The sequence below is a fragment of the Cyclobacterium xiamenense genome (assembly GCF_009467825.1).
Classification (GTDB): domain Bacteria; phylum Bacteroidota; class Bacteroidia; order Cytophagales; family Cyclobacteriaceae; genus Cyclobacterium; species Cyclobacterium xiamenense.
This window is the reverse complement of record NZ_WIOK01000011.1, coordinates 1-115,343: the sequence shown is the minus strand read 5'-3', so window position 1 is coordinate 115,343 and position 115,343 is coordinate 1. Positions and strand designations below refer to the sequence as shown.

Here is a 115,343-nt window from a genome sequence, read left to right as displayed (position 1 = left end):
ACCGGCGTTTCGCTTGCTTGGTCGCTGGAAAAATCTCCCCAATTACCCCAATAATACGCCCCAAATCCGATAAGTAGAACCAAAAGCAAAATCCATACAAACGCCCAGTTGGAGGATCGGCTTTTCTTTTTCTCCGGTGCACTGGTTTTTTTTCCGCCCGTAGTGGCTGCGATCTTCGGTTTCGTTGGCACGGATTTTTTCTCCGCTACCGGGGCTACCGGAGGCTTTTCAGCAGGTGTGGACTCCAGTGGGTTGATGGAAACCGGAGGCAACCCAAAGTCCTCATCGTTATCTGCTTGGCTGTTTTGATCCTTGGATTTATTTTCAGACATATCAAAAAAGATTGTTTCAATTTGCTAAGCTAAAGTAAAACGATCAAATCGGCAATAATGGCACCATATTTCCCGACCAAGGATCTTGCTAAACCGACCTAAAACTTGAACCCGATACCTCCAAGAACCTGAATGGTTCGGACGGGATAGTAGTTAAACCGTTCGTAGCGCTGATTGAGCAGGTTGTTTCCTTTAACAAAGGCGGAAAACCGGCGGGTAAATGCATAATCCGCGTGCAGGTGCAGGTCCAGCAGGGGATCCAGTCTTCGTTCGGTGTCCGAAGCCAGATTGATGGCCCGAATACCTCCCATCGCATGAAGGTTGGCATGGATGGTCCAGTGCTCATCCGGGGTAAAGGAATTGTTGATATGGGCCTCCCACTCCGGACGGTGCCAGGCGGAAGCAATGTCATCCAGGGTGTATTGGTAGTAATGAAGGGAGGCATCGAGTCGATAGGCATTGTCGTAGGTATAGTTGACCGTACCGTGGTACTCCAATACCTTGGTGTTGTTGTCGTAAATTAGCTGAAACCGGGTGCTATCCATGGCGTTGTTTCCAAAGAAATGCAAATTGGTAAAGTCCCCATATTTGAAGCCCAGCCGGTAATTGACCAGATCGTTGACCTTTCCAGAAATACCTGCATCTACCTGAAAGTTCTGTATGGCATTCCGAAGTTGTTCGGAGGGACCCAGAAACGGATTTTCCTGTACGAAATCGTAATAGGTGGTTCGGTTGACATCACCGGCATACCTACCGTAAATGCCAAACTCCGGCAGCAGGTGGTACGACAGAAAGACCGTCGGAAACACATAAAACTCCTTCAACTTATTCGGAACGATGTCGTTTTCGTGAACCACATTTGCCCCGATTTTCACCTGTAGTCCCTCGCGAATGTACTGTGCATAGGGATGCAATTTGAAATAGTTTCTGGTAATGGACTCGTAATTCACATCCCTTGGGGAAGTAAAGGCCAACAGGGATTCAATTCCCCCATTTAGGTTTTCATTGGCGCGAAAACCCACGTTTGCGTTCACCAGGGCTTCGGTCTCCTGCGCTTCGTACCGATCGTCAAACAACCGCAACGAAAGGCTGGCTCCGTAGTTAAAGGGTTCCGTCTGTTCAATTCTCCGGATACCTACCTGCGTCCGAATGGTATGAAAAACCTGCCGAATCGTATCGGCAAGCACTTGTGTCTCGGGTTGGGGGGTATAGCCGTAGAAATGATAGGTATCTCTTTCGTAGCCAAACTTCCCGTAGATTTCCACGATGTCTTTGTACATACTACCGGTTAGCCGTACCCGGGTATGGGTCTCGGCGGAGTTTTCCCCATCGACCGGACCGGTATAGTAGCCCTGGTGCTTCAAGTGGAGCCCGTAGGAAAGCTCCGGATCAACCTGGGGAAAAAGATCCAGTTGAATCAACGGTGAGGCATAGTTACCAAATCCAAGTTTGGCAATTCCCATGGTTTGGTCCGTTTCCGGCCGGGGAAAATCCTTTTGGAAGGGTTGGGTTTCTAGCGCTACCGGGGCCAGGGGAAGAAAATAGTTGGTTACCTCGTAGGTGTAATTGGGCGTAGTGGAGACCGGGGGCAATGCCGGGCTATTTTCGAAAACCCGGGACTGTTTGGGAAGCGTCAATACCCGGTCTTTTCGGATGATAAACTCCGTATCCCGAATCTCCCCCCGTTGGGATTCGGGCTGATCTTGTGCCTGTAGGGGTCCGGCAAGCACGGCCGCCAGTAAGACTCCCCCGATCAATCGCTGTTTCCCATGCTTCATTCTGTGGTGGTGTTGATGGTTTGCAATAATTCTTCGGCTTCATTTACAACTTCCGGAACGGAGGAATTCTCGACAATGGATTCAAGCGTTGCCTTCGCTTGAAAGGTTTCATCCATGGCGATGTAATTTTTTGCCAGTAGCACAAACTGCATCCCGTACCAACGTTCGTACGAGGCAAAGGGCTGCGAATAGCTGAAAATCAGTTCGTTGGAAGCTTCGTATTCACCCGCTTGATTTCGTATCCATGCGAGTCGATACAACGCCTCGGCACCCTGCTCCGAGGTATAATTTTCGACCAATTGCCGGTATGCCGCTGCCGCCTCGGTCGGATTACCATTGGATTCCAGTGATTTTCCTTTGATTAGCAAGGCTCTTGGTACCGCATCTACCGTAATATTGCCCAATGCAACGATCTTATCGGCCCAGCTAACGGCCTCTGAAAAATTCCCGATTTCAAAGGTGGCTGTCATTAGTCCGGAATAGGCATCGTACTCCTCCGCAACACTTCGGGCGTTTTCGGCGGTAAACTCAAAATACGGAATGGCTTTGGCATAATTTTCCCGTTCAAATTCGATGATCGCTATTTTTTGAAATACCCGGGTTTTCAGGTTGATATCGGAAGTGTTTTCCAATTGGTAGTAGCGCTCCAGGGCTTTGTCGGTACTGCCTTGCCGGTAATGCGCGTCCGCCAGGTAATAGCTGGCCTCGGGTACCTGGCTGGAATTCGGGTAATTTCGCAGAAAGCTTTCCAACGAGCGGATTGCCTGTTCGTACGATTGATTGAATACCAGACTTTTGGCCGCTTCAAATTCCACGTTTTCCAAATTACTGCTGCTGGGATTCGATTTGCGGTATTCCGACAGGTACGTAGAAAACTCCTCCGGTCTCCCTTGCAGGGAGAGACTCTCCTGGAGTCCCACCAGGGCTGTTTCTCCGTTGGAAGCATTGGGGTAGTCGTCCAGAATCCTTTTATAATCCGCAATTGCCTGGTCGTATTCCTTCAGGGAATAATTGGCTACCGCCCTGCCCTCCAGCGCAAAGGGGATAAACGGACTATTGGGTTTCTGGGCTATCAGGGTACTGAAAACCTCCCTTCCCTGCCGGTAATTTAGATCCTCCATGTGAATTTGGGCCTTTTGAAACAGCGCATCTTCCAGGTAAAGGCTGTTGGGGAAGCGGTTTGCCACCTGGTCCAATAGCCGGATCGCTTCGAGGTTTCTATTTTGAAAATTGGCCACAACGCCGCCCCTGAAATAGGCATAATCGCTATACGGACTGCTTTCTTCAATGGCTCGCTGAAAAGTAGTGGCTGCTGCATCAAATTTTTTCTGTATGTAATACACGTCTCCCAGGCGCAACAGGGCATCGTGGTACTGTTCTTTTTCGCGGTTGTTTCGCAATTTGTCCGTATAGGCTTTGAACTGCCTTTCGGCCTTATTGTAACTCCCCTGGTTAAAATAAGCATATCCCAGGCCATAGTGGGTTTTAATGAGCGCAGGATCGGAGCTGGGGGGGTTCATGGCCAATACACGTTCATACGCCTGTATGGCCGCTTCCGGCTTATTCGCTACCGCATTTGCCTCACCTTTCCAAAATTGCGCCAAAACCTGCAGGGACTTGTCCTCGGGGTAACGGAGCGACTTGTCCAAAAGCTGCAAGGTACCCGAGGGATTATTGTCCCGGAAATAGGCCATCGCCTGGTAGAAGGTTACTTTTTGGTAGGCCTCCCGTATACGCGCCGACGGCTGCTGCATGCGTTCCATGTGCTGGATCGCCCGCAGGTAATTGTTGGTATTGATCAGCGCGTCGCTGAGCAAGTCTTCGGCTTGCGCGAAACGAGTTCCCCGGGGATAATCATTCAGGTATTGGTCCAGCGCTGTAACCGCCTCCTGAAATTTGCCCATTTCCAGGTTTACCTTGGCGTAATTAAACAGGGCTTCTTCTTTTATCTCCGGATTGAAGTCCATTTTATAGGCCGCACTAAAACTATTGGCCGCAAAGGGCAAGTTCTCTAATTGAATGTAGGCATGGCTCAGAAAATAGCTGGATACCTGACCCAAAGCGTCGCTTAGGAGCGCTACCTCTTTGAAAAAATTACTGGCGATTTGAAATTGGCTGATTTCATAATGGGCTACTCCCGCCTTGTACTGTTGGTCCCGGGACAAGGCACCTTTTTTCGCGGAAACAAACGATTGGTAATGGTAAGCGGCTTGTTCGTAGGCATTATCCGCGTAATACGCCTCCGCGAGCAATAAATGCACCTGCTCCCGCTTTTCAAGTCCGGCTTTATCGATGATGGGCGCGGCGTAGGCAATTACCTGGGGCAAGTCTCCTTGTTGGTAATACAGTGCCGTCAACATGTAGGGAACCTTCAGGCTAAATTCCCTGGACTTTTCGGCTTCTTTAAAATTTGTGACAGCCGTCTCAAAATCTTTCTGTTGAAAGGCACTAAAACCCGCATAGTAATACGCGCTGGCTAAAAAAGGGCTTTTGTAACGTTTGGCCCGTTCGAAGTAGTTTTGGGCCTGTGAGTAATTTTTCAATTGAAAAAAACTGTAACCCGTTTTGAATAATAGCTCCGGATGCCGCTCCTGGCTTAAGGGAATTCCGCGCAAGCGGCCAAAATTTTCAATGGCTTCCCGGTAATTCCGTCCGGTAAAGTAATGATTACCCAGAACCCATGCCGCTTCATGAGCCAGGGGCTCTTCCGGATAATCCAGTACAAAGGCTTCGAGTGAAGACGTGCCCTCCGGAAAATCCCCCCTTAGTGAAGAAAGTCCCTGGTAATAGTGTACCTCAATGGATTTCTCCTGGCTCAGTTCGTGAAGGCGCAACTGCTCAAAGGCCTCGCGGGAAGCGGCAAACTGGTCTTTGTAGAACAAATCCAATGCATCCTGAAAGGCGGGTTCGACCTCCTGCTGGTGTAGGGTGGCCTGTCCTGAAGCAAGCAGCTGTACTCCCAAAACCAAATACACTGCTAGCAATCCTATCCGTTTTCTTTTCATCGCTCGGATCAATGTAGAATTTTAAAAATGAGTTCTTTAAGAATTTGTGACTCGTCCAGATTGTTGGCTAAGACACCTTTGGAACGCAAATCTGCCTCTCTTAGGTATCCGATGATATCAATAATCTTGCCTAAGGGGTAATTTTTTGCCGCAGTCGTGTATTCTTTTATAAAATAGGGGTTTACTTTCAGCGCAGCGGCCAATTCACGGTCTCCCATTCCCTTACTAGCCTTTACCTGAAGCAGGCGACTAAAATGCAAATAAAGCAGGCTTAATAGGGGAATCAAGGGGTGGGATTTTGGGTTTTGCGCAAAATACTGAATGATGGTATTCGCCTTTTGTACATCCTTATAGCTAAGTGAATTGGTCAACTCAAAATTATTGAAGTCCTTGCTGATTCCGATGAACTGCTGAATGTGCCCGGTATTGATCGCTACCGGCTCATCAAAATTGATAAGCATCTTATCGATTTCATTGGTGAGCACCTCCATGTTGTTACCAATGGACTCGGCAAGCACCTGACAGGCCCGGGTCTCGATGGTAAACCCTTTTCCTTTGACATAGTCGTCAATGTAGGGGGCCAATTTGTATTCGGGTACCTTATCGGATTTCACAAAAACGGCCCGCTTGTCCAGTTCTTTCGCCAGGGCCTTCCTTCCATCCAAGACCTTGTATTTGTGGGCAAAAACGAGGATGGTGCTTGGAAGGGGATTTTTTAGGTAATGGATCAGTTGCTGATCGGCCTGCTCCCTGCCCAAATCCTGGATGGCCTGGGCCTCCTTTACGATGACTACCTGTCGTTCAGACATCATGGGAAACCGTTTGGCGTTGGTCAGAATAGTAGCCATGTTCGTTTCTTTCCCGTAAAGAATGATCTGATTGAATCCACGGTCTTGGTGAGCAAGGGCATTGTTTTCAATATACCCGGTTATTTTATCGATGAAATAGGGCTCTTCTCCCTGAAGAAAATAGACGGGTGCAAAGTTATTTGCTTCCAGATCTTTGAGAATACTTTCCGGTTTACTGGGCATACCTGAATTAAAAATATCGCGATAAGAGTTCAAATATAAAAAGAATAAAGGATTATCAAGGGTGGATGGAAACAATACCTTCCTTACTTTTGTATCTATAGCGTAACCAAAATGTAGCGACATTGAAATCATTGGAAATTGGCATTGCCTATTACAAGGAGGGTAAATTTGAAGAGGCCCTAAAGGTCTTTAATCAGCTCGTTGAATCGGAGGGGCCGCTACCCGAGCACCTGCATTACCGGGCGCGCATTCAGTCCCGGTTGGGCGCATTGGATCAGGCAATCGCTGATTTCGATGCGCTCCTACAACTTGAGCCCTACAATACTACCTTTATTAGTGACCGTGCGGTGGTTTTGCATTTATTGAGGCGAAACGAAGAAGCCATGCAAGCCTTCGACCAGGCCCTAAATCTGGACCCACAGAATCCGTACCGCTATTCCAGCAGGGCCTATTTCAAGGACCGGATCGGCGATCTGAAAGGCGCTATCGAAGATTACGAACGTGCGATTGAGATGGATCCAGAAGATGCAGTATCGTTGAATAATAAAGGGTTGGTAGAGGAAAAGTTGGGCTACCTGGGTGCAGCGCGGCAGAGCTTTTCCAAATCGGACCGACTAACCGGCTATACGCCTCCGGAACAACGGCAGCCGGATAAGGGAAACGAACAGTCCCTACCGGGCAGCGACTCTCAACCGAAACCAGAAAAGGCCAAACCACTCACCATCCGGCACTTTTTCGCGATACTCAATAAATTGGTGACTGACAAGGCCACCCGTAGGGAGTTTAAAAATTTCATCCGATCAAAAATCAAAGGCGCTTGATCACGTAGAGCGGCTTGTTGATGAAGTAGGACATTTTTTTTGACAAATTTTTTGTAAACAACTGTTCAAAAAAGGTTTTCTTTTTACTCAGCGTAAAGAGCACGTTTCCCTTTGCCGTGATGAGGTAGTTTTCTAGTCCCAGGCCAGGGTCATCCCGGTAGGATTTTAGGACAAAATTCACCTTTTCCATGGCAACAAACGGTTCTACTTCCTCCACCATGGTCAAATGGAGCGCCTTGTCGATGGTGTGAATTCGTGTACTTACGTGCACGACATCTAGCTCTGAATCAAAGACTTTCGCAAAACCCACCACGCGCTGAATGGCCAGCTTGTCCTCTTCCTGGTAGTTGGTAGCATACACCACCTTTCTGGGGATCTTGAAAAAGACTTTTCTGGGAACGATAAAAACGTCGCAGTCTGCGCTTTGCACCACCTTGCTTGACTTGGTGCCGATGTAATTTTTCTTAAATTCATTGATACCTTCCGTGCCCATCACGATCAAATCTGCCGCTTCAACTTCGGCACAGTTTAAGATGGTGGAGATGGTTTTTCCTTCTTTTAGGAGTCCGCTACAGGAATTAAGGCCCCGGGAAAGGCTTTCTTCCCGCACTGCCGCCACCAGGGATTCTAGCTTTTTTTTGGCTGTCTGAAGGCCTTCGCCCGGCGCAGCCCCCGGAAAAAGCTTCTCGTAGTCTTCCTTATCCGGAACGTGTAGCAAAAATAGATTTGCATTCCATTTTTCACCCAATTTTGCGGCATATTCGATCGCATTTAACGAACATTCCGAAAAGTCGGTAGGACAAAGGATGGTATAGGTTTTCATAAAGAATCAATAGGTTTAATACCCCTGTGTCTTACTTATTTGATTGATCAGGGGTCTGTTTTGCAGCAAATTTTTATAGTTTTCTATAATTTGGGGGGCTGCAGCCCGGTAGTTGGTAATACTGGCTATATGCGGAGTAATGGTAATTTGCTCTTGTGTCCAAAAGGGATGCTCCGGGGGCAAGGGTTCCTGCTGAAATACGTCCAGTAAGGCTCCTGAAATTCGACCGGATTCAATGGCCGGGATCAGATCCGCTTCCACCAGGTGTTTGCCTCGGGCCACGTTGATCAGGTAGGTACCCGGCGTACATTTCTGAAAGAATGCGCTGTTTAGAAAACCCTCCGTCTTCTCCGTCAGCGGAAGCAGGCAGACCAGCACGTTCACCTTGTCTAGAAAGGCCTGCAATTGTTCTCCGTAAAAATAAGGGTGCCGGAAATCGGCCTTGGGACGGTTGCCGTATCCGACCACCGGAATCCCTAAGCCAGCAAGCTTATCGAGTGCATCTCCCCCGAGTTCACCCACTCCCATCACGCCTACCGTGATCGGGATCTCGGGCTGGCTCATATCCCAGGTTTTGGACCGTTTGTCTCGAATGTAGCGGAGGATTTGCCGGTGGAAATTGAGAACGCCCATCACCACGTAATTGGTCATCGAATAGGTAAGCCGAGGGTCCACGATCCGGGTGATCGGCACCTTATCGGGCACATAATCGGCCAGGATATGGTCTACCCCGGAGCCCATGGAACAAATCAGTTTCAAATGGGGAAATCTCTTGAGGATCCCCTTTGGGTGTTGCCAAAGAACTACCACTTCCACATCCTCCGGCCTGCCGACTTCCGGATACACCTGAAGGTCAATACCCGGGTCCAACTCATTAAAAACTGCGATCCAGTTCGCGATTTCTTTTTCCGATTTATTTGGCGCAACAATTGCTAGTCCCATTGAAAGAATAATCCTGTTAGAAATAAAACAAGTTAAAAATGATCGCCCAAAATTCCTGCAACCCTACACCGTACACACACGAATACCGGGCAGGAATATTGAATTTTTCAACGTAATTCCTGCAATTTAACTATCTTTGCCCACATTTATAGAACCGTTAATGTAAAGTAAACCCAGGCTGCAATCCCGAGTTGAATTTCAAGGCAATCATACAGACAATCTAAATTAAAATAACTATGAAAACAAAAAAAATGCTTTTTCTAATCGCTATTTTGTCATTGGTGCAATTTTCTGTCTCGGCGCAGATCAGCATGCCACAGGCCAGCCCGAGTAGCAAAATCAGTCAGCAAATGGGACTCACAGTACTCCACCTGGACTACAGCCGTCCCGGAAAACGGGAAAGAAAAATTTTTGGGGAACTGGTGCCTTACGGACAAGTATGGCGTACCGGGGCCAATAATCCCAGTACCCTCGAATTCGATACCGAAATAACCGTAAACGGACAAGCCCTCCCCGCAGGAAAATATGCCTTGTATTCGATCCCTGGAAAAAGTCAGTGGACCGTGATCTTCTCCAAAAATACCGAATTATGGGGTGCCATGGGCTACGATTCCAGCGACGACGCCTTACGGATTCAAGTACCCGCCCAAAAGCTAAAAGAGCCAGTGGAAACCATGACCATGGCATTTGCAGACCTAACCGATTCCGGAGCCACATTAAACCTTTCCTGGGACAAGACCCAGATTGGGTTTCGGTTGGAATCGGAAGTGGATCCCATTGTCATGAAACAAATTAAAGAATTACTGATCGACCAGGAAAACGACAATCCCGGTCTCAATTTTCAGGCGGCCAATTACTATTTCACCAACGATAAAGACCTAACTACCGCATTGGAATGGATCAGCAAATCGGTGGAGAAAGACCCGAAGTACTACACCGTACATTTGATGGCAAAAATCCAGGCCAAACTGGGTATGAAAGCGGAAGCTGAAGAAACGGCCAAAAAATCCATGAACATGGCCGAAGAGGCCAACAATCCGGATTATATTGGCTTGAACGAACGATTGATTGAATCGCTAAAATAATCCACAGCAAGAGCTGCCGACCCCCGGCAGCTCTTATTACCTTCTATTCTTTATCTAACGCCGGTTTTCCTTGTGGCCCTGCGCCCGTACCAAGCTGAATCAGCATGGAAATAAGCATGACCAGCAGGCAGCCAATGGCATTGTACCACAAATACCCCACGTCGATATCCCAACCGTATACCGTTGTTCCGTTGAAGTAATGGAGCAACAAAATCAGTACTTCCGTAAGAATCGCCGCTGAAAATACAGCTCTACCCCCTACCCACTTTAAGAAAAATCCAACCAAAAAGATACCCAATATGGTTCCATAAAATAAGGAACCCAATAAATTGACGGCCTGTATCAGGTTTTCAAACAAGGTAGCATAGGTAGCGAACAACACGGCAAACAAGCCCCAAAGAGCGGTAAACCACTTCGAGGACAACATGTAATGCCGGGAACTTCCGGATCGGTACAAGGACCGCTTATAGATATCCATAGTGGTAGTAGCCGACAAGGCATTCAATTCGGAGGCGGTAGAGGACATCGCCGCGCTGAAAATCACGGCAAATAAGAGCCCTACGATACCCTGGGGCAAATAATCCATGACAAAACGCATGAACACATAGTCCGTATCGTTGGTTTCTGCCAGCGGGTCGTGCTGGACGATCAAGGCTTTCACCTGATCGCGTACTTCCTCCTGCTTTTGGGATTGCTCCGCAAGCTGCGCTTGCTGCCGCCGAACTTCCTGATCGTCTTCCGATTCAATTGCCCCCAACAATTCCTGTATATGCTGACTTTTGCGCGCAAATACCTCGCTGTAATCCTCCTCCAAGCCTTGCAGTTGCTCGACGTATTCACTTTGCTTGAGCTTATCCAGTTGGATGGTATTGAAGATGACCGGGGGCTGAAAAAACTGGTAAAACACAAAGACCATCACCCCGATAAATAAAATTACGAACTGCATGGGGACTTTCAAGAACCCGTTCATCATCAAGCCCATGCGGCTTTGGGTAAGGGAGCGCCCACTCAGGTACCGTTGGACCTGGGACTGGTCTGTTCCAAAATAGGAAAGAAACAAAAACAAAGCGCCCGTGACCCCCGACCAAAAATTATACCGGTCCGAAAGGTCAAATTCGAAATTAACGATGTTCAATTTCTCCATCTTGCCGGCAAGGTGCAGCGCTTCGGTAAATTTTACCGGGATCAGTTGAATGACGATGATACCCGCCAAAACCATTCCTCCCATCATCACAGCCATTTGTTGCTTTTGCGTAATGGATACGGCCTTGGTACCGCCAGAAACCGTATAAATGATCACCATCATGCCAATAAATACATTGGTGATGGTCAGGTTCCATCCCAACAGGGTGGACAAAATTATGGAAGGTGCATAAATGGTGATCCCCGCAGCCAGGCCCCGCTGTACCAAAAACAAGCCCGCCGTCAGGGTCCGTGTTTTCAGGTCAAACCGTGATTCGAGAAATTCATAAGCGGTATAGACCTTTAGCCGGTAGTAGATCGGCAGGAAAACCACCGAAATAATGATCATGGCCACGGGCAAGCCAAAATAAAACTGAATGAACCGCATGCCATCTGCATAGGCCTGTCCTGGCGTACTCAAAAAAGTAATGGCCGAAGCTTGCGTGGCCATAATGGAAAGCCCAATGGTCCACCAATTGAGATCATCCCCACCCCGCAGGTACTTGTCCATGTCCTTTGGACCATAGGTTTTGTACACACCATACGCAGCAATCGCCAGCAAGGTGCCAAACATGACGGACCAGTCCAGGTAGCTCATGAAAAAGCGCGGGTCAACCAGTAAAACAACGCGATTAACAGGGTCAAAACCACTACCTGCATCCAGTACAATCGGTTCCAGTGACGGAATTCTCTCTCCTTACTCATGGGCTTGTTCGATGAGGTTTACAAATAACTTTATTGCGCCCGGTACACCGGCAGGCAGCAATCGGAACCAGGAAATGCCGGAATAGGTATAGGTCCCTTCCCCGTAACGGGCTACCAATAGCGCTCCTTTTGTCGGAGGCTCGTTGGGATCTTGCATTTGCAGGGGTGTCTGGTACGCTTCATCCCAACTACCGGGAAAATACAAGCCCCTTTCCTGGACCCAACCGTTAAAATCACTTTCCTCAATTGTGTTCGGCTGCGTCAATACCGGATGGTCTTTCAGGATCAGGGAAACCGGCGAATCCTCTACCGTAATCCGGTCTCGGGACAATTCCAGCGGATAGGGACCCAACTGCCGGGATAGCAAGGGAGAACTGGTATTGTACTGCACGATCAGGTTGCCACCTTGCTTTACGTAATCCATCAGGGCAGCGGTTTGGTTGGCCAACCCCTGGTTAACGTTGAAGGCCCGGATGCCAACAATTAAGGTGGTGTACTTTCCAAATACCGATCCTCCCAGGTTCCCGCTTTCGAGAATTTCTACCGTATAGCCCAGGTTTCGCAAAATATCCGGAATTTCGTCCCCGGCCCCGGGAATATAGCCAATGGTCTGTTTCCGGAGATCCATGTTGAGGCGAATTAAATTAAAGGAAGCTTCAGGAAAATAGGTCAGATTGGGGATGTGCGGATGGACGATCCGCTTTTTTCCTTGCGTGTAGACCGACCCTTCCCTCGTTTTGTAAAACACGGTATGCTGTGATTTGGATTCGCCATTGGGGTTTCTCAATGCGACATTAAAAAATAGGAGATTGCTGCTCGGATCAGCCAGGCTATCCAGTACCGTGTAATCACCCGATTCCAATCCTTCGATTCCCAGCGCACCAGGTTCGATCGCTCCTTCAAAAGACACCGTCACCCCGATACGGGCTTCCTGCTGTCCGAGCAAAAAGACGTTCTCCTGATCCACTGCCAGAGAAATCTTTGGAACCAGTGTAAATGGCTGAATGATTTCCCCGTTGACCTGGTCATTGTACCGGTACTGAAGGGGAAGGCGTACTTCCATTTCCTGATCGTAAAGCCGAAAACGAAGGATTCCGCTAACGGCCGGATCGTTAAAAGGCTTCCCGATAGCATTTTGCTCGGCTACGGTGTAGAGATTATCTTCGGCCGGACTTTTCAGCCAATAGGGCTGAGAGACCGGGTGCGTGGACGGAATTCGCAATTCCTGCTCCCATTCGACAGGTTGGTTGTTGGAAAGACCTGCGTTGATCGGGTACCGGGTACCCAATACTTCGAAATGGTCCAACTCAAGGCGTTCGTCGCCGGGTTGATTCACAATCAGCCGTGCATTAATCCGGTCGGATGGAAACGATAGCTCTTTATTTGCCAAAAACAAGGCCTTCCATCCCAGAACGTCCAAAATGAGTTGCTCCACCTGACGTTGTTTTTCACTGACCCAGGGAAAGTTTTCTTGAGCCTGGTTCAGCATTGTTCGAATTTCCAGCAGCTCGGGTAGGTTATTGGCGGGTGTGGCAAAATCGAAAATCTCTAGTAACTCCTCTATTCGATTCAAAATTTCCCGACCTTCGGACAACTGCTGCCAGCGGTCGGAAATGCCCTCAAAGGGATCGGAATCAAACGGCTCTCCTCCTACAAATTCGATAAAGTCTTTTCCCTCGCCAATACTTGCCGTAGAACCAAAGCCCTGGGACTTATGCATGGTGCGACTGTCCGCTGCAATCTGGGAATAACTGGTCCCTAACAGCGCATTGTATTCGCCAACCGGAAATGTATGGTAGGGTATATCCGGTTTGGGCTCGTATTGGCTTCCCCAGCTGTAAGCGTTCCAAAAAATGCGTTTGGCAGACCAGGGCTCGACCTCGTGTAACTGTTCGGGAAAGGCATCGGCCTGTCCCGAGCGTTCAAAAGCCTCAGCCGCCAGGATGGCAGAGGTCGTGTGGTGCCCGTGCGTGGTGCCGGGGGTGGTATTGAACCGGGTAATAATCAAATCCGGCTGAAAATTGCGAATGACCCAAACCAAATCGGAAAGGAGTTTATTTCTGTCCCAGTTGCTAAGTGTTTCGTCAGGATTTCGGCTGTATCCGAAATCGATTGCCCTGGAAAAGAACTGCTTTCCTCCGTCTGTTTCGCGGGCTTTGAGCAATTCCTGCGTTCGGATCATGCCCAATTCAATGCCTAATTCTTTGCCAATAAGGTTTTGTCCACCGTCTCCCCGGGTGAGGGACAGGTAGCCCACCTCGGCGTGCAGGCCATTTGCCAGGTAGGCGATCAAGCGGGTATTTTCGTCGTCGGGATGAGCCGCTACATACAATACGCGCTTCGTTTCACGGAGCCGTAACAGCTCATGGTATATTTCAGAGCTACTCTGTGCGAACGAAACCGATCCGACTAGCGGCAAAAATGCCATAAAATACAAGAGCCCTGACAAAACGGGAGCCAAATAACGGGTTGGTGTAGGTATCATGGTTCAAGCTAAGCATTGTGACAGCGATCGTAAAACTAAATTACATTAATGGAGAAATAAGCAGATTAAATCTAAAAAGACTTTCCGATTCGGGTTATTTCCTTGCATGTGTTTTTATTTTACGCTATATTCTGCCTGTAAGATAAGTAAATTTTGCCATGGCCATAACGAAAAAACACAAAGATATTCCGGGAAATCCGTCCACTTCGGCCGCGAAACAAGCCACATTGAACGATCGATTCCGTCACAGGCCACTCAAGGTACTTACGGATGAAGATTGGAATTTTTGGTGGGACAACGGGTACGTGATCATTAAAAAAGCCGTTCCCAAAAGTTATACCCGTCGTCTGCAAGACCTCTTGTGGGAATTTGAGGAGATGGACCCCAACCAGCCCGAAAGCTGGTATGCCTCCCCAAAGAGCGAGATGCAGATGAAAGAGCTCACCAACAGCGGCATGGTGGAAATCTACAATCACCAGTACCTGTGGGACATTCGCCAATACCCCAAGGTCTACGAAACGTTCACGGATATTTGGGGAAGGGAGGATTTATGGGTGACCATCGATCGTGCCAACCTTAATCTACCTGCCCGTCCCGATTTTGAATTTAATGGATTTATCCATTGGGATTATGACCCCGAGTTGGGCCAGGACAACGTGCAGGGGCTGGTCGCTTTGAATGATCAAACCGATCCGAACGTGGGTGGTTTCCAATGTGTACCTGAATTGTACCGAAACTACGACAGCTGGAAAGTTAGCCAGCCGGCCGACCGGGACAGGTTTAAACCCGACATTTCGGGGTTTGAGCTTACCAAAGTACGGCTGGAAGAAGGTGATTTGTTAATCTTTAATAGCAGGCTTCCTCACGGCATTCGCCCCAATTACAGCGAAAACAAGGTTCGGATGGCCCAATACCTGACCATGATGCCGGCAGCCAACGAAGACGAAGCCTTGCGAAACTGGCGCATATCCTCCTGGAGAAACCGGATTGCACCCGAGGGCTATGCCTTTCCGGGTGATCCCAGGAATTGGGAACAGACACGATATTCCAGAGCCGAATTGAGTCCGCTGGGCAAAAAACTCCTGGGCTTAGACCCCTGGTAAGACTACCAGGTCCACCAGTAGGTAAATTTCAAAGCCAGCGTCCGGTTTTTGACATAAAAAGGAGCCGGCAGGTAGTTGTCGGTAAACACCAGGTACAAGTCTGAAGCTGGCTTAAAACGCCACTGAAACCGGGTGTTGAGGTTAATGTTATCGATCTGCTCGTTGTACTGGGCAAAGGCCGTGAAAAACAGCGTGTTGGTAAAGGTGACATCCACCCGGGGTCCTACCAGCCAAAATCGCGTGTCACCCCAGGGTTCAGGCAGGTCCAATTGGTTGTAATTTCCAGTAAGGGAAAGGCCTACGTAGGGCTGAAACCGGTAACCAATTTCGCCCGTAAGGTTGAACCGCTCGCCTTGAGCAAAGTACCCCCCGTACTGGGAGGAAATCGAGTAGGTAAAGAGACTTTGGGGCTTGGAGACGTACTGCACCCCCACCGAGTTCCAGGTATGATCGGTAAAGGCTGCCAGGGTATCTCCGCTAAAATTCGTCGGATCAAATGCTTGTTGCAATAAAATACGGTTATAGGTATACCGGGCCGTCAGGGTGCTTTGGCTTCGAAACCGCATCGTATAGCCCAATTCGGTGATGTTATCGGTTTGTTCCCAACCCGTGTTGTAAAACAAGGAGGTGTTTACTGTAGGACCGTGGTTCAGTATTTTTTTACTTTTGGGAAAAAACAAATACGCTGCGTTGGGATTAACCCGGTAATAGCCGTTTCTCGGTACGTAGCCGACCTCCGCCGTGTATTGGGGGGACACGTATTCGTGTTTCCATTCCCAGGTAAGGTTCCCGCTGGCATACTTAAGGTTGGCTGCATGCACCATGCTTTCCCCGGATTGATTGGGGCTAAATGATTTCAGAAAGAGGGCTTTCCCTGTCCAGAGATTATTGGAAGAGGCCAGGTTGTATTCCAGTCCCAGGTTTCGGTTGTAGGCACCGTTTGTAGCGGCATCGACTCCATTGTTGCCTGGAAGTTCGCCCATGGATGTTTTATTAACAAATATAGCGGCGATGTTGGAGCGTTGTCCCACCCGCCTTTGTGCGGACATGACGGTGAAATTTTGCGCAGGAGTTAACGTTTCTTCTACCTGTCCGGTTTGCATGTTCATGGCCCCAATCCGCCAATCCCGGTTGATCTTTCCACTTAGCCGTGCACCAAATTGTATGGGGGCATTCAGGCCAATTCTCCGGGAGAAAAAGGGCCGGATGGTCTCGTACCCAAAATTGGCGAACAAATCACCGTTTTCCAGAAAAAACTGCCTTCGTTCCGGAAAAAATAATTCAAAGCGATCCAAGTTGGTGATCTGCCGATCGACTTCCACCTGAGAAAAATCCGGATTTACCGTCAAATCCAGATTTAGGGAAGAACTGACCGCGATTTTGGCGTCTACCCCCACCCTGTTTTGGTAATCGGTAGGCAGGCCACCCTCGTGGTCCTTTACCCGGCCTCCCATGACATAGGGGATTACCGATACGTTCATACCCGGTTCGGGCGGCGCCTCTTCCCAGACCAGCACGCCGGTATAGGCCAGGGAGGCAGAAGGAAACTGCCTGGGCACCGGAGCCCAGGAAGATTTTTCAGTGGTCTTCAGGTCCAGGCGACTAAAATTGATTCCCCATTCCCGTATGCCTTTTTTGTAGCGAATGGACTTGAACGGTATCGCCGCTTCAAACACCCATTTGTCTTCGTAATTTTTTACTTTTGACACCCATTTGTTGTCCCAACTTAAATCCACCCTACCGCCTTCGTACATGATGCCATCCCATTGCGCCCCTGCTGCGTTGGCGCCAAAGGAGAACCCGTTCGTTTGATCGTCGAAGGTGTCCATAAATAGTAGGAAATTGTCGTTTTTGCCAAAAGAAAAATCCCTGCGAAGGGATTCCACGTAGTAGGGTCCCGGTACGGCATGGTGATTGATTACCAACAAATACAGACGTTCCTCATCAAAGGTCATCATCACCTCCGTCTCTACCTGCGAAAAGCTGGTATCCATGGGCAAGATCATGTAAAAATCCTTGGCTACTTCGGCATCTTTCCAGGCTTGTTCATCCACGATGCCGTCTATGATTACCGGCGAACTCGCACGTTTGATATGTAATTTGTAGTCCTCGTTGATCTTCTGCCCCAAAACCGGAATGCTTAGCAGAATCCCCAGCAATATGCAGCAACCGTTCCCTATTTTTTTTCCCATACGAAATTAGCAGCCAATCCATCCAATTGCCTGCTCCCAAGCTTAAAATAATTTTTAAAGCGCAATAATAGACTAAAATATAGAATTACGAACTTTTTGTCCGGCTGTTTTTGGAAAAAGCGGCGAAAATTACGTTGACTGCTGGTGAAGGGTATAAGTGGTCAGTCGCCCACCGTCTCCTGTCGGATCTCTCCGGTAACCTTATCTTTGAGGATCACTTTTTCCACCCCATTCGGCAAAATTTCTTTTTTGATCAGGTAGTACGTTTCGTTGTAGGAGACCCAGTCCTTATCCACTGCAACCGTACCTGCACCTCTCCAGTCCTCCAACTGCACGGTCTCCCATTTTTTAGTTTTGGCGGAAAGAAAAGCAGCGTCCAGAATCGCATTCACCACATACCCGTCGTAAAAGGTTTCCTGGGGTTCCCGACCCTGTTCCATGGCATCAAACATATCGCTAAACATCTGTGGATAACCGAGTTCGTGCGCCTCGTCTCCAACAGGAAAAAGCCAACCCGCGTCGGATTCCGCCTTTTCAGCGACGTAATTTGCCCCTTTGCCGGTGGTGAACATTTCGAAGCCCGTGCGCAAAAAGCTGTTCAGCCAGATGGTGCCTTCCGTTCCCATCACCTCATCCCGCAGGTCCATTCCCCCCCGGAAGGTCCAGCTCACCTCAAATTGGCCGATTGCACCGTTTTCATACCGAACCAATCCAATGGCATGATCCTCCGCATCAATGGGGTGAACCTGGGTGTCTGCCCAGCACATCACTTCTACCGGCCGGATCGCTTTCCCGATAAAGTTCCTTCCGATCTCCACGCAATGGCAGCCCAGATCAATGATGGCTCCCCCACCCGACTGTTCCTTGTCCCAAAACCAGTCGCTGTGGGGACCCGGATGGGCTTCCCGAGACTTTGTCCACAGAATGTTGCCCAAACTTCCAGCATTCACGCTTGCCAGCGACTTCAGAAACTTTGAGGTATAGCACAAGTCTTCCAGGTAGCCGGCAAATACCCCGGCGGTTTCCACGGCTTCCAGCATGCACTTGGCCTCCGCTGCATTTCTGCCAAGCGGTTTGGTGCACAGCACGGCCTTTCCTGCAGCCGCACAGGCCAGTACCGCATCCTCGTGCAAATGATTGGGTAACGCAACGATCACCGCATTTACCTCGGGGTCCTGGATGATCTCGTCCATCGTGCTGCTGTACCTTTCCAGCCCAAAATCGGCAGCAAAGGTTTTGGCATGGGTCAGGTTTCGGGAATAGACTGAATGGATGCGGTCCTTCCGTCGTTGGGCATGTAGGGTAGTGGCGTAAAAACGGGCAATAAAGCCCGAACCAAGCATGGCAATATTCATTCGGTTCGTATTTTTGGGTTAGCGAATTAAAAATAGTAAAATTGACCGGTAATGAAAATTATTGCTTCGAATCTATCTCTTTTTCCCGGATCAAAAGAAATGTCGGAGAACTGCTAATGCAACCCTTTTCACAAGCCGCATGCATCAATTCATCAAGCCTCATTTCATCAACGCATGGATCCAATGGACCGCAGAACACGATATGGAATTGGAATACCTTCCTTCCCGGCACAAGCTTTCGCTACTCAAGGAAGGATCGCGGATCGGTGGATTGCGCCTGCCCTGGAATTATAGCTGGGATCCGGTATCCAAGCGCGCGACTCCCGAGGAAAAGAATTGGGTGCTGTTTTTAATCCGAGCTGGAATCGCGGCAGTCGGCTATTTTGAAAACGGGAACAATCTCTCCCACCATGTCTTTCGCGCTTACATGGTTCGGAAAAAGCAGGGAAAAAGCCAGATAAAATACCTCAAAACCAAGGGGAAATCCCGGGCAGGTTCCCGAGTACGCCTGGGGGAATCCGAACAGTTTTTTAGGGAGATTAACGAAAAAGTGAGCGCTTACCTGGCCCATTATCCGGTAGACCGCATCGGGTATTCCTGTTCCAAGACCCTCTGGCCCTTTCTATTCACCGCCGGTTCTGGTATACAAAAGGACGATCCCAGACTCTGCAAGATCCCAAAACACGTGCAGCATCCCACCTACCAGGTGCTTTTGGAAACCAACGAACGATTGCTAAGCGCTACATTGGATTTTGAACCGGAACAGGCTGGTTGGTTTCGGAATCCACCCGAATCGGGAACGCAGCTGGGAGAAGCGGAAGACGAAAACTGGTGAGGCCTGGGAGCTTGTAAAAATATTATCCAACTTCGGGGCAGGCATGGATACATTTTGGCTTGCTAGCCTTATCTTTGTTTTCGACGTAAACAAGGAGTATGCGATACGATATTACCATTATTGGCGGAGGCATTGTCGGCCTGGCCACCGGAATGAAATTGAAATCCCACCGACCCGACCTCTCGGTTTTGATTGTTGAAAAAGAACCGGCCGTTGCCCGCCACCAGACCGGCAACAATAGCGGGGTGATACATTCAGGCCTCTACTACAAACCTGGAAGCCTGAAAGCAAAAAACTGCATCGATGGCTACCGGCAATTGGTGGCATTTTGTGAGCGCCATGCCGTGCCGTTTGAAATCACGGGAAAGGTAGTAGTTGCCACGGAAAAAGAGCAGTTGCCTCAACTCAACATGTTATTGGATAGGGGCTTGCAAAATGGGTTGGTAGGGGTCCGGTCGATTACACGTGAAGAATTAAAAGAGTACGAACCCTACTGCGAGGGCGTAGGTGCCCTGCACGTACCACAGACAGGGATCGTCGATTACAAGGCTGTTGCGCTTGCCTATGCCCGGGAATTTGAGCAACTCGGTGGCGTTATTTTAACAGGGAATAAGGTGCTGAAAATAAGTAATCTAAGGGACAGTATTTTACTCACTACTTCGGCTTCAGAGATCCAAACCAGGATGCTGGTAAATTGTGCCGGCTTGTACGCAGACAAGATTGCGGCCTTGCATGAGGAGGTAGCCCCTGACATTCGCATTATCCCCTTTCGGGGAGAATACTTCAAGATCAAAAAAGAACGGCAATACCTGGTAAAAAACCTGATCTATCCGGTTCCAGACCCTAATTTTCCATTTTTGGGTGTGCATTTCACCCGCATGATAAAAGGAGGCGTGGAAGCAGGACCCAATGCCGTATTGGCGTTTAAAAAAGAAGGGTACAAAAAAAGCGATTTTAACCTAAAGGAATTTTACGAAGCGGTGAGTTGGCCAGGCTTGCAAAAAGTGGCCGCCAAATACTGGAAAACCGGCTTGGGCGAGTACAAACGTTCGTTTTCAAAAAAGGCCTTTACCAGGGCTTTGCAGGCATTGCTTCCGGATATTCAGGAATCCGATCTCGAAGCAGGCGGCGCCGGTGTACGGGCTCAGGCCTGCGATAAATTTGGTGGCTTGTTGGATGACTTTGCGATTTACGAAACAGCCCAGGCGGTACACGTGCTCAATGCTCCATCTCCGGCCGCCACCAGTGCTTTGTCAATTGGCGACAAGGTTTCTGCGATGGTTTTGGCTAAACTTTGAGAAATCAGTAGATTATTGCCGATGGAATTTCCAAAAGGCAAGCATGGAGCGAATCATCTGTTGGTAATCGTCTATTTTTAGTGGCTTGGTTAAATAGGCATTGGCACCAAGCTGCAGGGCCTTTTGCGCATCCTGCTCGTTGGAACTGGTGGAAAAAATGATGACAGGGACCAAATTCCAGGCCGGGGAAGACCTGATTTTTTCCAATACTTCAAAGCCGTTAATTTTCGGCATGTTGATGTCCAGTAAAACCAGGCTGGTATTCGACAGTGGAACGGAGGTAATATGGGCCAAAAAATCTTCCGGATCGCTAAACGATTGAAAATCAACGGGCTCACAATCGGTTAAAAGGGCGTTTTCCACGAGTAGGGTATCAACTTCACTATCGTCAACCATCATTAAATTTATGCTCATACGCAACACATCCTGTTTAAATCCAGCCAGAAACCGGGTACGTACCTTTCCAGGCACGTGCAGGCAACGAGCCCTCTGTTCACGACAAATATAGCCGATGCAATTGATTTCATCTACTTTTCAGGGAAACTATACCGGACCGGTATTCCTTTTTATTTTTGCAGGGACCATCGTACAGGAAGGCCAGGGATGCGATGAAATGGCGCATTTCGGTGTAGGATCGTCACCGATAGGTCTTCACTTCTTCCAAAACCGCCTGCACCGCTTCCCGAAATTCCTGTATATGGCCGTCGATGCCTTCCCCAAATCCATGCTCTATCATGAGCCGCTTTCCATTCCCCAGGGAGACTCCCAATCGCTCCAAATCAAACAATCCCAACGTGGGCTTTATTTTGTGCCGTGCTTGCTTGATGATAGCCATGCTTTTTTCCTCAATTCCACGGAGATAACTGGCTTCCAATTCCGTTACGGCTATTTCAATGGCCTCCAAAAGCTGGTTTTTGAAGTCCTCATCGTCTTCCACCATGGCTTCAATTTTGTGGAAATCGATATTCTTAAATGGTTTATTCATAATTCTTCGATCGTTGACGATTTACCTGCCAAAAATCCGGTACTCCAGGCGGCTTGAAAATTGTATCCCCCGGTAATCCCATCCACATCAATGACCTCCCCGGCAAAAAACAAACCCGGGTATTTTCTGCTTTCTAGCGTATTCGGGTCAATTTCATCGAGGGCAATCCCACCGGCAGTAACAAATTCTTCCTTAAAGGTAGTTTTTCCTGAGATTTTTAATGAAAACTTGAAAAGATTTTCTATCAATTTATTTATTTTTTTTTTGCTGACCGCTTCCCACTTCAATTCCTCCTCGATTTCCGCTACCGATGCCAAAAATCCCCACAGCCGGGCGGGCAATCCAAACAGCGGGTTTCTGTGAATGATTTTGCGGGGATGATTGCTTTTATATGCCTGCAAGGCTTGCAGCAGCCCCTCGGGTGTAAAGTCCGCGTCCCAGCGAATCAAGGCCACGGCCTGATACGACTTTTCGTGCAGCCAACTGGCACCAAAGGCAGATAGTTTCAGAACTGCCGGACCACTAAGGCCCCAATGGGTGATTAAAATCGGGCCGGAATAGTTGAGTTTGCTTCCTTCAAAGCGAATGTGCCCACTCGGCACACTCAGCCCTCGAAGTTTTTTCAATTCGGTTTCCGGCGTATTGAATGTGAATAAGGAAGGTATGGGAGGAACCAGGTTGAGCCCAAGTTTTTCCAGAAACCCATAGCCTTCCCGTTTGCTACTTCCTCCCGAACAAACAATCAAGCGGTCTAAGCGCTCCGAAAAATCCTTTCCCCGTACCCGAAAACCCGGCGTCAATGCTTCGACACTTTCCACTCCCCGGTTTAATTCCACACGTATCCCCAGCCGTTCTGCCTCGTTAACAAGCGCAGATACGATGGAGCGCGAATCGTCGCTCTTTGGAAATACGCGGCCATCGGCTTCCGTTTTTAGTGGTACACCCCGATTCTCAAACCAGGACAGCGTATCCGTTGTACCGAAATGCGCAAACACTTTTTTCAAAAAACGGCGCCCTCTGGGATAGCCCTTCAGAAGCTCGTTTGCATTGGCTATTCCCTGGGTAACATTGCACCTACCCCCACCGGAGATCAATACTTTTGAAAGTACTTTCCGGTGTTTCTCAAAGAGTATAACGTTGTGTCCGGAATATGCGGCATGTATGGCGGCAAAAAAACCTGCTGCACCTCCGCCAACTACACCGATTATCATACGATTCCGCAATTTTACTGGTGAATGTCTGAAATGATCTCAAAATTATCCCTTTTTAAAGAATTTCATGCCCAATCGTCGAAAAAAAATACACCGAAAGAAAAACCGAAACGTTTTGGACAGATCGATGCGGTGGTACCCGTTTGTTTTTTCAAGGTGCTTTTCGATATCCACCATCCCTTCGTATAAAATGCTGGCCTTTTTGTTAAAAAATGAAAAATCAAACCGACCTTTATTGGATTATCTCCCATCAGTAGATAGTTTAGAATAATTTTCCGGGATCGACTGCTTTTTTCATCTTCCGGATAGCATGGTATTAGAGTTAGAAAAAAAAGGCAACCTATGACGAGTGGTTTGAATAACTATAAAAATTTTCTGCTAGCACTGTTTCTTATTTTGGGGCCAATCACCGCCTGGGCACAGCACCAACCCAGCCTGGGGTCCACCGCAAGGCTTATGGAAATGGCGCTCGCAGCCATGTCCAATGAAAAATACACGGAGGCGAATGGCCATTTTCGGGAACTTATTGCCAGTAACCTGCCCATACCGCCTGAAATGCCCTTCCATTTTGCGGAAACCCTCTACCAGCTAGGACAGTACCATAATAGCGAAAACTTTGTCAGGAAATACCTGGACCTAAACGGTTTTAAGGGAGAACATTACAGCGAAGCAAGAGATTTGTTGCAGAAGCTTGAGTCCCCCCTTGCGGCCATAAAAGCCTGCAATCTCTGCGATGCGAAAGGATATCGCTATGCTACCTGTACAACCTGCGATGGAGAAGGACACACCGATCAGGCCTGTTCGCTATGCCGAGGCAGGGGGATCATCGGCTGCAGCCGTTGTGCTGGAGACGGAATGGTGACCAAAAAGAACGTATTCAATATTGTGGAATACTTCGAATGTGAACGGTGTAAGGGCCAGGGAAGACTTACCTGTACGCAATGCGAAGGAAGCCTGCTCGAACATGGCGACTGTCCCACCTGTGGCGGGAATGGGACGATCGGCTCGGAAACGGTATGCGACCACGTACATACGGAAGAAGCCGCGACTTTTACCGCCCCTTAATCGGGCAATAAGGGAGCAGTCATTCCGATCATTAGGGGCAGTACGTTGCAATGGATGCCTGTGCTTCCTCGTACCCGTTCTCCAAGGCCGTCTTAAAATCACTGCAAGCTTTAGCCATATCCTCAGTAGCCGCATATAACATTCCCCGGTAGTAAAAGTATTGCCCGTTTTTTGGACTCATTTTTATCGCCGCGTTATACTCGCGCAATGCCTCCTTTACATTTCCTATGCGGTGCATGGACCTGGCCTTTAAAAAATAAGCCATGGAAGGTGCCCCGGATATTTCCACCGCATTGTCTGCATACATGAGTGCTAATTCAGGATTTCCGTTTCGGTGGTACAAATTGGACAGGCTAAGCAGTACCTGTATGTTTTTAGGCTCTTGTTCAAGTGCCGCCTTGAAACTCGTTTCCGCTTCTTTGAACTCGGCCAATTCCTCATGGGCTCGCCCCTTATTGTAAAGGGCCTTCACATTGCCTGGCTTTTTTTCCAAATAACTTGCATAGGCAACGATCGCTTCCTCGTATTGGCCATCGCTGTAATACTCGTCCCCCTTCATGGAAGAACTGTCTCCACAGGAGACAACTAAATACGTTACCCCAATCAGGGTCAATAGGTTTTTACTTAAATTCATAGGTTGATTCAAATTCTTTAGACAGCTACACTGTTTTCCCGCAAGGCTTCGTTCAGTGAAGTTTTTAGATCCGTGGAAGCTTTTCGCTTCCCGATGATTAGCGCGCAGGGTACCTGAAAATCTCCAGCCTTAAACTTTTTGTTTATAGAACCTGGTATAACTACCGATCTTTCAGGTACATAACCCCTGTGTTCTACAGGAGAATCTCCGGTGACGTCGATTATTTTTGAACTGGCGGTAAGGGTCACCCCTGCGCCAACAACCGCCTCACGCCCGATACGAACGCCTTCTACGATGATGGCCCGGGAACCGATAAATGCCCCGTCTTCCACGATCACCGGCGCTGCCTGAATGGGTTCCAACACGCCTCCAATGCCTACACCGCCGCTCAGGTGGACATTTTTTCCAATTTGGGCGCAGGAACCGACCGTAGCCCAGGTGTCTACCATGGTACCGCTGTCCACGTAAGCTCCGATGTTTACATAGGAAGGCATCATCACCACACCTTTAGCAAGAAACGCGCCATACCTCGCAACCGCGTGGGGTACCACCCGTACACCTTGCTTGGCATAGTTGGTTTTTAGTGCCATTTTATCGTGAAATTCAAAGGGTCCCACCTCGATGGTTCGCATTTTCTGAATTGGGAAATAAAGAATTACAGCTTTTTTAACCCAATCGTTTACCTTCCAGGACCCATCCTCAGCAGGGGTAGCCACACGCAGGGAACCGTTGTCCAAATCGGCAATTACAGTTTTTATGGCTATCTGTACGTCTTTTTCATTCAATAAATCCCTATTTTCCCAGGCTTTTTCTATAATGTGCTGTAATTCTTCCATAAGTTATAAACTGTTAGCTTTGTTTGAATGGTTCTTACTACTATGCGCAAAAAAATCCCGGTAGCCATAGCTTCCGTCCTCAAACCTGTAGACGATTCCAGAATGTTGCATAAGCTGGGATTTTCAATGCGTGAAACAAATAAATACCACCTAAACATCATAGGTTTTTCTTCAAAAAAAACGCCAAAAATAAAAAATATCCGTTTTATCGAAATTTTTTCCAAATCCAGGATGCACCCCGCCCGAATTCTGGTATCCTTCCCGTTTCTCTTTCATCTTTTTCGTATCAAACCTCGTCTCCTGATTGTCACCACTTTTGAGCTGTTACCGGCTGGCATGCTTGGAAAATGGCTACTCGGCTACCGACTTATTTACGACGTTCAGGAAAACTACCGGAAGAATATTCGCTACAACCACAGCCTGCCAGCCCTGATCCGCCCCATGGCAGAGGCACTGGTTTGGATAGCGGAAACTACGACCCGTCCATTTGTAGACGCACATCTCCTAGCAGAAGCTTGTTACCTTCGGGAAATGCCCAAGTTAAAACGGGCCCTTGTGCTCGAAAACAAGGCCGTGCAACCACTTGGTCAGGTGCCACCGTTTAAACTAGCTCGGCCAACAGCCCCAAAATTATTGATTACGGGCACCATCACGGAGGCATATGGCACGCTAGATGCCGTCCGCTGGTTTAGTAAACTCGCCGAACTACTGCCCGGTGCACGCCTGGAAATCCTGGGACACTGCCCCCTGCGAGGCTTTGCCGAACAGCTCCGGCACGAAGCGAGCAGCCACCCACAAATCCACCTGCATCTCTCCGCAAACCCCGTCCCAGGCAGCTGGATTGAACAACGCATTCAGGATGCCGATGTACTACTCTTGCCCTACCGCTTACTGCCAAGTATTGCCGCCAAAATCCCCACCAAATTGTACGAGGGAATCGCCCGGCAGAAACCCCTTTTGATCTCATGCAATCCGGTATGGAAGGCCCTGATGGATTCCTATCCGGCCGGTATGGAAGTCGACTTTTTGGATCACCTGGACATCGCCGAGACCTGGCAGCGCTTCACGTCCATGGAGTTTTACCAACAGCCTCCCGGCAACGAAGTAAGCTGGGAAGAAGAAAAAAAACGCTTCCTTGCCTTTTTAGATACCCTCTGAAATAAGTAAATTGTACTTTTCCAATACACCTCCTGACAGCCATGGGATGCCGTCATGTCACTGAATTCCTGTTGTAAATACCTTACTATTAGTGTTTTATATCTTTTTTAGCTGATTGGTAATTTATTTTTAGACTAATCTAAATTTTATTACCCATCGAATTTTTGGTCATCCACACTCGCTTTAGACTCGATTTAAATATTTTTTTAGACAACCCTAAATCGTATATTTACAAAAAACTTGACAACAAGCGGATGATACAGCTCAGCAGTACGGAAGAGAATTACCTGAAAAACATCTATCGCTTATTGGCGGAGGGCGGGGAAAAAGTGGGGACCAACGAAATCGCAGCCCTGACCGGAACCAAAGCAGCGTCGGTGAGTGACATGTTGAAAAAGCTGGCTGAGAAGCAGCTCCTCTCCTACCGGAAATACCATGGCGTAAGCCTGACCGAAGAAGGCACAAAAACGGCCCTACTTATCCTACGCCGGCAGCGACTATGGGAGGTTTTTTTGGTTGAAAAATTAAAGTTTGCCTGGGACGAGGTTGCGGCCATTGCCGAGGAATTGGAGCACGTAAAAGCGCCAGTGCTCGTACGTCGCCTGGACGAGTACCTGGGTTTTCCGAAATTTGATCCGCATGGCGATCCCATTCCCGATGAATTTGGGGAATGGGAAAGCAGCCCCCGGGTACTCTTACAGGAGGTGGCTCCTGGCAAAGCCGGCAAAGTTGTAGCGGTGACCAATAGCAGCGCCGCGTTTTTGAGCTACCTCGATAAGGTGGGGATTTACATCGGCGCAAAGGTCGAGGTGCTGGACAAAATTGAATTTGATGGCTCGGTGGAATTGCGGATTGACGGAGGCAAAACCGTCTACTTGTCCCGGGAGGTAGCGGCCAACCTGCAAGTACGCCTGCATCCCTCCTAAGCAGGAACGGAACCGTACGAATCGTTTTTTGGTTTATTTGTCAACTTCCTACGCGAGTGAACGTATAGAAGAGTTATTGTAATTAAAGAAAACAAACATAACAGCTATGAAGAAAATGGTGGGAATCCTGGTAATCGGGTTGCTGGTGTCAACGCAGCTAAAGGCACAAGCGCAGGAGATTACCTGGTATAGTTTTGAGGAGGTGATCGACAAGGTAGAAGCAACTCCCAAGATGATCCTGATCGACGTGTATACCGATTGGTGTGGGTGGTGCAAGAAAATGGACAAAGAAACATTCACCGATGAGGAAGTGATTGCCTACGTGAATGAGAATTTTTATGCAGTAAAGTTGAACGCCGAAGACAGCAAGAAAAAATTTGAGTTTCGGGGCCGGGAGTATTCCGAGGAAGACATGGCCCGGGCCATGCGGGTTCAGTCCTACCCCAATTTTGTGATCATGGATGCAGCCATGGAAAACATCACCCAATTGCCGGGATACCGGGAAGCCAAACCTTTTGTTTCCTCCCTGGTAGCCCTGCTGGAAAATTTCAAGCAATAAATGGCTACCTATCTGCGTCGCGTCGATGATACCATCGTAGCACTGGCCACCCCGCAGGGCGTGGGGGCGATTGCCGTTATTCGCCTCTCCGGAAAAGAAGCCATACAAATGGCAAACCGGGTATTTTTTGGGAAAAATCTGGAGGTGCAGGCCAGCCACACCATTCACTTTGGAACAATCCGGGACGGAGACCGGATTATCGACGAAGTGCTGGTATCCCTGTTTGTCGCGCCCCATTCCTTTACCAAAGAAAACGTCGTGGAAATCTCCACCCACGGATCTTCCTATATTGTCAATCAGGTATTGCGCTTGTTGGTACGCCAGGGCGCGCGGCCTGCCGAGCCTGGAGAGTTTACCCAGCGGGCTTTTTTAAATGGGCAGTTTGACCTGGCCCAGGCAGAGGCCGTGGCCGACCTGATCCATTCCGATTCGGAGACCTCTCATCAAGCTGCCCTGCACCAGATGCGCGGCGGTTTTAGTTCGGATATCCGGGAATTACGGGAAAAGTTGATTCATTTTGCTTCCATGATCGAATTGGAGCTGGATTTTACGGAAGAAGACGTGGAATTTGCCAGTAGGGACGATTTGCGGCTACTGGTAGAAAAACTGCTACGTGTGGTGGAGCAGCTAATCAGCAGCTTTGACCTGGGCAACGTGATCAAAAATGGAGTTCCCACGGTGATTGCCGGAAAACCCAATGCCGGTAAATCCACCCTGCTCAATGCCCTGCTCAACGAAGAGAAGGCTCTTGTTTCCGATATTGCCGGTACCACCCGGGATAGCATTGAGGACGAAATCACCCTGGGCGGCGTGGTATTTCGCTTTATCGATACCGCCGGACTTCGTGAGACCACCGATACCATCGAAGCCATGGGGGTCAGCCGCACCCGGGAAAAAATGAAATCCGCCTCGCTGATTCTGTATTTGTTTGATTTGGGGGATACCGATCTGGTGGAAATCAACCGAGACCTAAACAAACTGGAAAACATCGGGGTACCCTTTATTAAAGTAGCGAATAAACTGGATAAGGGTAATCCGCAATTTATCAATATTTTAAAAGAGGCCCACCCAGATACCCTTTTCATTTCCGCGGGAAAAAAAGAAAACCTGGAGGAATTGAAAGAGAAGATCCTGGAACAGGTCAATTTGGACAAATTCCGAACCGGCAATACGGTAGTCACCAATATCCGGCACTTTGATTCCCTGACCCGTACCCGGGAATCGCTGCTAGATGTTTTGGGCGGCTTGGATCAGGAAGTGAGCAATGACTTTCTGGCCATGGATATCCGCCGTTCCCTGCATTACCTGGGCGAAATAACGGGAGAGATTACAACAGACGATTTATTGGCGAATATTTTTAGTAAGTTTTGTATCGGAAAGTAACCTTTGAGGTTTTCAAAACCTCGAAGGTTTCACCGTGAAAATTAGTGATAGACCCTCGGTTTTAACAAACCCTAAAATGATCGTTGAAGAATTAGCCCGGTAGATTCAGGGGATGATATTTTCATCCTTAGCTCAGGACTAGGAGCTAAAGCCCTTAACCAAAACGAAAGCAAACTGCTGTTTTTTGAAAATGAACCATTGAATTTGGTAGAAGTAGATTTGAATGACCTCAAGTTGGTTCGTAAAACACCATTTTAGAAAGAAGGGCCGAATGGAGTCGGGGAGCCTTACAGGGTTAGGTTTCAGTTGGGACCAGAAGGGGAATTATTTATTAGCGGCAATAAAACGAAGGGAATATTTAGTACCAACGGAGAAATGGCCGAAAGTCTACAAGTGGTGCCGGAAGGAATTGACTCCAAACTGGCCAATAGTCTACATGGTCCTATGTCAATATCGAAGACGAATTGGGTTTTGCGGTCATTGATTTTACGTTTTATACCTCTGAAAAAACGATGAGTAGGAAGGATGGAAGGAAAATCCCCTCGGAGAAGGTTGAGGTTGAAACTAATCACTTACTTTTTCAAACACCAGGCGGTGGTGATCCCAAATTCCTCGCTCAAAAGCAACTTTGATAGGGGCTACTTTCAAGTTGCTCAGGCGTTTACGCATCGAAGGGTCAGTAAATAGTTGTGGAACAAGCTGTAGGTAGGCCCAGTACTTCTTCCAGCCAAAAGATTTCAGTTTTTGCCGCCAAACTTTGATGGTTTCAATGTAGTCCAGCCTGCCACTGTGTTCGGTAACGAGCGTAAAATACGGAGCGGCGTTTTTTATGATCTGCTCTTTTCCATACGGGATCCAGGAACCGGGAAATTCATTCATAATCAGCGCTAACAAATATTCATTAGAATCCTTAGGTGCATGGATATCGGCAGTGTCAATGTCTATCATGCCCTTATCAAATACCATGGATTGGATAAAACATCGTTTGCCCACCGGTATGAGGCTGCTGACAATTTTAAAAAAGTTTTGATAAACCTCATCTTGTTTACCCGCCCTGTACTCATCCACTGAACAAAAATGCTCGAATGCCCCCACCGATGCAATGGCATCAAATATTCCAAATGTATCGGGGGTCAGGTCGCGGTAATTACAAATATGTACATCAAGGCCATTGCGCCTACAAGCATTGTATTGCCCCTCCGAAAGTGTAATTCCAGTTCCTATTGCACCCAATTCTTTGATATAAGTTAAAAACGGACCCCAACCCGAACCGATATCCAGTACCCGATCACCCGCTTTTATTTCCAGGTTTTCAGCAATAAATGCATGCTTATTTTGCTGGGCCGCTTCCAGGGAGAGTGAAAAATCACCATCATACTTAGCCCCGGTAAAATCAGCCGTTTCGCCAACACTCCATCTCCATATTTTGTCCATTTTGGAATAGGTATAATCGATATCCTGCTTGCTGACCATGGTCAATGATGTTTTTTGTGATCACCCTCCCGCTTTTACTATCAGCCTCCGAGCGTTTTAATTTAGATTCCAGTTTTTTCCCAATCCCAATGATAGGCCGATTCCATAGCGTATTTTCGAAGGGCATCTATTTTACCGACACTGGTTTCATCTTGCCGGCTTACAAACTGATCGGTTCTTTTTTTTACTCGTTATCTCCGTTCCTATTGTACGCTTTCTTAAAGTTAGCGATTAATAACAATAAATGACTTATCCCGGGGGAATAATTCCAGCTACGGATTTTTCAGAAAAAAAACTGCATAATCGGCTACAGGATTTGTGCCACCAAAAGGTTAACTTATTGATAAATAAATTTGTATAGGTTCTGAATCCGAAAGTAACCGACACCGGTGATTCCCGTTGATATTTTTGTCTTCCAGGATCCAACGGCTAGGCGCACTGCCTTCCTGGTGTACATTTTATTTTTGAAGCGGCGAGCGCCGGAAAAAGATAAATGAGAAAGAAATGAGCCCGCATTGTTTTTAAGTAGGTTTGATAAGTACCGCTGTGTTGGTTTTCGGGCCTGAAAAAAAGCGCCCGTTTTGCTACCGATTTTTATTTAGGTCAATCGCGCTAGTTGCCTATCCGAAATACGGTCCGCATCGGTGGAACCTATCAAAAAAAAGAAGGAAAGTAGTGCTCGCTTACTTTCCTTCTTTTGCATCGCCTAGGGCATCTCCAAAACAGGCCGTTGATTTGAGAAATCCATAAACCCAAAATATCCATTGCCTCTTCCTATGCCGCTAGTACCTACTCCTCCAAAGGGAAGATGAGGCGACATATAATGTACCGATGTATGATTGATAACACTTCCTCCCGCGGTGGTGCTATTTATAACTTTATCGGCTGCACCTTTGTCTTTGCTATACACATAAAGCCCCAGCGGCCGTTCTCTTTGATTGACAAAGTCAATGGCATCATCCAGGGTTTTGTAGCTTAACACCGGAAGTAAAGGCCCAAATATTTCCTCTTTCATAATAGCAAGATCCGGATCGACATTATCAAGCAACGTAGGGGAAATATAGTTTTCCCCATCATTTGTCTTCCCTCCAATCACTAATGTAGCCCCATGTTCAAGCGCATCATCAAGCAGCTTTTTTACACGCTGATAATGATTGTTGTTGACCAATCGCCCATAGTTTAAACTTTCAATTCCGGGTCCACCAACGCCATACAGGTGTTCAATTGTGCCTTTTAAATGAGCAATAAACTCATCTTTGCAATTTTCCGATACCAAAATATAATCCGTGGTAATACAGGTTTGACCACAGTTGTAAAATTTAGTCCACACAATTTTACCAGCCGCATCGGCGAAATCCGCTGAATCATCGATGATGGAAGGGCATTTGCCCCCAAGTTCCATCGTTACCGAAGCCATATGATTGGCAGCGGCTTTCATCACGATTTTACCAACCCGTGTGCCGCCTGTATAAAAAATATGGTTGAATGGTAATTCCAATAACTCCGATGCTACATCTGCGCCTCCCTCCATCACGAATACTTCCTCTTTCGGAAACACCGATTCAATAATCTCTTTGATTAATTTGGACGAATGAGGCGTCAGTTCAGAAGGTTTGATGATGACTGTATTTCCCGCTGCCAAACAGGCAACGAGCGGTCTGAGGGTTAGCAGTATCGGGTAATTCCAGGGAGTTAAGAACAAACAAACTCCTTTGGGCTCTACAATAATTTTTGATACGGATGCAGCGCCACCCAAACCTTCGGGTGTGGGAACCACCTGAGGTTTCATCCATTTTTCCAAAAAGCCGACAACAAAGTCAATTTCCACAATAACCGAATCTGTCTCGGACGCCTCTTCCTTTGGTTTCTTGTAATCCTTGTAAAGCGCCTCATAGACATTGTCCATGTTGGCAATAACGGCTTCTTTGAAGGTAAGCAACCTGGCAATCCGCTCCTGAGCGGTGGATTTCTTCAATTGCAGTGCTTTGCGCTGCTGACTTTGAAATACGGCAGCAAGGTCAACTTTCGAAAGTGTTTGTGTCTCCATTGTAGTAAGTTTAAGGTTAATTGGATAAGTAGTATGCGAATGTATGGCTGCATGGAAAGGGTATATATTCCATTTTTTTTCAATTTTAGCTTAGGTCGGAAATCACAAGGAATTTTTCTTTACGTTCTGCAGCGTCTGAACAAACCTAGGGAATAGGCAGCAAATGGGTTGTGCCATATGTTCCAAAAACCAGTAAATTTGTTCCATAGGAAAAAAAAGGCCGTATAACTATCCCTGAAACCAAATAAAACACTGATATCCTGCGCTGAAACACGCGTTGATACTGCATTACGTTCCGTGAAAATTCATTGGGTTGCCTGCTACCTCCATGCCGTTAGCGGCTCATCGAGGTACCCGATTTGCCAGGAAATGATCCGAGAAGCAAGGAAAAGACCTCTCTTTTTCTTACTTTGAACAAACATTTCAGCGAGGTATCTATGAAAAAAATCGGATTAATTGGCGGTACTTCCTGGCACGCGACCATCGTCTACTACCGCCTGATCAACGAAATGGTGAGCGAACAGATCGGCACGCAGGCAAATCCGGAATTGCTTATCTACAGCCTGAATATCGAACTGATGCGGGCGCAGGACAAAGAAAAAATCAATGCCAGGTACCTGGAAATTGCCCTAACCCTGCAAACAGCCGGTGCCGAAGCCCTGGTCATCTGTGCCAACACGCCCCATATGGTCTACGAATTCGTGCAACCACACCTAGCCATACCCCTACTTCACATCGCAGACGCCGTGGGAAAAGAGGCGAAGAAAAAAGGGCTAAAAACCCTCGGCCTTTTGGGCAACCGGCCGACCATGACCGGCGCCTTCGTTTCCAGTCGTTTGGCAACGAAATTTGGTATCCAAACAATTATCCCCGACGAACGTTATCTCGCACAAAATCATTGGTATGTGTCCAACGAACTCACGCAGGGTGTGTTTAGCGAAGCGGCAAAATCGTTCTTTCTGGAACAAATGCACCTGCTTCAAAAAAAAGGGGCCGAAGGCATTATTCTCGGATGTACCGAATTGCCTATCCTGATGGACAAAACGGCGTTCGCATTACCGCTACTTGCGACCACCACGCTACATGCCCGGATGGCTGCTGATTATATCCTGGAATGATTGGTGGTTACAAGCATTGAAAAATTAGCCAGCACTCTAGCCAAAACGATTCCGAAGCCTGGAGGAAAGCTGCTGAAGGCATACCAACTGAAACCAGACCAGAGGACCCAGGAAGCATTCAGAAGCGATGCCTACGCGAGTTCCTTCACGTAAATCTCCAGGAACAAGTTTCTAAGCCTGTTGCCAGGTAAGCCATGTAAATCGGAAGGAGTCGAAGTCCTACTTCCCCACTCGAACTCCGGCGTAGGTTTGCCGAATGATTTTTCCGTTTCGGATGATAAAGGTATCCGTAGCAAAGCTCAGGCTAAACGTCGGAGTATCGGCCTCCCACAAAATATAGCCCACATCCTGCACCGACAGGCTTTGGTTGAGGGCCAGCTTGGCTTCCTGGGTGGGAAAGGCCCGAAAGGCGTTGACAAAGTTTTCCCGGATTTCATCCAACCCACGATAGGTACCATTGGGGGTGATTAGAATGGATTCTTCTGTGTAGTCCTCCATGACCCCATCCAGGTCATTTGCCAGGAAGGTTTGCCAATGATGGTCCAGTACGGCCTGGGTCTGGGATTGGTCAATTTCCTCAGAGGAGGAATGGGAAACACATCCGTTTGCCAGCAGTGCTAGCAGGAAAATAAAAGCAGGTAATTTTTTCATGATCGGTGATTTTATTCGTAAATATAAAAAACCTGCGTGTCAATGCCGCTATTCCCAGAAGCAAAAACATACCGATGATCCGGCGGCAGATAAAAAGCTAGGTGGCGAAGGTCTGACCAGACCTTCGGGGATTGGAAAAACCCAAAGGTCAATTTTCACAACCCTTGAGGTCTTTGAGACGTGGGGGCATTTTTTTCGTGCACGTCCGTTTTTCATAAGTTCTGGCTTTTCTCAGTGCTGCGGTACTTCGCACACTCGGTGTCTTTCCGAAAAACGAATATAATTAGGTGTTTTTGGATTTATGGTTACAACCATTCCCGTAAAAACTGCAAAATATCGGCCCGCATTTCCGGGGTTTCTTCGTGGGCAACCGGATATATCTTCAATTTCCAAGCATCCGGTGCCCCCTCACGCGCATAAACAGCCTTTAAATTTTTGTCAATGATTTCCAATCCTTCCAGGGGTGTCAATGGATCAAACTCTCCTGCCAGACCCAAATGTGGCCTGGGAGCAATAAGGGCATTGATGGAGGATGTCGTGAAGTGGTTCAACAGGTCCGGAACATAGTAGTAAATCCCGTGAAGGCGAAGGTCGCCTTGCTCCACCAAGGTATGAAAATCGGTCAGGCAATTCAGGTCGATGGTCACCTTGATCCGCTCATCCAACGCCGCCAACCACCAGGACATGGTACTGCCCATGGACATCCCCATCGTGGCAATGCGGTTGGAATCAATATCCTCCCGGGAAACCAGGTAATCCAGGGCCCGCAGGTTGTCATACACCATCATCCCGAAAAGTACCTCTCCCTTCCACAACATTTCTTTGAAGATATCCAATTCTGCCCTCCCGGACCTTTCCCCAAAGCCCCAGGAATCGATGCAAAGACCTGCATATCCTTCTTTTGCAAGGGCAATGGCAAAGGGAGGTGACTGCATTTCTTTTCTGCCCAGGACAAATTCATTCTTTCCTACTTCGTATTGCCCAAAATGGGAATGGTTGAACAGGACTACCGGCAGTTTACCGCTGGCATTTTTGGGTTTGGAAAAATAAGCAGGAACTGACTCTTTCCCGTTGATGTCCAGCCGCAATTTTTGGATGATCACCCCGTCCCTTTCCTCGGTCGAAAGCAGTTCCACGCCAATAGGTCTTTCCCGGTCAGGAAGCCTACCGAGCAGCGCATACAGTTTCTCCCGTTGTTCGGCTTTGTTCCAGGTCTCCGTCATAAAATCTTCCATGGCTATCGATTTGGTTTGGGCGAGCGCCCGACAAAACGGACTCATACTACAAATGACTCCGATAATTCCGATAAAAATCCCAGTTACTAATGGACGACTTACAAGCATATTGTATCGGTTTTACTTTTTTTAATTGCCAATTCGTTTCACGGTAGCCCGCAAAGGTCCTGCGCGTCAGTTCGCCAAATGCTCCTTTTCTTAGTAACAACCATTAAATGCAATTAGATAGTATCTAATACTGATTACCAGCTATTTATAATCCCCAATTAGAAAAAAAGGTTGCAGACCTCGTATGCATGTTGGACGGGGGATGCAGCGATCGAACCCGTATCACTACCGCCACTGGGCGATTTGCTCACCGCTTTGGTAAAAAGGCACGCCAGTCTTTGCCATCGGTCAGCCAAGCAAGGTTAAAGACCGCTATCTTACCTACGGTGCTGGGATGGCCGGATCCCTCATACAGCAGAAACACCAGCCCTTCGCTAGGCGTACCGGCCCTACCGGCGGTCAGAGAAGAATAGGCAAAGCCACCCGGTTCTACCAATTTTTTTACCGGCCAGGTCTCTCCTCCGTCAAAGCTGGCCCATACCGTACCGTGTGTCCTCCCCTCCGGAGATTCAATATTGCTAAACAGGAGAATATCATGCCCTGCTATCGGAAGCCGTACCAAACCGGCCATCAGACCATAATCCCTACTTTGATCCCCATCCGGCAAGACCTCACTTACCGAAAGCTCCTCCCAGGTATGCCCTCCATCACGACTTCGGGCAATGTACCGCATCCGCGGGTTCAGGCCATCGGTCGATAAATGCCTGCGGGAGTTGTAGTAAAGCGTCCCATCCGAAAGTTCTGCGATGGCTGCTTCACCGGTACCCTTTGCGGGAAAGGGCGCACTGGTTTGCCAGGTCCTGCCCCCGTCATCGCTATAGATGGCGTTCGTATAGTGGGTTTCCCAATATTCGCGATCGTTGCCGCCTCCGTAATACCGGGTAGGACGGATCAATCTCCCTTTTTTATCTCCAAAGCGAAGCGTTATACCGTGTTCGTTCATGTGCATGGAAGGAATATTTCCCAGGCTATCAGGCAGGATGGTCGTTTTTTCCGCATTCCAGGTTCTACCCTGGTCGCTACTCCGGTACAGCGTAACCGGCGCGATGGGATGACTGTCTTCGACAAAAGCCAGGATATCCCCACTTTCCTCGTCCACCGTGACGCCTCCTCCCTGAAATCCGGGCTTCGCCAGGGTGGTAATTGAAGACCAGGTTTTACCCCCATCTTCGCTTCGTCGTACCTGATAGCTTTGGTTTCCCCAGGTAGCGACAATGGATCCGTCCTTGGCCGTCACCACATTGGGAAACCGTTCCGTTGGAAAGAGTTCTTTCACTTCCATGATCGGGTTCCCTTCGTTCCAAAACGCATTTTCTCCGCGCTGCGCAGAGGAGCAGCCAAGGGAGAAACCGAGAATGAGGCCCAATACCTTTTTCCTGTTAATTGAGTTCATGCCTTGCTTTGTAAAATGGACGCGTTGGGACAATACCCGGTCGAATTTTTCCTACGCTAGCGGTGCGAGCGATAGACCTCGCTGCACTTTCCGATTGTTCCCTGCGGTACTCAGTGACTAGCCACTTTTACATGCAGCGGGTACCCCCGCATGCATTGCCCGCCTGAACGGATACTTGCAGGTGAGCTGCAGGTATTCGGCTCAATCTAACGCAACGTGGTTCAAACCATCCGCGCATCGACTACCCAATAATAGGAATATATTCCGAAAGTTCCATTTTTTACGATGAGCCGGGTTGAAAATCCCAAAAAATCCACGGCGGGTTTCAGCTGTATCGGCTCGTATACCGAAGAAAATACGGAAAAACAACCGCTGTAAATCGGTCCCTGATGCCGGAAAGGTAAATGAGTAGAAATAAAAAAAAACTAACGGAATCGCTTGCGCCACTCATCTGCATATCGTAATATTGCAATAAATAATTATCACACATGGGCGTTACAAAAACCAATCTATTTTCCGAAACCCAAAATGAACTGGCTCTCGCGGCAAAGGCATTTGACCACCCCGCACGGGTAGCGATCATTCACTACTTGCTGAAATCAAACGCCTGCATAAACGGCGACCTGGTACAGGAACTGGGACTAGCGCAGCCGACCATCAGTCAACACCTGCGGGAATTAAAGGCAATTGGCATTATTCAGGGGACCATTGAAGGCTCCCGTATCAGCTATTGCATCAATCCCGTCCGCTGGGCGGAAATTAGAAACCAATTCAATCAACTCTTTGACCAGTACCCGGCTCCCCTTTCCGGGGACTGCTGTTAAAATAGTCACATAATGAACAATTTAAAAATACAAAGGCATGAGCAACGATCAGGAATTAAAAAACATAGTAAAAGCGCGATACGCGCAAATCGCAACACAGGAAAAAACCACCAACGCCGCCTCGTGCTGCGGAGCCACGACCCCTTCGAATAAGGTTTACAACATCATGATGGAAGATTATTCCGAAACGAAAGGTTACGTGGAAGCAGCCGACCTCGGTCTGGGATGCGGCCTGCCTACCCAATTTGCCAAAATCAAAAAAGGCGATACCGTCATCGATTTGGGTTCCGGCGCAGGAAACGATTGTTTTGTGGCCCGACACGAAACCGGACCGGAAGGAAAAGTGATCGGAATCGACTTTACCCCCGCCATGGTCCAAAAAGCACGACGCAATGCAGAAAAAATGGGCTATAACAACGTGGAATTTCGGGAAGGCGATATCGACAACATGCCCGTAAATGAGGAAGTAGCCGATGTAGTAGTCAGCAATTGCGTGCTCAACCTGGTTCCCAATAAGGAAAAGGTAATCCGGGAAATTTTCCGGGTATTGAAACCGGGCGGTCACTTTAGTATCTCCGATATCGTATTGATGGGCGTACTTCCCGAAGCCCTGAACGAAGATGCCGAAATGTATGCCGGATGCGTGGCTGGGGCGATTCAAAAAGACAGCTACCTCCAGCACATAAAGCAAGCTGGATTTCAAAACATCCGCCTCCAAAAGGAAAAGTCCATTTCCATTCCCGAAGACATTTTGGGAAAATACCTCCGGCCAGAGGAGCTAATGGCGTTTAACCAGGGAGGAACCGGCATTTACAGCATTACCGTCTATGCAGAAAAGCCAGGAGCTACCGACGAAAGCAAGGAAACACGTTTTTCAACCCAGCAAGCTGCCTCCTGCCAGGAAGGAACGGGCTGTTGCTAATGTTTTACACCGAACACAAACAGTAATGAGCCAATCCACCATACCTTCATTATTTCTTATCGCCTTCTTTCTTGGCTGTACGCCTTCAACAAAGAAGAACCAGGCCATGAACGTATCCGAAATCAACGCAATTCAAGTCACCATGTCTACTGAAAACACAACCGAAACATCAGCCCTGTACCCCGAATTGGCCCAGTACGTACAATCCCTCCTTCCCGATATGGCGGCTATTCCTGAAGATCGAAAGGAACTGCTGCAGGAGGTTGCCTTGTTTGTGCGGGAAAAAAAGCAAGCCAACGAACCGGCAAACCTTACCTTTATCTGCACCCACAATAGCCGACGAAGTCACCTAAGCCAGATTTGGGCGGCGACAGCCGCCGCGTATTACGGGCTGGAGGAAGGAATTCATACGTATTCCGGCGGTACCGAGACCACGGCATTTAATCCCAGGGCAGTAGCTGCCATTGAACGTGCTGGTTTCCGGGTAAACCACACAACAGGAGACAATCCGCATTACATGGTGAGCTTTTCAGATCAAGGACAGGTAATCGAATGTTTTTCTAAAAAATACGACGATCCATTTAACGCTTCTGAAAATTTTGCTGCCATCATGACCTGTTCGGATGCGGATAAAAATTGTCCCTTCATCCCGGGTGCATCCCTCCGCTTACCCATCCCCTACGTGGATCCAAAGGAGGCAGATGGAACGTCCAAAGAAGCCGAGGTTTACGACGAACGCACGCGTCAAATCGCTACCGAAATGTTTTATATAATGTCCCGGGTCAATTCCTGATACCCGCCGGATTGTAGCGAGCATTGGTTTTCTGCACGATGTTGTACGGTGCAAAGAAGGTCGATCCCGGCATCCCCGCCCCGTTCACGTCGGTAAACGTTGCCGGAGGGGCGGGCTATTCCTAACGGTAATGCCGTGAAACAACGCGCAGGCATCAGAACAAGGCATTGAAAAACAGGTAACAAACACACACCAAACGCAAAAATGGATGAAAGAAATCGGCTTTTTTGAAAAATACCTAACGATTTGGGTGATACTTTGCATTGCAGCAGGTATCGGCATCGGTGCTATTTTTGGAGAAAACATGAGCTACCTTTCCTCCCTGGAAATCGCACATGTAAACATTCCGGTAGCGGCACTTATCTGGTTAATGATTTATCCCATGATGGTGCAAGTGGATTTCAGCTCGTTGAAAAAAGTTGGAAAGAATGCCAGGGGGCTGGGGCTGACAGTAGTCGTCAATTGGCTGGTAAAACCATTTACCATGGCCTTTTTTGCCTGGATATTTTTTGACCAGGTGTACAGCGCCTGGCTAACACCCGAACAAGCAGACCAATACATTGCCGGGGCCATTTTATTGGGAGCCGCCCCCTGCACGGCCATGGTATTTGTCTGGTCCTACCTGAGCAATGGCGATCCCACTTACACCCTGGTACAGGTATCCGTCAATGACCTTATTCTATTGGTAGCTTTTGTTCCCCTCGTACAATTATTGTTGGGCATTACCGATTTCCAAATCCCCTACGACGTGCTGGTCACCTCAGTAATCGTATTCGTCCTTATTCCACTGGTGGCGGGCTACCTAACCAACCGGCTGCTGATCCAGAAAAAGGGAGCGGACTGGCTGAAAACAAAATTTTTACCAAAACTAAAACCGCTTTCTATTTTTGCCTTATTGACTACGCTGGTTTTGCTCTTTGCTTTTCAAGGCGAGCAGATAATTGCCCAACCCCAGCACATTCTTTTGATCGCCATTCCATTAGCCCTGCAAACCTACCTCATCTTTTTTCTGAGTTGGGTGGCGGGCAGGTACCTGAAACTACCCTACCGGGTATGCGCTCCGGCCTCCATGATCGGTGCCAGTAATTTCTTCGAGTTGGCCGTGGCGGTCGCCATCGCCTTGTTTGGGTTGAGTTCGGGTGCGGCACTGGCGACGGTAGTAGGCGTGCTGATTGAAGTACCGATCATGCTTTCGCTGGTCCAACTTGCCAAACGGTGGGCGTATTGAAAAAAAAACTGCGGCTACTTTTTGGCTTTCTTCCGGTTCTTGGTCAGGTATTGGTCCATCCGGAACCGAAACGTATATCATTAAATCAACGTTTTTTATGCAAACAAATACTGAATTAGTACTTGCACTTTGGGAAGAAGCAAGAACGCGTTTTTCGAATCAGCTAGACGATCTGAAACCCGAAGACCTCCGAAAGAAATTGGGCACCTCGCCAAATTCTGTGGGCTTTCTCATACGCCATATTGCAGATGTGGAGTTGCTCTTTGCAAAAAATGTTTTTGGGGATTCTTCCGTATCGGTGACGGCTAAAACCGTTATTGCAAAAAAAGACACGGGAGAATGGACCGACCTTGATACAATAAAAAGCTACGCTTCGTCTGCGTTTGAAACGCTGCGCTCAATTTTGCGGCAACAAACCGATGCCGATTGGGAAACCGGTATTCGTACCCAGGAGTTTGGCGCAAAAACCAAGGCAGAAGCATTGGGTAGAATTACCTCTCATACCGCCTACCACGCCGGACAACTTGCAATTGCTGTAAAATACGGACGTATACCGGAATAAAACGACTCCAACCACTAGTTTTATACGCCATTCTTGGGTATATTTCGACGCAGTTTGACCGGCAACAAGGTACGATTTACCGGCGATTTTTGAAACTTTGTCATCGAATGCGCCGATTTTTACCCCCGGTTTTAGCCCATTGACCGATTGATGCATCTCGTTCACCGAATAATTTCCTCGGGCTGGAATCGATATGTTACTTTTATATCATAAAATTTTTCAACCGGGAAATCCGGAGCAGGAAGCGCCTTCGTAGGTTCTTCCAGTCGAAACAGCAAATTAAAACAGCATACAATGGGACAGTTCAGGTTATTGAGTTTCAGCGCAGGATTTCAAAAAAATCAGGAAAACAGCTTCCTGTTGACCCAGGCCGAGTCAAGGGAATTATTGGAAGAAGTTAGGCAGTGCTGCGACCTGTCCGAAGCATTGGTCGTGTCTACCCCCGAGAGAACCGAAATCCTTTACTACAGTGCCGGGCCACAGGAGGACGAGATATACGCGGCCCTTCGAAAAATAAAAACCGGCCTATACCTTCCGGAAAAAAATGTTTTTCAGCAAAACTGCAACGAGGAAAGCGCGCTTACCCATCTTTCTGAGTTGTGCTTTGGCGTTCAGGCCACCACGTATGGCGCCTTACCGCTATATCCTCAGTTTTTAGAGGCATTTGACCTCTCCGGGCAAGCAGGATTAAAAGGCACGCTTCTAAGCGAATGGGAAGGCTTTTTGCAGCGCACCGACGCCTACTTAAGCAAAGAGGTGAGTTACCAGGCACCGTCGTTTTCGGTTTCTTTCACGGTAGCGGACATGGTCGCCGAATTGGTGAAAAAAATCAAACAGCCCAAAATCGCAATTCTCGGTTTCAACGCCATGGGCAAAAAGGTTTACCAAAACCTACGAAGCCGGGGATTTGAACGAATCGTGATTGTAGAAAAAAGCATTCAGCCATTTGGTAACCTTCGGGGCTCGGAATTGAAGCAATTTATTTACGAGCCCTTTGAGCAACTGTCAAATGTAATCCGGGAAAATGATATTTTAATTTCCACGCTGGAGAATGGTGAAGACCTAATCGTTACCGACTATTTCAATACCAGTTTTTCCTCCGTGAAAATACTTATTGACCTGGCGGTAAAAAGCGAATTGATCCATTCGCTGCAATCGCATTCTCAAGTGGTCTTTTTTGAACTTGCGGACATCTATCAGGTGATCGAAGGCAAAATGGAAATAAACAAAAGCTGGTTGAAAAAAGTAAAGCCGCTGCTTGTACAGCAAAGCAAACACTTTTTCCACTGGCTGGATAAAAAAAAAGCGGAAGAAATTCTCGAGGAGGCAAAGGCTCTCCTGATGCCGGGCGAGGAGTTGGAGCCCCCCTTTCCTAAGGTGATAACCGTCCAAAAACCTCGGGTAAAAAAGGAAATCCTCTCGGATCAGGGGTATAAACAGGTGTTGGAAAAATCGATTGATAAAATCCGAAACCACACCCCTTACAAGGATCTTGTCAGTTACCAGCGTCTTGTTAATGAGTTTTTTCTGTACAATTAACTTTTTATAGATGCGGGAATAATACGAATAATTTTTTGGTTAGGTTGGTTTATTGATAGAGAGGCTCCGGTTGGAGCCTCTTTTTTGCGTTAGTAATCCCGTTTTTATTTTGCTTGTTGGCGATCGCTCATTAAATTTGCATCGTTATGAAAATCTCCGGGAGCAATTGCCATACCTATTCATTTTTCCACGCAGCAACTGCTTGTTGGCATCATGCAGGGCATCATTCCGCTTAAATCCCGGATGCGATCTTTTTAGAAGGATCGTGCCAGTCGATCGATTCGCCTCTCTAAAAAATTTATTCACCAGTGTATCAGTAATCCATGGAAAATAGTATTCGAATAGCTGTTCAGAAAAGCGGGCGGTTAAGTGAGGAATCGCTTAAACTAATCAAAGAGTGTGGAATAAAATTTTACAACGGCACGGGAAAACTGAAATCCACCGCCACCAACTTTCCTATTGAGTTTCTTTTTTTGAGAGACGATGACATTCCTGGCTACGTAGCAGACGGCGTTGCCGATTTGGGTATTGTGGGAGAAAACGAGCTGGTAGAAAAAGACAAGGACGTGACCGTTTTGAAAAAGCTAGGCTTTTCCAAATGCCGGCTATCCCTGGCCATTCCCAAGAGTGAAACCTACCCCGGGATCCAGTATTTTGAGGGAAAAAACATTGCCACCTCCTACCCGAAAATACTGGGGGACTACCTCAAGACCCAGCAGGTACAGGCAGAAATTCACGAGATAAGTGGATCGGTGGAAATCGCCCCGAGCATCGGCCTGGCCGAAGGCATTTGCGACATCGTAAGTTCCGGCTCTACCCTGATGATGAATGGACTAAAGGAAGTAGAGGAAATTTTCCAATCCGAGGCTGTATTGATCAGCAACCGGGGCCTGTCCGGGGAAAAGCAACAAATCGTACAAAAACTACTGTTTCGCATGGACGCGGTACAGAAAGGAAAGAAAAACAAGTACGTGCTGCTGAATGCTCCGAACCACTCCCTGGATACGATTGTTTCACTGATTCCCGGAATGCGCAGTCCGACCATTCTACCCCTGGCGGAAGCGGGATGGTCTTCCGTACACTCGGTTATTAGCGAGGATCAATTTTGGGAAAACATTGAAGAATTACGGGCGGCGGGCGCTCAGGGAATCCTGGTAGTGCCCATTGAAAAAATGGTCATTTGATCTGGAAAAAAATTCGGCCTTATTTGTGAATAGTTTCATCGAATCAGTCAACCTGCTTCACATTAGTTTTAGGGAAATTTAACGCATGCATCATGAAAATCCTGATCAATCCCGATACGAAAACCTGGAATAAAGAGCTGGCCCGGCCCGTTCATAAAATGAAGGAAATCGAAAAGATCGTTAAACCAATCATGAAGAAGGTCAAACGTCAGGGGGACAAAGCCCTTAAGAAGTTTGCCCTGGAATACGATCATGTGGAAATTGACTCCTTGTTGGTAGAAGATGCCGAAAGAAATGCTGCCGGCGCAAAACTGCGTACCGAACTGAAAGATGCCATCCAAACGGCCCGGTATAACATCGAAAAATTTCACAAGCTGCAGGAAATGCCCGCAATAAGTTCGGAAATCATGCAGGGAGTCACCTGCATGAGACGAAGTGTCGCCATACAAAAAGTGGGCTTGTATATCCCCGGCGGCACCGCCCCCCTGTTTTCCACCGTATTGATGTTGGGCATTCCGGCAAAGTTGGCCGGATGTCAGGAAATTGTTTTGTGCACCCCCCCCGACCCCCAGGGAGCGGTTCACCCCGCCATCCTCTATACGGCTTCCCTAATTGGAATAACGAAAATAGTCAAGGCTGGCGGAGCCCAGGCCATTGCTGCCATGTGCTATGGAACTGCCTCGGTACCCCAGGTGGACAAAATTTTCGGTCCGGGCAACCAATACGTCACCGCTGCAAAGCAGCTGGCTACCCGACAGGGAGTAGCCATCGACATGCCGGCGGGACCCTCAGAGGTACTGGTCTATGCCGATGATACTGCTATCCCGGATTTTGTCGCTGCCGACCTGCTCTCGCAGGCCGAACACGGGGTTGATAGTCAGGTGGTCCTGGTATGTCCAAGTGAAAAGTTTGCAAAAAAAGTACTGGCGGCTGTGGAGGAGCAACTCAAAGAACTTCCTCGACAAAAAATTGCCAAAAAGGCATTGGAAAACAGCGTCGCAATCGTCATGGAAAAGATGACAGATGCCCTTGACCTGATCAATGCCTACGCACCCGAACACCTCATTTTAGCGGTGAAAGAAGAGGAACGAGCCGTGCAGGGAATCGTGAATGCCGGATCGGTGTTTATCGGAAATTACACCCCCGAAGCGGCGGGAGATTACGCATCGGGCACCAATCATACCCTGCCTACCAACGGGTACGCGCGAAGTTATTCCGGCGTCTCGCTGGATAGTTTTGTGAAGAAAATCACGTACCAGAAAATCACCGCCGAAGGAATTCGGTCCCTGGGTCCCGCCATCGAAGTAATGGCGCAACACGAAAACCTGGAAGCCCATAAGCGTGCCGTTACCGTCCGTTTAGATTACCTCGCCAACCGCAAGTAACAATGAGTTTTGATCTGCAACAGCTTTTGCGTCCCCACATCGCCGCACTGAAACCCTACTCCTCTGCCCGCGACGAATACAGTGGAAACGAGGGTATTTTCCTGGATGCCAACGAAAACCCTCTGGGATCCATCACCGGCCAGGCATATAACCGGTACCCAGACCCCTATCAATCCCAGCTCAAACAAAAACTCGCCGACATAAAAAACGTATCCAGCGAACGCATTTTTCTTGGAAATGGCAGCGATGAAGCCATTGATCTCTTGTTCCGCGCCTTCTGCAGACCGGGTATTGACAACGTAATCATCATGCCTCCCACCTATGGCATGTATGAAGTAAGTGCCGGTATCAACGATGTGCCTGTCAGGAAAGTACCGCTGACACCGGATTTTCAACTGAACCCGGAGGAGGTTTTAGCAGCCGTAACGGCAGCTACCAAAATCATCTTTATCTGCTCACCCAATAATCCCAGCGGAAATAAACTGTTGCGGGAGTCCATTCTGACCGTACTGCGGGGATTTCAAGGCCTGGTGGTCGTAGACGAGGCCTACATCGATTTTAGTGACGAGCCCAGCTTTATTCACGCTTTGGATGAATTTCCCAACCTGTTGGTCATGCAAACCCTATCCAAAGCCTGGGGATTGGCAGCACTTCGATTGGGGATGGCATTCGCCTCCAGGGAAATTATCGCCATTCTCAACAAAATCAAGCCGCCCTATAACATCAGCGGACTAACTCAAGCCACCGTCATCAAGGCACTCGGCAATACCGACAAATTGGAGCAGATGATCGAAGAGATTCGGGTGCAGAAGGAACAACTTCGGCTGCAGCTGGAGAAAACGGCGGGTGTAGAAAAAGTCTATCCCTCACATGCCAATTTCTTTTTGGTAAAAGTTCCCCATGCAAAATCGGTATACCAGCAGTTGATTACTAAGAAAATCATCGTTCGTGATCGCTCTGGCGTATACCACTGCGGTGATTGCCTGCGAATTACCGTGGGAAACAAGGCAGAAAACGAGCAATTTATCCGTGCTCTGCAGGAAATACTCGCCACACCCATTGCATCCGGTTTAGAAAACTAACGATTAGGCATGAAGAAAAAGGTTCTATTTATTGACCGGGATGGCACCATCATCAAGGAGCCTCCGACGGATTTTCAGGTAGATAGCCTGGAAAAGCTCGAGTTTATTCCCCGGGCGATTACTAATTTGAGTAAGCTTGCCGAAGAGGGAGCCTTCGAGTTGGTACTCGTAAGTAATCAAGACGGCCTGGGTACTTCCTCTTTTCCAGAGGAGACTTTTTGGCCGGCACAGTACAAAATGCTCAAAACCCTGGAACAGGAGGGGGTTGTTTTTTCCGCGATTCACATTGACAAAACATTTCCGCATGAAAACGCTCCCACCCGCAAACCCGGAACGGGCATGCTCCTCTCCTACCTGAATGGCGACTACGATTTAGCGAATTCGTACGTGATTGGAGACCGACAAACGGACGTTCAACTAGCCAAAAACCTGGGCTGCAAATCCATCTACTTTAACGAGGAGCCATACGCTGAAGCCGACCTATGCCTGGCGTCCTGGGACGAGTTGTACGCTTTTCTGAAAGTGCCTGCAAGAAAAGCCAGCGTGACCCGGACTACCGCAGAAACGCAAATAGCCATCGAGCTAAACCTGGATGGTACGGGAAAGAGCTGCATTCATACCGGTCTGCCGTTTTTTGATCACATGTTGGACCAATTGGCCAAACACGGAAGTACCGACCTGGATATACAGGTAGTGGGTGACCTGCACATCGACGAGCACCATACCATCGAGGACACGGCACTTGCACTCGGAGAAGCGTATCTTCGGGCGATGGGCGACAAAAAGGGAATCTACCGCTACGGGTTTTTACTACCTATGGACGATTGCCTGGCTCAGGTAGCGGTGGATTTTGGCGGCAGACCCTGGCTGCTTTGGGAGGCAACCTTCAGGCGCGAAAAAATCGGTGATATGCCGACGGAAATGTTTTACCATTTCTTCAAGTCCTTCAGCGATACCGCCAAATGCAACCTGAATATCAAAGCCGAAGGCGAAAACGAACACCACAAGATCGAAGCCATTTTTAAAGGGTTCGCCAGAGCTATCAAAATGGCCGTGCGCCAAGACCTTCAAGCCCTGGATCAGCTTCCCAGTACCAAGGGATCGTTGTAAAAAAAGGGCTATCCTCACTGTTTCTGGATAGCCCTTTACAAAAAATAGCCGTTTTTTATCGTATTGCTTCTTTTCCGTAAACGTGTGTTGGGAAGCCACATTCGGCCGCGAAGCCAGGCAGCTAAGCGCAGCATTATCCCGAGCGTCTCTCGGTTGGTAGATACGAAGTGGCTGCTTATCTGGATCAAATTCCATTGATTTTTTGTTGGAAAAGGAATAATTGGTATATTTAAAACTAATTAATTAATGACAACATGTCCCGTTCCGCCGCATTTCCGACCATATTAGGTATCTTACTAGTGATTTCGAGTTGCATCGGAAACTACCGGGATGCAGAGAATTTGTACCTGAATGGCCAATACGAACGGGCCATTGACGAGTTTAACAAGGTGCTTTTTATCAGCGGGACTGACCTCAAAGCCCTGCATCTTCGGGCCAGGTCTTACGAAGAATTGGGCAACTACCCGGAGGCATTGGCCGATTACCGGAAAATTTTGGCGCTAAGTCCCACACACGCCCAGGCCTATGCCGGAATTGGGAAAATTGCCTGGGAGCAAAATGATCTGAAAACAGCTGAAAAAAACCTCTTATTGGCTGCCATGCACGATCCCAAAGACTACGATATACTGCTGCTGCTTTCTCGCTCAATGATCAAAAACGGCCGTTACAAAAGTGCCGTGGAGTTTTTGGAAGAAACGATTCGTCTGAAGCCGGAGGAACCCATGCCGCATTTTTATATGGGCATTGCCATGGCCTATTCGGGTGATGGACTAGGTACCATCGTTTCATTTAATAAATACCTGGAAATCGAGCCCGATAACCTTACCGCCCATTATAATCGGGGTTTTGCCCTGATGAAACTAGGGTACAGGGAATGGGCCGTGGAGGATTTTGACCGGGTATTGGAAGAAAACCCCAGGCACTACGAAGCGCTTGCGCGAAGGGCTCTCTGCCTGATTGAAAAAAATCCCAGACAAGCCTGCTTCGATTTGGAAACAGCTGCTCTGAATGGAAATCCCTTGGCCAAAGCAAACCTCCAACGTTGCGCGGCTACGCGATAGTTCGGTGGATATTTTCCGGAAAACTTTTCCATTTGCATTTTTTAACTTCCGATTTGGATCAGTAATTTCTTTAACCCAAAGAAAATACCGTTTTTAATTCTACTTTTGTTGTCTGAATTCTGAATGATGAATAATTCCAAGCTAGTCATTATCCCAACCTACAATGAAATGGAGAATATCCAGGACATTATCCGCGAAGTTTTGTCTTTGCCGGATAATTTTGATGTGTTGGTCATCGATGACGGGTCTCCGGATGGAACAGCGGACCTGGTACGGGACATGCAAAAAATGTATTCCGGAAAGGTCTTTTTGAAAGAAAGAACCGGGAAACTGGGCTTGGGAACGGCTTACCTGGAAGGGTTTGCTTATGCCCTGGAGAAGGGCTATGCATTTATTTTTGAAATGGACGCGGACTTTTCCCACAACCCGCAGGATCTGAGCCGTCTGTATGCAGCAGCCAGCGAAAAAGGCCACGACCTGGTGATTGGCTCTCGGTACGTTTCCGGGGTCAATGTGGTCAATTGGCCAATGGGCCGCGTTTTGATGTCGTTTTTCGCCAGCAAATACGTGCAGTTTATCACCGGTATTCCCGTACGGGATACCACGGCCGGTTTTGTTTGTTACCGCAGGAGGGTTTTGGAAGCCATTGATTTAACCAACGTCCGGTTTATTGGGTACGCGTTTCAGATAGAGATGAAATTTACCGCATGGAAACTGGGGTTTTCCATCCACGAGGTCCCGATCATTTTTACCGACCGGACCAAAGGAGAATCCAAGATGTCGAAGCACATCTTTCGGGAAGCGATTTTTGGAGTAATCTACATGAAGCTCAAAAGCATGGTGAAAAAATACCGCCCAGTCAATCAAACTTGATCGATTTAATCGGATTGATGTTACTGATGATCATCGCGGGTAAAAACAGCACCGTGGTGGTGACCAACAAGACCAACAGATTGAGGCCCAGAATGGTGGACCAATCCCAAAAAACGGGTACGTAACTCATGTAATAATTTTCTGGATTTAGGCTTACCCAATGCGTTTTGTCCTGGATGAATCCGAAACCCAGACCGATTAGGTTTCCCAATAGCAAGCCCCTGCCGATAATCCGAATACCATTCCAAATGAAAATATTCCGGATTTGGGCATTTTTCGCACCCAAGGCCTTCAGCAGCCCGACCATGGGCGTTCGTTCCATAATCAGAATAAATAGAATGGATACCATGTTGAAGGCTGCAACAAAAAGAATCAAGGATAAGAACACGTACACGTTGTTGTTTAGCAACTCGAGCCAGTCAAATAGTTGCATAAACTTGTCGGTAGCTTTCACCAGGCGCAAATCGTAATCGATGTAGTCGTAGAGGGCGGCTTCGTAGGTGTCGATTAGTGCTGGATCCTTCAAAAAAACTTCAAAGCCTCCGACCTGGTCTTCGTCCCAATCGTTAAGCACGCGTATCAGTTGAATGTCGCCGATGACAATTTTATCGTCAAAATCCTCAAGAAAGGTCTCGTAGATCCCCACTACCTTCAACCGCCTAAAACGGGGTGGATCCTGCACAAAATACATCGTAACCTGATCACCCACGGAAAGGAGCATTTTCCGGGCAATTTTTGCACTGAGAATGATTTCATTCGAAGGGTTGCCAGTCGGCGAAAATTGCAGGAACCTACCATCTATCAACGAGGCCTTGAAGGACAAGCTGTCAAATTCGGGGCCCACTCCTTTCATCATGACGCCTTCAACTTCGTCCGTTCCTTTAATAAGGCCCGCCTTATTGGCATAGGACTGAACGTGCCGGATGTAATCCAGGGAGGCGAAATTGGTATAAAAACTACTGGAAGTACTGGTCGGAGAATCGTCAAGCGCCTGACTCATGACAAACCGATTGACCTGGTAATGACCTGTAAACGAAAAAACCTTGTCGGCAATGACCGTCTGAAAGCCTTCCAAAATCAAAAAGGACACGATCATGATGGAAAGCCCCAACGCTATGCTGGCTACGGCAATCCGGTGAATGGTACCGGTGAAACCTCCCGTCTTTTTAAAACTGATTCTTTTTGCAATGAAGTAGGAAAGGTTCAATGAAGTCGTTTATTTTGTTAACTGAAATGCAAATTAACATGAAGCACGTAAAATTAATACTTCTCCCGGTATTTTTGTTTGGTAGCCTGACATTTTGCACAAGCAAAACCGATTCGAATGACGACAGGAAAGAGCCCCTGCCCTCCCAAAACGATACCGAAATCATGCCTGGCGCCGATCGCCCATCGGTCTACCTACCCAAGCTGAGAAACAAGCGCGTGGCCTTGGCGGTCAACCAAACGAGTGTGTTAACCCAGCGCGAATCCAAACACCTGGTTGATTTTCTCCTGGAGGAGGGCATATCCGTACAAAAGGTATTTGTGCCGGAACACGGTTTCCGGGGAAATGCCGACGCCGGAGAGAAGGTAGAAAACCAGGTGGATCCGAAAACAGGGCTTCCGCTGGTATCGCTCTATGGAGATTCAAAAAAACCGTCGCAGGAAGCCCTGGCGGATGTAGATGTGGTGATTTTCGACATACAGGACGTGGGCGTTCGTTTCTATACGTTTATCAGCACCCTTCATTACCTCATGGAAGCCTGCGCGGAACAGGGCAAGCCCTTGATGATCATGGATCGCCCAAATCCCAATGGAGATTACGTCGACGGACCCGTGCTTCAGCCCGGTTTTGAAAGTTTTGTGGGCATGCACCCCATACCGGTAGTCCATGGGCTTACCGTAGGCGAGTTGGCCCAAATGATCAACGGAGAGGGGTGGCTAAAAGGCGGAATCAACGCAGAAATCGATATTATCACCATCAAAAACTGGCAGCATTCGGACGCCTATTCACTTCCTGTAAAACCCTCCCCAAACCTTCCCAACGACCTTTCCATCCGGCTTTACCCTTCCCTTTGCTTTTTTGAAGGCACAGACATCAGCCTGGGTAGAGGCACCTTGTTTCCCTTTCAGGTATATGGGTATCCCGATCCGAAATTTGGGGAATTCACCTTTACTCCGGTAAGCATCGAGGGCATGTCCAAAAACCCTCCGCAGCAAGATAAGGTTTGTTATGGAAAAGACCTCCGATCGGAGCCCTTGAGCCATCGGTTTACGCTGGACTACCTGCTGGAGGCCTATCGAATAGCCGATACGGGTACCGGATTCTTCAATGCTTTTTTTGACAAGCTCGCTGGAAGCGACCAATTGAGAAAAGCCATTTTAGACGGAGCTTCGGCGACAGAAATCAGGGAATCCTGGGAAGAAGATTTGGACAACTACCGACGAATCCGGGCTAACTACCTGATTTATGATTAATTGATTATGAAAAAAAAATTGCGAATCCTTTTTATGGGCACCCCTGATTTTGCCGTTGCCTCCCTGAAACTGCTGGTACAGGAAGGATGGAACGTTGTGGCAGTAGTCACCGCCCAGGACAAACCACAAGGCAGGGGAAGAAAGCCCAAACCCTCACCGGTAAAAGCATTTGCAACGGAGCATCAATTACCGGTATTGCAACCTCCCAACCTGAAAAGCCAGGAATTTTTGGAGACCTTACGTGGATTCAGGGCAGACCTGCAGGTAATAGTGGCATTCCGAATGCTTCCGGAGGTCGTTTGGTCCATGCCGAAAATGGGGACCTTTAACCTACACGCGTCCCTTTTACCGGATTACCGGGGAGCTGCCCCGATAAATTGGGTATTGATAAACGGTGAAACAAAAACAGGGCTGACCACCTTTTTTCTCCAACAGGAAATCGATACGGGAAACATCCTGTTTCAGGAGGAAGAACCGATAGTACCCGAAGACAACGCGGGCACGCTTCACGACCGACTCATGCACAAAGGAGCCGCCCTGGTACGCAAGACGGTAGAAGCCATAGCCGAGGGCTCCGTTCACCCAAAAGCCCAGGATCCATCAAAAGCCGTGCACCAGGCACCAAAAATTCACAAGGAAACCTGCGAAGTCGACTGGAAAACCCCCGCTGTGCAGCTTCACAACCTGATTAGGGGACTATCGCCCTATCCCGCGGCCTGGTGTTGGTTCGGTTCCCGGATCTGTAAACTCTACCGAAGCCAACTCGTGGACCAAAGCAAACAGGGGCTGCAACCCGGTGAATTTACCACCGATTACCAAACTTACCTGCACGTTCAAACCGGCGAAGGCATGTTGGCGATAATGGAACTCCAGTTGGCAGGCAAAAAGCGTATGGAAATCTCGGATTTTTTGCGGGGAAATACAGCCACGCTAAAAGAAATCGGTCTTCCATGAGAAACCATACTTTGCACAAGGTAGCGACAGCCGGGACAAGCCCCACGTGCGCGCCCAGGTTGACCCCGTACCCAGGGAAGCAGCGATTCTTTTTGCACCAGCGATTAAACCTTTGCGGGTTTACCCGGTCTAAGTTCCCGAATGGTACCCCTAATTGACGCAAAACTTTTAGAGCTAATTAAAGACCCCGAAACCCGAGAAAAGGGCTTTCGCGTGTTCGTGGAGACCTACCAGAAACGGGTCTACGGGATGGTGAGAAAAATGGTAATCATACACGAGGATGCAGATGATATCGTGCAAAATACCTTTATCAAGGCTTACAAAAACATTGACTCCTTCCATGGGAAATCCACATTATTCACCTGGATATACCGGATCGCTGTCAACGAAAGCCTTAATTTTTTAGAAAAGAAAAAGCGGAGAAATTTCTTCTCCATGGAGGACCATCACGAGGTGATGTTGGGATACCTGGACCGCTCCTCCCTTATTGATGGGGACGAAGTACAGCGTAAATTGCAAAAGGCAATCATCCGCTTACCGGAAAAACAACGTTTGGTCTTTAATTTGAGGTACTTCGAAGATCTACCGTACGAGGAAATTAGCAAAATGACCCAAACCACTGTGGGCGGATTGAAAGCGGGCTATCACCATGCGGTAAAAAAAATTGAAGAAATTCTGAAGGAAGAGTAAACCTTTGTTAAAATTACCTGTCTAATCAATCGTATGAACAAATTTCCAAAAGAATCGATCTTTAAAACTCCGGAAAACTATTTTGATAGCCTGCCGGATAGAATCCTGAGGAAAAGAAAGCAGCGGATTCGGCAGTTGTACCTCACTGGAGTGGCAGCCGCAGTGGTCTTCGTGGTTGGTTTTGCCCTTGTGTTGGTTCCGCGTGTAGAAAGCGACGCTACCAATTTTCAAACGGCCATTAATGAAGAGGTGGATTATTACATTACTGCCGGTACCTGGGATGAGGTCGATGTATTGCTGCTGGCAGATAATCCAAACGAACTCCTGGATGCGATAACGGCAGCGGAGTGGCGATCTGAATTGGGAGCGGAAGACGAGGAGTTGTTGTTGAACGAAATTTTGTTTTGATATGAAAAATTGGATCGTAATCGGGCTTTTGTTCGCTTGCTCCCTTACTGGCTACGGGCAACGGGAAAAGCGGGTAGACCGGGAAAAATTGGAAGCGGCACGGGTGGCTTTCATTACCAATCGGCTATCGCTTAGCCCGGAACAGGCAGAAAAATTCTGGCCGCTGTATAACGAACACGAGGATAGCCGCAAAGAACTAATGCGAGAGCTGTACCGTATTTCCAAAAAAGCAAAGGAAGATGGGCTTACCCAGTCGGTAGCACAGGAATTGATGGAAGAGCGTTTCGACCTCCAACAAGCACTTTTACAGCAGGAAAAGGAATTCCTCGGCAAGGTCTCCGAAACATTGACGCCCGTACAAGCTTTGCGACTCAACGAGACCAATAGGGATTTTGCCCGCCACATTTACCGCATGCAGGGACGAGAGCGGGAAAAAGAACGCGAACGACAGCCGGAAAACTAACGAAAGTAAGCAAACTAAACCAATCTTATTCTGTTCTTTTCAAAACGAAAATGGAACGGCTACCACAAAACCGGCAAAGAGCCGGTTTTTTTGGTTTAGACACGGTAATTTTTTGTTTATTTGTGGTATGCAACAGGCCATCACTTTAGCAGCACTCAACGAACAGATCAAGCAAACCCTGGATGCCAACCTATTGCCCAGCTACTGGGTAATCGCGGAAATCGGCGAGCTCAGGGATTCCGTAAAAGGACATGCCTACCTGGACCTTGTTGAGAAAGCTTCTTCGGGGATCGTGGCAAAAATGCGGGGCAATATTTGGTCCTACACCTACCAGACGATCCGGAGAAAATTCGAATCGGTGACGGGTACGCCCTTGCAAAGCGGGATGAATATTCTGGCACTTGTTACGGTTCAATTTCATGAACTATACGGCATTAGTCTGGTGATCAAGGACATCGACGCTAATTTCACCCTGGGGGAGCGTGCAAGAAAGCGTCAGGAAATCATCGATCGACTGAAAGCAGAAGGACTTTTCGACCAAAACAAACAGTTTGTACTCCCAAAGGTAAGTCAAAAAATTGCCCTCATTAGTTCGGTGACAGCGGCCGGATACGGTGATTTTGTCAATCAATTGACGGAAAATCCCTATGGCTATCGGGTACATGTGCGGTTTTTCCAGGCCTCCATGCAGGGAAACAATGCGGTATCCGAAATAATTGGGGCCATTGACCGGGTCGAAGAACTTCAATTGACGGAGGGATTTGACATGGTGGTACTTATTCGGGGAGGCGGTGCCCAAACGGACCTGGATTGCTTCGATGCCTATGAGTTGGCAAAAACCATCGCCAATGCCGCTCTCCCGGTTGTCACGGGAATCGGTCACGAGCGGGACGAATCCATCGCCGACCTGGTGGCCCATACCCGGCTAAAAACCCCGACAGCTGTGGCTAGCTTTATTCTTTCCGGATTTCAAGAATACGAAGATTCCCTGCGGCGACAGATGGTCTACGTAGAACGGTACACCCAAAAAAAACTAAAACTGGCCTCGGAAAGACTGCTCGGAAACGTTCACCTGCTTAAAAACCTTTTTTACGGAAAAGTGAGTGGTGAAAAAAACAAGTTGGACAGCTCCGCACAAAAAACCCTGCGACTATCCCAGCATAAACTAGAAAAAAAACGCATCCAGGTAACCAACTTGCAGTTTTACCTAAAAAAGTCCAGCAGCATTCGTTTGCAACAGTCCCTTCTGAAGCTTGAACAATACGAGAAAACCATACGGCGTTCCGATCCGGTCTACCTTCTATCCAAAGGGTATACGCGCACGGAAAAAGACGGGGTTCCGCTGCACAAAACCAGAATTCAATCCGGAGACACGATCGTTACGTACAGTCCGAATAAGAAAATCACTTCCCAAATTAAAAAAATTGATCCCGCATGACAAAACCCACAAAAAGTCTTTCGTATGACGAGGCACTCAAGCGATTGGAAACCATTGTTTCTCAATTGGAAGAGCAGGACCAGGGCATGGACGAGCTTACCCAATTGGTCAGGGAAGCCAGTACACTGGTAAAAACCTGCAAGATGAAATTGAAAATGACCGAAGAGGAAATAAAGAATTCCTTTATCGAGGAAGATGGCTCACTGGACTAAATCCCCAGGAAAAATGAGCGAAACTTCCTCGAATTACAGCTGGGGTACATGGTATATGAACCAAAAATACTACATTTGAAAGAGGATATGTGGACTTTTTTTCAATGAACAAACCAAGCAAAGAAGAGGCGGAAAAACAAATCGCAGAATTGACAAAAACCATCAATTACCACAATCACTTGTATTACCAGGAAGACAGGTCCGAAATAAGTGATTTTGCGTTTGATCAGTTGTTGGACAAACTAATGGTTTTGGAAGATTTCTATCCGGAGTTAAGGGAGCCGGATAGTCCCACGCAACGCGTAGGCGGAACGATTACCAAGAGTTTCGAAACAGCTACCCACGCAGTTCGCATGCTTTCGTTGGGCAACACCTACTCCAGAGAGGAATTGAACGCTTTTGACGAGCGGGTAGAAAGAGGGCTGGGCCACCGGGATTTTGAATACCTCTGTGAGTTGAAGTTTGATGGGGTAGCCATTAGTCTGGTTTACGAAAATGGACATTTAATCCGTGCCGTCACCAGGGGAGATGGATACAAAGGAGATGTGGTTACCGAAAACGTCAAAACCATTCGCACCATTCCACTGGTTATTCGGGGAGACAAATCCCTTCCCAGCTATTTTGAAGTACGCGGCGAAATTTTTCTTTCGCGAAGAGAATTCGAGAAGATCAACGAGGAGCGGATAAATCGGGGTGAAATGCCCTTGGCAAACCCTCGCAATGCCGCTTCGGGAACCCTAAAAATGCAAGATTCGGCAGTTGTCGCCAAAAGAAGACTGAATTGTTACCTGTATCAATTGATCGCCGACGAGCTACCCATGGACAAGCACGACGAGGCGATCGATCGGCTAAAATCCTGGGGCTTCAATATCTCCCCCACCTTCAAAAAATGTAGTGACGTAAATGAAGTACTGGCCTATATTGAGGAATGGCGGGAAAAACGCCACCAATTGCCGGTGGAAACGGATGGTGTGGTCGTAAAAATAAACGATTACCAGCAGCAAGAGGAGCTGGGTTATACCGCTAAAATCCCCAGATGGGCCATTGCATTTAAATACCAGGCAGAAAGCGCCACGGCCACCTTACTCTCGGTAACCTACCAGGTGGGCCGAACCGGCGCTATTACACCTGTCGCTAACCTCACTCCTGTTTCCCTCGCAGGAACGACTGTCAAGCGGGCCTCCTTGCACAATGCCAACGAAATTTTACGGCTAGACTTGCACGAAGGGGACGTGGTACGCGTGGAAAAAGGAGGAGAAATTATCCCAAAGATAACCGAGGTAGTTCGTGAAAAAAGAGACAACGACAGCGAACCGATCCGCTTCATCGCCACCTGTCCGGAATGTGGCAGCCCACTGGAACGAAAAGAGGGTGAAGCCAAACACTTTTGCCCCAACGAGGCCGGTTGTCCGCCCCAAATACTGGGGAGAATGGAGCATTTTGTCTCCAAGAGAGCGATGGATATTGATTCGCTGGGTACCGAACGGCTGCGCAGCTTGATTGAACAAGGCTACCTAAGTAATCCGGCGGATATTTACGACCTTCCGGAAAAAAGGGAATCCTTGCTAGGCCTGGAGGTTTCGGACGATCACTACACAAAAAGCAGCGAGGGCTACTTGCTGGTCGGAATAAAAAAAGCCTTATACGCCCTTACCCAACAGGTAAGGCTGAAAGAGATTGAAACCTTTTTGGAAAGTCAGCAATCGACCGGCTTACTTAAAAAAATCAGCATTTTTGCCGACCAATTGGCTGAAATTTCTGGAAAAAAGGCAGAAAATCCGGCCCGTCTGCGATGCCTTATTGACCTTCTCGAAAATCAGGACTTCGATGCAGTGGAAGATTTTGTTCCCGTGGCCAGTGTTTTGGCATGCATTCTACCGGAAGGAAGGGAAAACCTGGGGCAGTTGACCGCACTATCCAAAAATAAAAGCACCTTGCATGACCTATTGATCCGGGGTGGGCTGCGGATAGAGGGGGGCTACATGGACCAGGTAAATAAACTTAAAGGAGGCACGTTTCAGGAGGGGGTCATCCAAAACATGATGGAAGGGATTCGACAGTCCATCGCTCAACCCTTTCCAAAAGTATTGTTTGCCCTGGGAATCCGCAATATTGGTGAAAATACGGCGATTTTACTGGCCCGGCACTTCAAAACTATCGACCATTTAATAGGCGCCACAGACGAGGAATTGCTGGAGATCAACGGCGTCGGGGAAACCCTGGTCCAAAGTATTCGCTACTTTTTTTCCGACCCAAAAAACCTGGCCCTTATTGACCGGCTAAAGAAACAGGGGCTTCGGTTCGCTATAGAAGAGGACGATACAAAACTCACCAGCCGGGCATTAGAAGGCAAGAAAATTCTTGCCTCCGGGCGATTAAATCATTTTAAACGAGACGAGATTGTGGCCTTTATCGAGTCGCATGGAGGCACCTATGCAAAATCCGTCTCAAAAAATCTGGATTTTATCGTAGAGGGCGAGGAAATGGGGCCTAGCAAGAAGGAAAAGGCCATAAAATTGGGAATTCCCCTCGTGTCTGAGCAGGAATTCCTGGAAATTTGTAAAACCGTATAAAAAGATTAAACAACACACAATGAAGTGGATTAGGGAATATTTTGTAAAAAATGCTTTGGAGAAACCAAGGAAATTGAAGACCCAGAAGTCCATCTTATTGCACATAGAGAATATCAAAACCATCGCAATATTGGGCAACGATAAGGAGGAGATCGACCAGATAGCGGCGGTGGTGCATCGGGATCTCGGTGAAAAAATTGAAATCCTCGGAAATTACTACGACGAAAAATCTGTGGATGAACAGGCGTTTTCCTACAAAGATTTTACACTATTTGGTAAACCAGGAGAAAAACTAAACCAATTGCTTTCCGTTCGACCAGATTTGATTATTTTTACTTCTGAAAAGCTGAATTACTTTACCCTTTATCTGCTTCAATTACAAGCGTCATCGTACAGCATGGGTTTTTTTAGCGAAGAGCTAAAGCCTTATCTGGATTTGATGTTAAACAAGGAGGAAAAAGATATCCAATCGGGTACGGCATTATTGATTAAATATTTAAAGCAGATCAATTAGTAAAATGAAAAAATTCAAAGGTACCGGAGTGGCATTGGTTACCCCATTTCAAGCAAGTGGAGCGATTGATTACCCTGCATTGGAACGGGTAGTCGAGCATGTCATTCTGGGCAACGTCGATTACCTGGTAGTACAGGGTACCACGGGAGAGTCGGCTACGCTTTCGGAAACAGAAAAATTGGAAGTACTGGCATTCATAAAAAAAATCAACCGACAGCGACTTCCAATTGTATACGGATTGGGAGGAAACAATACCCAAGCGGTACTTGCTGCCATGGATGAAATCGATTTCTCGGAAATCGACGCTATCCTTTCCGTCAGTCCCTATTACAATAAACCCAGTCAAACCGGAATTATTGCCCATTACGAGGCCATTGCAGACCGCTGCCCGGTACCGGTAATCTTGTACAACGTGCCAGGCAGGACCATGTCCAACCTCAACCACCAAACCACCCTGCAGCTCGCCCAACATCCCAACATTATTGGTATCAAAGAGGCCAGTGGAAATCTGGACCAATGCATGCGGATTGCCCGGGACAAGCCGGATGATTTTTTATTGATTTCAGGAGACGACATGAGCACTACTCCGATGCGAAGCATCGGTGCGGTAGGCGTGATTTCGGTTATGGCAAATGCCTATCCAGAAATCATCGGATCCATCATTCATGGGAATGACACGTATTCAAAAAAAGGAACATTTAGTTTACTGGACATCAACCCACTGATGTACGAAGAAAGTAACCCGGTGGGGGTAAAATGCCTGATGCAAATTTTGGGACTATGCGACGATTTTGTCAGACTACCCCTTGTGAGCGCATCGGAAGACCTAAAAAACAGAATTAAAGCAACGGCAGCTGCCGTGAACACGCGACTTTTTTATTCGCCGCATCTGGAATAAAACAAAAAAAAAAGGGAACATTAAAATGGTTCCCTTTTTTTACGGATTAAGAATTCTTGATGTCTTGAACTTCTTTTCGGATATCCTGAGCCAAATTTTTCAAATCCTGCATGCCTTTTCTTACCCTTGTGCCAGCTGCCTGATTTTTCTTATCGTAGAATTTTTCAAAATCAGCTTCCAGCGACATGATAAGATCCTTGATTTCACTAAATCTGTTCATAATTAAAAGTTAATTTAGGTTGATGATGAGATTAATTTTTGATTCAATATAGTTAAAATGTTTATAAAACTACAGTTTGACCCGTTTTTTCTACCATTATTCACCAAATGAGGTTGCAAGCTCCGTGGTTTTGTAAAAACCACTGCTCAACTTACCCTTGATGGCTTCGAATGCGGCAATGGTTTCCTTTACGTCTTCCAATGAATGAACTGCGGTTGGAATAAGGCGCAATATAATCATTCCTTTCGGAACCACAGGGTAAATGACTACTGAACAGAAAATATTGTAATTTTCTCGCAAATCCTTGCTCAGTGTCGCCGCCTCACCCACCGTACCATTTAGCACTACCGGCGTGACCGGGGAATTGGTGGTACCGATACTGAAGCCTTTTTCTTTCAATCCGTTCTGCAGCGCATTTACTACTTTCCACAAATTTTCTCGAAATTCGGGCCTGCTACGCAGCATTTCCAGCCGCTTCAAACCTCCTTCTACCATTATTAACGGCAACGCCTTCGCAAATATTTGCGATCGCATGTTGTATTTTAAATAATGAATCACCCGGGTATCCCCTGCAATGAAGGCACCGATGCTGGCCATGGACTTAGCAAAGGTAGAAAAATAAAGATCGACCTGATCTTGCACCCCTTGTTCTTCGCCACTTCCTGCCCCGGTCTTGCCCATGGTACCAAAGCCGTGTGCATCGTCCACCAACAAGCGAAATTGAAAGGACTCCTTGTATTTCACAATTTCCTTCAAATTCCCCATATCTCCCGTCATTCCGAATACTCCTTCCGTGATGACCAGTATGCCTCCTCCGGTTTCTTTCGTAAGCCGCTCGGCACGCTTCAATTGCTTGCCGAGACTTTCCATATCGTTGTGAGGGAACACAAATCGCTTGCCCATGTGCATTCTCAATGCATCGATGATACAAGCATGGCATTCACCGTCGTACACGATTACGTCTTTTCGGTCAATAAGGGAGTCGATAACACTCATGATTCCCTGGTAACCATAGTTCAATAAATACGCTTTTTCTTTTCCTACAAAGGCTGCCAACTCATTTTCCAGCTGTTCGTGGAGATCGGTGTTTCCGGACATCATTCTGGCACCCATGGGATAGGCCGCACCCCATTTTTTTGCAGCCGCTTCATCGGCCTCGCGGACCTCCGGGTGGTTTCCAAGCCCCAGGTAATTGTTGAGACTCCAAGTCAATACCTCTTTCCCCTTAAACCGCATCCGGGGGGCAATCTCCCCTTCAAGTTTTGGAAACATAAAGTATCCTTCTGATAACTCGGAATGCTTTCCCAAGGGACCGAGATTGGTGTTTAGTTTTTCAAATATATCCAATGTGCAATTACTTTGATGTAAAACAACGCTACCTTTACTAAGGAATTTAAACCTCCAAAACTACTATATTTAACTGGTTTCCGCAAAATTAAGCCGACTTTTGGCTTTTATATTCTTTCCCAGCCGGGTCATGGATGCTTTCCTCCACAGAATTCCTACTTTTGTTTCCATTACCTCACTGCTACCACTAGCCGGTCCACCCTGGGCAGCTGATCTGCTCACCCGGATCGGTCGGACTACGTACTACTTATCACCAATATATGGAAATCATTAACAAAACCATCGTACTCGCTTCAAAATCACCGAGAAGGCAACAACTAGTAAAAGAGTTGGGTTTTTCTTTTTCTGTAAAAACCATGGATACAGACGAATCCTTTCCCGAGTCATTGGATAAAAACAAGGTGGCTACCTACCTCGCAGAAAAGAAAGCGGAAGCCTTTCTTCCCTACCTCTATGACGAGGAAGTTTTAATCACGGCAGATACAGTGGTCGTTTCCGGCGACAGGCTATTGAATAAGCCGGCGACCGAAAAGGAAGCAAGAGAGATGCTACAGGTCTTGCAAGGCAAATCCCATCAGGTGATTACCGGCGTATGCATTCGAGACTTGCAGCACAATATATTGATCTCAGACAGCACCGAGGTAACGTTCTCCGCACTGGATGATCAGGAAATCAATTACTACATCAAAACATTTCAGCCTTTTGATAAAGCCGGCGCCTACGGGATACAGGAATGGATCGGTTTGATCGGAATTACCGCCATACAGGGATCCTATTACACGGTAATGGGACTCCCGGTACACAGGGTATACCAGGTCATCAAGTCAACCTATGATCTACGGTATTAATCCCGGGAAAACCTTAGGTAGCAATGGTTTTTGAAAATGCCTTGAGGATTTTATCGACAGAGGTTTCCAGGTTTCTGCTTTTTTGCTGGGGCTTGTTTATTTCACCCACCGCGCTGATTCGCAAGACTACTTTGTCCTGCCGGGTATCGATAAAGTCAACCACCAACTCCCCCATATCGTAATTTTCCACCCGAAATCCCCCCATGTTTGGTCCATAGGGCATCATCCAGGGGCTATACATGCCCCAACCAAAGGGACTCATCATGGGCATGGTATTGATTTCCTTCTGTCTGTCGGTAAGATTGGTGTTGTACCGGACGATTAGATCCGGCTTTTCCATGTTCTGCTCAAAGCCAAACGATTCCATGCCGAGGGTAAGGCTGTTATGAAGATTATCCTCCAATACCGGGGATTCAAAGGCATCCTTGTCGTAATACTGGTTGATCACAAAAAATGTCCGGTAGTCTTCCACACTTGCCAATTCATTCTTCTCCAAAAATACCCGTACCGGACTGCAGGAAACCAATCCGATCAAAAGCGACGCCAACAATATGCTGCAGCTATATTTCATAAATTAATTCGTAATTTTTACCTTCAAGACGAAATTCAACGCCAGAATGTTGTAGGATGTCTAAAGAATTTAACTGCACGGTTGCTTTGACATACACCATCGAATACACCTGGGATAATCGCCAATCGTCATGCGTGAAGAAATAGTAATTAACTGTGATCTTGGAGAAGGCATGCCCTCCGATGCGGCCATGATGCCTTATTTGGGGAGTTGCAACATCGCCTGTGGCGAGCATGCCGGAGACGATGAAACCATCGCAGCGACCGTAAAACTGGCAGTGAAGCACGGAGTAAAGGTAGGCGCCCACCCCTCCTATCCCGATCGGAAAAATTTCGGTCGGCTACCACTTGATATTCCCTTTGAGGAACTGCAAAGCAGCCTTCGGAACCAAATTCACCGGGTAAAAGCGATTGCAACAACCCAAAAAGCTTCCCTGCATCATATCAAGCTGCATGGGGCCTTGTATCTGGAAAGCCTTTCCAACAGTTTCCTGGCGGAGAATCTGATCGATTTTTTGCAGCGTGAATTTCCCGAGCAGCAAATTTATGCGCCCTTTGGTTCGGCCATTGAGCGAGCGGCAAGCGCTAGAAGTGTCCGGATAGTCCATGAAGTTTTTGCGGATAGGCGTTACCTTTCGGCCAGCCAACTGCTCGAAAGAATTCACCCAGAGGCCGTTTTGACCAATCTGGCAGAAATCGGCGAGCAAGTGGCCTTATTTATTAACAAAAAGCAGGTGAAAACCGTAAAAGGTCGTTTTCATCCGATCAATGCCGAAACCATCTGCATCCATGGAGACCATCCGCAGGCAGTAGCGATCGCCAAATTGGTTGCCGGAATAACAAAGCCAATGCAAGGCCCATGAACCACCCCATTCAAATCGTGTCCATCGGACCGGACATCGTAGAAATACATTGGCCGGAAACGATTAGCGAGCCGATTCTTTTCGAACTGCTCACCGTCAAAAACTGGTTGGCCCGGCACTGGGCAGAGAAGATCCATCGGATGTACCAGGGCTACCAGGTGCTGGGCATGCAAGTCAACGCCGGCGTGGATACAGAATCCTGCGTCAGCGAGTTACGCGATCGGCTGCCCCGATCCCTCGAGCAAGAGGTCGATCGTCCTCAGGTTCGCTCCTGGAAGGTACCGGTTTGTTACGACCTACAGCTCGTTCCGGAGCTTACACGCTACCTGGAAGAAAAGTCACTCGCCCTGAGCCAGTTTATTGACGTGCATACCCGTACCACCTATCGGCTTTATTGCTATGGTTTTCTGCCGGGATTTATGTACCTGGGCGGTCTGGATGAATGCCTCCACATTCCCCGAAAAACAAACCCGGACCGAAAGATCGGTGCCGGCTCTGTAGCAATTGGAGGCAGCCAGACGGGTATTTATCCGATGGATAGCCCCGGCGGCTGGTACGTGGTGGGAAAAACGCCAGTAGTGTTTTTTAAACAAGGACGGCTAGAGGTTCCTTTCCGGCCAGGCGACTCCCTGCGTTTTGACCCGGTATCCCTGGCGTATTTTGACGAATTGCAGCAGAAAGAATCCCTTTCCTGGGAAGAATGGGAGGAGCATGGCTAGACTGTATATTGAAAAATCCGGATTGCAGACCTCGATGCAAGATTTGGGACGAATAGCTCATGCTGACCTGGGCGTACCCTTATCCGGGCCAATGGACGAAATGGCGTTTCGATTGGCCAACCACCTGATGCGCCGTTCCTCAAATGAAGCCTGCATCGAACTATACATGGGCAACGTAGTACTCCAGTTTGAAGCAGCCTGTCAACTCGTACTTACGGGCGCCGAGGTTGAGTGTCGTTGCGAAAACAAGTTGTACACAACAAATCAAATCATCGGGATACCCGAAGGAGGCCGGTTGATTATTCCCCGGTTTTCAAGCGGACAATGGGCCTATTTGGCGATGAACGGGGTCTTTTTTACCCAAACTTCCATGGGAAGCAAAAGCTTTTACCCGGGAATATCAGAAAAATCCAGGTTCACGCAGGGAAACGAGCTAGCGTACCAACCGGAACGAAAACCCATTCCCCCGTCCTTTTTAAAAATAAAATCTGGCAACTCCGGCAGCAGCCGGATGATTGATGCATTTCGAGGCCCGTCGTTTTACCTATTGGCGCAATTTCAGCAGGAAATGCTCCAAAACCAGCCCTTTACCCTTTCCAGGAACCAAAATAGAATGGGTATACAACTGGAGGAAAAAGTCCCTCATGCATTAGCGGAAATGATTTCTACCCCTACGTATCCCGGTACAGTACAGCTTACCCCCGCTGGGACACTGATTGTACTTATGAAAGATGCGCAAGTGACTGGTGGGTATCACCGGGTTTTGCAACTGCCGGTTTCGTCCATGTCTCAGCTTGCACAACTACGGCCCGGTGCCACGTTCCGTTTTCAACTTCACTAACAGGCTTGGGAAAACCCCATCATCGTAACAAGAATTCATTCTACAAATTTTGGCTGTGTTTTTTATCTCATTATTAATTTTTTTATAACGAAACGGAATCTATTAATTATTTTTTCACCCTATTTTTTGACTTTAAGTGAAATATTTGATAATATTGATTTGTATTTCAACCACGATTACAACCCAATTTTTCAATAAGCCCAGTCTAACAGCAGACAACCATCACTTTAACCACATTGACATGATTGAACACAGAAGGGACTTTATTCGAAAAGTCGGTATCGCTGCGTTGGGGGCAGCTGGTCTAAGCAATGGACTGTATGCGCAGTCCCTGAAAGCGCATGCAGATTTTGCTATTTTAAGCAAGACCCGATTGCCGCCAGTAAAAATCTCGGCATCTCGTGTGATCAAAGAAAGTGTAGGATTACGCCCGTTTCGTCGCTCAGGCCCCCGTATTGAGTCCCAAGAGCTCGGGAACAAACACATCATTCACAATTACGGCCATGGTGGAAGCGGCTGGTCCCTTTCCTGGGGTTCCGCCATGCTTGCTGCAGAACTACTACCGGAGGATGCCAGTTTGAAGAAAATTGCAGTCATGGGCTGCGGCGTTTTGGGATTATCTACCGCCCGAACCTTGCAGCAAAAGGGATACGAAGTCACCATCTACACGAAAGATGTGTATCCAAACGTCACTTCGGCCATGGCAACCGGCACCTGGTCGCCCTCGCACAAGCTAATCGAGCCGGATAAAGTGACAAATGAATTCCAGGAAAAATTTAAGCGGGCTTACTACCATTCGTACCATACGTACCAACGCATGTTGGGTCTGAATCAGGTGGTCGACTGGATGGATAACTACAGCATCAAAGGAGAAAATACCACTTCTTCGAATCCAAAAGAGGCAGAGCTGAAGACACGATTGATCACGAAGGAAATGGATTTTTATCCCAAAGGAGAGGCATTGTCCCGTCGGGAAAACCCCTTTAAGTTCAAACAGGTTACCAAAAACCCCACCACCATCTTCAACATCCCCTCCTACCTTAAAATGCTCACCAACGATTTTCTACTCGCCGGAGGAAAACTTGAAATAAAGGAATTTGGACGGCCGGAAGATGTGGATGCACTTCCGGAAAAATGCGTCGTTAATTGTACGGGCCTGGGTGCAATGAAGGTATTTGGCGACAACGACCTGGTGCCGGTTTCGGGACAACTTTGCTTTTTGATCCCTCAACCTGAGCTAACCTATCGGGCCAATATGTCGGGCGTTTATTTTATACCCCGCAGGGATGGGATCATGCTTGGAGGCAATCATATCGAGGGAAATTGGGATACCACTCCGGATCCGCTGGTAAAGGAAAAGTTTTTAACCACCGTGGAAACGATGATGGAGAACCTAAAAGGATAGAAAAAGAGGAAACTCCAGATTAGGACCGGAGCTTCCTCAGGTTGAACTTAGCCACTAACAACTAATTCATTGCAAATTTATGAAAAATTTATTGAAAAAACATTTTTTGAGACCGGTAAGGTTAGCAATTAACCGATTAAAAACGGAACTGTTGCGAATCCGGTTATTGATTTTGATACGGTATGAAGGATCCCAGCTGGGATTTCTCGACGCCAATTCTCTGGAGTAATTGCTAGTTGCCTGCTGTTGACCTATTTTTATAGCGTACTAACCCTAAACTCCATGAACGCATTTACGTATCCGATTCGCCTAGGATTTTTAATCTGCAGTAGTTTCTATTTCCAATTGGCTGTTGCACAAAACGTTTTCTCTCAATCTGAAAAAGCAACCTCCATTGCTGCGCTCACATCGGGAATGGAAAAAGTATCCGGCTTCATCGATCTGTATTGGGATGAAAAGACCGGTAATTTATTGATGGCTGTTCCGGCCGATGAAGAGGAAATGCTGTACTATCCCTCCCTAGCGGCCGGGCTGGGATCAAACGATATCGGGCTCGATAGAGGCAAATTGTATCCTTCGCAAATCGTACAATTCAAGGTCATCGGAAACAAATTGTTGATGGAAGCCCAAAATTACACCTACCGGGCCTCTTCGCAGCATACGCTGGAACAGCGTGCCGTGGAAGAATCCTTTGCGGCCTCGGTACTTTGGGGTTTCAAAATCCTCGCCCGGGAAGAAGACCGGATACTGGTGGATGGAACGGAGTTTTTTCTACAGGATGTCGTAAAAGCGAGCAGTACCATCAAAAGAACCGGACAGGGAACCTACAAAGTAGACCCCTCCCGATCGGCGATCTATCTTTCGCGGACGAAAAGCTTTCCGGAAAATACGGAAGTGGAAGCAAGTATTACCTATACAGGGGATCAACCTGGCAACTACATTCGAGATATTCTTCCCGAACCCAACGCCATACGGCTACGGCTTCACCATTCCTTTGTGAAGTTGCCACCGGAAGGTTTTGAAAGCCGGACCTTCGATCCCAGAGCGGGTGTAAATGCGCTAACCTATTTCGATTACTCCAGCAGCGTGGACCAAAGCCTGGAAATAAAAACCATGAGAAGGCACCGACTGGTGAAAAAAAATCCCGGAACCGCACCCAGTGAAGTCGAAAAGCCCATTGTTTACTACATCGATCCCGGTACGCCCGAACCGATTCGCACCGCATTAATGGAAGGGACCTCCTGGTGGGCCGAGGCATTTGAAGCAGCAGGTTTTAAAAACGCATTTCAGGTAAAACTTCTCCCGGAAGGTGCGGACCCTATGGATGTTCGGTACCATTTGGTACAATGGGTACATCGCTCCACCAGGGGCTGGTCCTATGGAGGAGGGGTAACCGATCCGAGAACAGGAGAAATCATTAAAGGCAAGGTAACGCTAGGATCGCTTCGCGTGCGGCAAGACTACCTCATCGCCCAGGCATTGGCTGGGGATTTCGATGCGCGCCTACCCGGACAAAAAGCCCTGATGGACCTGGCATTGGCCCGCATGCGTCAGTTGGCTGCCCACGAGGTGGGACACACGTTGGGTTTGCCTCATAATTACATTGCCAGCGCCAAAGGCAGGACCTCGGTAATGGACTACCCCCATCCCACGTTATCCCTTACAAAAGACGGTTCCATAGACCTGTCGGATGCCTACGCCGAAGGAATCGGCAGCTGGGATAAGGTAGCGATTAAAATGGCCTATGCGAGCATACCAGAGGGGCTTAGTGAACAGGAAGCCTTTGACCGATGGGTTCAGGAATACCGAAAAGAGGGCCTGGATTTCCTTTCGGATCAAGATGCCCGACCAGCGGGTTCTGCCCACCCGGAAACACACCTCTGGGACAATGGTGCAGACCCCGTTCGGGAGTTAGAAAACACCCTGGCAATCCGAAGCAAGGCATTGGCAAACTTCGGTCCCAAACTACTTCCAAAAGGAGTCCCTTTGGCAAAACTGGAAGAATTGTTGGTTCCGGTGTACCTGTTGCATCGGTACCAGGTAGAAGCGGCTGCAAAGGTCATTGGAGGGGTTGACTACGGATATGCATTGAAGGGAGACCGCAGGGAGGCTCACAAAGCGGTATCCCGTAACATTCAACTAAGCGCTCTGGATCAGCTACTCCAAACCCTGGATCCGGAAACGCTTGCCATTCCTGTACACGTTCTGGAGCAGTTACCTCCCAGGCCGTTCGGGTACAACCCAAATCCACGTGAAGTATTCAAGCGACATACCGGGCTGGTATTCGACCCCATAGCTCCGGCAGAAATTGCGGCCCATCACAGCCTAAGCTTCCTCTTTCATCCGGAAAGGGCAGCAAGGCTGGTCAGCCAAACGGCATTGGACCCGGCACAACTCCGGCTGGACGAATGCCTGGAAAGGATACTCCAGGGAACCTGGTACGCCCCGGCCCCATCCGGGTATCTCGCTGAAATAAAGCGATCCGTAGAGAAACTGGTACTGCAGCATTTGATGGAACTGGCCACGAATGCTTCCGCGCCGGCGCAGGTAAAGGCGCTTACCCTGGCAAAAATGGTGGATTTAAAAAGTTGGATGGGCGCGCAAAAACCAACGGAATTTGCCCAAAAAGCACACATAGCGTACTGCCTGGAGCAACTGGAGAAATTTAAACAAAATCCAACTGAAAAATTTGTACTACTGGAACCATTGCCCGCTCCGGCCGGAGCTCCGATCGGGCAGCTAACGGAATATGGGGCCGAACCCTGCCTCCTCTATTGATTGGTTTTTATTTATTAACTAGGGTTAATTTTTTAATCTTTAATAAGTTGGAAAGGAAAAGAGGAGGTAGGTTACCTCCTCCTTTTTTTTGTTTGGTCGATCACCAAGCACCGATTTCAGCCAATGATCTTTCGCCAATCCGGTCCAGAAAAGTAAGATACCCTCCATAAAAGCCATCAAAAATCTCCTTTTCCGGATCCGAAAGGCAGTTCCCCTCCTTACCGTACCTGAAAACAGGTCCAGCAAGTCCCTTGTTTTACAGGCAAATTTTCAGGGCTAGAAGGTTTAGGAATATCTCAAAAGAAACAGCTCGTACAGCAGCCCGCAGAAAATGGCCAGGCCAAAACTCAGCAAGGTACCGATCAGGATGTATTCGGTGAGTTTCCGATCCTTTGACTGGCGCAGGTCGCCAAAACGAAAAACGGATTTGGCTGCCACCAGAAAACCGATGGCCTCCCATCTTCCAGCCAGAATAAAGGCGAAAACAAACCATCGTTCCAAAATACCGATGTATTGACCCGCTTTATCCAGGGAAGCGCCTGTATCGTCAGGCAAGGGCGTCCATTTGGAAATAATGGTCTGAATAATTACCGAAGCGGGCATGGATAAAAAAAACCACAAGGTAAGCAACAGCCAATGGCGCTCGGACAAGAAAAACCCCGGGATCAGGCCGGGCTCGTAATAAATGGCTGCCAAGAGTAAAACCAGTCCGTGCGCGGATTGATCGATGAAAAACCAATACCTACGAGTGGTCGGCCTTTGTGCGAGAATTTTCACCATATCGATGATTCCGTGTGTTGCCACAATCCCGGCTATCATTGGCCAATAGCGCAGGTCCGCCAAAAGCACGAATAGCAAGGCACCGTGCACCAATAGGTGCAGGTAAAAGGGCACCGCGCGAAGTTTTTTGGATTCCTTGGCCCGAACCCAGCGCCCCGGCTGTAAAAGAAAATCGCCCAGCAAGTGGGCCAGCACTAATTTTATCAGCAAAATCATCCAACTTGCGTTTTTAGTCGTTTGGGAAAATATTCCAGAAAGGATTCAAGAATAGAAAAATTGGCCCGCGACAAGCGCGCACTTACCGCATGCTGGCTAATGTCTTCCATGGCCCCAAGCTCCGTTTGATTTTTATCTGGATGCTTGAAAACGAGGTGGATCATTCGGGCAGAACTCGCCGTCCAATGATCCATAAAAGTCAGACTCATTTTCAGCATAAGGTTAATCTCCTCGTCAAATTCCGAATTGGTCGTTTTAATGCGTATTTTCTGGCGGTATTCGGCCAGGCTATCAAAGGCCTCTCCCGAATGAATGTACGCGGTACCGTTGTTTTCCAGCAAACGCGTGGCCGTAAAATCCTCTGTCCCCACCCCTATTCCCATGCGGCAATCCAATCCGTTAATTGCGCGGAGTGCTGCCTTTAGCCGCACAGCCGCGAGTAGTCCCTCCTCCGGGTTTTTAATCTTTAGCTGAAAACTGTCCCCCCTGTAGATTTCCCAATCCTCACCGGCTTTGCCCCAGGTAGCCAATTCCTCCTTTAAGGTCTTCATCCACCGATCCGCCGCCACCTTCCGCGAATCCACGATGTCACCGGTTACAATTGCTACCATATCGGGTCCATTTATTGTACGTTTGTATGATATATCAATATATCAATTAATTAGATGATAATCAAATTTATCATGTATTTAATTGATAGAATCAGACGTTAATCAGAAAACGATCCACCACGCCAATAAGTCCAACAAGTACCAAACCGATCAAACCGGTCATGACCAGGTAGTACAGGGTAGGGAAAATGGTTTTTCTCAACACAATCCCCTCCTTTCCCAACAAGCCTACTGTAGCAGAGGCGGCCACCACGTTGTGGATGGCTATCATGTTACCGGCAGCGGCCCCCACTGCTTGCAAGGCCAGGATCCAGGTAGGTGCCATGCCTAAATTGGTCGCAACGCCGTATTGAAACAGACTAAACATCAGGTTACTAACGGTATTACTTCCGGCGATAAAAGCCCCCAACGCCCCTATCATCGGTGCAAAAAACGGATACACCATTCCCACTTTTCTCGCAGTCCATTCCGCCATCAACAGCGGCATGCTCACCAGCCCGGAAGCAGTTTCTCCCGAATTAATGTAAACCCGAACCATGGCAACGGCGAATAACAGCACCAGACCGGCCTTTACAATCATCCGGCCACTGTCCCCAAAAGCCGCGCGAACCTGCCGGCCGTTCATTCGATGCAAGAAATAAGTAAGCAAACAAACGACCAAAAGCAAGGTACCGGGAAGGTACAAAGGGTTACTGCTCGCAGAAATACCTGTACCCAGTATGTCTTCAACACCCACCGAAATTCCGGTTAGCCAACCTTTCAGTGGTAACTGGGGTAGCCGGCTAATAACCAATAAGCCGGCCAAAATCAGATAGGGCATCCAGGCCCGGTACATGGAAATCGCTGCTTTGGGTTCGGAGGAGTACCCGTTACCCGAACGGAGATCCATGCTGCCTTTCCAACTTTCCGGCCAATTCCCTTCGGCTTCGGTATCCCAGGTATTTTTGGGAAGCAAAAAACCCATTTTCGCCGCAGTCACTACCAGGCCCAGCCCCAGCAGGGAACCCACCAACGAGGGAAATTCCGGTCCCAAATACAGGCCTGTCAACAGGTAGGGAAAGGTAAAGGCGCAACCGGAAAACAAGGCAAAGGGGAAAACCTGCAAACCTTCCTTCCAGGATTTGTTTTTTCCGAAAAACCGACACAGCATCAGCACCATCCAAAACGGCATCAAGGTTCCAACTACTGCATGAATAATGGCTGCATTGGCCGTTACCTTTAGCAATACTTCAGAAAATTCCCAACCCAACAAAGTCAACCTTTCTGTCAACTCCGGATTCTCCAAGCCCCCTCTGATTCCGACCAGTATGGGTGTACCTACGGCTCCAAAAGTCACCGCCGTACTCTGTACCATCAATCCCAAAATCACCGCTGAAAGAGCCGGAAAGCCGAGTGCTACAAGTAAGGGAGCCACAATGGCCGCAGGCGTTCCAAATCCGGCAGCACCTTCAATAAAGGACCCAAATAACCAGACAATGATGATGACCTGTATGCGCTTGTCTCGGCTAATTCCCTGGAAACCATTTCGGATCGTGTCTACCCCACCGGAATAGCTTAGAAAATGAAGCAAGAGAATGGCAGCAAAAACAATGTAAAGGATGTCAAAGGTGATAAAGAAGCTCTGCAGAACAGCCGCAAAAATGGTAAGAAATGTTAACTCCCAGAAAACATGGGCAACTACTACTGTCAGCAGAAAGGTGATCGGCATGGCAGTGCTGGCAGGGATTCTAAAACCCACCAACAGCAATCCCGCCACCAATATGGGACAAATGGCAAGGAAAAACATCAGGTCTGGACTCATAGGCTCATTAGGTCAGAATCAAGCCGAAAAATCCAGATTTGCTGTAATCCGCTGACCTGTTTCTTTCAGGTGCTTCACATACAGCTTGATCCGCTTCTCCGCTTCTTTTTGGCTATAGTTGTTCAGGTTAATATTTAATAAGTCAATGAACCAGGGTATTTTGGTAGACTCTTTTACATATACTTCCACGATTCGTCTTGCAATGGGCAAGGTGGTGGTTTTGGACGAATCGTGTACATCTTTATCACTGGCATTCAGCAATTTATCGTACTCTTCTCGAAGTAATCGTTCAAATAATTCCAGGGTAAATACATCGCCTGCCTTGACGCCAGACTCCGGATCATTTTCCGTGATGACTGCTTTTTTATGTAACCACTCCCAAAGAATGCTCAGCCTAATTTCGCCCGTTGCCATGTCTTCCATCAGGTAGAGAACGTCGTCATTTCCGAAAAAATCCGCCGGCTTTAGCGCTGCCGCCTGCATCCCCTGACCAAATGCATTCCCATATTGCAAGCCCACACTGAGCAGATTCCTTGCTCCCCGTATGGTCCGTGGCGCCTCCTCCAGCAATACCAATCCGGCCGCATCTTCGGGCGAATAGCCCAGCGGTGGGAATTTCCTTCCCATTTGGTTTGGTTCGCCGACACGCTCCCAAACGGGGCGTACGATGTGCACCATTTTCCAATGAGCCACCCATTTTCCGCTGGCTCCTTCCCGCTGTTCTCTTCCTGCTCCGGCCAGTGCCTTTTCCATGCTGGACTGAACCCCCGCTTCAGATCCAACCGGGATATTCGGTTCCATTCCTCCCTGCCATAAGGCGTAGTTTCCTTGCCTATCGGGCGTATTTACAGCCCTCCGTACCCTATCTTCGTAATTTCGCATGTACCCATAGGTCATGCCTATGGATTCTATATTGGGATTGATAAACTCCTGATCCCAGGATAGGGCATCCGATACGCTATTGATATAATCCCAGCGGCCGGTGTTGTATCCCACAAAGTGCTTTCCCAAAACCGCCCGAATTTCCATCAACTGGAACGTAGCCTCCAATTGTTCCACCAAGACGTATACTTTCACCGTACCAATCGGCAATCCCAGGTGTTCCTCCAGTGCGGTGATCAGGCGGTTCCACAATCCCGCCTCTTCAGCGGTTTGGATCTTTGGTAAATACAGGACCACCGATGACCCGGCATCCATTAGTGCCCGGTAGTTGTTGGTGACGTACAAGGTGAGGTCAGCTATAGCCGCCGAAAACGAATTCCCGCCTGCCAATTCAATGTGTCTATCATCCAAATGCAGCCCCCTTGCCCGGAAAATTTTGGTAGTAAAACCCAATTGGGATCGCCAATCCGTAATTTTTTCCTCGCCAAAAAACGCTTTGCTCCATGCATTCATTTGCCCGGCGACCCGTTCCGCCACCGAAAGAAATACCGGAGAACCATGGATGGCCAGTTTGAGGTTCCGCTGATTGTCCAGAGACATGGTCGTTACCTGGCCCAGGGCATCTTCTCCATCAAACATCCACCCATCGGCACCCGAAAGCAACGCATAGGCCACGTTTCGGATGCTACTTTCCAAGGAAGCGTTGGGTTTGGCACCCGGACCTGTTCCTTGTATCCACTGCCGCTGCAAATCACCGGGTATGACTGCACCCTCAAAATTACCCGCTCTGGCATCTTGTACCTTGATGTTGCTTCCGGGAATATTGGTCTCGGGGTTTAAGAAATCGATGCGTTTTCCATTTTGTGCACGCTCTTTGCGCCTTCTCAACCGAATTTCCATCAGTTTTTTTACCTCCTGGTTAAACGGAGCCAGGCCTCCCAGCGCTTCCAGTACCTCGTTCGTGTAGACATCTGCATACGTTTCCTTCAGTTGATCCCGAATGATAATTTCTTCTTTGCTCATAATGTGTTAAAAAGCGTTCGTATGTATGAATTGATTGGTGTTATTCTTGACTGATGGTTAGTTTTCTTCCGAGTCCAAATTGGTCCCCTGCCGCCTGTACCTCGCCATTAAGCAGATGCAACTCGATCATCTTTTCACTTGCCACGTAATTATGGTGCTCGTCCTGAAGCAAATGAAGGACTTTTCGTGTCTCCACATCAATGACTTCCCCGCTGGAAGGATAGGCGAAGCGGCCATCCAAGCTGAAGGTAATCCAACCAGGCATGTCCTGAAGCGGAATGGTCGTCAATTGCTGGTAGGGAGGAAAAGCCTGAAACAAATGCAGCCGCATGTTGTGCCCGTCGCAGATCCAAATCTCTGATTCATCTGGCGTTAGGCCAATTCCATGGGAGGGGTTTCCGTGGCGGCGTACGGGCCCCTTATCCCAGCCCTCCACCTGGATTTTTGCAAGCACTTCACCGGTCTGCAAATCTCCCACTTCGAATCCAAGCCGTTCGTTTACATTTACAAATACCAGCGATTCCTCGCTGTTGATGGTAAAAGGACGAATCCCATGAGAAAAAGGACCGATTTTACGGGTCACTTCATGCAAGCGGGTATCGGCTACATGGAGGTAAGGCGAATTGATATCGGCCAGGTAGGCGTAGAAACCCGATGGGCCGTAAATGGTATTGTGGGCCCGTTCGTGCACGGGAATGGTGGCAATTCGATCGCCCGTTTCGCAGTTAATTACATTCCAGAAATCCTTTTCCAGGGAAGGCAAATACATGGTCATTCCGTCCGGAGATATGGACATGCGGTCAGCCCCTCCTTCGTACGCCCGTTCCCAAACAAGTGTCTCCGTTTTCAGGTCCAAGCGTTGCACTCCTTCCAAGGTACTTATAAAAAGACTATTTAGGGGAATACTAACAGCAATTCCTTTCACATTGGAGGGTTTGCCATTCGCAGCGTACCCCCGCATAGGAATCCTCTTAACAAAGCGATGTCCTGACTCAATGTCAAAGACCAGCACCCCATGGCCGCCATAACCCAGGTAATTCCGAATTCCGGGGACGGCAACATATAGGTATTTCTTGGGTCTATCCAGTTCGGATGGTTTCTCCGCGAAACCAGTGTTGCCGGAGGAAGGGGTCGGGAATACGAAAAAAAAGATAGTAAACGCCAGGGCCAGACGAAGAAGAATGAATTTGTTGCTCATGGTGATTTTGGGTTATTTTTACTCAAGAAATCCAAGATAATTAAATTGGTAGAAGTATCCACAAAAAAAGGGATTCTCCCGAAAGAAAATCCCTGTTTCAAAACAATGAGCCCAATTATCCCGACATCGTATCTCCTGAAACTCCCTCCCATAATGGGACGGAAAACGAACGGTGCAGGTTAAGGCTCCATTTCCGGAGATCCAGCTGTCAGCAGTTACCAGTTTCTGTCCTTCAGGTAGGCGTCCAGTTCCTCCCGACTCATGGGAAGGTCCTGCTTGTTTTTCAGCCAATTCAGAAAATCTTCCTTAATGGTCTCGCTCCATCGGCTATCGATTTCTCCAGCAGTGTATTTTTGTTCCCGCAATCTGAGGTGTCCAAATTGATCCCTTAAGGCCGTGAATTCCGCATTGATAACCAGGTCGGCTACCAAATGTGCTGGAATAAAAATCACTCCCCATTTATTCGCAAGGACGGCATCCCCCGGTAACACCGTTGCCCTGCCGAGACGAATGGGATAATTGATGGTACTTAACATCATTTCCTGGATATAGGAGGGATCGTGTCCCTTTACCCAGGCGTTGAATCCGTCGATTTTGTCCAACCCAGCCATGTCCCGAACGGATCCATTAAAGATCACTCCGCGCTTTGAGTTGGCGTAAATGGCGTTCCCCAGGTTGTCTCCAATCAGTGTCCCGTCGACAATTTTGCCGTATCCATCGGCTACATAAATGTCGCCATCTACCAGTGCATCAATAGGCCAGGAGTTGGTGCCTCCGGATTGTGCACGTCCTTCTTCCTTACCAATTTCCTTTACCAGATTGTTTACATCATCCCGGAAGGGCATGTATTGCGCGGTAACGGCCCTGCCGGTCATTACCTGATCCTCGTGGAGTATAATCCAATCGTTTTCAAATTGATTATGATAGCCTTTGTTTCGCAGGATCCCCCAGGCCTCCTCCATCGAAATGGATTTTAGCCTTTCAAGCAATTGGTCAGAAACTTTTGGCCTTCCGTCAGCAAAACGTTCCCCATCCCATTCAGAGGTAAGTGCTCTGATTTGTTCGGGTGTGGGTGAAATCTGCTGCGCATTACCCTGTATGCTTCCCACCAGGAGCCAAACGAAACAAATAAATGCAATTTTCTTCATCATTTTAGGATTAAATGGTTAATTCATGTCAAATTGTGCAAAAGAACGTAATAATGCAACCTGTCTCCTACCTTATTTACAGGAAAGGTCCATGCTCCCCGCGGAAATCAACTCCACCAACGGTCGTTCGATCGGTCGGTGTCCCATTCGTCGGTGGGCGCAAAATACTCGGTACCTTCCACCAGGTGCTGCCGGATCACTTCTTCGTTGAGTTCGATACCCAAACCCGGTCCTTCCGGCACCTTTGCAAAACCGTCGATTACCAAGGGCTTGGGAATGTCCTTGACCATGTCTTCCCACCAAGGAATGTCGACCGAATGATGTTCCAGGGCCAGGAAATTTTCCGTTGCGGCCGCGCAGTGGATGTTTGCCATAAAGGAAACCGGCGTGCCCGCAAAATGCATGGCCATGGGAATTCCCTGCTCCTCGGCATAATCTCCGATTTTCTTTGTTTCCAAGATACCTCCAGAGGAGGCGAGGTCCGGTTGAATCATGTCGATTGCCCGGGCATCGATTAGTTTGATAAATTCTTCCTTCAAGAAAATATCCTCTCCTGTAAGCGTGGGCGTCTTGATCGCATCGGTGATTTGTTTCCATTTTTCCGTGTAGAACCAGGGGACCATGTCCTCCAGCCATGCCAAACGGTAGGGCTCCAGGGCTTCACCCAACCGGATACATTCCTTGTAATCAAAATGGCCAAAGTGATCCGCTGCCAGCGGAATGTCGTAGCCCACTTTGTTTCGGACTGCCGCCACGTAAGCGACCATTTCCTCGATTCCTTTATCTGTAAGCTGTATGCCGGTAAAAGGATGGGCCGTCCTTCCATAGCTTCCGTATTCGGAAGCCCAGGCATTTCCTTTATCAAAGGCCTTTGTGTTTACCACTGAGCCATCGTTGTTACGGACCATTTGTACGCCAAAGTCCATTTTTAGAAAAGTGTACCCTTTGTCTACCCTTCCTTTAAGTCGGTCGGCAAAAACTTCCGGGTCGTTGGATTGGGTAGTATCCGAATACAGCCGGATGGCATCCCGGTATTTTCCGCCCAACATCTGGTAGACGGGTACATTATACGCTTTCCCGGCAAGGTCCCATAACGCCATTTCTACAGCGCATACCCCACCCGCCTGCCGGGCGTGGTTACCAAACAACTTGATTTTTTTAAATAAGCGCTCAATCTGGCAGGGGTTCTCTCCCAAAATACGGCTTTTCAGGACCAGGGCGTACCGGGCACTGGCCCCATCCCTGACTTCTCCCAAACCGTAAATGCCCTGGTTGGTATCAATGCGGATAATGGGGCAACGCATGGGCGCCCCGGCTACCTCCGCTATTCGCAGATCGGTGATGCGCAACTCCGATGGATTGGAATACCGGTTTACTTTTTCTGTCGTATGGGCCAGCGTTTCTTCGATAGGCCGAAACATAAAGGCACCCAGAGCCAGTCCTCCGAGACCAGCCTTCTGCAAAAAATCCCGTCGTTGGGGGATTTTGTCGGGTACCTCCGCGGATGTTTCCTTTTTAGATACGTTTTCCTGAGCGGCCGGAACCTTAAAGAGGTCCTTAAATTTGGGGTTATCCATTGGTTTCATGATTTTTGGGTATATTGGTTGTGATTGGTTTATTCAAAAAAGGGAATTCCTTTTACCGCGTATTTTTTCATCCCCTCTTCGTTGATTTCCACCCCGATTCCGGGTTTTTCAGAAAGGGTAATGAATCCATTTTCCGTTCGCGGACCATCATAGGTAACGATATCCTTCCAAAGCTGATCCGTATCCATGTAGATTTGCCATTCCATGATTTGAAAGTTGGGAACCGAGGCACAAACGTGGCAGGCAGCCATGGCCCCCAAAAATGACGCCACCATGTGGGGGCTGAATGGCACGTAATAAAGATTTGACAGGTTGGCAATACGTTGGGCCTCTCCTAGTCCACCGGCTTTTTGGATATCCGGCATGATGATGTCTACGCCTCCCTGACTAAGCAGATTGACAAACCCGTAGGCCAGGTACACATTTTCCCCAGTACAGATGGGTGTTGAGGTTTGCTGCGTGAGGTTTTTGTACAAATCGGGATTATCTGCCGGAATGGGTTCTTCCAGCCACATTAAATCCAGATCTTCGTACATGCGGGCCATTTTCACGCCGGTGATGAAATCGTAGCGCCCGTGCATGTCCACACAAACATCAATTCCGGGGCCTACCTCTTGTCGGACTGCAGCGATGGCATCGTACATGCGGTCAATCTCCTTTGGACTGGCTGTCCAGTTAAAGCGATCGTATTTGTTGGGGTCCCTTCCGTCGTCCACGTCGAATTTAACGGCGGTGTAGCCCCGATCCACCGCTCCTCTGGCCGCCCTGGCGTAATCATCCGGGCTGGGATTGGTCGCAGTATACAAGGCCGTATCGCAGTAAACGCGTATTTTGTCTCGGAATTTTCCGCCCAACAGCTGGTACACCGGCACACCAAATACTTTACCGGTGATGTCCCAAAGTGCCGTTTCGATCGCCGTCAAGACGGCTACAAATACGCCGGATTGAGCGCCTCCGAAAAAAGCCCCCTTTCGCAGTTGTTCGGCCAGCCGATTGGGGTTCAAAGGATTTTCCCCCTTGAGTTGGTTTCCCAAGCGTTTGACCAGGTGATAGGTGCCATGGATGGCATCCACCGCTTCTCCACAGCCCCAAACGTCCTGGTTGGTGTATACTTTTACATAAAGTGCCCCTCTTACGTACCCACACTTAACGTCCGTGATTTTCAGGTCGGAGGGATTGGATGCCTGGGGCATATTTTCCACGGCGGCTGTAAGGCCTGAACCAAAATTGGAAAAAAAGGCGCTTCCCGTCAGCCCCGCCAATGCGGTTTTAGATAAAAAGGACCTTCTGTTGACTTTTTTTTTCATAAAAAGGGTTAGTTAAGGTTTTTGTTACCTGAACGAACGCATGCTGCCCAGAACCTTTTGGCGGGTAGCGTCGATTCGTTCTGGTTCTACCAGGTTCTGTTTTTCAGGATTTCCTGAATCTGCTCCCGTGGCACCGGTAAATCATCCATGCGATCGGTCAGCCATTGAGAAAAATCCTTTTCGATCTCGTCTGCCCACCGGGTATCGATCTGTCCGGCTGTGTAGACACCCTCCCGGATTCGCTGGTGCCCAAACATGTCCCGAAGCCGGACAATCTCAGAGGTGACGACCACTTTTTCCGCCAAATGAGGGGGGATAAAGGATACGGCGCCGTCTCTGCCCAAAACCACGTCGCCCGCCATGACCGTAACCTGTCTGATTTTGGTAGGCGTATTGATCCCCGTAAGCATCGTATTCAAGTCACCGGATTGGTTGTGGTGTGAGGGGTGGTAGCTGGTAAAATAGGAAGTAAAACCACCGATCTCCTTGAGCCCGTTGATATCCCGAACCGCTCCATCGTACACGATCCCGTTTCCCGAATTGGTGTATATCGCATTCCCTACATTATCGCCTATCGTGGGACCACCGATATGTAGCCCGAATTGATTGGCCACGTATACGTCTCCCGGCACCAACAAGTCCACGGGCCAGGCATTTTGTCCTTTTTTGCCCGCTTCCTTCCCACGCTTGTCGATGGCTCCGTGAATATCCGGCCTACCCGGCATAAACGTAGCTGTCAACGCCCTGCCCACCAGGACCGAATCCGGATTGATGGTTTCCCATCCTTCTGCGTACTGATACCGGTAGCCCTCGTTTTTCATCACTGCCCAGGCTTCCTCGTGGGTAACTTCTTTCATCCGTTCCAATACGTGATCCGGTACTCTGGGCCGCCCATCGTCAAATCGCTCCCCGGTCCATTCGGGTGTCAAAAAAAGCAGTTCCTCTTTACTGATTTGCTGGGCCTGAATCTGCTCCAGGCCTACACCGCCGAGGAGGGCAAGCGTAATCACCTGAAATAGAAGATACTTCTGCATGGCTAACGGATTATTTTTTGTAAAAATCATTTTCTTCGATTCTATTTACCCCTACTACTGCATTTTTTTTACATTACCAGCGGATTTTCTGAAAGGTCCAATCGGGATGCACTTTTTGCATTTCGACTTGATCATCCCGCTTCTTAAGGCCACATTTCAGATAATTCTGATGGAGCGTTTGCAGGGAATCTCTATCCAATTCCACACCCAGTCCGGGACCCGAAGGGACGTGCACCGCTCCATTATCGAACGCAAATCGACCACCGGTGATGATTTCTTCGGACTGCCAGGGGTAATGCGTATCCAGGGCGTAGCGTAGCCTTGGAAGCGCCGCACCCAAATGCACCATGGCCGCCAGGGAAATGCCCAGATGACTATTTGAGTGCATGGATAGATCCCTGCCAAATACATTACAAACCCGAGAAAGCTCCATGGACGCGCGCAACCCACCCCAAAAATGGTGGTCACTAAGGATAATGTCTTCCGAACCAAGACGGATGGACGAGGGTATTTCGTCAAACGAAGTCGTGCACATATTCGTTGCCAGGGGAGTTTTGATTTGTCCCCGGAGCCAGGCCATATTTTCCTGCCCCCTTACCGGATCCTCCAGGTACTCCAGGATGGGCTCCATTACTTTCCCATATTTCAAGCCGGTTTCTGGCTTCCAAATGGCGTTTGGGTCAAAACGCAATGGCATCGCGGGACCAAATTCCCGATAGAGCGCTTGCATACAGGCTACTTCTAACTCCGGTTCAAAGGCCCCCCCTTTCAGCTTGATGGACTGGAATCCATATTCCTTGCACATGGCAATGGCTTGGTTTACTATGCCCTGCGGATCAACCGCTGCCTCCTGCCGGGCAGCGTCCCATCCCCGGGCGCCGGGATCTTTTGAGAATCCCCAGTCCCCGCCGGCTCCTTCGTATTTGAAAAAAAGGTAGGCGGCAAAGGGGACCGAATCCCTCATTCTGCCTCCCAAAAGGTCTACTACCGGGCGATTGACCAATTTTCCGATACAATCCAGACAAGCCACTTCGAGGGCAGAAAACACGTGGACCAATTTTCGCTGATCCCAGGGCGCATCTCCCCTATCTGTTACCGAATCTTTACCAAAATAGGCTTCTAACTCCATTTGGAGTTTATTCAATTGGTATAAGTCCTTCCCGATTACTAGTCTGGAAGCTTCTTCCAATGCCTGATTCGTGGCTTCGTTTCCGGGAATCTCGCTGATGCCGATTACCCCATCTTCGGTCTCCAGTTCCACTACCGTCCGTAATGCAAAGGGTGCATGCAGTCCGGCCGCATTGAGCAAGGGGGGGTCCTGAATCGCAATGGGCGTAATCCGAACGGCACGAATCCGCGGACCACTGCCTGATTGTTCGTGAATCATTCCTGTATTTCTTCGATGCGAAAACTCATTCAATGCCACTCAGTTTCTCCATAAGCAGCGCAAGGGCACTGTGATCCTTTTCATCGAATCCCAAGGCCAGGGCAGCATCCATTTGGCTGGCAACCAGCCCGGATCCATACAAGGGTACGTTAAATTCCTTACCCGCCATCAAGGCAATATTCATATCCTTGCGGTGAAGTTTGATTTTAAAACCAGGTTCAAAATTCCGATCAATGATGCGCTGTCCGTGCAAGTCCAGGATACGGCTTTGGGCAAAGCCACCCAATAAGGCTTCCCGCATCTTTTCCAGATTCACTCCGGCTTTTTTCGCCAGCGAAAACGATTCAGCGACCGCCTGAATGGTAATTCCGACAATCATCTGATTGCAGGCCTTTGTCAGCTGTCCCGCACCTGCATCCCCTATCAAAACGGCACTTTTACCCATGACTTCAAAAAGCGGCTTTGCGACCTCGAATGCCTGTTCGGTTCCCCCAACCATGATGGAAAGATTGCCCGACTCGGCCCCTACCTGTCCTCCGGAAACGGGAGCGTCCAGCGCTTCCACGCCCTTTTCTTTCATGGCTGTGGCTACCTCACGGGCAGTAGAAGGTGCGATCGTAGACATGTCTACAAACACAGTCCCCGACCGAATTCCTGCAAGTACTCCATCCGGGCCAAATACCACTTCCGATACTTCCGGAGAATCCGGCAGCATGGTGATGACAATATCGGCATTCGCTGATAGCTCTTTAGAGGTGGAATAAGCCTTTGCTCCTTTCGCTGTTAGGGCTCCGGCTGCCTTACTACTTTCGAGTACCAGCAGTTCGTACCCGGCGTTCAATAAATTGATTGCCATGGGTTTTCCCATGATTCCCAACCCTATAAATCCTACTTTCTTCATAACAATTACTCGTTTATTGATCTTAAAATTAACTATTCAAGGGCAAACGAATCGATCTGGAATCCTTTCAGGCTTCGTCTTTCAGCGCCTGAAGAATCCCAATAATGTGTCCATAAGCAAAAGCGAAGGCCTGCAAACCTGCTCCTTCTGCTTCGTGCTGGGGCACGTGATCGGGCATGACCATGCCATCAAATTCTACATCCCGCAGCGCCCGCATCACCTGAAAGAAATTCATCTCTCCGTTATCCGGATAGACTTCCTGGAAATTATTATAATTCCCTTTTATGTTTCTCAGGTGCACGTTAAAGATCTGTTTTCGCTTTCCTACCCAATCGATTATGGGGAAAATTTCGTTTGCAGGATCCCTAAGGCCTTCGGCTATTGAACCGATACAGAAATTAAAGCCGTGGTACGGGCTGTCGTACAATTGGGCAAATCGCTTGATGCCTTCGAACACCTCCGGGCTGTTCCAGCGCATGATGCCGTTATAGGCATCTGGTACCGGCGGATCGGCGATATGATTGCCCAATTTGACTTTATACTCCTCGGCTACCGGTAGAATTCTGTCCAAAAGATAGGTAATTCTTTCGAAAACTTCATCCGCGTCTGCCCTGCCTGCCTTGGTCAACTGTTGTTCCCGTTGCAGGGCTTCCTGGTAATTCCAGGTGCTGTAGGAGGCGAATCCCCGGGTGGGGTCAATGGTTCTACCCGTTCGCAATACGGGCAGTATGGTCGTATTGTAATTCAATAACTTGACCCCCGTTTTCGCAGCCACTTCGATCATCTGTTGCACCATTTCGATTTCCCGGTCTCTTTCGGGACTCTTGCCCATCATGATGTGGGGAATGATCACCCGATCAATGCCAGCAGAAGTCAGGGGTAAGTGATAGGCATCCAGGTTGATACCGTATTTTTCGCAGGCCTCCCGCTTTTTCAGGGAGTCCTCCAGATCCCAACCCTTGCCCTCGATAAATTTGGGCATGCCTCCGTCCAGGTTGTACACCCCGTGTCGGGCCTTAAAGGCCAGATTCTCTTCGCTTGTCCCGCCGGATTGGCAGCCTACTTTCATCAATACTTTTTTCTTCGGAACCGCCGGATTGACGGGCTTTCGATCAGGTTTTGCCTGGGCCCCAAAAGCCATGGATCCGGTAGCAAATGCTCCGGCTGTTCCGGATGCAACTAGCTTGACAAATTTTCTACGCTGCTGATTTTTCAGGAAATTTTTCATCTTTTGAATGGGTTTATGTCATATATTTTATACCAAAGGGAGTATTTTTGCGGCAAGCATGATCGTGAGTAAGCCTACCAAGCCCATGATCGTCAATAAGGGGGAAAAGGTTTTGAGTGCCTCCTTTTCGGTCAGGTTACTCATCTTGCATACGATCCAAAAACCACTATCATTCATCCAGGGAATGAGTTTGGAGCCACAGGCAATGGATAGCCCCAGGTACAGGTGGTGGTAATCCAACCCCGCCGTCGACATGCCAGACAAGATGCCCGAAGCAGTAATCATGGCGACCGTAGCGGAACCCTGGGCCGTTCGTACCAATGCGGTGATAAAAAAAGCCAGGGGTATCAGGGCCATCTGGTATCCTTCCGTTAGACTGGCGATTTTCAAGCTGATTCCGGTTTGCTGCAACATGGCTCCAAAAGCGCCTCCGGCCGCTGTAATCAAAATGATCACCCCCCCGCTAGTCAGAGCGGCCTGTACAGCCCCCTTCATTCCTTTTTCCTGCTTGTTTCGTTGCAAAAATAGCGTGAGCAAGGCTGCCATCGCCCCCAGGATCAGCGCCATGTTCTTTTCGCCAAGAAAATGAATCAAGTCAAAAAAAACCGGAGAAGTTTGGCCGGGATCCATTCCCCAAAATGTGCTGATAAATGCACTTCCCGTGATGAGCAGCAGCGGAATAGCAATAGGGGAAGCCGCCAGGCCTAGCCCAGGCAATTGGGATTGCGGTTTGTCTGCGAGCGATTGGATTTCGCTCAACGGAGCATCCAGCGAATCGCGCAAGGGAATCGGATTTCGTTTGTTTGCCCAAACCGCAAAAACGTAGCCCGCCGCGATGGTAACCAGGCCGATCAAAAAGCCGCCTACCATCATCATGCCGATGGGAATGTCCATTTCTGCGATAAGAAAAAGAGGTCCAGGAGTGGGGGGTACCAGGGAATTGGCCATCGCTGCTCCCGCTGTAATGCAAAGGACCAGCAACAGGTAACTCTCCTTGAGCCGCATGGCCATCGCTTTGGCAAGTGGGATCATCAGGTAAAACACCGTGTCGAAAAACACCGGAATTCCCAGAAAAAAACTGCCACTCAAAAAAGCCAGCGGTGCGTTTTTCTCGCCCGTCTGTCCAAGGATGGAGCGTACGATCCGTTCTGCCGCTCCACTCATCAGCATGGATTTACCGATGATGGCGGCCATGGCAATCAATATTCCGATTTTGCCGACGGTACTTCCGAAGGCATCGGCTATTCGTTCGCCGATGGAACGCTGAGCAAGGGCCTCGGCAGCGGCCTGAGACTGCCCTTTGCTTAGCGCAAAATCCACAATGGCCGAAGCAGGTGTCATCCAGGCCACCACCAATGCCGCCAGAAGCAGGGCGATAAACGGATTTAATTTTCCCCCGATTATCCCCCCAACCACGATCAGCATTCCTACCAGTAAAATGAAAAAGGGATCCTGAATCATGAAGGGCTATTTTTAAACTGGCTTAGCGATTGATGCAATTCCCGGGCACCTGCTGCCACAAAGGTGGCATCCGAGCCGCAGGCGATCAATTGGATCCCCTGTCGCTGGTATTTTTCGAAATCCGCAGGATCGAAGATTAAAATTCCAACGGCTTTCGAAGCATTTTTGGCTGCTTTCACAATCCGGTCAACCGCTTCCAGAAACAGGGGATGATTTAAATCCCCGTCAATTCCCAAGGCAACGGTAAGATCTGCCGGTCCGATAAACAGCACATCAACACCGGGAGTTGTCGCAATTTCATCGAGATCATCCAGCGCCTCTTTGGTTTCTATTTGGATGATGCCCAGCAGGTTTTCGGCAGTGCCGGATTTGTAGCTGGCAAAATCCTTTCCAAAGCCAGTTGCCCGAACCATTTTTGCCACCCCCCGGATTCCAAGGGGCGGGTAATGCATGCCGCTGACGGCCAGGCGGGCTTCTGCTGCGGAATAAATCCGAGGGCACATGACCCCCTCGGCACCCAGGTCCAATACCCGGTGAATGCGTTCTTTTTGGTAACTCTCCACCCGCACAATGGCTGTGGATCGGGTATGTTCGAGTGCCTGAAGCTGGTGCAGCAAGTCTTTCGGCTCCCCTGCACCATGCTCCAAATCAATTAGCACCCAGTCAAATCCGGAGAGCCCTACGATCTCGGCTGTAACCGAACTTCCTAGATTCAACCAGCAACCGATTAAGGTTTCTCCGGATTGTAAGCGATTTTTTAGGTGTTTCATGCAATCAAATGGATTGGTTATTTGGTAAGAAGTACTAAAGTTAGAATTTTATGACTAAAATCCTACATTGACATCCCACCAAACCCGGGTATCCAAAATATCCGGACCCATTCGGCTGGTCGCTTCTTGCACGTTTTCAAAATTAACTGTTAGCTCCGAATCGGGATAGGTCAGTCTTCGGATAAAATCTTCTGATTGCAAATCGCTTCCCGGATACGGATTTGGGTTTACCACCGGGTACCCGCTCCTTCTAAAATTCGCCCAGGTTTCGGGCCCTATCAGAAAGGAAGATACCCAATATTGGGTGTTGATCAGTTCCAGTTCCTTGCCGGATTCCAGGGGATGCGCCTGAATGTATTCTTCGATCGCCTCCGAAGCGATTTCGGTATCGTTAGGCCAATACGCCATCTGTTCCATATGGGCACGAATCCCGTCGTGGTACAACTGTTCGGCATCTCCTTGCACCCAGCCTCTCGCCACCGCTTCTGCCCAAAGTAGCAAGGTTTGGGAATAGGTCACGAGAAAGTTAGGCGCTTCGGGATTTCCCAGACGCCTGCGGTCTAACTGACTGTAATCAAACAAACTGGCGAGCCCGGCTTCCTCCACCACCGGAATGATCGTGGTGTTGTCGTATCCCTGGGGCATCCCTACCTGCGCTTCTGGCGAGCGATCTGCATTTGCCTCCGTTTGTTCGCCCCCACTCATGGCACCGACATACCGAACGGCAATGGACTCCAACCGCGGGTCGTTGTTGCTTTTTAGAAAATTCACAAATTCCTGATCGAGGTAATAGAAAGGTGCCTGGCCTCCGTTTAGGTTGGTACCCACGTTGTTTCGGTAATCGGCATTGTGCCGCACCAGGGCGTTGTCTTCATTGGATTGCATCAGGCCTCCGTTGATTGCTTTGGTGGCAAATTCCTGTGCCCGAGAAGGGTTTACCTTCACCAAGCGCATGGCGGCACGCAGCAACAGCGAGTTGCCCAGTCTTCGCCATTGTCCGATATTGCCGCTGTACATGATCTCCTGGTTGATGGGGTCATTGGCTTCGTTCAATGTTTGCACCGCTGCTTCCAAATCGTTTAACAGGTCGGTGTAGATGGATTCCTGGGAATCGTAATTGGGGAATACGTTTCCTTCAATGTATCCCAAACCAGCCTCGGTATAGGGAATATCCCCGTAGGTATCCGTCAGCATCATGAATGCATGTGCTCTCCAAATACGCATAATGCTGAGTAGATTTGAGCGCTCGGGACTATCCCGAAGGTTTTCTATGCCGTCTACCAGGTTTTTTATGATGTTTCGGTAGCCATTTTGCCAGTTGCCCTGGGTGGCTGAACGGTTGTCCTGATTCAGGTTTCCGCCGGTACCCACTCCCTGGAAGGGGGTGATCATCTGCCTGACAATCGTAGTCTCATAGGTAAGGTTGTTGTACCCCGGAGAACTGGAAATTATGGCTTGATTCAATTGAAAGGTGGGATCAATGGAGGTAAGACGAACCGGATTGGTATTCATTTCGTCAAAGCCCTCGTCGCAGGAGCCGGAGAAAAAGGCTACCGCCAACCCCAAAAACACGTGTAGTATTGTTGACTTTTTCATTTCAGTTTCGTTTAATCGGATATAACAATGTTTCGTTGAAGCAATTCCTTCTTAAAATTTAACATTTAAGTTGAATCCAATGCTTCGGGTTACCGGCAATCCTGTGGCCTCCAGGCCTGCTCTATTGTCGGAGATAATCCCGTTTTGATCGGGGTGGATATGGGGCACCCACTGCTTCAGAACAGCGACATTATTGGAAACCAAATTCAGTCGCAAACCGCGTATAAAGTTGTTATCCGGAAGGTGCGGTGTAAAATCATACCCTACGGTCACTTGGCGTAGTTGCCAGGATCCGGCGTTGAAAACGGACTGCTCCGACATTCTTCCGGATCGGATGGTCTCGTAATACGTTTGAATGGGAGATTGTGCGGTATTGATTTCACCATTCGGATTTACTCCGTCACCCACGACGAATCCCTGATCCCTGCCTTCGAGGGTGGCCTTATCCAGACCGTGCCGGTAGGCGTTGGTATGCGTTCCGGAAATCATTTTGTGGCCCAGTTTATAGTCGATTAGGAAAGTAAAATTCAGGTTCTTGTAATTAAAACTGTTGGTGAAGCCACCGACCCAGATGGGAATGGCTGTTCCGAAGTTCAATTGCTCCGTCGAACGAAGTGGGCGGCCATTATTTGGGTCAAAGATCTGTCTCCCCTGTTCGTCCCTAAGGTAACCCCAGCCGTACAATTGAGCCATGGGCTTGCCTACTTCCTGCCGAACCTCACCGTGAAAATCCGCTTGGCCAACGGTAATAAACGTGCCTTCCACGTCGTCACCCAGACTCAATACTTCGGACTGGTTGTACGCAGCATTGGCACTGAAATTCCAGTTAAAATTAGGCCCGGTGATTGGGGAGATGGCTGCAAACATTTCTAGCCCCGTATTTTTACTCTCACCGACATTGATCAGCTGGTTGAGGTACCCCGACCCATCCGAAACCTGCGCCTGCAGGATCTGGTCGGAAGACAACTTATCGTAGTAGGAAACTTCAAACCGGAGGTTGTCAAATAACGTCATCTCCAACCCAATTTCCCGTTCGGAGACCCTCATGGGGCGAAGGTTATCGTTGGGAACCACCGATCCACTGATGGATCCTACCGGTTGCGCAATGCCATTGGAATTGGGGAATTGTTGCTGGTTTATATTATAGAACAGGTTATTTGCATAGGGTTGAACATCCGTATCGCTACCTACTTCCGCGTACGCTACCCGAAGTTTGCCAAATGAAATCCAATTGGGCAGGTTAGCGAAGGCCTGTGAAAACACAAAGCTACCGGTAATCGAAGGGTAAAGAATGCTTCGATTCGCCGGAGAAAGGGTAGAAAACCAATCGTTTCTGGCAGTTCCATTTACGTACAGGAATCCTTTGTAGGACAATTCGGTACTTGCATAGAGTGAATTAACCTGCCTTTCCGAAATGGTGTAATTGGTTGTGATTTTGCTGGAGTTACCAATGGTGTACAAGTCACGGGTATAGAAGTTTTCCCCGAGAAGCGTGTTTACATCTAGCCGCCGATACATTTGGTTTCCACCAAGGTTTACCAACAACCCGAAATCGCCAAACGTTTTATCCATCCCAATTAGAAAGTCAGCATTTACTTCCCGGAAGGTCCGCATGTCCTGCACAAATTGCCCGTTTACAAAGCCTGGAGGAGGCGCCGACTGCCGTCGCGAACCAGTGGGCAAATTGTATTCCGAATCCCTGGAGAAAAAATCCTGCCCGATTCTTCCCTGCGCGTACAGCCAATCCGTGATGTCGTACCTGGCGGTAATGTTGCCGTACACCCGGTCACGCACGTTGTTCTCAAATCGGGAAAGTGCAAAATAGGGATTGGTACGGTTCGTAAATCGGGAATACGGAAATTCATCCCCATTTTCATCGAAGGCATATTGCTCGAGCAAATCCATGGGCATGGAACTGGCCAAGGTGTAAATTACCACCGGACTAAAATCCTGCTCGGCGATGTTTGGAGGATTGATTCGGTCTTCTTTGGAGTAATTGATGTTTCCTGAAACGGTTAGCTTCTTGAAGTTTTGGGTGAAACCCATGTTGATTGTCTTCCGGTTATAGTTTGATCCCGGAAGGATGGCCTTGCTGTCCATATTGGATGCCGAAAGGCTGAACCCCCCGTTCTCTCCGCCAGATGAAATCGTAATGGTGTTTGTAAACGTGGATCCATTTCGGTAATAGTCACGGATTTTATTGGGTTGGGGCTCGTAGGGAACTTCTATGCCGTCAAACAAAATCTGTGTCATACCCGGCTGAAATCGCTCTCCAAAACTCCAGACACCGGATACCGGTCGGGGCGAATTGGGCCGTATGCCACCCTCTCCCTGACCGTATTCGTACTGGTAATCGGTAAAGTCAAGCGGCGTATCGTTCGTGTAATTGGTATTCAATTCCACCTGAATACCTGATCCACTGGCCCGGTTTCTGGTAGTAATCATGATTACCCCATCCTTTGCACGGGCTCCGTACAAAGCAGATGCCGCTGCTCCTTTCAAAACGGACATGGAGGTAATGTCATCCGGGTTAATACTACTCAGTCCATCTCCACTATCTGAGTTTCGATTACTACCAACTTCCGAAACATCCCCGCTGACACCAAAGTTGGTATTGTCGATGGGTACGCCGTTTACAACGATCAAGGGGGAATTATTTCCGCCAAAAGAGGATACGCCTCGGATTCTGACCTTGCTACTTCCTTGTGGTCCCGAACCCATGGACGTAATGTTTACCCCGGCGACCTTTCCCTGAAGTGAGTTCATGAAATTTGGTGTACGGTTGATGGTCATTTCTTCGGATTCCACCGTAGAGGTTGCGTACCCCAAACTTTTCGCTTCTCGTTTGATACCCAATGCCGTTACGACCACTTCTTCCAGTCCGGCGATGTCTTCCTGAAGGGTGATGTTGATAATTGATCTGGAATTGATCTCAATCCGTTGGGTGCTAAAGCCAATATAGGATACCTGCAAAACACCATCTTCCGGCGCAGTCAGGGTAAACTCGCCGTCGATATTGGTAATGGTACCGATGTTGGTACCGGATACCGATACGGCTACCCCAGGCAACGGCTCTCCGGAAGGATCCACCACCTTTCCTGAAACCTCGATATCCGCCACTTCCACAACGATTTCCAGCGCTTTTCGCGCGGTTTTTTCGGTAAGAAAACGCACACTGATGGTGTTATTTACCTGTTTGAAATGAAGGCGTTTTTCCCGAGCCAACTCTTTAAGTATATCCGCAACACTGCCCTTTACCTGGTTTAGTTTTAATATCTGCTCATCGTCGATACCATTATCGGTATAGAAAAACCGGTAATCAGTTTTGCTCTCAATGTGGTCCAGAATCTCCTGCAGGCTTCCCTGCCTGATATCCAGCTTGATCATTACTTCTTCGATACTCTTGACACTGTCAAAAGCATAGCCGGTATGTGCTACCAGAAAGCATAAAATTCCAAAGGCCAGCAATCTGACTTTCAGATTTTTAATCGGTTTTAATAAAACATGTTTCATGGGATTTTGGGTATTGGTTTAAACGCTTGTAATTTTTTAGAAAACTTAACTTGATATGGGATAAATGACCACATTTTTACCCTCAATATCGAAGGAAAAACGCACGGAGTGCGCCAAAACGGCAAGCACATCCGACAAATACGCCTGCTTTTCGAACGTTCCGGAGCATTTCACGTCCGGCACGGGTCCATTCACGGCGATTTCAACGCCGTACCAATTCTCCAGCTTATTCTTGACCAACACAAAGGGTTCTTTTTCAAAATGTAAAACGCCCTCGGTCCATAAGGGAATTTTCGCCGGATCTACAGTAAATTTTTTCATGGGTTGCTCTCCCCTGGAAACGAGACTGGCTTCACCCGGACGAAGAAGCATATCCTTACCGGTATAGTCATTTCGTATACTGATTTTACCGGTAGCCAAAGCAATTTCAGTGGATTCCAGGTAATCGGTGTTGATATTAAAAGAAGTACCTAAAACGGTGGTTGTTACGTGAGCAGTCTTTACGAGAAATGGCTGCTGCTTGTACTTTTTTACCTCAAAAAATGCTTCACCTCGCAACAGAACCTGACGGTTTTCCGTGAAATTACGCGGGTAGCTGAGTTCACTGCCAGCATTTAAAAAGACCAGAGAGCTATCTGGTAATAGAATTTTCGATTTCCTTCCCTTTGGATTGGATTTAATTACCCAAGCGGCCTGTTCTTTCTTGTCGGAACTGTTTTGTGTGTCTGCCGCTTCATTCATGAATCCAATTTCACGCAGCATCAGCAAAAAGAAAACCAGAGAGGCCGCATACCTAAGCCAGGTAGCAATGCGCCGGGGAGTTCTGCTTTGCTTCCGTTGCGATTCAGCCGATCGATCCAGCCGCTTACCCGGCTCCGGAGGTTCTGGTTTGCCTGGCAACCCCATGCCTTTCTGCCCTGCATTGGCCTCCGTCCCCCACACCATTTTCAACAATTGCTGAAAATCCCGATGCCCATCGGGACTATCCAGGTACGTAATAAATTCCCGCGCCTGGCTTTTTGAAAGTTTGCCTTCGTGAAAATCTTTCCAATTTTGATTAAAGCTTTTCATCTTCGCCTGCTAGGTTATACGGTATATATCCCCCAGACAGGATATTTACTTATGCGCAGCGCAATATTTCCATATTTTTTAAGGAAATACGCTTTTTTACTAAAATAAAAAAATAAAAAGGAGATTGAATTAGAAAAATAGCAAAAAGACGAAGAGATCGGAAGGAATCAAATCACTGGACGAAAACTCCTGTTTTAGCCTTTTGGTCGCTTTGTAGAGTTGATTCTCGACGGTTCGTTTGGAAAGCTGCAACCGTCCGGCAATTTCATCGGCTGTCAAGTGCTCGGTAAATTTCAATTTAAACACTTCCTGTTGTCCCTTAGGCAAGGCCGCGATGGCTTTTTCCGAAAAATGCTTTAACTCTTCGTACTCCAATTCCAGTTCTACACTCCCCGTTTCGCGCTCTCCATAATTCAGCTGGTATTTCTGGTATGCGATTTCAAGTGCTTGTTTGCGTGAACGTTTAAAAATGGAAGAGCGCATCATCGTAAGAAGATAGGCATTAAAGGACAGGGTACAGTCCAAGCCTTGCCTTTTTTCCCAAACCTTCAAAAACACTTCTTGAACGACCTCCTCTGCATCTTCATGGGTCAGGTACATTTTTTTGCAGGTACAAAGGATCTTGGTAGCAAATAGCTCGTAAAGCTGATGAAAGGCATCACGGTCCCCCTCCTTTAAACAGCTTACCAGTTCAGGAACCGAATTGATATTTTCAGTTGACATCGGTTATATAATGACATTACCAGGTACAAGTAATGTATTTTTCCCAAAAATCACAATTTTTTACTTCATTTAAATTTTTTTATAAAATTATCGTTTGAATTTCGAATTATTTATTTTAGTTAGCGCTAGAGTTTATTAAATTTGGCGTTAACCCAAAATATTACATTATTTTTTCGTATTTTTCCCTAATAAAAATCCTTAATTTAAGCTTAATTAAAAGAATTACGATTTATTTTTCTTTATCCGATTTGGGAGATTCGGTAGAAGGGATGAGGAATTGTACCGCACAGGTCACCGCATAGTAGAAATTTAGCGTGCCGGTATTTCCATACAGAATAACCGGCCTATTTTCGCGGTTAATCAAATTCGATTATGTAAATTTAACCATCCTAATAAAACCAAATAAACCAGCTATGGAAATTCTTCTATTCGGAATTTCAAAGGAGATTATCGGGGAGCAAATCTTGCAGGTACCCCAAGAAGCACGCATCACATCGGTAAAAAGTCTGAAGCAATGGATTTTGGCATCTTATCCGGAGATGGGAAATCTCTCAAGTTTTGCCATTGCGGTAGATCAGGAGTACGCAACTGACGAACGGCTTCTAGCGGAAAACCAAGAGATCGCCCTATTACCACCCGTAAGTGGAGGTTGAAATGAAGCAAATAAAACTGGTCAGTCAGATCAATCTACCTGAAGTGTATTCCTGGCTTCAGCACCCGGAGGCGGGGGGTATCGACCTATTCATCGGAAGTGTCCGAAACCATGCCCATGGAAAAACGGTCGTTCAACTCAAGTTTGAAGGATACGAACCCATGGCCATTCGCCAAATGGAGGAAATCGCCGCAGAGGCGATGGAACGGTGGCCAATAAAGAAATTGCTGATGGTGCATGTGCTTGGAAATAAGAAAGTAGGTGATCCCGTGGTGGTTATTGGTACCGCTACCGCCCATAGAAACGATGCCTTTGAAGCCAGCCGATACCTGATTGACGAATTGAAAAATAGGGTTCCTATTTGGAAAAAAGAGTATTTTACGGATAATACGGTTTGGGTAAATGCCCATCCTTAATGAATATTAAGAATACGCCAATTGTATGAGAGGAACGCTGACAGATAGTTACGGAAGAACACTGGATTACCTGCGGTTGTCGGTCACGGATCGTTGCAACTTCAGGTGTTACTACTGCATGCCAGAGGAAGGCATCGACTTTGTTCAACGAAAAGATCTGCTCAGTTACGAGGAACTGGATTACTTGTGCACGCTTTTTCTATCGTTGGGGGTCAAAAAAATTCGTATCACGGGAGGCGAGCCATTTGTCCGAAAGGGCATCATGGACTTTTTGACTCAACTTTCCCGGCACCCGGAACTAAAAGAAATCACCCTCACCAGCAATGGGTCGATCTCCAATTCCCAAATTAAACAGTTGGCAACGTTGGGCATTCGGAAAATCAACATTTCGCTGGATTCACTGGATCGACAGCGGTTTTACCAAATCACACGCAGGGATCGCTTCGAAGAGGTATTTGCCTGTATTCTGAAGTTAGTAGAAGAAGGGTTTCTTGTCAAATTGAATTGTGTGGTCGACGGGAATAAGAATACGGAAGACATCCTACCCTTTGTGAAATTGACCGAAACCCAACCCATATCCGTCCGCTTTTTGGAAGAAATGCCCTTTAACGGTACCGGTTCGTTTGTGCCACCCACCTGGAACCATATTGCCTTGTTTGACTACATAAAGGGACATTTCCCTGACCTTGTGAAGGTCCCCGATGAAAAAAACAGCACTTCGGTCAACTACCGGGTTCCGGGTTACGCAGGTAGCTTCGGGATTATTCCCGCGTTTAGTCGAACCTTTTGCGGCACTTGCAACAGAATTCGACTTTCTGCCACCGGCGAATTGCGAACCTGCCTGTATGGACCACCGGTCGCCAATCTTCGCGACGTCCTTCGAAGCGGGGTGACTGAGGCCCTTCTTGTCGAAGAAATCGTACAGGCAGTAGCCAGAAAAGCGAAAGATGGGTTTGAAGCAGAAGCCCAAAGCAAAAAAATTCCGAAAAAGTCCATGTCCTTTTTGGGGGGATAATCCCCCGAATTGCACCGACAACCTCCTTCCGCATGATATCCGTACACGAAGCCAAGGAAATACTTTCAACCAACCCCTTATCCCTACCGGACACGTCGCTACCGTTTCAACAAAGCCTGCACCATACCCTCGCTGCCGATGTATTTGCGGACAGGGATGCGCCGCCGTTTCACCGGGTAACCATGGACGGCATTGCCATTCAGGCTGCATCGCTGAAAACCAACAAACGATACCGTATCGAAGGCATTCAGGCAGCCGGTCAGCCCCAACGTAGCCTATCCAATTCCAACCATTGTCTGGAAGTAATGACCGGGGCAATGCTACCAAAAAATACCGACTGTGTGATTCCCTACGAGAAAATTCGCCTGCTGGATGGAATGGCTGAAGTAGACAGCGCACAGTATTCGCCGTATCAAAACGTACATCTTCAAGGAACGGATGCGAAGAAGGGAGACCGAATTTTGGAAAAAGGAAATTGGATCCACGCGGGAAAATTAAGCGTACTCGCCAGCCTTGGCCATGCACAGGTAAGCGTTCGTCAACTTCCCAGGGTACTCGTGTGTGCCACTGGAGACGAACTGGTGCCGGTGGAGCAGCCACCTCTCCCCCATCAGATTCGAAGCTCCAATGTGTACATGCTCGAGTCGGCCCTAAAAGACCTCGGGATCAACGCCAAAACGGCCCATTTGGCAGATGAACGGCAGGAACTTAAAGACGGAATTGAAAAAGCGCTGAAGGAATACCAGGTGCTGCTGTTTTCCGGAGCCGTATCCAAGGGAAAATTCGACTTTCTTCCGGAAGTGTTCCGTGAACTGGGGGTGGATACGCTTATTCATGGAGTCAAACAAAAACCCGGAAAACCGTTTTTGTTTGGCCGAAAAGGTGATTGTTTTGTTTTCGGATTTCCGGGAAACCCAGCCTCTACCCTGGTTTGTTTTCACACCTATTTCAAAACCTGGTTGTCCAATTCCCTGCAACGGGACACCGAAACCCCTTCCGCTATTCTGGCGGAAGAGGTCGTTTTTAACCGACCGGTAACCTACCACCTATTGGTGAAAACAACCATACGGGAAGGTAAAATCTGGGCAGTGCCGATCAAAAATTCGGGTTCCGGGGACTGGGTGCACCTATCGGAAGCCGATGCATTTCTTAGCCTACCCGCGGATGCCACCGTTTTTAAGAAAAACGAAGTCTTTCCAATAACCTATTTTCACAAGGATAACTTCTAGCAACCAATGAAAGAAATAAAATCCATTGTAAAAGCCTACGAAATGGCTGTTCAAAACGGAGAGGCTTCTGCATTGGCTACGGTAGTAAAAGTGGATGGATCTTCTTATCGGAGGCCGGGCGCTCGAATGCTGGTCACTGAAAACGGTCAGCTGACAGGCGCTATTTCCGGCGGATGTCTGGAAGGAGATGCGCTAAAAAAGGCCCAAATGGTCATTTTTAGTGAGAAATCCATGCTCGTTACCTACGATACTACTGATGAAGACGACGCAAAGTTTGGCGTTGGCCTGGGCTGCAATGGTATCATTCATATTCTTATCGAACCCATCCTGCCGAATACGGAAAACAATCCCATTGCCTTATTGAAACAAACCCTTGAAAACAGGGAGGATAAGGTGATTGTCACGTTCTTTGATACTCAAAAAAAACGAGCCCCACAGACTGGTACCTGCATGCTGTTTCACGGAAACGGATTCCTAACCAATGCCAACCTGGATTCTTTACAGCAACCCTCCATCGAATTTGTTCGAAAAAAGGCGGAAAAAGTCCTGGATCAGCGGCAGTCCCTGATCGTTCCTGCGGAAGCGACCGATACCCTGCAAGCCTTTGTGGAATTCATTGCGGCTCCGGTACAGTTGCTTGTCGTCGGCGCTGGAAACGACGTGATACCCTTGACGCAACTGGCCTCGGTCATGGGATGGGAATTGATTCTCGTGGATGGACGGTCTGATTACGCCACAAAATCCCGATTTCCCATGGCCGCTCAATTACTGGTTGGGAAAGCCGCAGAAATACTTCCCGAATTGCGCCCGGACAGACGAACAGCCGTATTGTTGATGACGCATAATTTCACGTATGACCTTGCCATCATGAGTGGCCTGCACCCCTATCAATTCCCGTATTTAGGCGTGTTGGGACCAAAGAAAAAACTGGAAAAATTGATTGAGAACCTGGAAAAGGAAGGGATCCACCTTTCATCCGGGGATCTACAACGAATCTACGGACCCATGGGGCTGAACATCGGTGCGGAAAGCCCCGAGGAGATTGCCCTATCCGTCATTTCTGAGGTCAGCGCCGTATTGTCCAGCCAGGAACCGATGCACCTAAGAAGCAAACCAGGCCCCATACACGCCGACGAAAATTTACCGGGATAGCAGCAGGTATGGTAAACGCATTTTTTTGGATCACAGCATCCTTGCCTGGATGGTCGCAAGCAGTAGTGGTTCATTGCACTGTTGGCTTTTGAATGACTGAATACAGGCTTTTGAAACCGGGAAACCTTGCTTCCAGCGGCAAATCCTCCGAATAGCTGATGCCTTATATCCCGGACCAAATCAGATCAATTAATGGTCGCTTTAGCTACCAAAGGAGAAACACGACTAACTTTCCTAGTCGCCCTCGCTACGTACGCTATCAACGATTCAGGGACCAAAAGGCACCTATCATCCCCATCCCGGAAGGATGAAACGGGTCGGGTGCTAATGACCCGGTTCATAAATCAAGCGTAAAAATGAACTAAACCGCTCATTTTCTCTACTCAGCGGAATCCCAGTTACGATTCCAACCAGTAGGTTTTCCGCAACTCCAAGGCGCATTTGTGGCCGCATGACCGCAGTGAATACCCCATTGGTCACTTCCTTATTGAATTCAATGCCAATAAAGTTTCGGGTCCCGCTAATCATGTAGTGGAAGTTTGTGTTTACCTGCCAACTGACCGTCAGTCCCGAAGTATCGAAATGATCCTGAATAAAGGGGCCTGTATAAACCAACGTGTGGTAATTCCTGCCCCAGCGCTTCGCTGCAATGAAAAATGGGTTGTACGCATTTCCAGAAAAAATACGGCCTTCTTTGTAGCGGGAGAATTGGTTTAGTTCAAATTCGTGTATATAGCCAATAGCCATTGAGGTTTTGTGTTTTTCGGAAACAAAAAAAGAATATTGACCGGCAAGTTTCAGACTGTTTAACCTGCTCCCGGGAGCCGACTCGCTTCCATTAATCGGGTAGTAAAACGAAAAGGGCAATTCCACCTCCAATCCCAATCGGTCCATAGGCGCCCATTCGTATTCCACCAGAGCCAGGTATTCGTCGTACCGCTCTCGATCGGCTAGTCCCAGTCCTACATTCCATTCTTTTTCCCCTTTACGCGCCCCCAAGTCTCGAATCAGGTCAATGTACAAGGGCTCTGCGTGGAGTACTTTTGCAGGATTTTCCCGATCCTCAATATCGGAGATGTACATGCTGTCAAGCATTTCCTTGGGGCTATCGGATTCTGTTTGGGCGTATGCACGCCAATACATTCCGATCAGCATATAACTGATCAAAGCTATTCGATTCATCATTTGTTAACATTTAGACGTAAAAAACAAGCTCCTGAAGTGTGAGGAGCGATACATTATCCGGAAAACCTATCAGGTAAAATCCGGAGGCGGGGAAGGTATTTCAAAAAATCCTGGCCGAATCCCTCCCAAATTGTTCAATGAAAAATCAGATTGAATACAGGAAATGAACCTCAACCTTATATGCGAACTATCAAAAAAGAGCAGCAAATCAAATGAAAAGGGTTTTTTTAAAGAGTTTTCCTGGTCTGCGTCGGCATCCTCTTGTTCGGGAATGGCATCTTCCATTCCAAGACCCACTTCCAAAATCAGTTCCACGATGCTTTCCTGATCGTTTATTTGAAGGTCCTCGGGAACGTGATCGGCGTGTTCGTCAGGCATGTCCACACTACAGTTGAGCACATAAATAGCCATGAAGGTCCAAAAATTCCTTAGAAACCAACTTTTACGAATTCGACGCATACCATTACAAAGGTATACAATTAATTAAATGGTTCTTCAAGGGTGGCCAGGAAACTTACCAAGTCCCTGATTTCCCTTCGGGTGAGGTATTCCTTCATATCGGGCATGCTGGACGGGGCATCCCGACGTGTCACAATATGTGATTTCTGAATCAGCGTATCGGGTTGGTTCCCCATTTTTAGTGTAATGCTGTTGGCATCCTCGTCCACTTTTATCCCGGCAAGGGTCTTTTCGGAATCCAACGTCAAGGTAACCACCCCAAAGCCTGGTGCCAATCGTTTGCTGGGATCGATCAAGGCTTCCAGTAACTGTTGTCTGTTAAGGGTCTTCCCTATTCCATTAAGCTTTGGCCCCGCATTTCCGCCAAAATCGTCGTATGCATGGCATTTGATACACTGCCCGGTCGCATGCTGGAAAAAGATTCTCCTCCCCTTTGCCACATCGCCACCATACATACTTCCCCCATAACTGGCGAGCAGATCGTCTTCCGACATTTCCGCCTTAATTTCTTCATAGCGGCTTAGCAGATCTCCCGTTTCCATCGCTTCCATGGCCTCAAAAAACTCCAATTCGATAGCCGGAGGCAACTGCCCACTTTCCAGCTGATCCAGTAACTGTTCCATGACGGGAAGAGAGGCTTTTTCGTCCAGCTTTGCCAGGGCTGTGACCGCCGCCTGTTGCTCTTCAACGGTTCTTTTTTGAATCACCTCCTCCAATAAGGATGCTTTCGTACCATCGTTGATGTCCTGCTGTTCCAGTAGCGCCAATCCTGCCACACGTACCAATTTTTCTTTATCGGCCAGGGCAATTTCTATCGCCTCACCAACGGGAGCATTCGGGATTGTTGCCAGGGCCCGAAGACAGGCTTCCCGCACTTCGGCAGCCGGGTCGCTCGCTAACAGACGCAACAAATTCCCGGAAGATTCGCCGATTCCCACCGAACCTAGCGCCTGAACAGCTGCTTTACGGATTTCCGGACTACTGCTCGCGGTCAACCGCTGTAAGGTTTCGGAGCTAGTCGCCTGAAGTTGGTTCCTATCTCGCTCGATTTCTCCCCGGTACCAGCCGTCTACCCGATCAAGTACGGAGGGAGATGCCCAGCTGCTAAGGGTGGCAATGGCTTCCATGCGCATGGCTTCGGGTGCGTCGGAGCGCATACTGTAGTTCAAAAGATTGGACAGGGCCTGTTCCGAACCCCACCTGAGATTGGCGTTGATGGCTCTTCGGATCAAGGGCTCTGAATTAAATTTACCACTCACTAGAAGATTGCCAAGTGCCGGTAAAGCTGCCGGAATGGAAAAATCGTCGTTTATTGCCCGAGCGGCTTCGGCAACAATGTATTCGCTCTCATCCGCCAAAAACTGCTGGACACCTTCGTGTCTGAGTCTCCTAAGCGCCAGGACGGCTCCCAATCGCACGGAAACTGATGAATGCTCCGCCAAGCCGATCAAAAATTCGGGCTCGGCAACACGGGATAAAGCAAGACTGGCAGCGTGGCGGATATATAGATCTTCGTCCTGATTTTGTACCAAAAGGTCTACCAGTGCTTCCGCGCCCTCGCGGTGTCCGATCCTACCGATTGCTTCGGCAGCGAAAAACTGAACCCGGGCATGGGGATCATTGAGTAAGGGAACCAAAGCCGTTGCTGCTTCGGTATACCGTAGGTCACCCAGCCATTTGGCGGCCTGGGCGCGAATCTCATCATCGCCTGCGGACAGAAGCGGCAGCAATGCGGCTGCCTTTTCGGTATCCTTCCGTGCCAGCTGGGAAATCCCCCAGATCGAGTGAATGCGCGCGAATTGATTTCCGTTCTCGCTCAATAGGGCCTGAAAGATCTCAAATCCTTCCTCACCGCGTTTTGCCAGTTCAAACTGGGCTTTTTGGCGTACGCGCTGATCTTCGTAGGAGAGAAGATTACCCAATTCCTCCAGGGAGCGCTCTCCAAAATCCGCCGCTAAATGGGCAGCAGTCGATCGAAAATAATCGGCAGGAGCTGTAGTATCGGTCAATTTCCAAATTCTTCCGTATCCTTTATTGACCCAACCATCAATCCAGTCAGAAAAATACAGGGAGCCGTCGGGACCGAAATCCATTCCCGTAGCAAGAATACCTCCCACGAGCTGTTCGGTCTCTCCCATTTCAAATCCAGCCCCTTTGGGTATCAGATCAAATGCATGAATGCCGGAGCGTGCGGGATTTCCAGCAAATTCGGCAACAAAAAATTTATTCTTCCATTCGGGGCCCAGGGCTGTTCCGGGATTATAAACCATTCCGGTAGGCCCATTGATGTAATTGGCAATTGTGGGTATAAAATAGGCCGCCTGCCCTTCGGTTCTGGGCAAGTGCATGTTTTCGTCCATCCAGACTTTGTAGGAATTGTTCTTGGGATCACGGTATTTACCAAATTGCCAATTGATCCGCCAGCCGGTATCCGACCCCTCTACCAGGTAGACAATCCGCTCCCTTTCCCCACGGTGATCGCCGTCATTATCCACGCTAATCAGGTTGCCGTATCCGTCAAAATCAAATTCATGGGTATTTCGGACCCCATAGGCAAAAATCTCGAAGTCACTGCCATCGGGATTGGCCCGGGCGATTACTCCACAATTGGGATACACATGTTCATTGCCCTCCTTATCTACGCCGTTAAACCCAATATCTCCAATACCCCAATAAATCTTGCCTTCCGGCCCCACCTTCAGTCCGGACATGTTGTGTCCTCCAAAGCCGATATGCACGCCAAAGCCATGCACCAGGGACTCCTTCTCGTCCAAGATCCCATCTCCGTTGCTGTCACGCAATTTCCAAAGATCTGGTGCCACGCCAACAAACAATTCACCCTCGTGGTACAAAACCGCACCAGCCACATCCGAAATTTCCTCATGAAAATCACGAACAATCAGTTGAGACCGATCCGCACGTCCATCTCCATCCGTATCTTCTAATCGAAAGACATTTTCCTTCTCTACCGTCAAATCCTTCCAATCATGAGATCCGTCTCCATTTATATCAGGTAGCCATTCGTTAGTTGCACTGTTTTCGGGCGCCAGTTCCTTCCGGATAAAGGCCCTTCTATCGTCTACATGCCGCATTTTCTGAGATGCTATTTCCCAATCTTGGTGACTTCGTATATCAAATTCAGAGATCTTCCTCCGGTTGGTCTTCGAGTAAAAAACTGTTCCGTCATCGTCCATTTGCATAGAAATCGGGTCTGCTACCAAGGAATCTACCGCCCAAATATCCAAGGCCATGTTCGGATGAAATTCCGGCTTTACCAGGTTCAGAATTGCAGCTGCCTGCTGACTTACTTCCTCCTGGCTTAGTTCGCGGCTTTCGAATACTTCTTCCGGCTTTTGCGAACAGGTAACGAAGGCCGATAGGGATAACGCCAACAAAAAATATTTTCTAAAAAATCCGCTTACGCACATTAAATGAATACCTTTAACCATAAGATGTAAACCAATTATTTTCCTTCTTGTTATTTCGTTTGTGTATTAAATACGCGCGGGCATCACCAATTACCATTCCTCGGTCAAGGTAACCAAAAAACTGACCAAATCGCGCATCTCCCGCTTGCTCAGTAAGCCTTTCATGTCGGGCATCGAGGATTGGGCATTTGTCCGTTCCTTGATTTGCTTTTTTGCCACGGTCTTTTCCGGATCGTTTCCAATTTTTAGAAAAACCGCATCCTCGTTCTCTTCTACCAATATGCCCGTTACAGTTTCACCGTCCGCCAATTTCAGCGTTACCATTCCATAGCCGGGGGCTACGCGCTTGCCTGGATCAATAAGGGCTTCCAATAATTGCTCGCGATTCAGGACGGCTCCGATTCCATTCAGCCTCGGTCCCGCCGTTCCACCGTAGTCGTCGTAGGCGTGGCAGCGGATGCATTGACCGGTTTGGTGCTGAAAGAAAATTCTCCTTCCGGAATTTTCATCCCCTCCATAGAGGCTTCCTGCGTACGTGGCCAACAAATCATCGGTGGCCAAAGCGGTCTGCAGGGAAGCAAATCGTATCTCAAGGGATTCATTATCAAGTAATTCAATTGCCTCACCCAACTCCAAAACCAATCCCGGATGGAGTTTTCCCGCCTCCCATTGATCGAGAAGCGATTGGATAACAGGCGCAGCGTGGGATGCTTCCACTTTCGTCAACGCCAGGAGGGCAGCTTGCTTTTCTTCGATTTCCTGCTTTTCTATCACGTCTTTCAGCAAATCCGCCAACAGGTTTCCGGGAAAATCCATGGTATCCATCAGATCAAGACCAGCGATGCGTACATTTTTTTCCGGATCGCGTGTGGCGCGTTCCAGCGCCCGATCCATTCCTTCCCACTGAATACCGGCCAGCGCACGAAGTGCGGCTTCCCGCACGGCTGCATTTGAGTCGCTTGTAAGTCGTAGAAAGAGTCGATCGGAAGTCTCCGCTAACCCAATCTTTCCGCAGGCTTGAACCGCCGATAAACGCAACTCAGCCTTGGGATGGTCAAGCAAGGGGCCCAGGATCGCGTCCGCCCGTGACCGAAGAGCAGATGGGTCCCGCACTACCACTCCCCGGTACCTACCGTCTACCCTATCCAATACCGAAGGTGCTGCCCAGGTGGATAGCGCTTCCAATGCCTCCTGGCGCATGGAGACCGGTGCGGTTTCGTTGGAAACATAGGCAAGCAAATTGGCTAGGGCCGCGTCTGTACCTACCCTGAGGTTGGCATTGATGGCCCGGCGGAGTAGTGGCTCCGATTGAAGTCCACTTTTTTGGGTTAAGTCTCCCAGAGCAGGCAATGCCTCCGGTATGGAAAAGTCATCGTTGATGGCACGGGCCGCTTCTGCAACGATGTATTCCGAGGAGTCCTGTAAAAATACCTGAATCGAAGGGTCCTGCATTCTCCGCAAGGCAATCACGGCGGCTAAACGAACTGCAGCAGATGCATGGGTGTGCAAGGCAGCCACCTCAGCGGCCTTTCCAATTCTCGCCAAAGCCAGGCTTCCGGCGTGTCGCAGGTAAAGATCCGTGTCCTGATTTTCCTCCAACATAGCGACGATGGGTTGTAGGGCGGGTTCGTGCGCAATTCTACCCAGCGCTTCAGCCGAAAAGAACCGTGCCCGGGCATATGGATCCTTTAGCAGCGGAATCAATGCCTCACCAGCCTTTTCATACCGAATATCGCCCAACCAACGTGCAGCCTGTGCCCGGATTTCCGGGTCCTCGTCGGTGAGGTAGGTCATCAATAATGGACCGCCCATTACTGAATCACCCGCTCGCTCCATCTGGGCAATCCCCCAAATGGAATGAATACGGGCGAGTTGCACCGATGTCTGACGCAGCTGTTTTTCAAATACATCAAACCCCTGCTTCCCTCTTTTTACCAACTCAAATTGTGCTTTTTGCCGGATTCGTTGATCTGCATGTTCCAATAGGGTTCCCAACTCCGAAAGTTCCTTCGCTCCAAAGTCCGCTTTCATAAGGCTTTCGGTTTCCTTGCGGATGGGACTATTTTTACCGGAAACGTCATCCAGTTTCCAAACCCTACCATTATCTTTTGTTCCCCAACCGTCGATCCAATCGGAAAAATACAAGGCTCCATCCGGTCCAAAATCCATACCGGTGGCCAAAATTCCCCCCATGATTTTTTTGGTTTCTTTCAGGGAAAACCCGGCTCCCCTGGGTTCCAGCGTAAAGGCATGTATGCCTGAGCGCGCGGGGTTTCCGACAAATTCAGCGACAAAAAATGTGTTTTTCCAGTCTTCCCCCAGTGCGGTGCCTGGGTTGTACAACATCCCGGTTGGGCCATTGATGTAATTGGTGATGGGGGGAATAAAGTACGCCGCCTGCCCTTCGTGCCGGGGTAGGTACATACCTTCGTCCATCCATACCTTATAGGAATTGTTTTTGGGGTCCCGGTACTTACCAAATTGCCAGTTGATTCTCCAACCGGTATCGGAGCCGTCTACCAGGTACACCAGACGTTCGCTTTCGCCCCGGTGATCGCCGTCGTTATCCACGCTTATCAGATTACCATAGGCATCGAAAACGAATTCATGCGTATTTCGTACGCCCATGGCGAAAATTTCAAAACCCGTCCCATCCGGATTGGATCGGGCGATGACACCCCGGTTTGGGTAATTGTAGGTGTTTCCCTCCTGATCGGTTCCCTGAAAGCCAATATCTCCAATTCCCCAGTAAACCCGGCCATCGGGCCCCATCTCTGCACCGGACATCCCGTGCCCTCCAAAGCCGATGTGTACGCCATAGCCATGGGAAATAGACATTTTTTCTTCAACCAAACCGGTACGATTGTCTTCTCGCATGCGCCACATGTCTGGACCGGCGCCTACGAAAAGATCATCCCCGTACTTCATGACCGCACCGGCCACATCGGTAACCTCTTCGTTTAACCCCTCAAATACAAGCTGGTATTGATCTGCCAGACCATCGCCATCGGTATCCGACAGTCGGTAGATATGCTCTTTTTCAACGGTCATATCTCTCCAATCGCGCACGCCGTCTTGGTTCACATCAGCGAGAAATTGGTTTTTATCGCTGTTTTCTGCCGATAATTCTTCCCGAAGAAAAGCCCGCTTATCATCGATGGATTGCAGGCCAATTGACCTGATTTCCCAATCCTGGTGGCCACGAATATCAAACTCGGAATTTTTTTGTCGGTTGGTGCGGCTGTAATAAAGGGCTCCATCATCATCAAAATCAATGGATATGGGATCAAAAACCAGGGAATCGGATGCCCATAGGCGAATTTCCAGGCCCTCTTCGAGTTCCGGCTGAACCTGATTTTCCAGCATCTTCGCCATTTCGGTTGCTGTCTCGCTATCAATGCGCTTGATCTTCAATGCTTCGGGAGAAGGATTGCAAGAAAATGCAACGACCAGTCCCAGTAGACTGAACAGGGGCAACCGCATTTTGATGCCGGTGCCTTTTGGAATAGTTGGATTCATTGTTCGTTTGTATGATTTGTCTTTCATCAACGCCATGAAAAAACAAATAGGATTACTTTTGGGCGGTTAATATAAGGAAAAGTTAGGCAGTGGAAAATCGAAATTTTATGAACGCCGAAATCCATGTCCTTTTTCAATGATCACCCGTATTAATGGTAAGGGCTAAGTGGGTCGGATCGCGAAGCTTCCGGTCACAATTAGTAAGGGAGCGAAAATTATGATAGGCCGTTTTCCAAACATGCCCTTTCCTTTCCCGCTTCATTTCCGGCTGCTTATCCAAGCCACCGGAGTACCACTCACCATGCTCGTGGTCGATCAGGTAGGATTGGATGTATTCCCATTGTTTTTTAAACTTGTCAAAATAGCGATTCGAATCGTCCGGATACAGGTCTGCCATGATCAGCAGGGTGTTTAATCCCTCGGCCTGTGCCCACCAATTTTTCGTATCTTTCACCGTTTCGGGCGCATCCTCACCGGGAAAATAATAGCCTCCATCATAAAAGCCACCCACACCATCATCCCAACCAAATTTGAGCGCATGGTCTACCATTTTTTTCCCAACTTCCCAGGTCTTGTAATCGTTTTTTAATCCCAACACATGAGAAGCCTCCATCATCAGGTAGGCTGTTTCTACATCATGGCCGTAGGAAACGTGGTCGATGGAATGGTGCTTTTCAATCGCTTCCCTACCTTGATCCTGGAAACTAACCGGCGTCCAATCTGGATGCAGAAACAACTGCAAATATCCTTGCTCCTGTACAATTTTGTCCCGAATCAGCACCAGAAGTGCCTCGGTACGCGTTTTCAGCAAGGGATCTTTCCACGCCTGATACAATTCGGTAAATGCTTCCAGCAAATGAATGGAGCTGTTTTGATCTTTGTAGCCTACCGTGGAAGTAGAGGGTGTGTCTGGCGTCCGCGGCAGCGGGTTCCCGTCCCGGGAAAGGGACTGGTAATACCCTCCATAGACCGGGTCGTAACTGTGCGCTTCCAGCCAGTGGAACGCCTTTTTGGCCAAATCCAAGGCTTCCTGATCGCCGGTTTCCCGGTAATAAGCGGCCAGGCCATAAATCCCAAAGGCATTGCCATAGGCCGTCTTTTCGCCATTACTGCCGCCCGGCAAATCTCCAGCTCGGTTAAGCAGCGTAAAAAACCCACCATAGGTCGCATCCCAAAACGAATCCCGCAAAAACTCAAAACCAATTTTTGCACCCCGCTCGTAATGGTCCACTTGCGGGTACCGCTCCATGAGTTTGGATAGCGTCCAAAGATGCCTGGCTTGAGATACAATCATTTTTTGCTGATTTTCGGAAAGCGAAAAATCGTACTCAAAGCTACTTAGGTAGCCGCCGTATTGGCTGTCGTAGGCTTTGGGATACCATAGGTTGACCATTTCGTGTTCGATGGAGTAGGCGATTTCATCGGCAATTTCGATGCGCAACTCCTCCTGTGCGACGGTCCTGTGTGCAAACAGAACGAGTAGGTAAAACCAAAGGAATGTAAAACGGGTCATGAATTTCGGGTTTTATTCAGTTAATTGACAGGCTTCGGTCGGCGCCCAATCGGCAGGTTAAAAATACGGTACTTCCGGGTAACCTGCATTATTTTTTGCGTTTTTTCCAAAACCGATACAACACAATGACAAATATGGGCAATAGCACAATTGGCCAATAATCGAGAAAAGGAAGGCTTTCTCCGGAATTACCGTCCTGCGCCTGCATCAGTACTGGGAAACTAAAAAGGAGTAAAAGAGATAAATAAGCAGTTTGCATACGTTGGTACAATTTATTTGTTCGGTTGTCTTAACGAACATCCATCGGGATTGAACCAAAGGGCTGTCCGGGAATTCGCTATTTTTTTGATTATGTTTTGAAATTTAATTAAAAAAATGGTTTTAGCTTTTATTTTGCGAAACTTTTGAAAGGGATTACTGTAAAATCCCTAAAAAAGTGCTTTTTTTGCACTGCCAAATTACCTTGGCCACCTTAACCTACAAGTACTGGCAACCTCTGGAAAAGGAATTGTTTTGAATCAATCAATTAACCACCAATATGATTTTAGGAATTTTAAAAGAACCTTCGCCGGAAACCAGGGTTTCCCTGCACCCGGAAGCAGTAAAGGTACTAACCGGATCGGGCAATCAGGTGTTGATCGAAACGGGGGCGGGAGATTCCTCCTTCCTATCGGATGCGGTATATCAGGAAGCGGGAGCAACCGTCAAATCTCGGGTAGAAGTACTGGAAACAGCAGAGATGATTTTCCAGATTACACCCCTTGATGCGGAAGATCAAAAAAAATTGTCTCGTGGCAAATACCTGGTTGGCGTATACCAGCCCCTTGTAGCTAGAGAACTGATGAAATCCCTCGCCGAGACGGGTGTCACCTTGCTAAGCATGGATTCCATTCCGCGTATCACCCGGGCACAAAGCATGGACGTACTGTCTTCGATGAGCACCGTATCGGGTTACAAAGCCGTATTACTTGCAGCCGCCAATTTACCGCGCTTTTTCCCCATGTTGATGACCGCCGCCGGAACCATTGCCCCAGCCAAAGTGCTAATCATCGGGGCCGGAGTGGCGGGACTACAGGCAATCGCTACCGCCAAACGGTTGGGAGCCGTGGTCGAAGCCTTTGATACCCGACCTTCGGTCAAAGAGCAAGTAGAAAGCCTCGGAGGAAAATTTGTGGAAGTGCCAGGTGCGGTTGAGGATAAAGGAGCAGGAGGATATGCCGTAGAACAATCCGAGGAATACAAGCAGAAGCAATCGGAAATGCTCGAAAAATCAATCATCAAATCGGATGTAGTCATCACCACGGCCCTTATCCCCGGCAGAAAAGCACCCATTTTGATTACCAGAAGCATGTTGGAGAAAATGAAAGCAGGTGCGGTAGTGGTAGATTTAGCCGCGGCCAACGGAGGAAATTGCGAAGGAACAGAAAACAACAAAACGGTCACGTTATCGGGTGTTACCATTATTGGGAATTCAGCCCTGCCAGCAAGCATGCCGGAAGACGCGAGTAAAATGTACAGCAAAAACGTGCAAAACTTATTGAAGTTATTGCTAAACGAAGATAAAATCAACCTCAATTTCGAGGACGAGATCATCAAAGGAACCTGCATTACTCACGATGGTGCGATTATTTATGAACCTTTATTAAAGTAAAATGGAAGCAATCATCAACTACATATCTGTCAATCAACAGGAATTTTACATTTTTATCCTGGCGGTGTTTGTGGGGATAGAAGTCATCTCTAAAGTCCCGACGGTGTTGCACACGCCCCTGATGTCCGGGTCAAATGCCCTCTCCGGCGTGGTGATCGTGGGATCCATCATCGTCCTGGGAAAAACCGACCCGGCCAATTACCTGGCGCTGACGTTGGGATTTCTGGCCGTACTTCTCGCCACGTTGAATGTGGTAGGAGGCTTTGCCGTTACCAACCGCATGTTAGAAATGTTTAAAAAGAAACCCGGTAAAAAATAAACGTCATGATTTTACAATTAATCGATATAGGCTATCTGGTCGCGGTAGTGCTTTTTATTCTGGGAATAAAATTGATGAGTCATCCGGAATCGGCAAGAAAAGGGAACAGCATCGCACTGGCTGGAATGATTCTGGCCATTGTAGTTTCCTTTTTTACCCCCGGATTGGATAATATAGTCCTTATTCTAATTGCCATTGCCCTCGGTACAGTAGGCGGCCTATATTCGGCCAAAACGGTACAAATGACCGCCATGCCCCAGCTGGTCTCGTTTTTCAACGGAATGGGTGGTGCGGCAGCAGCGTTGATCGGACTGGTAGAATATGGAGACCTCGCGATAGACGATATTGGAAAAGGCAGTGTCCTGATGGCGAGCTTGATCATCGGTTCCGTTTCCTTCTCCGGATCCATGATTGCCATGGGTAAGCTACAGGGTGTCATAAAAGATATCCGCGTTAACAAGATTCTCGCATTTTTGGTGTTGGGCCTGGCCATTGCCCTGGCGGTATACGTACTTATGGCCGCTGAGCCAAAACCCCTGTTTGTTTACGGACTGGTTGCGCTGGCATTGATCTACGGATTGCTATTCGTTTACCCCATCGGGGGTGCCGATATGCCGGTTGTCATCTCTCTGCTCAACTCCCTAACGGGTGTGACCGCAGCTACCACGGGTTTGCTGTACGATAACAAGGTGATGCTCATGGGTGGAATTCTGGTAGGCTCTGCGGGCCTTTTGCTGACCTTGCTGATGGCCAAAGCGATGAACCGCTCTGTAAGTAATATTTTATTCACCTCTTTCGGTTCGGCGGCCGGCACCGCTGCAGCCGGGCAAGACGGAGATCAGGTGGCCAAGGAAATCAATACCTACGACAGTGCAATCCTATTGGCTTACGCCAAACGGGTAGTGGTCGTTCCCGGATACGGGCTGGCTGTAGCACAGGCACAGCATGCGGTACACGACCTGGAAAAAATTCTGGAAGAAAAAGGCGTGGAAGTAACCTATGGTATCCATCCCGTTGCGGGTAGGATGCCCGGACACATGAACGTGTTGTTGGCGGAATCGGATGTTTCCTACGACAAATTAATCGAAATGGACGACATGAACGAACAGCTACCCAATACGGACGTGGTCATGGTCATCGGCGCAAACGATGTTGTCAACCCCGCTGCCAACGATGATCCTTCAAGCCCGATCTATGGCATGCCCATTTTGGAAGTAAATCGAGCTACCAACGTCATAGTGATCAAGCGAAGCATGAGCTCCGGCTATGCCGGCATTCAGAACGCGCTCTTTTTCGATCCAAAAACGCGCATGCTGTTCGGAGATGCGAAAAAAGTACTAAACGGACTTGTAAGTGAGGTGAAAAACATGTAACCACCAAACGTACACCCGTATAAAAAAGCTGCCTGAGCCTACAGGTAGCTTTTTTTTTGATTGAGGATAAAACATACCTTTCTAGAGGCAGTTTGTTCTCTGTCTCGTACAGAAACAGAAAGAAGTTCGAAAGGACTAGCGAAAGCGTCCGCTTCACTTCATTTCCCCAGCGAAAAAATCTGCTCCATTCGAACCCATTTTTCACCCGGCGCGGCCCAAGCCAGGGATTTTTGAAGGCTCCCCATCAACTTTTCCCACGCTTGCACTTGTTGATTGGCAGCATCCATCTCCGCCTTTCGTTCAAAGGAAAACTCCTCTCCCACTTCCATGATCATAAAAAGCCGATTGCCCGTGAGATAAATATCCATCACTTGTATGCCTGCCTCTCGGATGCTATCTTCAATGGCAGCAGGAACCTGCTGGTGATGCGCCTTGTAACGCGCGATAGCCGCCGGGTCATCCTGTAGATCCAATGCGAAACAATACCGTCTCATTTTTTTTTATTTAGTCAAAGTCTGTAAAACTGTCGGGCATTTTCGTACCAGATTTTCTCCTGCAAAGCTATTGATTGCTCCTTCAAGTACTCCTCCAGCACCCCAACGACCTGCCCATAGGTAGCGGCGAGCCCGCAAACCGGCCAATCCGACCCAAACAACAACCTATCCTCGCCAAAAGCTTCGACCACCACGTCCAGGTAAGGAAAAAAATCATCCTTTTTCCAATTTGTCCAGTCGGCTTCCGTCACCATTCCGGATACCTTGCAACAAACCTGCGGATGCCCGGCGAGTTCCTCAATCTGCACCTTCCAATCAGCAATCGCCCCCTGTTTAATTTTTGGCTTTGCCAGGTGGTCCAGTACAAACCTACCCTCGGGAAAATTGGCCACTGTTTGTATGGCGCCGTCCAATTGATGCGGAAGTACCAACAAGTCGTAGCTGTAGCCAGCCTCGAAAATCAGTTGCAGTCCCTGCTGAAAGGAAGGCTGCAAGATAAAATCGGGATCTTTTTCGTCCTGCAGTAGGTGCCGAAAGCCTTTTAGCTTGCTAAAAGGCTGATAGGCATGCAAGGTATCCTGCAGGCCGCTCGACCGAAGGTCCACCCAGCCAACCACGCCAAGCAAAAAGGGGTATTCCTCTGCCAAATGAAGTAGAAAGTGGGTTTCCGATTCTTCGGAAACGGCCTGTACGGCTACCGTACCCGCTACCTCATGGGCTTGAAGGTGTGGGTGCAGCGTAGCCGGTAAAAAGTCTCTGGCAATGGTCTCCATGCCGTTCCCAATCCAGGGGTACCGCTCGGGGTCGTATTGCCAAAAATGCTGGTGTGAATCTATCTTTTTCATGGGAAGCATGGTTTCATTCGGGATGTCGGTAGACCATAACGTTGATGTTCATGCCGGCGCCCACCGACGCAAACAATGCGTATTCGCCAGGAACAAAGCGGTGGTGACCCAACTTACCTTTAGCAACCAAATCGTATAAGATTGGGACGGTCGCAACCGAGTTATTTCCCAATTTCTGAATACTCATGGGCATGAGGTCTTCCGGTACTCGGTCTTGTTCGTACAAGTGAAACAGCCGCTCCAGAATGTTGTGGTCCATCTTCGCATTTGCCTGGTGAATCAATACTTTTTTAATATGGTCAAGTGGCAGTCCGGCCCGATCGATACAGGCTTTTACGGTCGGAGGGACGGTTTTTATGGCGTATTCGTACAGTTTCCTTCCATTCATCTTTAAAAAGAGCGTATCGTCGGGAAAATCCGGATTGTATGAGGGGCCCATGGTAAGCAAATGGGCGTGATTCAGGGTGTCCGACCGGGTTATATGGGTAATGATTCCCACCTTTTCTTCTGTTTCACAGGCTTCCAAAATAACCGCACCGGCACCGTCGGAAAAAATCATGCTATCCATGTCGTGTGGATCCGATATTCTGGATAGGTTTTCCGCACCGATCACCATCACACGCTTGGCATCTCCGGATCGGATGTAGTAATTGGCCTGAATCATGCCCTGAACCCAACCGGGGCAGCCAAAAGGTAGGTCATAGGCTACGGTGTAGGGATTAGCGATCCCTAATTTATGCTTAACCCTGGCTGCAAGGGTCGGACAGGTATCGATCCGTATGTTGTCTTTCCGAATATCTCCGAAATTATGGGCGACGATGATGTAATCAAGGGATTCCCCATCGATGGACGCATCGTTTAAGGCATCTCGTGCGGCCAAATACCCCATATCGGAAGTCATCAAATCGTCTTCGAGGTACCTCCTTTCGCTGATCTCGGTAATCTTCTGCAGGGTAGCCACAATGTCTGGGTTCGGTTTAGCCAGTCTTTCTCCGTTGGCTCCGTAAAAATCTCTGGATAAAAAATGGTCGTTAGGAATTCGAATGGTCGGCAAGTAACTCCCTGACCCAATTATGATGCTTTGTATCATGTCCTTTTGTGTATGTGATCCGTTTGTAGGAAACCTAAAAATCCTAAAGTAAGAAATTTTCGCTTACGGGATAATAAAAATAAAAAATGATTGGCTTTGGGTTACCAAATTTGAAGGGAACAGTACCTTACAAACAGCAAGGTATAAAAAGAGGCTGTCCGAAAAGGGCAGCCTTTTTTATGCGGCTATTTTTCCCGAATATTCGGAAAAGTTTGAATCTCCACTATTTGGTGGCACTGATAAACTAAA

97 protein-coding genes and 1 pseudogene (1 of these 98 running past the window's edge) are annotated in these 115,343 nt (G+C 48.3%); 48 read left to right on the top strand and 50 right to left on the bottom strand.

What is annotated here, in order from left to right; translation table 11 throughout:
* The 4 genes from GCU44_RS10570 to holA all read right to left on the bottom strand — a co-directional run.
* Window positions 1-332 carry the 5' portion of an SPOR domain-containing protein gene (locus tag GCU44_RS10570; RefSeq protein ID WP_154856367.1) on the bottom strand. 358 nt of this gene lie to the left of the window's left edge, so only the first 332 of its 690 coding nucleotides appear in the window; its start codon is at window positions 330-332; the stop codon falls past the left edge of the window.
* 98 nt (window positions 333-430) lie between these two features.
* Window positions 431-2,110 (bottom strand): TonB-dependent receptor, encoded by a 1,680-nt coding sequence (locus GCU44_RS10565; protein ID WP_154856366.1) that lies wholly within the window; start codon window positions 2,108-2,110, stop codon window positions 431-433.
* The gene (locus tag GCU44_RS10560; RefSeq protein ID WP_241684908.1) at window positions 2,107-5,085 is read right to left on the bottom strand and encodes a tetratricopeptide repeat protein; all 2,979 of its coding nucleotides are present in this window, start codon (window positions 5,083-5,085) and stop codon (window positions 2,107-2,109) included. Before GCU44_RS10560 ends, GCU44_RS10565 begins: the two co-directional genes overlap by 4 nt.
* 38 nt (window positions 5,086-5,123) lie before the next feature.
* Window positions 5,124-6,146, bottom strand: a complete 1,023-nt coding sequence (gene holA / locus GCU44_RS10555) for a DNA polymerase III subunit delta (RefSeq protein WP_154856364.1) — start codon at window positions 6,144-6,146, stop codon at window positions 5,124-5,126.
* A gap of 122 nt (window positions 6,147-6,268) precedes the next feature.
* Here holA and GCU44_RS10550 point away from each other — a divergent pair, with 122 nt between their 5' ends.
* Window positions 6,269-6,967 carry a tetratricopeptide repeat protein gene (locus tag GCU44_RS10550; protein WP_154856363.1) on the top strand — a complete coding sequence of 233 codons (699 nt, stop codon included), beginning with the start codon at window positions 6,269-6,271 and terminating at the stop codon, window positions 6,965-6,967.
* Here GCU44_RS10550 and GCU44_RS10545 read toward each other — a convergent pair.
* Together GCU44_RS10545 and GCU44_RS10540 are read right to left on the bottom strand one after the other, a co-directional pair.
* Window positions 6,954-7,790, bottom strand: coding sequence for a universal stress protein (locus GCU44_RS10545; RefSeq protein WP_154856362.1), 837 nt, complete (start codon window positions 7,788-7,790; stop codon window positions 6,954-6,956). The two genes, GCU44_RS10550 and GCU44_RS10545, sit on opposite strands and share 14 nt — an antisense overlap.
* 15 nt (window positions 7,791-7,805) lie before the next feature.
* Entirely contained in the window at window positions 7,806-8,732 is a 927-nt protein-coding gene (locus GCU44_RS10540; RefSeq protein WP_154856361.1) for a 2-hydroxyacid dehydrogenase, read from the bottom strand.
* Between the two features lie 236 nt (window positions 8,733-8,968).
* On the opposite strand from GCU44_RS10540, the gene GCU44_RS10535 reads away from it, so the two are divergent.
* On the top strand, window positions 8,969-9,817 hold the full coding sequence (locus tag GCU44_RS10535) for a DUF2911 domain-containing protein (RefSeq protein ID WP_092169635.1): 849 nt from the start codon (window positions 8,969-8,971) through the stop codon (window positions 9,815-9,817).
* Window positions 9,818-9,860: 43 nt separating this feature from the next.
* Here GCU44_RS10535 and GCU44_RS10530 read toward each other — a convergent pair whose 3' ends face one another.
* Both GCU44_RS10530 and GCU44_RS10525 read right to left on the bottom strand, forming a co-directional pair.
* Window positions 9,861-11,597, bottom strand: a complete 1,737-nt coding sequence (locus GCU44_RS10530) for a sodium:solute symporter family transporter (protein ID WP_092169638.1) — start codon at window positions 11,595-11,597, stop codon at window positions 9,861-9,863.
* A gap of 99 nt (window positions 11,598-11,696) precedes the next feature.
* Window positions 11,697-14,189, bottom strand: coding sequence for a PIG-L family deacetylase (locus GCU44_RS10525; RefSeq protein WP_241684904.1), 2,493 nt, complete (start codon window positions 14,187-14,189; stop codon window positions 11,697-11,699).
* Window positions 14,190-14,347: 158 nt separating this feature from the next.
* Between GCU44_RS10525 and GCU44_RS10520 the strand changes: the two genes are divergently transcribed.
* Window positions 14,348-15,292: a phytanoyl-CoA dioxygenase family protein gene (locus tag GCU44_RS10520; protein ID WP_154856360.1), complete on the top strand. Its 945-nt coding sequence runs from the start codon at window positions 14,348-14,350 to the stop codon at window positions 15,290-15,292.
* Between the two features lie 2 nt (window positions 15,293-15,294).
* Here the strand turns inward: GCU44_RS10520 and GCU44_RS10515 are convergent, their stop codons facing one another.
* Both GCU44_RS10515 and GCU44_RS10510 read right to left on the bottom strand, forming a co-directional pair.
* Window positions 15,295-17,484 carry a DUF5916 domain-containing protein gene (locus GCU44_RS10515; protein ID WP_154856359.1) on the bottom strand — a complete coding sequence of 730 codons (2,190 nt, stop codon included), beginning with the start codon at window positions 17,482-17,484 and terminating at the stop codon, window positions 15,295-15,297.
* 161 nt (window positions 17,485-17,645) lie between these two features.
* On the bottom strand, window positions 17,646-18,839 hold the full coding sequence (locus GCU44_RS10510) for a Gfo/Idh/MocA family protein (protein ID WP_154856358.1): 1,194 nt from the start codon (window positions 18,837-18,839) through the stop codon (window positions 17,646-17,648).
* A gap of 139 nt (window positions 18,840-18,978) precedes the next feature.
* Between GCU44_RS10510 and GCU44_RS10505 the strand changes: the two genes are divergently transcribed.
* Window positions 18,979-19,674: a hypothetical protein gene (locus GCU44_RS10505; protein ID WP_154856357.1), complete on the top strand. Its 696-nt coding sequence runs from the start codon at window positions 18,979-18,981 to the stop codon at window positions 19,672-19,674.
* A 98-nt stretch (window positions 19,675-19,772) separates the two neighbouring features.
* Window positions 19,773-20,972, top strand: coding sequence for an L-2-hydroxyglutarate oxidase (gene lhgO / locus GCU44_RS10500; protein ID WP_154856356.1), 1,200 nt, complete (start codon window positions 19,773-19,775; stop codon window positions 20,970-20,972).
* 12 nt (window positions 20,973-20,984) lie between these two features.
* On the opposite strand, the gene GCU44_RS10495 is transcribed toward lhgO, so the two are convergent.
* The 3 genes from GCU44_RS10495 to GCU44_RS10485 all read right to left on the bottom strand — a co-directional run bounded on the left by GCU44_RS10495 (window position 20,985) and on the right by GCU44_RS10485 (window position 23,168).
* Complete coding sequence (locus tag GCU44_RS10495; RefSeq protein ID WP_154856355.1) at window positions 20,985-21,386, bottom strand: response regulator; 402 nt, start codon at window positions 21,384-21,386, stop codon at window positions 20,985-20,987.
* A 223-nt stretch (window positions 21,387-21,609) separates the two neighbouring features.
* A complete protein-coding gene (locus GCU44_RS10490; RefSeq protein WP_092169656.1) occupies window positions 21,610-21,957 on the bottom strand; it encodes a hypothetical protein in 348 nt (115 codons plus the stop codon).
* Entirely contained in the window at window positions 21,954-23,168 is a 1,215-nt protein-coding gene (locus GCU44_RS10485) for a BaiN/RdsA family NAD(P)/FAD-dependent oxidoreductase (protein WP_154856354.1), read from the bottom strand. Before GCU44_RS10485 ends, GCU44_RS10490 begins: the two co-directional genes overlap by 4 nt.
* A gap of 342 nt (window positions 23,169-23,510) precedes the next feature.
* Between GCU44_RS10485 and GCU44_RS10480 the strand changes: the two genes are divergently transcribed.
* On the top strand, window positions 23,511-24,233 hold the full coding sequence (locus GCU44_RS10480; RefSeq protein ID WP_241684903.1) for an outer membrane protein assembly factor BamD: 723 nt from the start codon (window positions 23,511-23,513) through the stop codon (window positions 24,231-24,233).
* A gap of 31 nt (window positions 24,234-24,264) precedes the next feature.
* On the opposite strand, the gene GCU44_RS10475 is transcribed toward GCU44_RS10480, so the two are convergent.
* Together GCU44_RS10475 and GCU44_RS10470 are read right to left on the bottom strand one after the other, a co-directional pair.
* Window positions 24,265-24,867, bottom strand: a complete 603-nt coding sequence (locus GCU44_RS10475) for a tetratricopeptide repeat protein (protein ID WP_154856353.1) — start codon at window positions 24,865-24,867, stop codon at window positions 24,265-24,267.
* 17 nt (window positions 24,868-24,884) lie between these two features.
* On the bottom strand, window positions 24,885-25,703 hold the full coding sequence (locus tag GCU44_RS10470; RefSeq protein ID WP_154856352.1) for a 2,3,4,5-tetrahydropyridine-2,6-dicarboxylate N-succinyltransferase: 819 nt from the start codon (window positions 25,701-25,703) through the stop codon (window positions 24,885-24,887).
* Between the two features lie 231 nt (window positions 25,704-25,934).
* Here GCU44_RS10470 and GCU44_RS10465 point away from each other — a divergent pair, with 231 nt between their 5' ends.
* From GCU44_RS10465 to GCU44_RS23475, 5 genes and pseudogenes are all read left to right on the top strand, one after another.
* Window positions 25,935-26,861 carry a glycosyltransferase family protein gene (locus GCU44_RS10465; RefSeq protein WP_154856351.1) on the top strand — a complete coding sequence of 309 codons (927 nt, stop codon included), beginning with the start codon at window positions 25,935-25,937 and terminating at the stop codon, window positions 26,859-26,861.
* A gap of 254 nt (window positions 26,862-27,115) precedes the next feature.
* Entirely contained in the window at window positions 27,116-27,787 is a 672-nt protein-coding gene (locus GCU44_RS10460) for a metal-dependent transcriptional regulator (protein WP_154856350.1), read from the top strand.
* Window positions 27,788-27,893: 106 nt separating this feature from the next.
* Window positions 27,894-28,346 carry a thioredoxin family protein gene (locus GCU44_RS10455; RefSeq protein WP_154856349.1) on the top strand — a complete coding sequence of 151 codons (453 nt, stop codon included), beginning with the start codon at window positions 27,894-27,896 and terminating at the stop codon, window positions 28,344-28,346.
* Complete coding sequence (mnmE, locus tag GCU44_RS10450) at window positions 28,347-29,729, top strand: tRNA uridine-5-carboxymethylaminomethyl(34) synthesis GTPase MnmE (protein WP_154856348.1); 1,383 nt, start codon at window positions 28,347-28,349, stop codon at window positions 29,727-29,729.
* A gap of 270 nt (window positions 29,730-29,999) precedes the next feature.
* Window positions 30,000-30,245, top strand: a pseudogene (locus GCU44_RS23475) (hypothetical protein); the annotation flags it as partial.
* A 48-nt stretch (window positions 30,246-30,293) separates the two neighbouring features.
* Here GCU44_RS23475 and GCU44_RS10445 read toward each other — a convergent pair.
* Window positions 30,294-31,202 (bottom strand): SAM-dependent methyltransferase, encoded by a 909-nt coding sequence (locus tag GCU44_RS10445; RefSeq protein WP_154856347.1) that lies wholly within the window; start codon window positions 31,200-31,202, stop codon window positions 30,294-30,296.
* Window positions 31,203-31,908: 706 nt separating this feature from the next.
* Window positions 31,909-33,249: an aldehyde dehydrogenase family protein gene (locus tag GCU44_RS10440; protein WP_154856346.1), complete on the bottom strand. Its 1,341-nt coding sequence runs from the start codon at window positions 33,247-33,249 to the stop codon at window positions 31,909-31,911.
* Between the two features lie 437 nt (window positions 33,250-33,686).
* Here GCU44_RS10440 and GCU44_RS10435 point away from each other — a divergent pair, with 437 nt between their 5' ends.
* The gene (locus tag GCU44_RS10435; protein WP_154856345.1) at window positions 33,687-34,367 is read left to right on the top strand and encodes an aspartate/glutamate racemase family protein; all 681 of its coding nucleotides are present in this window, start codon (window positions 33,687-33,689) and stop codon (window positions 34,365-34,367) included.
* Window positions 34,368-34,586: 219 nt separating this feature from the next.
* On the opposite strand, the gene GCU44_RS10430 is transcribed toward GCU44_RS10435, so the two are convergent.
* The 3 genes from GCU44_RS10430 to GCU44_RS10420 form a co-directional block, all read right to left on the bottom strand.
* Window positions 34,587-35,018 carry a nuclear transport factor 2 family protein gene (locus GCU44_RS10430; RefSeq protein ID WP_154856344.1) on the bottom strand — a complete coding sequence of 144 codons (432 nt, stop codon included), beginning with the start codon at window positions 35,016-35,018 and terminating at the stop codon, window positions 34,587-34,589.
* A 305-nt stretch (window positions 35,019-35,323) separates the two neighbouring features.
* Window positions 35,324-36,298, bottom strand: a complete 975-nt coding sequence (locus tag GCU44_RS10425; protein WP_154856343.1) for a dienelactone hydrolase family protein — start codon at window positions 36,296-36,298, stop codon at window positions 35,324-35,326.
* A 310-nt stretch (window positions 36,299-36,608) separates the two neighbouring features.
* Window positions 36,609-37,754 (bottom strand): sialidase family protein, encoded by a 1,146-nt coding sequence (locus GCU44_RS10420; RefSeq protein WP_154856342.1) that lies wholly within the window; start codon window positions 37,752-37,754, stop codon window positions 36,609-36,611.
* A 488-nt stretch (window positions 37,755-38,242) separates the two neighbouring features.
* Here GCU44_RS10420 and GCU44_RS10415 point away from each other — a divergent pair, with 488 nt between their 5' ends.
* The 12 genes from GCU44_RS10415 to GCU44_RS10360 all read left to right on the top strand — a co-directional run bounded on the left by GCU44_RS10415 (window position 38,243) and on the right by GCU44_RS10360 (window position 50,317).
* Window positions 38,243-38,578, top strand: a complete 336-nt coding sequence (locus GCU44_RS10415; RefSeq protein WP_092169695.1) for an ArsR/SmtB family transcription factor — start codon at window positions 38,243-38,245, stop codon at window positions 38,576-38,578.
* Between the two features lie 37 nt (window positions 38,579-38,615).
* The gene (locus tag GCU44_RS10410) at window positions 38,616-39,500 is read left to right on the top strand and encodes an arsenite methyltransferase (protein WP_154856341.1); all 885 of its coding nucleotides are present in this window, start codon (window positions 38,616-38,618) and stop codon (window positions 39,498-39,500) included.
* Window positions 39,501-39,606: 106 nt separating this feature from the next.
* Window positions 39,607-40,293, top strand: a complete 687-nt coding sequence (locus tag GCU44_RS10405; protein ID WP_154856340.1) for an arsenate reductase/protein-tyrosine-phosphatase family protein — start codon at window positions 39,607-39,609, stop codon at window positions 40,291-40,293.
* Window positions 40,294-40,501: 208 nt separating this feature from the next.
* Window positions 40,502-41,521 carry an ACR3 family arsenite efflux transporter gene (gene arsB, locus GCU44_RS10400; protein ID WP_154856339.1) on the top strand — a complete coding sequence of 340 codons (1,020 nt, stop codon included), beginning with the start codon at window positions 40,502-40,504 and terminating at the stop codon, window positions 41,519-41,521.
* 97 nt (window positions 41,522-41,618) lie between these two features.
* On the top strand, window positions 41,619-42,083 hold the full coding sequence (locus GCU44_RS10395) for a DinB family protein (RefSeq protein ID WP_154856338.1): 465 nt from the start codon (window positions 41,619-41,621) through the stop codon (window positions 42,081-42,083).
* 294 nt (window positions 42,084-42,377) lie between these two features.
* Complete coding sequence (locus tag GCU44_RS10390; protein WP_154856337.1) at window positions 42,378-43,622, top strand: glutamyl-tRNA reductase; 1,245 nt, start codon at window positions 42,378-42,380, stop codon at window positions 43,620-43,622.
* A 323-nt stretch (window positions 43,623-43,945) separates the two neighbouring features.
* Window positions 43,946-44,806 (top strand): ATP phosphoribosyltransferase, encoded by an 861-nt coding sequence (gene hisG, locus GCU44_RS10385; protein WP_154856336.1) that lies wholly within the window; start codon window positions 43,946-43,948, stop codon window positions 44,804-44,806.
* A gap of 92 nt (window positions 44,807-44,898) precedes the next feature.
* Complete coding sequence (gene hisD, locus GCU44_RS10380) at window positions 44,899-46,191, top strand: histidinol dehydrogenase (protein ID WP_154856335.1); 1,293 nt, start codon at window positions 44,899-44,901, stop codon at window positions 46,189-46,191.
* A gap of 2 nt (window positions 46,192-46,193) precedes the next feature.
* Window positions 46,194-47,273 (top strand): histidinol-phosphate transaminase, encoded by a 1,080-nt coding sequence (gene hisC / locus GCU44_RS10375; RefSeq protein WP_154856334.1) that lies wholly within the window; start codon window positions 46,194-46,196, stop codon window positions 47,271-47,273.
* Between the two features lie 9 nt (window positions 47,274-47,282).
* Window positions 47,283-48,383, top strand: a complete 1,101-nt coding sequence (gene hisB, locus GCU44_RS10370) for a bifunctional histidinol-phosphatase/imidazoleglycerol-phosphate dehydratase HisB (protein ID WP_154856333.1) — start codon at window positions 47,283-47,285, stop codon at window positions 48,381-48,383.
* A gap of 254 nt (window positions 48,384-48,637) precedes the next feature.
* The gene (locus GCU44_RS10365) at window positions 48,638-49,444 is read left to right on the top strand and encodes a tetratricopeptide repeat protein (protein WP_154856332.1); all 807 of its coding nucleotides are present in this window, start codon (window positions 48,638-48,640) and stop codon (window positions 49,442-49,444) included.
* A 126-nt stretch (window positions 49,445-49,570) separates the two neighbouring features.
* Window positions 49,571-50,317, top strand: coding sequence for a polyprenol monophosphomannose synthase (locus GCU44_RS10360; protein ID WP_154856414.1), 747 nt, complete (start codon window positions 49,571-49,573; stop codon window positions 50,315-50,317).
* Here GCU44_RS10360 and GCU44_RS10355 read toward each other — a convergent pair.
* On the bottom strand, window positions 50,304-51,524 hold the full coding sequence (locus GCU44_RS10355) for an ABC transporter permease (protein WP_092169725.1): 1,221 nt from the start codon (window positions 51,522-51,524) through the stop codon (window positions 50,304-50,306). The genes GCU44_RS10360 and GCU44_RS10355 overlap by 14 nt on opposite strands.
* 38 nt (window positions 51,525-51,562) lie before the next feature.
* On the opposite strand from GCU44_RS10355, the gene GCU44_RS10350 reads away from it, so the two are divergent.
* From GCU44_RS10350 to dapA, 10 genes are all read left to right on the top strand, one after another.
* Complete coding sequence (locus GCU44_RS10350) at window positions 51,563-52,777, top strand: exo-beta-N-acetylmuramidase NamZ family protein (protein WP_154856331.1); 1,215 nt, start codon at window positions 51,563-51,565, stop codon at window positions 52,775-52,777.
* 6 nt (window positions 52,778-52,783) lie between these two features.
* Complete coding sequence (fmt, locus tag GCU44_RS10345; protein WP_154856330.1) at window positions 52,784-53,731, top strand: methionyl-tRNA formyltransferase; 948 nt, start codon at window positions 52,784-52,786, stop codon at window positions 53,729-53,731.
* Window positions 53,732-53,872: 141 nt separating this feature from the next.
* The gene (locus GCU44_RS10340) at window positions 53,873-54,421 is read left to right on the top strand and encodes an RNA polymerase sigma factor (protein WP_154856329.1); all 549 of its coding nucleotides are present in this window, start codon (window positions 53,873-53,875) and stop codon (window positions 54,419-54,421) included.
* 33 nt (window positions 54,422-54,454) lie between these two features.
* Window positions 54,455-54,829: a hypothetical protein gene (locus tag GCU44_RS10335; protein WP_154856328.1), complete on the top strand. Its 375-nt coding sequence runs from the start codon at window positions 54,455-54,457 to the stop codon at window positions 54,827-54,829.
* A 1-nt stretch (window position 54,830) separates the two neighbouring features.
* Window positions 54,831-55,292: a Spy/CpxP family protein refolding chaperone gene (locus GCU44_RS10330; protein WP_154856327.1), complete on the top strand. Its 462-nt coding sequence runs from the start codon at window positions 54,831-54,833 to the stop codon at window positions 55,290-55,292.
* 127 nt (window positions 55,293-55,419) lie between these two features.
* The gene (gene xseA, locus GCU44_RS10325; protein ID WP_154856326.1) at window positions 55,420-56,730 is read left to right on the top strand and encodes an exodeoxyribonuclease VII large subunit; all 1,311 of its coding nucleotides are present in this window, start codon (window positions 55,420-55,422) and stop codon (window positions 56,728-56,730) included.
* Window positions 56,727-56,942, top strand: coding sequence for an exodeoxyribonuclease VII small subunit (gene xseB, locus GCU44_RS10320; protein ID WP_092169741.1), 216 nt, complete (start codon window positions 56,727-56,729; stop codon window positions 56,940-56,942). The genes xseA and xseB overlap by 4 nt, the downstream gene beginning before the upstream one ends.
* Before the next feature lie 104 nt (window positions 56,943-57,046).
* Window positions 57,047-59,515: an NAD-dependent DNA ligase LigA gene (gene ligA, locus GCU44_RS10315; RefSeq protein ID WP_154856325.1), complete on the top strand. Its 2,469-nt coding sequence runs from the start codon at window positions 57,047-57,049 to the stop codon at window positions 59,513-59,515.
* 19 nt (window positions 59,516-59,534) lie between these two features.
* Complete coding sequence (locus GCU44_RS10310; protein WP_092169746.1) at window positions 59,535-60,029, top strand: DUF6913 domain-containing protein; 495 nt, start codon at window positions 59,535-59,537, stop codon at window positions 60,027-60,029.
* Window positions 60,030-60,033: 4 nt separating this feature from the next.
* On the top strand, window positions 60,034-60,927 hold the full coding sequence (gene dapA, locus GCU44_RS10305) for a 4-hydroxy-tetrahydrodipicolinate synthase (protein WP_154856324.1): 894 nt from the start codon (window positions 60,034-60,036) through the stop codon (window positions 60,925-60,927).
* Between the two features lie 46 nt (window positions 60,928-60,973).
* On the opposite strand, the gene GCU44_RS10300 is transcribed toward dapA, so the two are convergent.
* Window positions 60,974-61,147: a histone H1 gene (locus GCU44_RS10300; protein WP_174238248.1), complete on the bottom strand. Its 174-nt coding sequence runs from the start codon at window positions 61,145-61,147 to the stop codon at window positions 60,974-60,976.
* Window positions 61,148-61,243: 96 nt separating this feature from the next.
* Complete coding sequence (locus GCU44_RS10295) at window positions 61,244-62,494, bottom strand: aminotransferase class I/II-fold pyridoxal phosphate-dependent enzyme (protein ID WP_092169750.1); 1,251 nt, start codon at window positions 62,492-62,494, stop codon at window positions 61,244-61,246.
* A 260-nt stretch (window positions 62,495-62,754) separates the two neighbouring features.
* Between GCU44_RS10295 and GCU44_RS10290 the strand changes: the two genes are divergently transcribed.
* Window positions 62,755-63,342 carry a Maf family nucleotide pyrophosphatase gene (locus tag GCU44_RS10290; protein ID WP_092169753.1) on the top strand — a complete coding sequence of 196 codons (588 nt, stop codon included), beginning with the start codon at window positions 62,755-62,757 and terminating at the stop codon, window positions 63,340-63,342.
* A gap of 13 nt (window positions 63,343-63,355) precedes the next feature.
* Here GCU44_RS10290 and GCU44_RS10285 read toward each other — a convergent pair whose 3' ends face one another.
* Window positions 63,356-63,913: a DUF4136 domain-containing protein gene (locus GCU44_RS10285; protein ID WP_092169755.1), complete on the bottom strand. Its 558-nt coding sequence runs from the start codon at window positions 63,911-63,913 to the stop codon at window positions 63,356-63,358.
* Window positions 63,914-64,043: 130 nt separating this feature from the next.
* Here GCU44_RS10285 and GCU44_RS10280 point away from each other — a divergent pair, with 130 nt between their 5' ends.
* The 5 genes from GCU44_RS10280 (at window position 64,044) to GCU44_RS10260 (ending at window position 70,518) form a co-directional block, all read left to right on the top strand.
* Window positions 64,044-64,775 (top strand): LamB/YcsF family protein, encoded by a 732-nt coding sequence (locus GCU44_RS10280; protein WP_154856323.1) that lies wholly within the window; start codon window positions 64,044-64,046, stop codon window positions 64,773-64,775.
* Complete coding sequence (locus GCU44_RS10275; protein WP_154856322.1) at window positions 64,772-65,494, top strand: 5-oxoprolinase subunit B family protein; 723 nt, start codon at window positions 64,772-64,774, stop codon at window positions 65,492-65,494. The genes GCU44_RS10280 and GCU44_RS10275 overlap by 4 nt, the downstream gene beginning before the upstream one ends.
* Window positions 65,487-66,335 (top strand): 5-oxoprolinase subunit C family protein, encoded by an 849-nt coding sequence (locus GCU44_RS10270; RefSeq protein ID WP_154856321.1) that lies wholly within the window; start codon window positions 65,487-65,489, stop codon window positions 66,333-66,335. The genes GCU44_RS10275 and GCU44_RS10270 overlap by 8 nt, the downstream gene beginning before the upstream one ends.
* A gap of 241 nt (window positions 66,336-66,576) precedes the next feature.
* The gene (locus GCU44_RS10265; RefSeq protein ID WP_154856320.1) at window positions 66,577-67,740 is read left to right on the top strand and encodes an FAD-dependent oxidoreductase; all 1,164 of its coding nucleotides are present in this window, start codon (window positions 66,577-66,579) and stop codon (window positions 67,738-67,740) included.
* 282 nt (window positions 67,741-68,022) lie between these two features.
* Complete coding sequence (locus GCU44_RS10260) at window positions 68,023-70,518, top strand: zinc-dependent metalloprotease (RefSeq protein WP_241684901.1); 2,496 nt, start codon at window positions 68,023-68,025, stop codon at window positions 70,516-70,518.
* 285 nt (window positions 70,519-70,803) lie between these two features.
* Here the strand turns inward: GCU44_RS10260 and GCU44_RS10255 are convergent, their stop codons facing one another.
* The 18 genes from GCU44_RS10255 to GCU44_RS10170 all read right to left on the bottom strand — a co-directional run bounded on the left by GCU44_RS10255 (window position 70,804) and on the right by GCU44_RS10170 (window position 94,754).
* On the bottom strand, window positions 70,804-71,514 hold the full coding sequence (locus GCU44_RS10255) for a DUF3307 domain-containing protein (RefSeq protein WP_154856319.1): 711 nt from the start codon (window positions 71,512-71,514) through the stop codon (window positions 70,804-70,806).
* On the bottom strand, window positions 71,511-72,125 hold the full coding sequence (locus GCU44_RS10250) for a SatD family protein (RefSeq protein ID WP_154856318.1): 615 nt from the start codon (window positions 72,123-72,125) through the stop codon (window positions 71,511-71,513). The genes GCU44_RS10255 and GCU44_RS10250 overlap by 4 nt, the downstream gene beginning before the upstream one ends.
* A 91-nt stretch (window positions 72,126-72,216) precedes the next feature.
* Window positions 72,217-73,926 carry an L-lactate permease gene (locus tag GCU44_RS10245; protein WP_154856317.1) on the bottom strand — a complete coding sequence of 570 codons (1,710 nt, stop codon included), beginning with the start codon at window positions 73,924-73,926 and terminating at the stop codon, window positions 72,217-72,219.
* Between the two features lie 18 nt (window positions 73,927-73,944).
* Entirely contained in the window at window positions 73,945-75,831 is a 1,887-nt protein-coding gene (locus tag GCU44_RS10240) for an aldolase/citrate lyase/malate synthase family protein (protein WP_154856316.1), read from the bottom strand.
* Window positions 75,832-75,871: 40 nt separating this feature from the next.
* Window positions 75,872-77,029 (bottom strand): YncE family protein, encoded by a 1,158-nt coding sequence (locus tag GCU44_RS10235; RefSeq protein ID WP_194201671.1) that lies wholly within the window; start codon window positions 77,027-77,029, stop codon window positions 75,872-75,874.
* A gap of 215 nt (window positions 77,030-77,244) precedes the next feature.
* Complete coding sequence (locus GCU44_RS10230; RefSeq protein WP_394366486.1) at window positions 77,245-78,177, bottom strand: RraA family protein; 933 nt, start codon at window positions 78,175-78,177, stop codon at window positions 77,245-77,247.
* A gap of 107 nt (window positions 78,178-78,284) precedes the next feature.
* Window positions 78,285-79,754 (bottom strand): mandelate racemase/muconate lactonizing enzyme family protein, encoded by a 1,470-nt coding sequence (locus GCU44_RS10225; RefSeq protein WP_092170291.1) that lies wholly within the window; start codon window positions 79,752-79,754, stop codon window positions 78,285-78,287.
* 38 nt (window positions 79,755-79,792) lie between these two features.
* Window positions 79,793-81,070 carry a mandelate racemase/muconate lactonizing enzyme family protein gene (locus GCU44_RS10220; RefSeq protein WP_154856314.1) on the bottom strand — a complete coding sequence of 426 codons (1,278 nt, stop codon included), beginning with the start codon at window positions 81,068-81,070 and terminating at the stop codon, window positions 79,793-79,795.
* Window positions 81,071-81,156: 86 nt separating this feature from the next.
* On the bottom strand, window positions 81,157-82,104 hold the full coding sequence (locus tag GCU44_RS10215) for an RraA family protein (RefSeq protein WP_206670827.1): 948 nt from the start codon (window positions 82,102-82,104) through the stop codon (window positions 81,157-81,159).
* A 73-nt stretch (window positions 82,105-82,177) separates the two neighbouring features.
* Entirely contained in the window at window positions 82,178-83,491 is a 1,314-nt protein-coding gene (locus tag GCU44_RS10210) for an enolase C-terminal domain-like protein (RefSeq protein ID WP_154856312.1), read from the bottom strand.
* A 25-nt stretch (window positions 83,492-83,516) separates the two neighbouring features.
* Window positions 83,517-84,392, bottom strand: a complete 876-nt coding sequence (locus GCU44_RS10205; RefSeq protein ID WP_154856311.1) for a 2-hydroxy-3-oxopropionate reductase — start codon at window positions 84,390-84,392, stop codon at window positions 83,517-83,519.
* Window positions 84,393-84,459: 67 nt separating this feature from the next.
* On the bottom strand, window positions 84,460-85,620 hold the full coding sequence (locus GCU44_RS10200; RefSeq protein ID WP_154856310.1) for a mannonate dehydratase: 1,161 nt from the start codon (window positions 85,618-85,620) through the stop codon (window positions 84,460-84,462).
* Between the two features lie 27 nt (window positions 85,621-85,647).
* Window positions 85,648-87,081: a GntP family permease gene (locus GCU44_RS10195; protein ID WP_174238247.1), complete on the bottom strand. Its 1,434-nt coding sequence runs from the start codon at window positions 87,079-87,081 to the stop codon at window positions 85,648-85,650.
* Entirely contained in the window at window positions 87,078-87,851 is a 774-nt protein-coding gene (locus tag GCU44_RS10190; protein WP_154856309.1) for an HpcH/HpaI aldolase family protein, read from the bottom strand. The genes GCU44_RS10195 and GCU44_RS10190 overlap by 4 nt, the downstream gene beginning before the upstream one ends.
* 54 nt (window positions 87,852-87,905) lie before the next feature.
* Window positions 87,906-89,447: a SusD/RagB family nutrient-binding outer membrane lipoprotein gene (locus GCU44_RS10185; protein ID WP_154856308.1), complete on the bottom strand. Its 1,542-nt coding sequence runs from the start codon at window positions 89,445-89,447 to the stop codon at window positions 87,906-87,908.
* A gap of 51 nt (window positions 89,448-89,498) precedes the next feature.
* On the bottom strand, window positions 89,499-92,960 hold the full coding sequence (locus tag GCU44_RS10180; RefSeq protein ID WP_154856307.1) for a SusC/RagA family TonB-linked outer membrane protein: 3,462 nt from the start codon (window positions 92,958-92,960) through the stop codon (window positions 89,499-89,501).
* 45 nt (window positions 92,961-93,005) lie between these two features.
* Entirely contained in the window at window positions 93,006-94,031 is a 1,026-nt protein-coding gene (locus GCU44_RS10175) for a FecR family protein (RefSeq protein WP_154856306.1), read from the bottom strand.
* Between the two features lie 129 nt (window positions 94,032-94,160).
* Entirely contained in the window at window positions 94,161-94,754 is a 594-nt protein-coding gene (locus GCU44_RS10170) for an RNA polymerase sigma factor (protein ID WP_154856305.1), read from the bottom strand.
* Between the two features lie 413 nt (window positions 94,755-95,167).
* Between GCU44_RS10170 and GCU44_RS10165 the strand changes: the two genes are divergently transcribed.
* From GCU44_RS10165 to GCU44_RS10145, 5 genes are read left to right on the top strand one after another with little or no spacing between them, the layout of a single operon-like run.
* Window positions 95,168-95,407: a MoaD/ThiS family protein gene (locus GCU44_RS10165; protein WP_154856304.1), complete on the top strand. Its 240-nt coding sequence runs from the start codon at window positions 95,168-95,170 to the stop codon at window positions 95,405-95,407.
* Between the two features lies 1 nt (window position 95,408).
* The gene (locus GCU44_RS10160; RefSeq protein ID WP_154856303.1) at window positions 95,409-95,822 is read left to right on the top strand and encodes a molybdenum cofactor biosynthesis protein MoaE; all 414 of its coding nucleotides are present in this window, start codon (window positions 95,409-95,411) and stop codon (window positions 95,820-95,822) included.
* A gap of 25 nt (window positions 95,823-95,847) precedes the next feature.
* The gene (gene moaA / locus GCU44_RS10155; protein WP_154856302.1) at window positions 95,848-96,837 is read left to right on the top strand and encodes a GTP 3',8-cyclase MoaA; all 990 of its coding nucleotides are present in this window, start codon (window positions 95,848-95,850) and stop codon (window positions 96,835-96,837) included.
* A gap of 32 nt (window positions 96,838-96,869) precedes the next feature.
* A complete protein-coding gene (locus tag GCU44_RS10150) occupies window positions 96,870-98,066 on the top strand; it encodes a molybdopterin molybdotransferase MoeA (protein ID WP_154856301.1) in 1,197 nt (398 codons plus the stop codon).
* 6 nt (window positions 98,067-98,072) lie between these two features.
* Window positions 98,073-99,218, top strand: a complete 1,146-nt coding sequence (locus GCU44_RS10145; RefSeq protein WP_154856300.1) for an XdhC family protein — start codon at window positions 98,073-98,075, stop codon at window positions 99,216-99,218.
* Between the two features lie 324 nt (window positions 99,219-99,542).
* On the opposite strand, the gene GCU44_RS10140 is transcribed toward GCU44_RS10145, so the two are convergent.
* From GCU44_RS10140 to GCU44_RS10120, 5 genes are all read right to left on the bottom strand, one after another.
* Window positions 99,543-100,403: an HAEPLYID family protein gene (locus tag GCU44_RS10140; protein ID WP_317175333.1), complete on the bottom strand. Its 861-nt coding sequence runs from the start codon at window positions 100,401-100,403 to the stop codon at window positions 99,543-99,545.
* A 69-nt stretch (window positions 100,404-100,472) separates the two neighbouring features.
* Entirely contained in the window at window positions 100,473-100,862 is a 390-nt protein-coding gene (locus GCU44_RS10135) for a hypothetical protein (RefSeq protein WP_154856299.1), read from the bottom strand.
* A 20-nt stretch (window positions 100,863-100,882) separates the two neighbouring features.
* On the bottom strand, window positions 100,883-104,254 hold the full coding sequence (locus GCU44_RS10130; RefSeq protein WP_241684900.1) for a HEAT repeat domain-containing protein: 3,372 nt from the start codon (window positions 104,252-104,254) through the stop codon (window positions 100,883-100,885).
* Window positions 104,255-104,380: 126 nt separating this feature from the next.
* A complete protein-coding gene (locus tag GCU44_RS10125; RefSeq protein ID WP_154856297.1) occupies window positions 104,381-107,809 on the bottom strand; it encodes a HEAT repeat domain-containing protein in 3,429 nt (1,142 codons plus the stop codon).
* Window positions 107,810-107,942: 133 nt separating this feature from the next.
* The gene (locus tag GCU44_RS10120) at window positions 107,943-109,322 is read right to left on the bottom strand and encodes an AGE family epimerase/isomerase (protein WP_154856296.1); all 1,380 of its coding nucleotides are present in this window, start codon (window positions 109,320-109,322) and stop codon (window positions 107,943-107,945) included.
* 538 nt (window positions 109,323-109,860) lie between these two features.
* On the opposite strand from GCU44_RS10120, the gene GCU44_RS10115 reads away from it, so the two are divergent.
* Genes GCU44_RS10115 through GCU44_RS10105 form a run of 3 tightly spaced genes read left to right on the top strand, consistent with a single transcriptional unit; the run spans window position 109,861 to window position 112,665 of the window.
* A complete protein-coding gene (locus GCU44_RS10115) occupies window positions 109,861-110,973 on the top strand; it encodes a Re/Si-specific NAD(P)(+) transhydrogenase subunit alpha (protein ID WP_092169828.1) in 1,113 nt (370 codons plus the stop codon).
* A 1-nt stretch (window position 110,974) separates the two neighbouring features.
* Window positions 110,975-111,292 carry an NAD(P) transhydrogenase subunit alpha gene (locus GCU44_RS10110; RefSeq protein WP_092169831.1) on the top strand — a complete coding sequence of 106 codons (318 nt, stop codon included), beginning with the start codon at window positions 110,975-110,977 and terminating at the stop codon, window positions 111,290-111,292.
* 5 nt (window positions 111,293-111,297) lie between these two features.
* Entirely contained in the window at window positions 111,298-112,665 is a 1,368-nt protein-coding gene (locus tag GCU44_RS10105; RefSeq protein WP_154856295.1) for an NAD(P)(+) transhydrogenase (Re/Si-specific) subunit beta, read from the top strand.
* A gap of 158 nt (window positions 112,666-112,823) precedes the next feature.
* On the opposite strand, the gene GCU44_RS10100 is transcribed toward GCU44_RS10105, so the two are convergent.
* From GCU44_RS10100 to GCU44_RS10090, 3 genes are read right to left on the bottom strand one after another with little or no spacing between them, the layout of a single operon-like run.
* Window positions 112,824-113,159, bottom strand: a complete 336-nt coding sequence (locus GCU44_RS10100) for an L-rhamnose mutarotase (protein ID WP_154856294.1) — start codon at window positions 113,157-113,159, stop codon at window positions 112,824-112,826.
* Between the two features lie 14 nt (window positions 113,160-113,173).
* Entirely contained in the window at window positions 113,174-114,004 is an 831-nt protein-coding gene (locus GCU44_RS10095) for an amidohydrolase family protein (protein WP_154856293.1), read from the bottom strand.
* 13 nt (window positions 114,005-114,017) lie between these two features.
* On the bottom strand, window positions 114,018-115,094 hold the full coding sequence (locus tag GCU44_RS10090; RefSeq protein WP_154856292.1) for a 3-oxoacyl-ACP synthase III family protein: 1,077 nt from the start codon (window positions 115,092-115,094) through the stop codon (window positions 114,018-114,020).
* Between the last annotated feature and the right edge of the window lie 249 nt (window positions 115,095-115,343).

Excerpts from the sequence above, each read along its gene's own strand:
- GCU44_RS10335 (WP_154856328.1), top strand. The coding sequence starts at position 54,455 with ATGAACAAATTTCCAAAAGAATCGATCTTTAAAACTCCGGAAAACTAT.
- GCU44_RS10470 (WP_154856352.1), bottom strand. The coding sequence starts at position 25,703 with ATGGAAGAATTACAGCACATTATAGAAAAAGCCTGGGAAAATAGGGAT.
- GCU44_RS10465 (WP_154856351.1), top strand. The coding sequence starts at position 25,935 with ATGCACCCCGCCCGAATTCTGGTATCCTTCCCGTTTCTCTTTCATCTT.
- GCU44_RS10175 (WP_154856306.1), bottom strand. The coding sequence starts at position 94,031 with ATGAAAAGCTTTAATCAAAATTGGAAAGATTTTCACGAAGGCAAACTT.
- GCU44_RS10270 (WP_154856321.1), top strand. The coding sequence starts at position 65,487 with ATGGCTAGACTGTATATTGAAAAATCCGGATTGCAGACCTCGATGCAA.
- GCU44_RS10290 (WP_092169753.1), top strand. The coding sequence starts at position 62,755 with ATGGAAATCATTAACAAAACCATCGTACTCGCTTCAAAATCACCGAGA.
- hisC (WP_154856334.1), top strand. The coding sequence starts at position 46,194 with ATGAGTTTTGATCTGCAACAGCTTTTGCGTCCCCACATCGCCGCACTG.
- GCU44_RS10210 (WP_154856312.1), bottom strand. The coding sequence starts at position 83,491 with ATGATTCACGAACAATCAGGCAGTGGTCCGCGGATTCGTGCCGTTCGG.
- GCU44_RS10115 (WP_092169828.1), top strand. The coding sequence starts at position 109,861 with ATGATTTTAGGAATTTTAAAAGAACCTTCGCCGGAAACCAGGGTTTCC.
- GCU44_RS10535 (WP_092169635.1), top strand. The coding sequence starts at position 8,969 with ATGAAAACAAAAAAAATGCTTTTTCTAATCGCTATTTTGTCATTGGTG.
- mnmE (WP_154856348.1), top strand. The coding sequence starts at position 28,347 with ATGGCTACCTATCTGCGTCGCGTCGATGATACCATCGTAGCACTGGCC.
- GCU44_RS10110 (WP_092169831.1), top strand. The coding sequence starts at position 110,975 with ATGGAAGCAATCATCAACTACATATCTGTCAATCAACAGGAATTTTAC.
- GCU44_RS10200 (WP_154856310.1), bottom strand. The coding sequence starts at position 85,620 with ATGAAAAATTTCCTGAAAAATCAGCAGCGTAGAAAATTTGTCAAGCTA.
- fmt (WP_154856330.1), top strand. The coding sequence starts at position 52,784 with ATGAAAAAAAAATTGCGAATCCTTTTTATGGGCACCCCTGATTTTGCC.
- GCU44_RS10530 (WP_092169638.1), bottom strand. The coding sequence starts at position 11,597 with ATGAGCTACCTGGACTGGTCCGTCATGTTTGGCACCTTGCTGGCGATT.
- hisD (WP_154856335.1), top strand. The coding sequence starts at position 44,899 with ATGAAAATCCTGATCAATCCCGATACGAAAACCTGGAATAAAGAGCTG.
- xseA (WP_154856326.1), top strand. The coding sequence starts at position 55,420 with ATGCAACAGGCCATCACTTTAGCAGCACTCAACGAACAGATCAAGCAA.
- GCU44_RS10165 (WP_154856304.1), top strand. The coding sequence starts at position 95,168 with ATGGAAATTCTTCTATTCGGAATTTCAAAGGAGATTATCGGGGAGCAA.
- GCU44_RS10365 (WP_154856332.1), top strand. The coding sequence starts at position 48,638 with ATGTCCCGTTCCGCCGCATTTCCGACCATATTAGGTATCTTACTAGTG.
- GCU44_RS10445 (WP_154856347.1), bottom strand. The coding sequence starts at position 31,202 with ATGGTCAGCAAGCAGGATATCGATTATACCTATTCCAAAATGGACAAA.
- GCU44_RS10405 (WP_154856340.1), top strand. The coding sequence starts at position 39,607 with ATGAACGTATCCGAAATCAACGCAATTCAAGTCACCATGTCTACTGAA.
- holA (WP_154856364.1), bottom strand. The coding sequence starts at position 6,146 with ATGCCCAGTAAACCGGAAAGTATTCTCAAAGATCTGGAAGCAAATAAC.
- GCU44_RS10275 (WP_154856322.1), top strand. The coding sequence starts at position 64,772 with ATGAACCACCCCATTCAAATCGTGTCCATCGGACCGGACATCGTAGAA.
- GCU44_RS10145 (WP_154856300.1), top strand. The coding sequence starts at position 98,073 with ATGAAAGAAATAAAATCCATTGTAAAAGCCTACGAAATGGCTGTTCAA.
- ligA (WP_154856325.1), top strand. The coding sequence starts at position 57,047 with ATGAACAAACCAAGCAAAGAAGAGGCGGAAAAACAAATCGCAGAATTG.
- GCU44_RS10135 (WP_154856299.1), bottom strand. The coding sequence starts at position 100,862 with ATGCGTCGAATTCGTAAAAGTTGGTTTCTAAGGAATTTTTGGACCTTC.
- GCU44_RS10265 (WP_154856320.1), top strand. The coding sequence starts at position 66,577 with ATGATTGAACACAGAAGGGACTTTATTCGAAAAGTCGGTATCGCTGCG.
- GCU44_RS10220 (WP_154856314.1), bottom strand. The coding sequence starts at position 81,070 with ATGAAAAAAAAAGTCAACAGAAGGTCCTTTTTATCTAAAACCGCATTG.
- GCU44_RS10310 (WP_092169746.1), top strand. The coding sequence starts at position 59,535 with ATGAAGTGGATTAGGGAATATTTTGTAAAAAATGCTTTGGAGAAACCA.
- GCU44_RS10425 (WP_154856343.1), bottom strand. The coding sequence starts at position 36,298 with ATGAGTCCGTTTTGTCGGGCGCTCGCCCAAACCAAATCGATAGCCATG.
- GCU44_RS10105 (WP_154856295.1), top strand. The coding sequence starts at position 111,298 with ATGATTTTACAATTAATCGATATAGGCTATCTGGTCGCGGTAGTGCTT.
- GCU44_RS10280 (WP_154856323.1), top strand. The coding sequence starts at position 64,044 with ATGCGTGAAGAAATAGTAATTAACTGTGATCTTGGAGAAGGCATGCCC.
- GCU44_RS10395 (WP_154856338.1), top strand. The coding sequence starts at position 41,619 with ATGCAAACAAATACTGAATTAGTACTTGCACTTTGGGAAGAAGCAAGA.
- GCU44_RS10235 (WP_194201671.1), bottom strand. The coding sequence starts at position 77,029 with ATGAGCAACAAATTCATTCTTCTTCGTCTGGCCCTGGCGTTTACTATC.
- GCU44_RS10230 (WP_394366486.1), bottom strand. The coding sequence starts at position 78,177 with ATGAAGAAAATTGCATTTATTTGTTTCGTTTGGCTCCTGGTGGGAAGC.
- GCU44_RS10245 (WP_154856317.1), bottom strand. The coding sequence starts at position 73,926 with ATGAGTCCAGACCTGATGTTTTTCCTTGCCATTTGTCCCATATTGGTG.
- GCU44_RS10160 (WP_154856303.1), top strand. The coding sequence starts at position 95,409 with ATGAAGCAAATAAAACTGGTCAGTCAGATCAATCTACCTGAAGTGTAT.
- GCU44_RS10390 (WP_154856337.1), top strand. The coding sequence starts at position 42,378 with ATGGGACAGTTCAGGTTATTGAGTTTCAGCGCAGGATTTCAAAAAAAT.
- GCU44_RS10090 (WP_154856292.1), bottom strand. The coding sequence starts at position 115,094 with ATGATACAAAGCATCATAATTGGGTCAGGGAGTTACTTGCCGACCATT.
- GCU44_RS10460 (WP_154856350.1), top strand. The coding sequence starts at position 27,116 with ATGATACAGCTCAGCAGTACGGAAGAGAATTACCTGAAAAACATCTAT.
- GCU44_RS10255 (WP_154856319.1), bottom strand. The coding sequence starts at position 71,514 with ATGATTTTGCTGATAAAATTAGTGCTGGCCCACTTGCTGGGCGATTTT.
- GCU44_RS10150 (WP_154856301.1), top strand. The coding sequence starts at position 96,870 with ATGATATCCGTACACGAAGCCAAGGAAATACTTTCAACCAACCCCTTA.
- GCU44_RS10510 (WP_154856358.1), bottom strand. The coding sequence starts at position 18,839 with ATGAATATTGCCATGCTTGGTTCGGGCTTTATTGCCCGTTTTTACGCC.
- GCU44_RS10410 (WP_154856341.1), top strand. The coding sequence starts at position 38,616 with ATGAGCAACGATCAGGAATTAAAAAACATAGTAAAAGCGCGATACGCG.
- GCU44_RS10100 (WP_154856294.1), bottom strand. The coding sequence starts at position 113,159 with ATGAGACGGTATTGTTTCGCATTGGATCTACAGGATGACCCGGCGGCT.
- GCU44_RS10520 (WP_154856360.1), top strand. The coding sequence starts at position 14,348 with ATGGCCATAACGAAAAAACACAAAGATATTCCGGGAAATCCGTCCACT.
- GCU44_RS10240 (WP_154856316.1), bottom strand. The coding sequence starts at position 75,831 with ATGAGCAAAGAAGAAATTATCATTCGGGATCAACTGAAGGAAACGTAT.
- hisG (WP_154856336.1), top strand. The coding sequence starts at position 43,946 with ATGGAAAATAGTATTCGAATAGCTGTTCAGAAAAGCGGGCGGTTAAGT.
- GCU44_RS10185 (WP_154856308.1), bottom strand. The coding sequence starts at position 89,447 with ATGAAAAAGTCAACAATACTACACGTGTTTTTGGGGTTGGCGGTAGCC.
- GCU44_RS10300 (WP_174238248.1), bottom strand. The coding sequence starts at position 61,147 with ATGAACAGATTTAGTGAAATCAAGGATCTTATCATGTCGCTGGAAGCT.
- hisB (WP_154856333.1), top strand. The coding sequence starts at position 47,283 with ATGAAGAAAAAGGTTCTATTTATTGACCGGGATGGCACCATCATCAAG.
- GCU44_RS10170 (WP_154856305.1), bottom strand. The coding sequence starts at position 94,754 with ATGTCAACTGAAAATATCAATTCGGTTCCTGAACTGGTAAGCTGTTTA.
- GCU44_RS10485 (WP_154856354.1), bottom strand. The coding sequence starts at position 23,168 with ATGATAATCGGTGTAGTTGGCGGAGGTGCAGCAGGTTTTTTTGCCGCC.
- GCU44_RS10565 (WP_154856366.1), bottom strand. The coding sequence starts at position 2,110 with ATGAAGCATGGGAAACAGCGATTGATCGGGGGAGTCTTACTGGCGGCC.
- dapA (WP_154856324.1), top strand. The coding sequence starts at position 60,034 with ATGAAAAAATTCAAAGGTACCGGAGTGGCATTGGTTACCCCATTTCAA.
- GCU44_RS10455 (WP_154856349.1), top strand. The coding sequence starts at position 27,894 with ATGAAGAAAATGGTGGGAATCCTGGTAATCGGGTTGCTGGTGTCAACG.
- GCU44_RS10350 (WP_154856331.1), top strand. The coding sequence starts at position 51,563 with ATGAAGCACGTAAAATTAATACTTCTCCCGGTATTTTTGTTTGGTAGC.
- GCU44_RS10490 (WP_092169656.1), bottom strand. The coding sequence starts at position 21,957 with ATGAATAAACCATTTAAGAATATCGATTTCCACAAAATTGAAGCCATG.
- GCU44_RS10435 (WP_154856345.1), top strand. The coding sequence starts at position 33,687 with ATGAAAAAAATCGGATTAATTGGCGGTACTTCCTGGCACGCGACCATC.
- GCU44_RS10415 (WP_092169695.1), top strand. The coding sequence starts at position 38,243 with ATGGGCGTTACAAAAACCAATCTATTTTCCGAAACCCAAAATGAACTG.
- GCU44_RS10120 (WP_154856296.1), bottom strand. The coding sequence starts at position 109,322 with ATGACCCGTTTTACATTCCTTTGGTTTTACCTACTCGTTCTGTTTGCA.
- GCU44_RS10495 (WP_154856355.1), bottom strand. The coding sequence starts at position 21,386 with ATGAGCATAAATTTAATGATGGTTGACGATAGTGAAGTTGATACCCTA.
- GCU44_RS10360 (WP_154856414.1), top strand. The coding sequence starts at position 49,571 with ATGAATAATTCCAAGCTAGTCATTATCCCAACCTACAATGAAATGGAG.
- GCU44_RS10540 (WP_154856361.1), bottom strand. The coding sequence starts at position 8,732 with ATGGGACTAGCAATTGTTGCGCCAAATAAATCGGAAAAAGAAATCGCG.
- GCU44_RS10330 (WP_154856327.1), top strand. The coding sequence starts at position 54,831 with ATGAAAAATTGGATCGTAATCGGGCTTTTGTTCGCTTGCTCCCTTACT.
- GCU44_RS10420 (WP_154856342.1), bottom strand. The coding sequence starts at position 37,754 with ATGAACTCAATTAACAGGAAAAAGGTATTGGGCCTCATTCTCGGTTTC.
- GCU44_RS10480 (WP_241684903.1), top strand. The coding sequence starts at position 23,511 with ATGACGAGTGGTTTGAATAACTATAAAAATTTTCTGCTAGCACTGTTT.
- GCU44_RS10225 (WP_092170291.1), bottom strand. The coding sequence starts at position 79,754 with ATGGATAACCCCAAATTTAAGGACCTCTTTAAGGTTCCGGCCGCTCAG.
- GCU44_RS10430 (WP_154856344.1), bottom strand. The coding sequence starts at position 35,018 with ATGAAAAAATTACCTGCTTTTATTTTCCTGCTAGCACTGCTGGCAAAC.
- GCU44_RS10285 (WP_092169755.1), bottom strand. The coding sequence starts at position 63,913 with ATGAAATATAGCTGCAGCATATTGTTGGCGTCGCTTTTGATCGGATTG.
- GCU44_RS10195 (WP_174238247.1), bottom strand. The coding sequence starts at position 87,081 with ATGATTCAGGATCCCTTTTTCATTTTACTGGTAGGAATGCTGATCGTG.
- GCU44_RS10180 (WP_154856307.1), bottom strand. The coding sequence starts at position 92,960 with ATGAAACATGTTTTATTAAAACCGATTAAAAATCTGAAAGTCAGATTG.
- lhgO (WP_154856356.1), top strand. The coding sequence starts at position 19,773 with ATGCGATACGATATTACCATTATTGGCGGAGGCATTGTCGGCCTGGCC.
- GCU44_RS10440 (WP_154856346.1), bottom strand. The coding sequence starts at position 33,249 with ATGGAGACACAAACACTTTCGAAAGTTGACCTTGCTGCCGTATTTCAA.
- arsB (WP_154856339.1), top strand. The coding sequence starts at position 40,502 with ATGAAAGAAATCGGCTTTTTTGAAAAATACCTAACGATTTGGGTGATA.
- GCU44_RS10475 (WP_154856353.1), bottom strand. The coding sequence starts at position 24,867 with ATGAATTTAAGTAAAAACCTATTGACCCTGATTGGGGTAACGTATTTA.
- GCU44_RS10340 (WP_154856329.1), top strand. The coding sequence starts at position 53,873 with ATGGTACCCCTAATTGACGCAAAACTTTTAGAGCTAATTAAAGACCCC.
- GCU44_RS10250 (WP_154856318.1), bottom strand. The coding sequence starts at position 72,125 with ATGGTAGCAATTGTAACCGGTGACATCGTGGATTCGCGGAAGGTGGCG.
- GCU44_RS10515 (WP_154856359.1), bottom strand. The coding sequence starts at position 17,484 with ATGGGAAAAAAAATAGGGAACGGTTGCTGCATATTGCTGGGGATTCTG.
- GCU44_RS10260 (WP_241684901.1), top strand. The coding sequence starts at position 68,023 with ATGAACGCATTTACGTATCCGATTCGCCTAGGATTTTTAATCTGCAGT.
- GCU44_RS10215 (WP_206670827.1), bottom strand. The coding sequence starts at position 82,104 with ATGCAGAAGTATCTTCTATTTCAGGTGATTACGCTTGCCCTCCTCGGC.
- GCU44_RS10525 (WP_241684904.1), bottom strand. The coding sequence starts at position 14,189 with ATGATACCTACACCAACCCGTTATTTGGCTCCCGTTTTGTCAGGGCTC.
- GCU44_RS10095 (WP_154856293.1), bottom strand. The coding sequence starts at position 114,004 with ATGAAAAAGATAGATTCACACCAGCATTTTTGGCAATACGACCCCGAG.
- GCU44_RS10190 (WP_154856309.1), bottom strand. The coding sequence starts at position 87,851 with ATGAAACACCTAAAAAATCGCTTACAATCCGGAGAAACCTTAATCGGT.
- moaA (WP_154856302.1), top strand. The coding sequence starts at position 95,848 with ATGAGAGGAACGCTGACAGATAGTTACGGAAGAACACTGGATTACCTG.
- GCU44_RS10505 (WP_154856357.1), top strand. The coding sequence starts at position 18,979 with ATGCATCAATTCATCAAGCCTCATTTCATCAACGCATGGATCCAATGG.
- GCU44_RS10125 (WP_154856297.1), bottom strand. The coding sequence starts at position 107,809 with ATGAATCCAACTATTCCAAAAGGCACCGGCATCAAAATGCGGTTGCCC.
- GCU44_RS10205 (WP_154856311.1), bottom strand. The coding sequence starts at position 84,392 with ATGAAGAAAGTAGGATTTATAGGGTTGGGAATCATGGGAAAACCCATG.
- GCU44_RS10140 (WP_317175333.1), bottom strand. The coding sequence starts at position 100,403 with ATGATGAATCGAATAGCTTTGATCAGTTATATGCTGATCGGAATGTAT.
- GCU44_RS10545 (WP_154856362.1), bottom strand. The coding sequence starts at position 7,790 with ATGAAAACCTATACCATCCTTTGTCCTACCGACTTTTCGGAATGTTCG.
- xseB (WP_092169741.1), top strand. The coding sequence starts at position 56,727 with ATGACAAAACCCACAAAAAGTCTTTCGTATGACGAGGCACTCAAGCGA.